Annotated in this window: 96 protein-coding genes, 1 tRNA gene and 2 pseudogenes (1 of these 99 only partly in view); 49 read left to right on the forward strand and 50 right to left on the reverse strand. The window is 64.5% G+C overall.

What is annotated here, in order from left to right; genetic code table 11:
• The 12 genes from F600_RS0123890 to F600_RS0123950 all read left to right on the forward strand — a co-directional run.
• Nucleotides 1–604, forward strand: partial view of an AAA family ATPase gene (locus tag F600_RS0123890; protein WP_018163192.1) — the 3' portion only. 368 nt of this gene lie to the left of the window's left edge; 604 of the gene's 972 nt are visible here — the last part of the coding sequence; its start codon lies beyond the left edge, outside the window; its stop codon occupies nt 602–604.
• Nucleotides 604–1,794: a DUF58 domain-containing protein gene (locus tag F600_RS29630; RefSeq protein WP_018163193.1), complete on the forward strand. Its 1,191-nt coding sequence runs from the start codon at nt 604–606 to the stop codon at nt 1,792–1,794. The genes F600_RS0123890 and F600_RS29630 overlap by 1 nt, the downstream gene beginning before the upstream one ends.
• Nucleotides 1,791–4,088, forward strand: a complete 2,298-nt coding sequence (locus F600_RS0123900; protein ID WP_018163194.1) for a transglutaminase TgpA family protein — start codon at nt 1,791–1,793, stop codon at nt 4,086–4,088. Before F600_RS29630 ends, F600_RS0123900 begins: the two co-directional genes overlap by 4 nt.
• The gene (locus F600_RS30870; protein ID WP_156024801.1) at nt 4,085–5,332 is read left to right on the forward strand and encodes an RDD family protein; all 1,248 of its coding nucleotides are present in this window, start codon (nt 4,085–4,087) and stop codon (nt 5,330–5,332) included. Before F600_RS0123900 ends, F600_RS30870 begins: the two co-directional genes overlap by 4 nt.
• Nucleotides 5,329–6,672 (forward strand): FHA domain-containing protein, encoded by a 1,344-nt coding sequence (locus F600_RS0123910; RefSeq protein WP_156024802.1) that lies wholly within the window; start codon nt 5,329–5,331, stop codon nt 6,670–6,672. The genes F600_RS30870 and F600_RS0123910 overlap by 4 nt, the downstream gene beginning before the upstream one ends.
• Nucleotides 6,669–8,177 carry a serine/threonine-protein kinase gene (locus F600_RS0123915; protein ID WP_018163197.1) on the forward strand — a complete coding sequence of 503 codons (1,509 nt, stop codon included), beginning with the start codon at nt 6,669–6,671 and terminating at the stop codon, nt 8,175–8,177. Before F600_RS0123910 ends, F600_RS0123915 begins: the two co-directional genes overlap by 4 nt.
• Nucleotides 8,165–8,884 carry an FHA domain-containing protein gene (locus F600_RS0123920; RefSeq protein WP_018163198.1) on the forward strand — a complete coding sequence of 240 codons (720 nt, stop codon included), beginning with the start codon at nt 8,165–8,167 and terminating at the stop codon, nt 8,882–8,884. Before F600_RS0123915 ends, F600_RS0123920 begins: the two co-directional genes overlap by 13 nt.
• Nucleotides 8,885–8,887: 3 nt before the next feature.
• Entirely contained in the window at nt 8,888–13,381 is a 4,494-nt protein-coding gene (locus F600_RS0123925; protein ID WP_018163199.1) for a type VII secretion EssC family protein, read from the forward strand.
• A gap of 107 nt (nt 13,382–13,488) precedes the next feature.
• Nucleotides 13,489–13,761 (forward strand): WXG100 family type VII secretion target, encoded by a 273-nt coding sequence (locus F600_RS0123930; protein ID WP_018163200.1) that lies wholly within the window; start codon nt 13,489–13,491, stop codon nt 13,759–13,761.
• Nucleotides 13,762–13,817: 56 nt separating this feature from the next.
• Nucleotides 13,818–14,648 (forward strand): CHAP domain-containing protein, encoded by an 831-nt coding sequence (locus F600_RS31955; protein WP_156447937.1) that lies wholly within the window; start codon nt 13,818–13,820, stop codon nt 14,646–14,648.
• Nucleotides 14,649–14,659: 11 nt separating this feature from the next.
• Nucleotides 14,660–15,478 carry a hypothetical protein gene (locus tag F600_RS32215; protein WP_174523575.1) on the forward strand — a complete coding sequence of 273 codons (819 nt, stop codon included), beginning with the start codon at nt 14,660–14,662 and terminating at the stop codon, nt 15,476–15,478.
• Nucleotides 15,469–16,110 carry a hypothetical protein gene (locus F600_RS0123950; protein ID WP_018163203.1) on the forward strand — a complete coding sequence of 214 codons (642 nt, stop codon included), beginning with the start codon at nt 15,469–15,471 and terminating at the stop codon, nt 16,108–16,110. The genes F600_RS32215 and F600_RS0123950 overlap by 10 nt, the downstream gene beginning before the upstream one ends.
• 8 nt (nt 16,111–16,118) lie before the next feature.
• Here F600_RS0123950 and F600_RS31395 read toward each other — a convergent pair whose 3' ends face one another.
• From F600_RS31395 to F600_RS0123980, 6 genes are all read right to left on the reverse strand, one after another.
• Entirely contained in the window at nt 16,119–19,883 is a 3,765-nt protein-coding gene (locus F600_RS31395; RefSeq protein WP_081629009.1) for an outer membrane protein assembly factor BamB family protein, read from the reverse strand.
• Between the two features lie 11 nt (nt 19,884–19,894).
• Entirely contained in the window at nt 19,895–21,571 is a 1,677-nt protein-coding gene (locus tag F600_RS30875) for a vWA domain-containing protein (protein WP_156024804.1), read from the reverse strand.
• Nucleotides 21,572–21,695: 124 nt separating this feature from the next.
• Entirely contained in the window at nt 21,696–22,535 is an 840-nt protein-coding gene (gene ygiD, locus F600_RS0123965; RefSeq protein ID WP_040632574.1) for a 4,5-DOPA-extradiol-dioxygenase, read from the reverse strand.
• Nucleotides 22,536–22,570: 35 nt separating this feature from the next.
• Complete coding sequence (locus F600_RS0123970; RefSeq protein ID WP_018163206.1) at nt 22,571–22,993, reverse strand: hypothetical protein; 423 nt, start codon at nt 22,991–22,993, stop codon at nt 22,571–22,573.
• A 65-nt stretch (nt 22,994–23,058) separates the two neighbouring features.
• Nucleotides 23,059–24,252 (reverse strand): T3SS (YopN, CesT) and YbjN peptide-binding chaperone 1, encoded by a 1,194-nt coding sequence (locus tag F600_RS0123975; protein ID WP_060934631.1) that lies wholly within the window; start codon nt 24,250–24,252, stop codon nt 23,059–23,061.
• A 117-nt stretch (nt 24,253–24,369) separates the two neighbouring features.
• Nucleotides 24,370–24,443 (reverse strand) — tRNA-Met (locus F600_RS0123980).
• Nucleotides 24,444–24,758: 315 nt separating this feature from the next.
• Between F600_RS0123980 and F600_RS29665 the strand changes: the two genes are divergently transcribed.
• A complete protein-coding gene (locus F600_RS29665) occupies nt 24,759–25,403 on the forward strand; it encodes a transglycosylase family protein (protein WP_018163208.1) in 645 nt (214 codons plus the stop codon).
• Between the two features lie 57 nt (nt 25,404–25,460).
• Here the strand turns inward: F600_RS29665 and F600_RS0123990 are convergent, their stop codons facing one another.
• Nucleotides 25,461–28,412: a UPF0182 family protein gene (locus F600_RS0123990; RefSeq protein WP_051090901.1), complete on the reverse strand. Its 2,952-nt coding sequence runs from the start codon at nt 28,410–28,412 to the stop codon at nt 25,461–25,463.
• A gap of 99 nt (nt 28,413–28,511) precedes the next feature.
• Between F600_RS0123990 and F600_RS0123995 the strand changes: the two genes are divergently transcribed.
• Nucleotides 28,512–29,054: a PPA1309 family protein gene (locus F600_RS0123995; protein ID WP_018163210.1), complete on the forward strand. Its 543-nt coding sequence runs from the start codon at nt 28,512–28,514 to the stop codon at nt 29,052–29,054.
• Here F600_RS0123995 and F600_RS0124000 read toward each other — a convergent pair.
• The gene (locus F600_RS0124000) at nt 29,051–30,094 is read right to left on the reverse strand and encodes a YlbL family protein (RefSeq protein ID WP_018163211.1); all 1,044 of its coding nucleotides are present in this window, start codon (nt 30,092–30,094) and stop codon (nt 29,051–29,053) included. The two genes, F600_RS0123995 and F600_RS0124000, sit on opposite strands and share 4 nt — an antisense overlap.
• Nucleotides 30,095–30,191: 97 nt before the next feature.
• Here F600_RS0124000 and F600_RS29670 point away from each other — a divergent pair, with 97 nt between their 5' ends.
• Complete coding sequence (locus F600_RS29670; protein ID WP_018163212.1) at nt 30,192–31,541, forward strand: zinc-dependent metalloprotease; 1,350 nt, start codon at nt 30,192–30,194, stop codon at nt 31,539–31,541.
• A 16-nt stretch (nt 31,542–31,557) separates the two neighbouring features.
• Here F600_RS29670 and F600_RS30880 read toward each other — a convergent pair whose 3' ends face one another.
• Entirely contained in the window at nt 31,558–32,457 is a 900-nt protein-coding gene (locus F600_RS30880) for a hypothetical protein (RefSeq protein ID WP_156024805.1), read from the reverse strand.
• A gap of 137 nt (nt 32,458–32,594) precedes the next feature.
• Between F600_RS30880 and F600_RS0124015 the strand changes: the two genes are divergently transcribed.
• From F600_RS0124015 to F600_RS30885, 4 genes are read left to right on the forward strand one after another with little or no spacing between them, the layout of a single operon-like run.
• Nucleotides 32,595–33,131, forward strand: coding sequence for a DUF1499 domain-containing protein (locus F600_RS0124015; RefSeq protein WP_018163214.1), 537 nt, complete (start codon nt 32,595–32,597; stop codon nt 33,129–33,131).
• 59 nt (nt 33,132–33,190) lie between these two features.
• A complete protein-coding gene (locus F600_RS29680; RefSeq protein ID WP_018163215.1) occupies nt 33,191–34,063 on the forward strand; it encodes a hypothetical protein in 873 nt (290 codons plus the stop codon).
• Nucleotides 34,064–34,070: 7 nt separating this feature from the next.
• Nucleotides 34,071–35,387 (forward strand): ABC1 kinase family protein, encoded by a 1,317-nt coding sequence (locus F600_RS0124025; RefSeq protein ID WP_026306896.1) that lies wholly within the window; start codon nt 34,071–34,073, stop codon nt 35,385–35,387.
• On the forward strand, nt 35,384–36,136 hold the full coding sequence (locus F600_RS30885; protein WP_018163217.1) for an HD domain-containing protein: 753 nt from the start codon (nt 35,384–35,386) through the stop codon (nt 36,134–36,136). Before F600_RS0124025 ends, F600_RS30885 begins: the two co-directional genes overlap by 4 nt.
• 87 nt (nt 36,137–36,223) lie before the next feature.
• Here F600_RS30885 and F600_RS31400 read toward each other — a convergent pair whose 3' ends face one another.
• The 3 genes from F600_RS31400 to F600_RS0124040 all read right to left on the reverse strand — a co-directional run bounded on the left by F600_RS31400 (nt 36,224) and on the right by F600_RS0124040 (nt 39,491).
• A complete protein-coding gene (locus F600_RS31400) occupies nt 36,224–36,481 on the reverse strand; it encodes a WhiB family transcriptional regulator (protein ID WP_081629010.1) in 258 nt (85 codons plus the stop codon).
• Between the two features lie 337 nt (nt 36,482–36,818).
• Complete coding sequence (locus tag F600_RS0124035) at nt 36,819–37,343, reverse strand: hypothetical protein (protein ID WP_018163218.1); 525 nt, start codon at nt 37,341–37,343, stop codon at nt 36,819–36,821.
• Between the two features lie 33 nt (nt 37,344–37,376).
• Nucleotides 37,377–39,491: an ATP-dependent DNA helicase UvrD2 gene (locus tag F600_RS0124040; protein ID WP_018163219.1), complete on the reverse strand. Its 2,115-nt coding sequence runs from the start codon at nt 39,489–39,491 to the stop codon at nt 37,377–37,379.
• Nucleotides 39,492–39,629: 138 nt separating this feature from the next.
• Here F600_RS0124040 and F600_RS0124045 point away from each other — a divergent pair, with 138 nt between their 5' ends.
• Entirely contained in the window at nt 39,630–39,857 is a 228-nt protein-coding gene (locus F600_RS0124045) for a mycoredoxin (protein WP_040632584.1), read from the forward strand.
• A 9-nt stretch (nt 39,858–39,866) separates the two neighbouring features.
• On the opposite strand, the gene nudC is transcribed toward F600_RS0124045, so the two are convergent.
• Genes nudC through F600_RS32500 form a run of 4 tightly spaced genes read right to left on the reverse strand, consistent with a single transcriptional unit; the run spans nt 39,867 to nt 48,311 of the window.
• On the reverse strand, nt 39,867–40,733 hold the full coding sequence (gene nudC, locus F600_RS0124050) for an NAD(+) diphosphatase (RefSeq protein ID WP_051090902.1): 867 nt from the start codon (nt 40,731–40,733) through the stop codon (nt 39,867–39,869).
• Between the two features lie 2 nt (nt 40,734–40,735).
• Nucleotides 40,736–41,800 carry a potassium channel family protein gene (locus F600_RS0124055; protein ID WP_018163222.1) on the reverse strand — a complete coding sequence of 355 codons (1,065 nt, stop codon included), beginning with the start codon at nt 41,798–41,800 and terminating at the stop codon, nt 40,736–40,738.
• 11 nt (nt 41,801–41,811) lie between these two features.
• Nucleotides 41,812–45,072: an ATP-dependent helicase gene (locus tag F600_RS0124060; protein WP_018163223.1), complete on the reverse strand. Its 3,261-nt coding sequence runs from the start codon at nt 45,070–45,072 to the stop codon at nt 41,812–41,814.
• A complete protein-coding gene (locus F600_RS32500) occupies nt 45,069–48,311 on the reverse strand; it encodes an ATP-dependent helicase (protein ID WP_040632312.1) in 3,243 nt (1,080 codons plus the stop codon). The genes F600_RS0124060 and F600_RS32500 overlap by 4 nt, the downstream gene beginning before the upstream one ends.
• A 21-nt stretch (nt 48,312–48,332) precedes the next feature.
• Between F600_RS32500 and F600_RS0124070 the strand changes: the two genes are divergently transcribed.
• Entirely contained in the window at nt 48,333–48,755 is a 423-nt protein-coding gene (locus F600_RS0124070; protein WP_018163225.1) for a hypothetical protein, read from the forward strand.
• Here F600_RS0124070 and F600_RS0124075 read toward each other — a convergent pair.
• Nucleotides 48,752–49,054 (reverse strand): hypothetical protein, encoded by a 303-nt coding sequence (locus tag F600_RS0124075; protein WP_018163226.1) that lies wholly within the window; start codon nt 49,052–49,054, stop codon nt 48,752–48,754. The genes F600_RS0124070 and F600_RS0124075 overlap by 4 nt on opposite strands.
• Nucleotides 49,055–49,157: 103 nt before the next feature.
• Here F600_RS0124075 and F600_RS0124080 point away from each other — a divergent pair, with 103 nt between their 5' ends.
• The 7 genes from F600_RS0124080 to narI all read left to right on the forward strand — a co-directional run bounded on the left by F600_RS0124080 (nt 49,158) and on the right by narI (nt 58,941).
• Nucleotides 49,158–49,919, forward strand: coding sequence for an alpha/beta fold hydrolase (locus tag F600_RS0124080; RefSeq protein ID WP_018163227.1), 762 nt, complete (start codon nt 49,158–49,160; stop codon nt 49,917–49,919).
• Nucleotides 49,909–50,205, forward strand: coding sequence for an MGMT family protein (locus tag F600_RS0124085; RefSeq protein ID WP_018163228.1), 297 nt, complete (start codon nt 49,909–49,911; stop codon nt 50,203–50,205). Before F600_RS0124080 ends, F600_RS0124085 begins: the two co-directional genes overlap by 11 nt.
• Nucleotides 50,202–51,941 (forward strand): NTP transferase domain-containing protein, encoded by a 1,740-nt coding sequence (locus F600_RS0124090; protein WP_018163229.1) that lies wholly within the window; start codon nt 50,202–50,204, stop codon nt 51,939–51,941. Before F600_RS0124085 ends, F600_RS0124090 begins: the two co-directional genes overlap by 4 nt.
• 306 nt (nt 51,942–52,247) lie before the next feature.
• A complete protein-coding gene (locus F600_RS0124095; RefSeq protein ID WP_018163230.1) occupies nt 52,248–55,928 on the forward strand; it encodes a nitrate reductase subunit alpha in 3,681 nt (1,226 codons plus the stop codon).
• Between the two features lie 12 nt (nt 55,929–55,940).
• A complete protein-coding gene (gene narH, locus F600_RS0124100; RefSeq protein WP_018163231.1) occupies nt 55,941–57,527 on the forward strand; it encodes a nitrate reductase subunit beta in 1,587 nt (528 codons plus the stop codon).
• Entirely contained in the window at nt 57,524–58,201 is a 678-nt protein-coding gene (gene narJ, locus F600_RS0124105) for a nitrate reductase molybdenum cofactor assembly chaperone (RefSeq protein ID WP_018163232.1), read from the forward strand. Before narH ends, narJ begins: the two co-directional genes overlap by 4 nt.
• On the forward strand, nt 58,198–58,941 hold the full coding sequence (gene narI, locus F600_RS0124110) for a respiratory nitrate reductase subunit gamma (protein ID WP_018163233.1): 744 nt from the start codon (nt 58,198–58,200) through the stop codon (nt 58,939–58,941). The genes narJ and narI overlap by 4 nt, the downstream gene beginning before the upstream one ends.
• A 29-nt stretch (nt 58,942–58,970) precedes the next feature.
• Here narI and F600_RS29690 read toward each other — a convergent pair whose 3' ends face one another.
• On the reverse strand, nt 58,971–60,629 hold the full coding sequence (locus F600_RS29690) for a succinic semialdehyde dehydrogenase (RefSeq protein WP_245541616.1): 1,659 nt from the start codon (nt 60,627–60,629) through the stop codon (nt 58,971–58,973).
• A 328-nt stretch (nt 60,630–60,957) separates the two neighbouring features.
• Here F600_RS29690 and F600_RS29695 point away from each other — a divergent pair, with 328 nt between their 5' ends.
• Genes F600_RS29695 through F600_RS0124135 form a run of 4 tightly spaced genes read left to right on the forward strand, consistent with a single transcriptional unit; the run spans nt 60,958 to nt 64,074 of the window.
• Nucleotides 60,958–61,848, forward strand: a complete 891-nt coding sequence (locus F600_RS29695; RefSeq protein WP_018163235.1) for a methane monooxygenase/ammonia monooxygenase subunit C — start codon at nt 60,958–60,960, stop codon at nt 61,846–61,848.
• Entirely contained in the window at nt 61,845–62,615 is a 771-nt protein-coding gene (locus F600_RS29700; RefSeq protein WP_018163236.1) for a methane monooxygenase/ammonia monooxygenase subunit A, read from the forward strand. Before F600_RS29695 ends, F600_RS29700 begins: the two co-directional genes overlap by 4 nt.
• 11 nt (nt 62,616–62,626) lie before the next feature.
• Nucleotides 62,627–63,844, forward strand: coding sequence for a methane monooxygenase/ammonia monooxygenase subunit B (locus tag F600_RS29705; protein WP_081629013.1), 1,218 nt, complete (start codon nt 62,627–62,629; stop codon nt 63,842–63,844).
• A 17-nt stretch (nt 63,845–63,861) separates the two neighbouring features.
• Nucleotides 63,862–64,074, forward strand: a complete 213-nt coding sequence (locus tag F600_RS0124135) for a hypothetical protein (RefSeq protein WP_156024808.1) — start codon at nt 63,862–63,864, stop codon at nt 64,072–64,074.
• Here the strand turns inward: F600_RS0124135 and F600_RS0124140 are convergent.
• The 8 genes from F600_RS0124140 to F600_RS0124175 all read right to left on the reverse strand — a co-directional run bounded on the left by F600_RS0124140 (nt 64,071) and on the right by F600_RS0124175 (nt 76,263).
• On the reverse strand, nt 64,071–64,805 hold the full coding sequence (locus tag F600_RS0124140) for a pirin family protein (RefSeq protein WP_018163239.1): 735 nt from the start codon (nt 64,803–64,805) through the stop codon (nt 64,071–64,073). The two genes, F600_RS0124135 and F600_RS0124140, sit on opposite strands and share 4 nt — an antisense overlap.
• 66 nt (nt 64,806–64,871) lie before the next feature.
• Nucleotides 64,872–68,156: a bifunctional lysylphosphatidylglycerol synthetase/lysine--tRNA ligase LysX gene (lysX, locus tag F600_RS0124145; protein WP_081629014.1), complete on the reverse strand. Its 3,285-nt coding sequence runs from the start codon at nt 68,154–68,156 to the stop codon at nt 64,872–64,874.
• Nucleotides 68,157–68,239: 83 nt separating this feature from the next.
• Nucleotides 68,240–68,962, reverse strand: a complete 723-nt coding sequence (locus F600_RS0124150) for a sirohydrochlorin chelatase (protein ID WP_018163241.1) — start codon at nt 68,960–68,962, stop codon at nt 68,240–68,242.
• 2 nt (nt 68,963–68,964) lie between these two features.
• Nucleotides 68,965–70,116 (reverse strand): uroporphyrinogen-III synthase, encoded by a 1,152-nt coding sequence (locus F600_RS0124155; RefSeq protein WP_018163242.1) that lies wholly within the window; start codon nt 70,114–70,116, stop codon nt 68,965–68,967.
• Nucleotides 70,113–70,505 (reverse strand): nitrite reductase small subunit NirD, encoded by a 393-nt coding sequence (gene nirD / locus F600_RS0124160; RefSeq protein ID WP_040632597.1) that lies wholly within the window; start codon nt 70,503–70,505, stop codon nt 70,113–70,115. Before nirD ends, F600_RS0124155 begins: the two co-directional genes overlap by 4 nt.
• A gap of 17 nt (nt 70,506–70,522) precedes the next feature.
• Nucleotides 70,523–73,036 (reverse strand): nitrite reductase large subunit NirB, encoded by a 2,514-nt coding sequence (gene nirB, locus F600_RS0124165; protein ID WP_018163244.1) that lies wholly within the window; start codon nt 73,034–73,036, stop codon nt 70,523–70,525.
• Nucleotides 73,037–73,211: 175 nt separating this feature from the next.
• Nucleotides 73,212–74,630 (reverse strand): MFS transporter, encoded by a 1,419-nt coding sequence (locus F600_RS0124170; protein WP_040632598.1) that lies wholly within the window; start codon nt 74,628–74,630, stop codon nt 73,212–73,214.
• 166 nt (nt 74,631–74,796) lie between these two features.
• Entirely contained in the window at nt 74,797–76,263 is a 1,467-nt protein-coding gene (locus F600_RS0124175; RefSeq protein ID WP_018163246.1) for a nitrate/nitrite transporter, read from the reverse strand.
• Between the two features lie 419 nt (nt 76,264–76,682).
• On the opposite strand from F600_RS0124175, the gene F600_RS0124180 reads away from it, so the two are divergent.
• The gene (locus F600_RS0124180) at nt 76,683–76,967 is read left to right on the forward strand and encodes a hypothetical protein (protein WP_018163247.1); all 285 of its coding nucleotides are present in this window, start codon (nt 76,683–76,685) and stop codon (nt 76,965–76,967) included.
• A gap of 2 nt (nt 76,968–76,969) precedes the next feature.
• Here the strand turns inward: F600_RS0124180 and F600_RS0124185 are convergent, their stop codons facing one another.
• The 4 genes from F600_RS0124185 to F600_RS0124200 all read right to left on the reverse strand — a co-directional run bounded on the left by F600_RS0124185 (nt 76,970) and on the right by F600_RS0124200 (nt 81,413).
• Nucleotides 76,970–78,139: an FAD-dependent monooxygenase gene (locus tag F600_RS0124185; protein ID WP_018163248.1), complete on the reverse strand. Its 1,170-nt coding sequence runs from the start codon at nt 78,137–78,139 to the stop codon at nt 76,970–76,972.
• A gap of 82 nt (nt 78,140–78,221) precedes the next feature.
• Entirely contained in the window at nt 78,222–79,097 is an 876-nt protein-coding gene (locus F600_RS0124190) for a TIGR02569 family protein (protein WP_245541617.1), read from the reverse strand.
• 125 nt (nt 79,098–79,222) lie between these two features.
• Nucleotides 79,223–80,395, reverse strand: a complete 1,173-nt coding sequence (moeZ, locus tag F600_RS0124195) for an adenylyltransferase/sulfurtransferase MoeZ (RefSeq protein ID WP_040632313.1) — start codon at nt 80,393–80,395, stop codon at nt 79,223–79,225.
• A 130-nt stretch (nt 80,396–80,525) separates the two neighbouring features.
• Nucleotides 80,526–81,413 carry a DUF3152 domain-containing protein gene (locus tag F600_RS0124200; protein WP_245541618.1) on the reverse strand — a complete coding sequence of 296 codons (888 nt, stop codon included), beginning with the start codon at nt 81,411–81,413 and terminating at the stop codon, nt 80,526–80,528.
• Between the two features lie 111 nt (nt 81,414–81,524).
• On the opposite strand from F600_RS0124200, the gene F600_RS0124205 reads away from it, so the two are divergent.
• A complete protein-coding gene (locus F600_RS0124205) occupies nt 81,525–82,187 on the forward strand; it encodes a TetR/AcrR family transcriptional regulator (RefSeq protein ID WP_026306901.1) in 663 nt (220 codons plus the stop codon).
• Here F600_RS0124205 and F600_RS0124210 read toward each other — a convergent pair whose 3' ends face one another.
• Complete coding sequence (locus F600_RS0124210) at nt 82,188–82,421, reverse strand: DUF3107 domain-containing protein (RefSeq protein WP_018163253.1); 234 nt, start codon at nt 82,419–82,421, stop codon at nt 82,188–82,190.
• A gap of 58 nt (nt 82,422–82,479) precedes the next feature.
• Nucleotides 82,480–83,154, reverse strand: a complete 675-nt coding sequence (locus tag F600_RS0124215; protein ID WP_018163254.1) for a ferritin-like fold-containing protein — start codon at nt 83,152–83,154, stop codon at nt 82,480–82,482.
• Between the two features lie 218 nt (nt 83,155–83,372).
• Here F600_RS0124215 and F600_RS0124220 point away from each other — a divergent pair, with 218 nt between their 5' ends.
• Both F600_RS0124220 and F600_RS0124225 read left to right on the forward strand, forming a co-directional pair.
• Entirely contained in the window at nt 83,373–84,998 is a 1,626-nt protein-coding gene (locus F600_RS0124220; protein ID WP_018163255.1) for a DEAD/DEAH box helicase, read from the forward strand.
• A 9-nt stretch (nt 84,999–85,007) separates the two neighbouring features.
• Nucleotides 85,008–86,216, forward strand: a complete 1,209-nt coding sequence (locus tag F600_RS0124225; protein WP_018163256.1) for an Rv3212 family protein — start codon at nt 85,008–85,010, stop codon at nt 86,214–86,216.
• 15 nt (nt 86,217–86,231) lie between these two features.
• Here the strand turns inward: F600_RS0124225 and F600_RS0124230 are convergent, their stop codons facing one another.
• Nucleotides 86,232–87,620 (reverse strand): GntP family permease, encoded by a 1,389-nt coding sequence (locus tag F600_RS0124230; RefSeq protein ID WP_018163257.1) that lies wholly within the window; start codon nt 87,618–87,620, stop codon nt 86,232–86,234.
• Nucleotides 87,617–88,117: a gluconokinase gene (locus tag F600_RS0124235; RefSeq protein WP_018163258.1), complete on the reverse strand. Its 501-nt coding sequence runs from the start codon at nt 88,115–88,117 to the stop codon at nt 87,617–87,619. Before F600_RS0124235 ends, F600_RS0124230 begins: the two co-directional genes overlap by 4 nt.
• Nucleotides 88,118–88,222: 105 nt before the next feature.
• Between F600_RS0124235 and F600_RS0124240 the strand changes: the two genes are divergently transcribed.
• The 3 genes and pseudogenes from F600_RS0124240 to F600_RS32760 all read left to right on the forward strand — a co-directional run.
• Nucleotides 88,223–88,906: a response regulator transcription factor gene (locus F600_RS0124240; protein WP_018163259.1), complete on the forward strand. Its 684-nt coding sequence runs from the start codon at nt 88,223–88,225 to the stop codon at nt 88,904–88,906.
• A pseudogene (locus tag F600_RS32755) lies at nt 88,903–89,892 on the forward strand (HAMP domain-containing sensor histidine kinase); the annotation flags it as partial. The gene F600_RS0124240 and the pseudogene F600_RS32755, both read left to right, overlap by 4 nt.
• Before the next feature lie 336 nt (nt 89,893–90,228).
• Nucleotides 90,229–91,443, forward strand: a pseudogene (locus F600_RS32760) (DUF4153 domain-containing protein); the annotation flags it as partial.
• Here F600_RS32760 and F600_RS0124250 read toward each other — a convergent pair.
• On the reverse strand, nt 91,424–92,200 hold the full coding sequence (locus F600_RS0124250) for a ParA family protein (protein WP_026306903.1): 777 nt from the start codon (nt 92,198–92,200) through the stop codon (nt 91,424–91,426). The pseudogene F600_RS32760 and the gene F600_RS0124250 overlap by 20 nt on opposite strands.
• Before the next feature lie 151 nt (nt 92,201–92,351).
• Between F600_RS0124250 and F600_RS0124255 the strand changes: the two genes are divergently transcribed.
• A complete protein-coding gene (locus F600_RS0124255) occupies nt 92,352–92,948 on the forward strand; it encodes an acid phosphatase (RefSeq protein ID WP_018163262.1) in 597 nt (198 codons plus the stop codon).
• On the opposite strand, the gene F600_RS0124260 is transcribed toward F600_RS0124255, so the two are convergent.
• Nucleotides 92,942–93,355, reverse strand: coding sequence for a hypothetical protein (locus tag F600_RS0124260; protein WP_018163263.1), 414 nt, complete (start codon nt 93,353–93,355; stop codon nt 92,942–92,944). The two genes, F600_RS0124255 and F600_RS0124260, sit on opposite strands and share 7 nt — an antisense overlap.
• A gap of 80 nt (nt 93,356–93,435) precedes the next feature.
• Here F600_RS0124260 and F600_RS0124265 point away from each other — a divergent pair, with 80 nt between their 5' ends.
• From F600_RS0124265 to F600_RS29710, 3 genes are all read left to right on the forward strand, one after another.
• Nucleotides 93,436–94,389, forward strand: coding sequence for a diacylglycerol/lipid kinase family protein (locus F600_RS0124265; protein WP_018163264.1), 954 nt, complete (start codon nt 93,436–93,438; stop codon nt 94,387–94,389).
• Between the two features lie 229 nt (nt 94,390–94,618).
• Entirely contained in the window at nt 94,619–94,873 is a 255-nt protein-coding gene (locus F600_RS0124270; protein ID WP_018163265.1) for a WhiB family transcriptional regulator, read from the forward strand.
• A 192-nt stretch (nt 94,874–95,065) separates the two neighbouring features.
• On the forward strand, nt 95,066–95,998 hold the full coding sequence (locus F600_RS29710) for a hypothetical protein (protein WP_051090904.1): 933 nt from the start codon (nt 95,066–95,068) through the stop codon (nt 95,996–95,998).
• A 74-nt stretch (nt 95,999–96,072) separates the two neighbouring features.
• On the opposite strand, the gene F600_RS0124280 is transcribed toward F600_RS29710, so the two are convergent.
• On the reverse strand, nt 96,073–97,566 hold the full coding sequence (locus F600_RS0124280; RefSeq protein ID WP_018163266.1) for a sensor histidine kinase: 1,494 nt from the start codon (nt 97,564–97,566) through the stop codon (nt 96,073–96,075).
• Nucleotides 97,567–97,727: 161 nt separating this feature from the next.
• Between F600_RS0124280 and F600_RS32765 the strand changes: the two genes are divergently transcribed.
• Nucleotides 97,728–97,802, forward strand: a complete 75-nt coding sequence (locus tag F600_RS32765; RefSeq protein ID WP_370670700.1) for a 50S ribosomal protein bL37 — start codon at nt 97,728–97,730, stop codon at nt 97,800–97,802.
• 54 nt (nt 97,803–97,856) lie between these two features.
• On the opposite strand, the gene rsrA is transcribed toward F600_RS32765, so the two are convergent.
• From rsrA to F600_RS0124295, 3 genes are all read right to left on the reverse strand, one after another.
• The gene (gene rsrA, locus F600_RS0124285) at nt 97,857–98,126 is read right to left on the reverse strand and encodes a mycothiol system anti-sigma-R factor (RefSeq protein ID WP_018163267.1); all 270 of its coding nucleotides are present in this window, start codon (nt 98,124–98,126) and stop codon (nt 97,857–97,859) included.
• Nucleotides 98,123–98,881 (reverse strand): sigma-70 family RNA polymerase sigma factor, encoded by a 759-nt coding sequence (locus F600_RS0124290; protein WP_370670699.1) that lies wholly within the window; start codon nt 98,879–98,881, stop codon nt 98,123–98,125. The genes rsrA and F600_RS0124290 overlap by 4 nt, the downstream gene beginning before the upstream one ends.
• A gap of 79 nt (nt 98,882–98,960) precedes the next feature.
• A complete protein-coding gene (locus F600_RS0124295) occupies nt 98,961–99,722 on the reverse strand; it encodes an SOS response-associated peptidase (RefSeq protein ID WP_018163269.1) in 762 nt (253 codons plus the stop codon).
• A gap of 138 nt (nt 99,723–99,860) precedes the next feature.
• Here F600_RS0124295 and F600_RS29715 point away from each other — a divergent pair, with 138 nt between their 5' ends.
• From F600_RS29715 to rsgA, 3 genes are read left to right on the forward strand one after another with little or no spacing between them, the layout of a single operon-like run.
• Entirely contained in the window at nt 99,861–100,445 is a 585-nt protein-coding gene (locus tag F600_RS29715; RefSeq protein ID WP_162141475.1) for a CAP domain-containing protein, read from the forward strand.
• 54 nt (nt 100,446–100,499) lie between these two features.
• Nucleotides 100,500–101,762 carry a 3-phosphoshikimate 1-carboxyvinyltransferase gene (gene aroA / locus F600_RS0124305; protein WP_026306904.1) on the forward strand — a complete coding sequence of 421 codons (1,263 nt, stop codon included), beginning with the start codon at nt 100,500–100,502 and terminating at the stop codon, nt 101,760–101,762.
• Nucleotides 101,763–101,772: 10 nt separating this feature from the next.
• Nucleotides 101,773–102,765 (forward strand): ribosome small subunit-dependent GTPase A, encoded by a 993-nt coding sequence (gene rsgA / locus F600_RS0124310; protein ID WP_018163271.1) that lies wholly within the window; start codon nt 101,773–101,775, stop codon nt 102,763–102,765.
• On the opposite strand, the gene F600_RS0124315 is transcribed toward rsgA, so the two are convergent.
• The 5 genes from F600_RS0124315 to F600_RS0124335 form a co-directional block, all read right to left on the reverse strand.
• On the reverse strand, nt 102,759–103,595 hold the full coding sequence (locus tag F600_RS0124315) for an SDR family oxidoreductase (protein ID WP_018163272.1): 837 nt from the start codon (nt 103,593–103,595) through the stop codon (nt 102,759–102,761). The genes rsgA and F600_RS0124315 overlap by 7 nt on opposite strands.
• Before the next feature lie 25 nt (nt 103,596–103,620).
• Nucleotides 103,621–104,844, reverse strand: a complete 1,224-nt coding sequence (locus F600_RS0124320) for a fatty acid desaturase family protein (RefSeq protein WP_018163273.1) — start codon at nt 104,842–104,844, stop codon at nt 103,621–103,623.
• A gap of 81 nt (nt 104,845–104,925) precedes the next feature.
• On the reverse strand, nt 104,926–106,230 hold the full coding sequence (locus F600_RS0124325; RefSeq protein WP_018163274.1) for a fatty acid desaturase family protein: 1,305 nt from the start codon (nt 106,228–106,230) through the stop codon (nt 104,926–104,928).
• 27 nt (nt 106,231–106,257) lie between these two features.
• Nucleotides 106,258–107,373, reverse strand: coding sequence for a ferredoxin reductase (locus tag F600_RS0124330; protein WP_018163275.1), 1,116 nt, complete (start codon nt 107,371–107,373; stop codon nt 106,258–106,260).
• Between the two features lie 77 nt (nt 107,374–107,450).
• On the reverse strand, nt 107,451–108,029 hold the full coding sequence (locus tag F600_RS0124335; RefSeq protein WP_018163276.1) for a TetR/AcrR family transcriptional regulator: 579 nt from the start codon (nt 108,027–108,029) through the stop codon (nt 107,451–107,453).
• A 95-nt stretch (nt 108,030–108,124) separates the two neighbouring features.
• Here F600_RS0124335 and F600_RS0124340 point away from each other — a divergent pair, with 95 nt between their 5' ends.
• Nucleotides 108,125–108,574: a DUF4383 domain-containing protein gene (locus F600_RS0124340; RefSeq protein ID WP_018163277.1), complete on the forward strand. Its 450-nt coding sequence runs from the start codon at nt 108,125–108,127 to the stop codon at nt 108,572–108,574.
• Here the strand turns inward: F600_RS0124340 and F600_RS0124345 are convergent.
• Complete coding sequence (locus tag F600_RS0124345; protein WP_018163278.1) at nt 108,567–109,070, reverse strand: DUF6912 family protein; 504 nt, start codon at nt 109,068–109,070, stop codon at nt 108,567–108,569. The two genes, F600_RS0124340 and F600_RS0124345, sit on opposite strands and share 8 nt — an antisense overlap.
• Nucleotides 109,067–110,461 carry a WS/DGAT/MGAT family O-acyltransferase gene (locus F600_RS0124350; protein WP_018163279.1) on the reverse strand — a complete coding sequence of 465 codons (1,395 nt, stop codon included), beginning with the start codon at nt 110,459–110,461 and terminating at the stop codon, nt 109,067–109,069. The genes F600_RS0124345 and F600_RS0124350 overlap by 4 nt, the downstream gene beginning before the upstream one ends.
• Nucleotides 110,462–110,585: 124 nt before the next feature.
• On the opposite strand from F600_RS0124350, the gene F600_RS31795 reads away from it, so the two are divergent.
• On the forward strand, nt 110,586–111,065 hold the full coding sequence (locus F600_RS31795) for an Rv3235 family protein (protein WP_156024810.1): 480 nt from the start codon (nt 110,586–110,588) through the stop codon (nt 111,063–111,065).
• Here the strand turns inward: F600_RS31795 and F600_RS29725 are convergent.
• The 3 genes from F600_RS29725 to hpf all read right to left on the reverse strand — a co-directional run bounded on the left by F600_RS29725 (nt 111,043) and on the right by hpf (nt 115,229).
• Nucleotides 111,043–111,480 (reverse strand): DUF5994 family protein, encoded by a 438-nt coding sequence (locus tag F600_RS29725; RefSeq protein WP_018163281.1) that lies wholly within the window; start codon nt 111,478–111,480, stop codon nt 111,043–111,045. The two genes, F600_RS31795 and F600_RS29725, sit on opposite strands and share 23 nt — an antisense overlap.
• Before the next feature lie 132 nt (nt 111,481–111,612).
• Nucleotides 111,613–114,405 (reverse strand): preprotein translocase subunit SecA, encoded by a 2,793-nt coding sequence (gene secA, locus F600_RS0124365; protein WP_018163282.1) that lies wholly within the window; start codon nt 114,403–114,405, stop codon nt 111,613–111,615.
• 137 nt (nt 114,406–114,542) lie between these two features.
• The gene (gene hpf, locus F600_RS0124370) at nt 114,543–115,229 is read right to left on the reverse strand and encodes a ribosome hibernation-promoting factor, HPF/YfiA family (RefSeq protein WP_018163283.1); all 687 of its coding nucleotides are present in this window, start codon (nt 115,227–115,229) and stop codon (nt 114,543–114,545) included.
• Nucleotides 115,230–115,343: the final 114 nt, after the last annotated feature.

Raw genomic sequence — 115,343 nt, forward strand, 5'->3', positions numbered from 1 at the left:
GTCCGCACTGCTCGAGGTCATGGAAGAGTCGCACGTCACCGTCGACGGCACGGCACACGGCGTCGGTCGACCGTTCATGGTCATCGCGACGCAGAACCCGATCGAGCAGGCCGGAACCTATCCCCTTCCCGAAGCCCAGCTCGACCGCTTCCTGATCAAGACCTCGCTTGGCTACCCCGACATCGCGACGACCGTCGACATCCTGTCAGGCGCCGCAATCCGGGACCGGTCCTCGACGATCCGGCCGGTCATCACCGGTGCCGAGATTGCCAAGATGGCCGACCTCGCCGCGACAGTGCACCTCGAAACCGCAGTGCTGGAGTACACGGCCCGCTTGGCGGAGGCCACCCGAAGCAGCGCCGAGACGCGCGTCGGCGTCAGCGTGCGCGGATGCGTCGCGATCATTCGCGCAGCTCGCGTGTGGGCCGCCGCGCAGGGGCGTCACTACCTCACTCCGGACGACGTCAAGGACCTCGTCGGGCCAGTGTGGGCACACCGCCTGATCCTGCACCCGGAGGCCGAATTCGACGGTGTCACCGAGCAGTCCGTGCTTGGTAAGGCGCTGTCGGAGATTCCAGCGCCGAAAGAGCGTACGTCGCTCTGATGAAACGCCTTCTGCAGCTGGGCAAGGACATCACCGAAGTCATCACCCCGATTTCGGTGGTTGTCACCTGCTTTGCCGCGTTCGGAATCGCGGCCGGCTTCGTCCTCGATTGGGTCGAACTCACCGTTCTGGGAATCGGCGCACTGTTTTGTCTGGTGATTTGCGGGCTGTTCCTACTCGGTCGACACAACGTCGATGTCGAGGTGAAGCTGCCGCGAAATCGCGTTGTCGTCGGTGACACGGCCTCCGCCGCGCTCATCGTCACCAACCGCCGATCGCGAATGGTGATGCCAAGCCGCATCGAATTGCCAGTGGGCACCAACACCACCGAGTTCGTCGTTCCGCGACTGTCGCCAGGTGCACACTTCGAGGAGTCGCTGACTATCCCGACGGACCGACGCGGCGTCTACCCCGTCGGCCCGGCACGCTCAGTGCAGGGCGACCCCATCGGGGTCTTCGCACACGAGCAGCCGTGGGGTTCAGCGACAGATCTGTTCGTTCATCCCCGCACAATCCGCCTCGACAACGTGACCGCCGGACTTCTCCGCGACCTCGACGGGCAGCCGGTGCCGCAGCTTTCGGATTCCGACGTCGCTTTCCACGCACTTCGCGACTACATCCCCGGAGACGACCGGCGCGCAGTCCACTGGAAGTCGACTGCCCGCCTCGGCCGGATGATGGTGCGGCAACACGAGGAAACCCGGCGGTGGCATCTCGCCGTCGCGCTGTCTACCAGCACAAACGAATACGCGAACGAGGACGAGTTCGAACTCGCGGTGTCCGTCGCGGGCACGCTGGGACTCCACGCTCTGGCGCACGGACGCGACCTGACGGTGCTCACTCACGACCGCGGCCTCCGCACCACGTCGCGCAACACTCTGCTCGACCAATTGGCCGCGGTGAACATCGCGGAATCCAAGCAGTCGATCGTCGATCTCGCCGCCGACGTCGCCTCGCAGGCTCCGAGCGCCACGATCATCGCGCTCCTGTGCGGTTCGACCGTCGAGGCCGCAACGCTGAAGGCTGCACAATCTCGACTTCCGCTCGGCGTCTTCACCATTGCGGTTTCGGCGCGTCCGGGCGTCCGGCCCGAGAGTCGGCGGATGGGAACACTCCCACTCCTCTCGGTCGGGACGCTGGCTGAATTCCCGCGCGCTATGCGCGGCGTCCGATCGGTGGCCGCACAATGAGCACCCCATCGATTCGTCGTGACCTGGCCGACCTGGCTCCCGTCGCGGTGCTTCTGTTCATCGGTGGACTCGGCTTCGCGACGGTCTTCACCGGTTCGGGCTACCTCATTGCCGTCACTGCCGGAACGCTTGCCGGACTCGGTGTGGTGATGTTGAGCCGGGTCGCACGAATCAGCGCACTGCCGAGTGTCGCCATATTCGCGCTGGTTCTCCTGCTGGTTGGTGCCGTGGCAACCCGTCAGGGCCTCACCGAATTCTGCGTCGCCGTGGTCAAGTCATGGAAGCAGTTGCTCACGGTCAACCCTCCGGTTCATGCGGAAGCCGGGCTACTCACCGTTCCGTACATCACGGCGATCATCTCGGCCTTCATCGCCGGATCATTGGCGCTCCGTCTGCGCTGGCCGTCACCTCAAGGTGCCCGGGCGATCGCACTGATCCCGGCCATCGCCCCACTGCTCACCGCCATCGCGTTCGGTACCCGGAACACCTGGTATCCGGTGGTTTTGGGCGGCGGATTCTTGGTGGTGTCGGTTGGGTGGCTGTCCGCGCACCGGGCCAGCCAGGTGGCCAGGACCGGCGCAAACGGCATGCGACTCGCCCTTGCCGGCGTCATCCTCGTCGGCTCGGCCGCGTGCGGTGCCGCCGTCGCGCCGCAGCTCACTGGCGACGACCGCGCACTGCTGCGCGACCACATCGTGCCTCCGGTCCACACCAATGAATACGTCACTCCGCTCGCGTCGTTCCGGCACTATCTCAAGGACTTCCGCTCCACGACACTGATGAAGGTCACCGGCATGGCACCGGGGACTCGGCTGCGCATCGCCGCGATGGACCGCTTCGATGGTCAGGTCTACAACGTCGCAGCGGCGTCGAGTCGCGACTCAGACTCCGGTGTCTTCGGCAGGCTCGCACAGGCAGACTCCAGTGCCAGCCATGATGCCCTCGGATTCGCCGTCGGCAACCCGGTCCTGATTCGTATCGAAGACGTCGAATACGAAGGTGTGTGGATTCCCTCGCCGGGACCCGTTGTCTCCGTGCAGTTCGAAAGTCCGCGCGCGACCGACATCGAGAACGGTCTGTTCTACAACCCCGCATCGTGGACCGCGATGTCGACAGCCGGGCTCGGACGCGGGGACGTCGTGATCCTGACCGCCGACAGCCCGAAGGTCGTCTCCGATAGCGATCTCGCGTCGACGGGCTTCGCCGCACTCACCGTCCCCACGCCGGAAAGCGTGCCGCCAGAGGTCGCAACCGTCGCGAACAAGGCTGTCGGTACAGCGACCACGCCGATTCAACGCGCTCGCGCCTTAGAGGCGTACCTCCACCGCGAGGGCTTCTACAGCGACGGCCTGCAAGGCCAGGTTCGCTCGCGCGCCGGCCACAACTCCGACCGTATTTCGGTGCTGCTGTCAGGCGATCAGATGATCGGCAACGATGAGCAGTACGCGGTGGCGATGGCGCTCATGGCCCAGTCGATGGGAATGCCCGCACGAGTCGTCACTGGTTTCCAGATGCCCGCCGGCCGCGACAACATCACCGGCGACGACGTGCGGGCCTGGGTGGAAATCGCATTCAAGGGAGTCGGCTGGGTGCCCTTCGACCCGACTCCGCCGCGCGACAAACTACCGCAGCAACAAGCTCCCAAGCCCAAAACGAGCAGCGATCCGCTCGTCGCGGAACCGCCGCAGCCCCCGCAGGATCGGGTTCAGCTGGGCGTCACCACCAATCCCGACGACGGTACGAACGACAACAGTTGGCTGTGGCTTCTCGTGGGCTTGCTGAATGTCGTCATCGTGCTCGCACAGGCAATCGGATTGCTACTGCTGCTCGCACTTCCATTTGTCGTGATCGTCGCACTGAAATGGCGACGGCGACGCGATCGCCGCGCGCTGACCGATGCGTCCGCGCGGGTCGCCGCCGGTTGGCAGGAATTCGCGGACACTGCGATCGACCTCGGCGTTGCGTTGCCGGCGTCGTTAACCCGGTTGGAAATGGCCACCGCGACCAGCACCCGGTACTCGAGTACGGATTTGACTGCACTGGCGACCGGCGCCGACGCCACCGTGTTCAGTCCTGGCCCCGCGACCGACGAAGACGCCGACCGCTACTGGGGCCACATCGATGAACGACTCGCGGAGATCCGCGCCGGAGTGAAGCCATCGGTGTGGTGGCGGGGCGTACTGAACTTCCGCTCGCTGTTGTCGGGGCTGAACCCAGTCCGCGAGATCCGGAGCAAGCTGTCGCTGCCCACGATCGGAACTGTCCGCGCCTCGTCGAGGAAGTGGGTCCGGTGACGCCGCCGATCGTCGCGTGCCCGCACTGCGGAACGCAAAGCGTCGGCTCGTCGCCGTATTGCCACGCGTGCGGCGGCTCGATGGATGTAGCCGCGCGTTCCATTCCGGCTCCGCCTGTACCGCCCGTCGCAACCGACAAAAAGCCGCGCGAACCACGCGTTCTGCCGTACCGGTTGTTGGCATCGGTCATCGATCACCTGGTCGTGTTCGTCCTGGTGATCTGGCCGTTGTGGGATGCGTTCGGCGGTGACACCGGTTGGATACCGACGGTATGGACTGCGGTCGGACTGGTCTACCTCGCCATCGCGACCTTGTGGACGCATTTCACGGGCTTGACCGTCGGGAAGCGGCTCCTCGGCTTCCGAACAGTCTTCGACCGCGAAGAATCCGCCGCGCGCGTCGTTCGCCGTGTGGCGTTGCTCGAGGTCATGAACCTGGTTCTCTTCTTGGGCGCGTGGTCCGTACTGTTCAACAAACAGCGGCGTGGATGGTACGAGCGTGCCAGTTTCGTGCGTCACGAGCCCGATGAGTCGCTCGCCCTGGAGGTCCTCGAACGGATCAAGAACGCACGGTCGGCACCGGCCCAATCGGTTCCGGGCCCGAGCGTCGAACTCCTTCCGGAGATGCGTTCGAGTGGTGTCGACATCGAAGATCAAACCCAGGTTCGAGCAACCCAGGAAGTAGTCCCTCCCCCGGCGCCGATCCAGGTCAGCCCGCCGACCATCGTCGCGCCGACTCCGCCGCCGCCCCCGCACGCGCCCATCGTGCCGCCGCCGGTCGTCGAGGTCCCAACTGTCGTCGTACCACCCGCTCCCGCACCAGCCGCGCCGACTGTCGTCGTACCGCCGACTCCCGCCCCAGCCGAGTCCACCAGAGTTGTAGAACCCCGCACCCCAGCGAAGCCCGTCACCGAGTGGACCCTGGAATTCGACGAGGGCTTGCACCTACCGATTGACGGCTCTGGACTCATCGGCCGGGACCCTGAGCCCCGCCCGGGAGAGACCATCGGCCAACTTGTTCGCCTGGCCGACGACTCGTGGTCACTGTCGAAGACTCATCTCGAATTCTCGGTCCGCGACGGAGTGTGGGTCCGCGACCGGGGGTCGACGAACGGATCGACGGTGGAGATCCACGGCGTGTTCACCACGATCGAACCCTGGAAGGGCGTGCTCATACCTGAGGGCGGAACCGTCCACATGGGGGCCCGACAATTCCGCGTTGTCCGCACCCGAGGGGACGCATGACGACCCATGCGTATCAACCTGGCCCCTGGCCGACTGCGGTGGCGACCTCGGCGGCGGTCATGCTGTGCGGTCGCGCCGAACCTTCGCTCGCCCCAAGCCTGTTCCACGCGCTCGAATCCGGGATGCCCGCCAGCGAAGTCGCTGAGCTGACCAGCGCTCCCCTCGCAATCGTGACCGTGACGAACGACGTCGCCGAAGTCATCGTTCGCGGCACCGCCACGGTCATGGTGATGTCGGAGGAGTCGACGACGACCGTTTCCGAGACGTCCTCGCCCACGCGGATCGACCGACCCGTCGGCATCGAGATGAGAAACAACCCGCACGGCGCCGGACGTCCATCGCTGCCCATCACGTCTGGCGTGGTTCTGGCGAATTCGCTGACTCTCGTCGTCACGCGGTCGGCACTCACCGACCCAGTGGCCGAGCGCGCCATGACTGCTCCCGAAGTCCCGGTACCCGAGCCGCAACCAGCACCCCTGCCCGAGCCCGAGTTCGATCCGTTCGGCATGCCACCACCGGAACCCGAGCAGCAGCAGTCTGATCCCTTCGACATGCCACCGCCAGTGCAGGAACCCGAGGCCGTACCGGCTGCTGAGGAACGCGAGGTTCGTGAGGTATCGGTGGCACAGACTGCCGAGTGGCGCACCGGCATGAACGTGCCCGCGCCAGAGGTCGGACGCGGCTATGACTTCGTCTGGGAGGACACGACTGCGCCGCCCGTCGCCGCCCCCGTGACCGCACAGATTTCCCAGCCATCGCGGCCCGAGCCGCAGGTCGAACCTGTTCCGTTCGTCGACACGCCTCAGTCCGACCACTTCGGCAACACCCGGATGTGGACACCCGCACCGACTGCTCCAGCACCGCCAGCGCCCGCGCCCGATGGGAGGTCAGTACTTGCCCTGGTGTGCGCTCTGAACCATTCGAACCCGCCGCATTTCGCGACCTGCCGTACGTGCCAGGCGCCGCTCGACTCGCCGGCCCGGCACATCAGCCGCCCGGTCGTCGGCACCCTCCGGACGTCGACGGGCTTGCAGATCCCCTTGGACCAGACCGTGATCGTCGGCTCGCGGCCGGACGCCAAGGAAGTCACCGAACCGCAGTTCACGCGCTTTGTAACGGTGCCCAGTCCGGAGCGCGAGATCTCTCGAGCCCACCTGGCGATTCGCGTTGATGGCTGGCATGTGTTGGCCGTGGATCTCCAGTCGACCAATGGCACCTACCTGCTGCGGGGTGGCCGCGCACCGGAACGGATTCCGGCCAGCACCCCGGTTCTCCTCACCGCCGGTGATTCCCTTGATCTCGGAGAAGGCGTCTTGCTGCATGTGGAGGATGTGCCGTGACCAACGCTGTTTCGACGCCACCGGCCATCCCGGGCTACGAGCACCTCGGCCTGCTCGGCAGGGGCGGGTACGCGGACGTTTTCCGGTACACCGAGAACGCCACACAGCGATCGGTCGCGGTCAAAGTCCTGCACGAATCCGCACTCACCCGCGACGTTCGCGATCGCTTCGAGTCGGAGCTTCGGCTCATGGGCCGACTGTCCAACCACCCGTCGATCGTCACGCTCTACAACCAGGGAATCGCCGGCGACGGGCGCCCCTATTTGGTCATGGAGCTATGCCCCGGGGCGAATCTGGGCAAGCGCTTCCGCAGTGAGCGACTTCGTGTTGCGGAGGTTCTCCGGATCGGCGTCGAGATCGCGGGCGCGCTCGAAACGGCACATATGTCGGGCATCCTGCACCTCGACATCAAGCCGGCGAACATCCTCTTCACCGAGTACGGACATCCCGTGCTTGCCGACTTCGGTATCGCGCGCCTTCGAGACGCCGGATTCCAGCAGGTCACGGGCGTATCCGTGCCGTGGGCGCCGCCCGAGATCTTTGCCGACGAAGAGGCGACGAGCCAAGCCTCGGACGTGTGGGGACTTGCCGCGATGCTCTACTCGCTCCTTGCGGGTCGATCGCCGTTCGAGATCCCCGGTGGTGACAACTCCGAAGCTGCCCTGATCGATCGCATCTGCAATGCGACGTTGCAGCCAACAGGACGCCCTGACCTTCCCGCCTCGGTCGAGCGCGTTCTCGCCGCCGGTATGGCCAAGTCGACGAAGGCGCGAATTCAATCAGCCGCGATGTTCGCGCGGATGCTGCAGAGCGAGCAGGTATCCCTTGGATACGCCGAGACTCCCCTTTTGGTGCGTTCTCCAGAGGAGCCCGCGGCACCCGAGCCGGCGCACGACGACGACGGCGACGGCACCCGAATGTCCGTCCGCAGTGTTCGACCACACGCGGTGTCACCGCCGCGCCGGTCGTTCGAGGCACCCAGGGTCACCGAGGGCGTTCGACAGTTCGAATCACCGAAACCCGTCCGCACTCCGGACCCGGTCGAGCTGACCGCGACCCGGAATCGCGACCAGATCAACATGCCCACGGTGTCCGACGAACCTCAGCGCCGCAACTGGATCGCCGTTGTCGCAGCCGTGGTCGTTCTCGCGGTTGGCGGAGTCATCGGCTTCGCCGTCTGGCACTCGCCAGCGACCGAGGAAGCACCGAGTTCATTGCGTTCCGCGCTGCCGACCCAAGAGCCCACCCGGGTCGTACCTCCCGTGAGCGCACTGACCGGTCACGAGGGCGACGGCGGAATCGTCTTCGTCTGGGAGAACCGCAACCCGGAACCGGGCGACTCGTACCGCTGGATTCAAACCCAGACCGGACGGGACGAACAGCCCTCGGAGACGTCGGCGACGACGGTCACCGTGCCCGCCGCTCCGGGTCGTACGTGTATCGCGGTGTCTTTGGTGCGCGACACCGGGCGCGCGTCGGCCCAAACCGAAGCGTGCTTCCCGTGACCCGGCTGCGCATCGAATTCTGCGGCGAATACACCACTCTGGAGCCGGGCGGCCAGTTCGTCATCGGCCGTGAGGGCGACCTGGAGATCGATGACAACCCATACCTGCACCGACGATTTCTGGTCGTCGCACACGAACACGACTTCTGGTGGCTCATCAACGAGGGCACACGGCTGTCTGCGACGGTGTCCGCCGCCAGCGGAACGCAGGCGTGGCTCGCTGCGGGATCGCGGATACCACTGGTCTTCGGCGACACGACTGTCGTCTTCTCGGCCGGACCCGTCACGTACGAATTCAGCGTCCTGATCGATGCACCCGCGTTCTCGTCGGGAGCCTCCGTCAGCGACGGACCACCAACGATCACCAACGACGCAACGCTTGGCGACATGCCCCTGACCGCGTCGCAACGGGCCTTGATCGTGGCCCTCGCCGAGCCTCTTCTGGCACGCGAAGGTACTGGTCAGAGCCGGATTCCGTCCTCGGCGCAGGCAGCCGCGCGACTGGGATGGAGCATCACGAAGTTCAATCGCAAGCTCGACAACGTCTGCGACAAATACGACCGCATCGGCGTCACCGGTTTGCGCGGTGGCGACGGTCAGGTCGCTCTGAACCGCAAGGCCCGGCTCGTCGAGTACGCGATGGCGACCCGCACCATCACCAAAGCTGATCTCCCACTGCTCGACGCCCCGCCGGACGCCGAAGGATAGGCGATGCACCTCAAATTGACTCTCAAGCGTCCGCAGGGGCGTTCGAGCGACATCGGCGTGACCGTCGATGCGACTGCGCTCGTTTCGGACCTCGCAGCCGCGTTGTACTCAGCTGATCCCGCACGCGCTGGGGCTGCCGCGCCGGAAAACCTGACACTTCGCGTCGAAGATCGCAGCGGTCGGCAAGCCGGTGCTCTGCTCGATCCGACTCGGAACCTCATCGAGGCTGGAGTCCGTTCGGGGTCCGTGGTGTCGCTCGAACGCTTCACCGGCAGCCAGGCGCTGGACGCGGGACCCGGCGGGCCGACCGCCGCACTCGTGCGGGTGGTCGGTGGTCCGGATGAAGGAAGGCAGTTTTCGTTACCGGTCGGGGTGAGCACGATCGGTCGCACCGCCCAAAACCAGGTCCGCCTCACCGACCCACTGGTCAGCAAGCGACATGCTCGAATCGTCGTTGGAGAGAGCATCGAGATCATCGATGAGAACTCGGTCAACGGCGTGCTCATCGGCGGTCGCCGCGTGGCACGGGCAACAGTCGGATCTGCTGACCTCGTGCTGGTCGGCGACACGTATCTGACCCTGACATCGACACGCATGGCTGGAACAGCGGTTCCAACAAGCCCGGTGATCGAATTCAACCGATCTCCACGGGTGGTCGCACGATTCCCCGAGCGCACGTTCCAGACGCCGGACCTGCCGAAACATCCTCATATTCAACGCTTTCCGTGGCTGTCGATGCTCATGCCACTGGTGATGGGAGCGGCGTTTTTCGCCATCAGTCGGAGCCTCGTGAGCGTGCTGTTCATCGCGCTCATGCCGCTGATGGCGATCGCGACGTATTTCGAGCAGCGATACGAGGCCAAACGCAATCTCAAGCAGCAGAAGGCGAACTTCGAAACCGGCATGCAAGCGCTGGTCGAGGAGGTCAATGCCGCTCAACAGCTCGAGCGCGCGGTCCGGGCTTCTCAGAGCCCATCCGTCGACGATGCGATGAGTGCCGTGGACCGACTCGGCACGATGTTGTGGACTCATCGCCCGGAGCACAACGGGTTCCTCACCGTCCGGCTCGGGATGGGCGCAGCGCCTTCACTGTGCCGTTTCGAAACCCAATTCGACAAGGACGGCCTCCCTGAATATCGTTCTCGGGCAGTTGAATTCGTCAAACAGAAGAGCATTATCGAGCCGGTTCCGCAGATCGGCGACTTCCGGACGGCCGGCGTCATCGGCGTCGCAGGTCCGCGCGGACGGGTCGAAGGCGTCGCTCGCGGACTGGTGATGCAGCTCGTCGCATTGCACTCTCCCGCCGAGTTGACTCTCACCGTGCTCGCATCGCCTATGTCGAAGCAGACGTGGGAATGGGTCCAGTGGCTGCCGCATGTGGGGTCGGTTCATTCGCCGCTCCGAGGCGCCTATCTCGCGGACAACCAGGGCACCGGACTGGCACTGCTCGCCGAACTCGAAGACCTCGTCGCGAAGCGGTCGGAGGAGCATCGTCAGACCGAACCGCGCGGCGAGGTTCCGGACCTTGCCGGGGCCACGGTTCTCGCACAGCACAAGCCGCCGACGTTGCCGGCAGTGGTGGTCTTGATCGAGGACGACACTCCCGTCGATCGCGCGCGCCTCAATCGACTCGCTGAAACCGGCCCTGAGGTCGGCGTCCACCTCCTGTGGGTCGCCGCGCATGAGCAGGCTCTTCCAGCCGCGTGCCGGACGTTCGTTTTGGTATCCGACACGGCCGGCGCCACCGTCGGACAGGTTCGGCACGGCCTTCACGCCTATCCAACCCAATGTGTGTCGGTTCAACCCGAAGAGGCACTTCGCGCGGCATTGCAACTCTCACCCGTCGTCGATACCGGCCTGGTCATCGAGGACTCGTCCGACCTCCCGCTAGGCATCTCCTGGCTGGACCTGGTCGGCATCGAGATGTCCGAAGCCTCGTCGGTCGTCGCCGATCGATGGCGGCAAGGTGGGTCGATCATCGATCGCAGCGGACCGCCGATACCTCGTCGAAAGGACAGCGATCTGCGGGCCGTCATCGGGTCGGCCGGAGCGACACCACTCGCGCTTGATCTGCGCGAGCAGGGCCCTCACGCACTCGTCGGCGGCACCACGGGTTCGGGTAAATCGGAGTTCCTGCAGACGTGGGTGCTTGCGATGGCCGGGGCCCACAGTCCGGACCGTGTGACGTTTCTGTTCGTCGACTACAAGGGCGGAGCGGCGTTCGCGGACTGCATCGACCTACCGCACACCGTCGGTCTGGTGACCGACCTTTCGACATACCTCGTCCGGCGGGCTCTGACATCGTTGCGGGCCGAGATCCACTTCCGTGAACGGTTACTCCAACGTAAGCGCAAGAAGGACCTCATCTCGCTCGAGCGAACCGGCGATCCGGAATGTCCGCCGAGCCTGGTGATCGTCGTCGATGAATTCGCAGCCCTGGTCAAGGAGATCCCGGAGTTCGTCGATGGTGTCGTCGACGTCGCGCAACGCGGTCGGTCGCTCGGTTTGCACCTGGTACTGGCGACCCAGCGTCCCGCCGGCGTCATCAAGGACAACCTGCGCGCGAATACGAACCTGCGCATCGCCCTCCGCATGGCCGACACGGACGACTCGACGGACGTCATCGGAGTACCGGACGCAGCGAACTTTCCGCCGAACATTCCGGGCCGCGCGGTGGCCAAAACGGGTCCCGGCAGACTGACCACGTTCCAGACGGGATATGTAGGCGGCCGGACCAGTCGCACGCCGGAGGCGCCCCCGATTCAGATCGACGAGATGCGCTTCGGCGCGGCGCTGGCCTGGGAAGTTCCCGCCGCACTCGAAGATGTCCACGCTCGAAAGGGGCCCAACGATATCGCGCGGGTCGTCTCGACGATCAAGGCCGCTGCGACCGAATCGAACATCCCCGAGCCTCGGAAGCCGTGGCTACCCGAGCTGAAGAACACCTATGACTACCGCGATCTCATCACGATGTCGCGCACCGACGACGCATTGCTTCTGGGCATCGGTGACGAACCCGAGCATCAGCACCAGCCGATCCGGTTCTGGGAACCAAACACGCACGGCAACATGGTGATCTTCGGGGCGAGCGGATCCGGAAAATCAGCGGCGCTGCGTCAAGTTACGATCGCAGCGGCCGCGTCATTCCGCGGTGGGCCGGTGCATTGCTACGGGCTCGACTTCTCGTCCGCAGGCCTGAGCCTCATCGCCGACCTGCCGAACGTGGGAGCGATCATCGACGGAGACGACGAGGAACGCCTCAGTCGGCTCATGCGGCAGCTCGTTGCCACAGTCGATGAGCGCGCAACCCGCTACGCCGCAGCTCAGTCGTCCACAATCACCGAGTACCGCGCTCGCGCCAATGCGCCGACCGAGCCTCGAATCGTCGTGCTTGTCGACGGCATCGGAGCCTTCCGCGAGGCCTACGAGCACTCGCTCGCTTCACCCTGGTTCACGATGTTCTGCCAGATCGCTGCCGACGGGCGCGCGGTTGGCGTACATGTCGTGGTCACCGCCGACCGGCCTGCCGCTCTGCCGACGTCGCTGGGGTCGAGCGTGCAGCGCCGAATCGTGCTGAGGATGGCAAGCGCCGACGACTACATGTCTCTGGGAGTCGCATCCGACATCCTCAATCCGAATTCGCCTCCCGGCCGCGGGGTCCTCGATGGCTGCGAGGTGCAGCTCTCGGTATTGGGTGGCGACGCCAACGTTGCGGTACAGGGCCGCGAAATCGCAGCGTTCGCGGCGGCCATGCGCCGCAAGGGCGCAATGCCGGCGCCCGAGGTTGCATCGCTCCCGGAGTTCGTCGCGCTGCCCGACCTTCCGGTCCTGTCGCAAACCGGCGACACCCTGCTGCCCTCCCTCGGGCTGCGGCACGACACCCTTAGCGCTGTCGGCTTCCATGCCAACGGTGCGTTTCTCGTGGCCGGTGCGCCCGGGTCAGGTCGCTCGACGGCGCTGCATTCGCTGGCTCACTCGATTCGACGCGCAACTCCGCATCGAAGGCTCGTCCTGCTGGCTGCCAAGCCAACTCGCCTCGCGTCGCGCTTCGCTTGGACACACGTCGCGGAGGGACCCGACGCCGTCGACAGCCTGGCACGGGAATTGACGGAGTCGATTGAGGCCGGTTCGGCCGAGCCTGGGTCATTCGCATTCATCATCGAGAATCTGCCCGGTCTCGATGGCACCCTCGCCGAATCCGCGGTATCGAATCTCGTCACCCGTTCGATTGACAACGACCATTTCGTGGTTGGAGAAGGCGAGTATTCGACGTGGACGCAGGCATGGAATTTGGCACCAGCTTTCAAGTCTTCACGTCGAGGACTCCTGCTCATGCCGCGCGACATCGAGGGTGACACCCTGCTGCAAACCTCGCTCGGACGGTTGAACAATCGAGACCAGGTGCCCGGGCGCGGGTTCGTCATCAACCGCGGAAAGGCGACGAAACTGCAGGTCGCCGTCGCCGCAGACGAGGTCGGTGTCGTTCACTCGAATTAATCGAGGGCAGTGGGTAGATCTGCCCATTCCCGAAATTCAACAACTCCCCTAACTTTGGGGTCAACCAAAAGAACTGCGAAATTCGCAGCCAACGAAAGGAATTCACAATGGCACGCTGGGGAATGGATGTCGACCAGGTTGAAGGCGCCGCCAAGCAGCTCCGGGACCAGGCGACCCAGATTCAGACCGCCATCTCGAACCTCGATCGCGTGGTCAACGGACTCCCCCACATCTGGGAGGGCCCCGACGCCACCCGCTTCGTCAACGAGTTCTGGCCGCAGCACAAGAAGTCGCTCATGGCTGCCAAGGAGGCCATCACCGGATTGGCCCAGAGCGCAACGAACAACGCCAGTGCTCAGCGGACCGCGTCGCAAGCCTAAGTCATCTGATGGGCCTGCCTTGCAGGCCCATTCTTAGCACCGGAAGGAGTGAAGCCATGGCCCGCATGGGAATGGACGTCGAAAAGGTTCACGAGGCAGGCCGGCAGCTCAAGGCCGGTGCCGAGGAAATCTCGCGCACGATCGCACAGATCGAGGCAACGGTAGGCCGACTTGCGGGAATCTGGGAAGGACCCGACGCGCAGCGGTTCATCCACCAGTGGTGGCCGCAGCACAAGAAGTCTCTCACTGCTGCGCAGCACCACATCGACGGTCTCGGGCAGTCTGCCCTGAACAACGAGTCGGAGCAGCGACAGGCGAGTGGGGCCGACGGCGGCAGTGCGACGGCTCCGAGTCCCGCACCCACCGCACCACCTGCGGGGATCGCGCCGCTCATCACACCGGCAATCGTCGGTGGCGGCGCAGCCCTTTCTGCGGCTGCACATTCTGAAGCAGCCAACAAATTCGTCGCCGATTGGCAAGGCAAGCAGATCGACTACGACCACGCGTATGGGGCCCAGTGCTTCGACGTGTTCCGCCAGTACAGCCACGATGTCGTCGGGAACGGCGACATCGCGACCAACAGCAACGCGGCGTCGGACATCTACAACAAGTACGGCTCGAACGGCGTTGAGAAGTACTACGACCGGATTCCCTATGGCCAGGGGGCGCCGCAGCCCGGGGACGTCATTGTGTATGGCGGAGGCACATACGGGCACGTCGCGGTCATCACCGAAGTCGGCCAGAACGGCGAGTACAAAGTTCTCGAACAGAACTACTCGTGGCAGGACGGCATCGACGCCAATGACCCGGCTACGGTCCGTGAGCACCACTTCGGCGAAAAGGGCACCGGCGTCCAGCCGCTCGGCTACCTGCGTCCGAAGTCGTAGAGGAGTTCTCCATGGCCCGAATGGGAATGGATGTCGAGAAGGTCCACGAGGCGGGCCGGCAACTCAAGGCCGGGGCGACCGACATCGCGAAGGCGATTGCGGCGATCGAGTCTTCGGTCAACCACCTCTCGTCTGTCTGGGACGGACCAGACGCCAAGCGCTTTGTGCACGAGTGGTGGCCCCAGCACAAGAAGGAGCTTCTCGCCGCTCAGCAGCACATCGATGGCCTCGGTCAGTCTGCTCTGAACAACGAGTCCGAACAACGCCACGCGAGCGCCGCGGACTCTGCCGGTGGGGCGAGCGCGACACACAGTCGATCTCTGCACGAGATCTATCAGGACTTCAAACATTGGGGCGAGGACACCGCGGTCGGGAATGTCGTTCGCTCGATTGTTGAGAAGATTCCGGGAGTCTCCTCCGGACTCGATATCGCCGACGACTTTGCGAGCCCTGATCTGTCTGGCGAAGACAAATTCGCAGCAATCTCCGCGGACTCGTTTAAGGCAATCGGTCAAGTCGGAGTTGCCGTCGGCGCGGCGCTAGCCGTCGGCGCGCTGATCGCTGGCGCGCCCGTCGCCGCTCCGGCACTCATCATCGCAGGGGGTATCGGTGCGGTCTATGCCGGCAACGCGATGGCCGTCAACAACACATACCACGGTGGCGGTGGTTTGAACGCTCTCGGGGACACGTTCACAGGGACCGCTCACGATGTCCTGATGTCCGGGTTCGCTGGTGCCACGGAAGGCATTGGTCCACTCGCTGAAATCGGTCTGAATACCGGTTGGTCGATGATGCAGGCACCGTTCAAGAAAGACTTCAGATGGATCTGAGCTATTCGCAGCATCGACTTCTGACCGACGACGAGGTACTGGGAATCGCCCATTGTCAGGGGGCGACCTGGCCGGGAATGCTGCCTTCGGTGTCGTGGGACCCCGATGCGCGATTCATTGCCGCGCTCCGCGGAACTCGCTCGCTCGCGGTGCGCGGCCTTGCCGACGTTTCCGGCGAATCGCTCACCATCGATTCCGAACTCGTTTACGCGATCACGGCAATCACCGAATCACCGGCAGGCATCGGCATGCACTACTCGTCGCTGCATGACATCAACTGGTTCCGTGGAAACGGCACGTATTTTGCGCTGTCAGCCTTGGGAGAGACGCACGCTAGCGTCATCAACCCGGCCGGCGTCCATACCGTCCTTCGAAGCGAGGGTTCAACGGCTGACCGCATCCTCGGCGCGATGAACGAAATCTATTCGGGCGAAGTGCTTCCGGATGAAATCGGGCTGTTCGTCTACTCGTCACCGCATCCGGGAGCGGGCGGCGTCTGGTGCACAGGCGGACGCATCGTCCACGGCGTGATCAATGTGGAGACAGGCAGCGGTGGACGACTATGCCTCGATTCTGTGTCCGAGATCGATCTCCAAGCCGCGAATGACTGGGTGCTTGGCATCGTCGGCTAGTCACGCGCTCACCCCGAGCAGACTTCGAACCCCGGAATCCCGTGGACAAGTGGCGCCCCAACCACACCATTTTCGAGTGTGAAACCCATTTCGGCGGTTGCGCCTGCGCTCCCGTCGAGGCGTGGACGCCGGTGTCCGATAACAAGTGCAGTGCCAGCCTGGGTGTTCATGACAGTGACCGTCTTGTCCGAATATGCGCTTCGAACCTGATCCTCGGTGAATCCCGCGTAGACACCGCGATCCGTTCGGGCATAGTCAGCGGCCTGAATTTGTACGACGGTGCTCTCACGGTCGTGAATCACCGCAGTGGCCGTGCCTCCGTTGGGCGCCTTGTAGGTGATGTAGGTGCAGTGTGACATCACCTGACTCGACGGCGAGTCGGCGACCGCCCTCACCTGGTCCTCGGTCATGCCGATCTTGACGGGCCCGTATCCCTCAGCACTGGCGTCCCAACTGACGGTGGGTGGTGCAGCAGTGGAGGATTCATGTGCCACTGACTGTCCCGCACCGAAGAGATCGAGCGTCGAATCCGACATGATGGCGAATCCGTTGCCCGCGCGCATGGCATTCCCGCTGGCCGAGACAGTCCAGTCGGTGGCCCCGGTTTCCAGGTTGACGGCCCGCACCTGACCATCCATGCCGAAGATCAGTCGGTGACCGTCAGTGAGCCAGTCGCTCGGCACCTGATAGAACTGCTCGGGCTGGAAAGTTTTCTGCCACAGAGTACTTCCTGACTTGAAGTCTTTCGCGACCAATTGATCGCCGCTGAGAACGACGGCGGTGTCACCCACCACGTCGGCCACGCCTCCGCTCGGAACTGACCACAACTGATTACCGGTTGCGAAGTCATACGCGGCTCCGTCGAATATGTAACCGTCGACGCCACTGGGCGCTACAACCGCTCCGTAGCCACCTTCGCGCGCGTAACTCCGAACCTGCTGACCGGTCCGGTCAACGACAATCGTTTCCGATGACGCCCGCGGGTGACAGACGAGCGAGACAAACCCCTTACCTGGGTACAGCGCAACCTCATTGGCATCACCGACGATCTGGGACCCGTCAGCGGCCTTCAGCACAGATTGACCGGAGTCGGTTCCGATCACGACGAAGTCCTTGTTCAGCGCGAACTCCAAATGCGTGCCTTGGCCGCCACATGCGGCGGAGAAAGAGCGCTGGACCTTCCATACGCTGTCCAGGCGATCTACAGTTCCACGCGAAATCGTCGCCTGAGTGACTGAGACGACGTCATCGCCGATCACTCCCAGCGCAAGTACACCCTCAGCAGGGAGCGTGTGGTCGACCGTCCCGCTGTGCGGATCGATGAACGCGACTTCGCTGATGAAGGGCGTGCCAGAAGCCACTCCTCCCTTGGAGTGGAAGCACGGAAGAAGCCCGGCCGCAGTTTCATCAGCACATGCAATTCGGAAACCGAATTGATCGATCTTCCACGTCAAACTTCCGGTCTTGGCGTCGATGCCGGCGAGGTCGGCGGGGCGGTCACCCGGATAGGAGGCGGTCGTCACCAGCGTGTCACCGACGTCGATAAATCCCGCCGCGCGACTGCCGCCGTCAAGGTTCTTTGGTGCGACAAAAGTTCCGCGCGAAAGCACATCAGTCGCGGAAATGGTTCCCAGGCTCACCGGTTCGTCTGGCATTGCCGCACGGAGCTGATTCGAGGTGATCGTCTCGTTGTCGGTGACCAACCGATGGCTGAAGTACCACCAACCACCGCCGCCCGCGGCGCTCAAGACAAGCAGAACGACGACAGCCAAACCAATCCGGCGCCCGCGCCGCAACTGTTCCCGTGTCGCGGCCGGAGCTGTCCAGGACCGCTGGTCAGATCCGACCGCCCCGGGCGGGGATGTGATCGGCGGCATTGAGCCCCACGGATCCGTCTGGACCGGGTCGCGTGCGGGCGCCGGCGGTACGTTCTCAGTTGCCGCAAAGACGCGAGGCTTGTTTCGGGGTTTGGTGTCTTCGTCCGGAAGCGTGTGGTCGACCACCGCAGCCTCCGGGGCAGAGTCGAGGACGCTCGGCTCGAGCTCGCGCTCAGATGCAGTAGCCGGCTCCCAGGGCGAAACAGGTTGAGCAACTTCCTCCGGCGCAGTCGCGGCACTGGTGTCAAACCGCGCAAAACCCAAGTCCGACAGCAGAAGTGCGGTGTTTCCGGACCACTGTCGATCGGTCGCACGAAGGAGGAAGTCCGCCCCAACGAGGACACCGAGAAGCACGATCCACGGGAGTCGATCCGGGCCGAATATCACCGGGATGGCGGTACAGACGGCAAGAACCCGGACGACATGATGAGGTCTGAGATCGAACCGCGCGGAACGCGCCTCAGCTGGGATCGAAGCAGTCGGCGGCGCTCCCCCTTCTCGGACGCTCAGGTCAGAGAACAACGCCGCTTGCATCGCGCGGAAAAGCGGAAAGACCACTGCGAAGTACGCCATGACCACCGGGAAGAGCAACAACGAGAAGCTAGGGAGCGACGCGGCGACGATGACGATGGGTACCGACGTGAGCCACAGCCCGCCGAATACCAGTGCAACCCAGAGGAGGTGGAGCGCCACCACCCGCCAGAATGCTCGTCTCGTCAGCTCAACCGAACGCTTCAGAGAGTCGACGACTCCACGGCCCTCGATCACCAGGGCGAGCGGCGAAAGCCCGAGAAGCACGCCCAGCGCGAACATGAGCGGGGTCATGATAATCGCGGATACGTACATTCCGTCGGGGCCGAATCCCCGCAGCAGGACCCATGCGATCACTGCATCCGGAACGAAGGCGACGACGTAGAACACCAGGTGCATGCGCAGCAATGGAAAGAACCGACTGCGGGCAGTGCGGAAGACCTCGCCCAGCCGGGCACGACGATTGTGGAGTGCGTCCTCGACTCCGGCGATCGTCGCGCCGTTGATCAGAACATCGGCGGGGAGCACCAGCACGGCCATCACCAGCGGAAATATCGCGAGCATTGCAAAGAGCTGAACGAAGAGGTTGTCGAACATCGCACTGGCGATCGCCTTAGTCAGGAACAGCGTCGGAACCGCAACCACGAAAATGGCAACAAAGACGAGCCCGGTGAATCCGATCAGGACCGGATTGCGGGCAACGATCCGGGCCGCCGTCAACACAATTCCGCGCTTCGTCGCAGGTTCATTGGACACGAGCGGCGCGGCTGTGGGCGGGACATGGATTTTCGGCTCGGGCGCCAGCGCGGAGGGATCTGTAAGACGCAGTGCTGCCAAGAAGTCACGAACATAGATTGGCCAGCGAGAGGCACGTGCACGAGTCCTCAAGGCCGCAAAGATGCAGGCCAGGAAGAGCAAGAACCAGGCCATGCTCGGATAGACAAACATGAGTCCGAGAAAGACAACAGCACCGATGACCGCTGCCGCGAACGGAGTCACGTTGACAACCGGACTCGGCGGAACGCCTTCGACAGGCTTGGACGGTCTCATCTCATCGGACAGGAGACCACGGCTCGCGAGCTTCTCGTGAATCGAGGTCGGCCATTGAACCTGTCGCTTCGTGAGGTACCAGTCGACGACACCGAAGATGCTGAGCAGCACGAACCAGATCGCGGCCTTCGCAATCTGCGCTCCCAACGTCGAACTGGTCGAGGTGGTGCCGGTTGAAAGGTCGTATTCGGTTGTCCGCGTCCAGCCTTCGACGCTGAAAATGTAGACGATCGGGACGAAGCAGAGGAACCCGAGAGCCCGAGCAATCGTGTTCGGCTGCAGCTCGAACCGACGCTCTTTGGATGGTTTCGTCACTGTTTGGCTCCTTAAGCCGCTGCGACGTAGTAGACGACGGTGACCGTGTGGGTGGTCAAAGGCCCAGATTCGGATCCGACCTCGACAGTCCAGGCAGTGCTCGATCTGGTGATGCCGCTTGTCGTGCCGCGGTCTGCCCACACGGCGTTGAAGCCACCTCCCGAGCAGATGTAGAAGCCGACGTAGTCCGGATTCGTCTTTGGGTAGCCCCAGCTGCCACCAATTCGCGCGGTGCAGAACGTGCCATCGTCGAGAACGAGGGCGACCGGGTCCGCGACCGCGGGCGGAGCACCGGTGGCGACAACCGGAGTTGAGGTGAACTTCTCCAACTGCCAGTCGTTGGGCTCCTTGGCCCGCATGAGGCAGTAAGCCGAAGCGCCGCTGTCCGTCGGCCAACAGGCCAGCGCATCCATTGCGGTTGGTGCACAGTCAGAAACGACGCCTGAGGTCAACGCGAATCTGGACGAATGGTTGTAAGAACAGTCGAGGTTGTTCGGTCCGAGGGTCCTGGCAACCGACCATCCTGGCTGGACGGATCCGCTCGCGTCCACCGCTGTCAGCGTCACGGTCTTCGGGCCAACGACCTTCTTCGGCAGGCACTTGCACAGGATGATCTTGTTGATCGTGCCTGCGAAACCGTCAGCGGAATAGCCGGTCGTCGACATTCGATAGCCGACTTCTTCCTCTTCGTTCGCAATGAAGATCGCAGTAGTCGAGCCATCGGCCTCGATTGTGGTGCTCCTCGGTTCGCCGTAGAGGTCGACCGCTTCTCGCACGAGGCTGCCGACATGAATTCCGTCGATCGTGCGACCGCCGTTTCGCGGCGCGATTGAAACCAGGGTGTCTCCGTCGAAGGTGAACTCACAGTCGCGCCAGATGACGACACTGTTTGCCGTACCGACGAAGTCCGAGTGCTTGGCCTGAATCTCGGCGAGCGTCATTCCGAGATGAATATCGGCGAGCCCGGTACTGGTCAGGCTCGCCTGGGCCTTGGTCGAGTCGCGCGTTGCGAGGAGTCGGGCTGCCAACTGCTTCGCATTGTCGGCGGTGATCTGGATACCGCCAGTCGCTTCCGCGATACAGATCAATGCGCGATTGGCGGTTTGACCGGTCCGGAAACCGATTGTGTTGATGGTCAGTCCCGGGTGAGTCTGTTTCAGTTCAGCCGCCACATCGCAAGGCGGTTCGCCGCAGGTGTCTTCGCCATCTGATACCAAGACGACTGATTGAGCCGATCCATCTGTGGGCAGTTCAGCGGCGGCAGTCCGCAGCGCACGCGCAATCGGCGTATATCCCGACGCCCGAATCCGGTCGATATCGCCGGCGATCCGTGCACGATCAAGCGGGCGCAACCCGCTGACGACCGACACGTCCCGGCAACCGGCTTCCTTTTCGGCGTCGGAATTTCCGGTGCTGGTCCCGTAGGCAATCAGTCCGACGGGACTTCCTTGTGGCAACTCCGCCACCAGTGCCTTCGCTGCAGACTTTGCCGCGTCGATTCTCGGCCCAGGTGCGTCATCGGTCGTCATCGAACCCGAAGCGTCGAGGACCAGCATGAGCGGTGGCTGAGTCGCATTTTGGGCCGGCCGAGCGGACCCTCCACCGTTGTTGCAAGCTGCCAGAACGAAAACCAAGCCGATGAGGGAAAGTCGACGTGCGGTCGTCAGCCGCAGTTTCCGGATATCCAAGGTTTTCCGTTCGTGCGGTGCCCCACAAGCAAGATCAGCGGTATTGGTGGAGCGTATTTGCAGACACGGGCGGTCAATAGTCGGCTATTCGGATGATTTACCCACTCTCATCGAGGGGATCCGTTCAGACGTTGCTCTCATCCCACGGCACATCTTCCGGCAGCCTGGCGGCAGCGCCATCGCCGCGGCCTTCTGAAGCGCAAGTCAGCCCCAGCGTGTACGCCGCCATCGAGATCGAGCCGGCGGCGTGGCCTTGGACGAGTGGCTGTAGAGGTTCGTCGCCAGCCAGTCCGGCGATGTAGAGCAACGGCCAGAAGTGATCCGGAGTGGGCACCGCAAGGTCGTAGTCGCGGTGCCCGTCGAGCGTCGCGATGTCAGAAGGTCGACTTGTCAGGATCTCGCGGGCGTCATCGTCGAACCGCTGCGCCCACGGAAACGGCGAATCCGGCATCTTGTAGTTGACCGCGCGCAGGTTGTGCACGATGTTTCCGCTACCGACGATGAGCACACCGTCCTCGCGCAGCGGTCGCAGCTTCTCCCCCAACTCGAGATGCTGGTCCGTCGGCTTGAACGCGTTGAGGGACATCTGGACGACCGGGATGTCGGCGTCCGGGAAGGCGTGGAGCAACACTGACCAGGTGCCGTGGTCGATCCCCCAGCTGTCGATGTCGCGCCCCACCCAACGCGGCTGGCACACGTCGGCGACCTGGTACGCGAGTTCTGGCAATCCCGGCGCCGGATATTCGACGTCGAACAACTCCTGCGGGAAGCCGTAGAAGTCGTGGATGGTGCGCGGTCGCGGCATCGCGGTGACCGCCGTCGCGTTCGTGTACCAGTGCGCGGAGATCACGAGAATCGCGCGCGGACGAGGCACCGATTCGCCGAATACGCGCCAGGCCTCGGTGTACCGGTTGCGTTCGAGCGCGTTCATCGGGTTGCCATGACCAAGGAACGCCGCAGGCATCGTCACGAGATCACGGTAATCCGGTGCCTACCGACTCAGCGCCACGAACGTACGAACACACCTGCCCCGACGGCCGCGATTGCCAGCGCCAGTGGAATGTGGATTGCCGCAAGCACGCCGGTTTCGCCGACGAGGCCGCCCAAGTAAACCTCGACGGCCACCAGTGCGGTGTAGACAAGGGCGAGAGCTACCAGCGATCGTCGTCTGCGCAACTGCAGCAAACCGATCGCGCACGCGAGAATCGCCAACCCGAGTGCGATCAGCCCGCCGTCGCCATGGACGTCGATCCACTCTTCGTTGTAGCCCTCACCTTCCCGAAGAAAGAGGCCGGCCCACACGCCTTGCAGGACAACGACAAGAGTCGATGCACCGATGAGGAGATTGAAGGCACGGCTCGACGGCCCGGCTGCCGCCGGATGCGTGTGTTCGTGAAGTTCAGATGATTGCGCATGCCCCATGGCACACCTCCGCCGAAAGCGCGGCCCCACTGCCAGGGTCTGGCATCAATGCTACCGACGAACGGTTAGCGCGGCTGCCGCCGCCGAAGCGCCTTGCGAAGGGTCCGCACCGTGCGCGCGGCATGTACCCGCTGGGCCTCACATACCTGCGCGAAATCATGTTCGTTCACACCGTGCGCATGATCGCGCGACTTCCGCCAGCGCTCCTCCTGGTCCTCGTTCCAGCGGATCAAATTGTTGAGCAATCCTGCGTCGTACCCACAGATCGCGGCGGCCACCGAGGCCCGCAACGAGCCTGGGGCCGCGGACTCGATGTCGAACAGGTCCACCATCACCGGATGGATCTCGGGAGGCGGGTCGTCTGTCGCACTCGAATCAGCGTCCCCCTTCGCGAACACCCGCCCTCCGAGCCGCTCGGCCAGTTCGGCGTCGCGCGTCGCAACGGTGTCGACCAAGTGAGTCAGGAGAATCTGAAGATGTTCGGCTACGAACGGAGATCCCTGAAGTTCAGCGCTCGCGACGACCTTGTCGCCATCGAGCGTGAAGGTGACTCCAAGAATTTGGCGATTGAGGTCATTGACCGCACGCAACGCTTCCTCCGGGTCTCGCACACCGAGGACCATCTCCGCGAACAACCGGATCAGTGGCGAACCGCCACGTGTCTGAATGAAGATGACTGCCGAACCCTCGGGATACCGGAAGTCGCCGTCGAAATCCCGGACCGGGGTGTGCCCGAGCATCGGCCGAAGCGCCTCCTCGATCAACTCATCGAGATGTACCTTTCCGCGGGGAAGGACCGCGTCGACGCTCAGCCGCGCTTCTGGAAGGTCCGTTGCAGCCCGCCAATCAACGCTGGTGATGAGGAACGAGGGATGCACGACTCCGTACGCACGCCGCAGTGCACTGATGACCAGACTCGCGACATGGTCGACGTGGGTCGCCGGGAGGTCGACGGCGTAGTGGTGGGCAACCTTCGATGGCTTGGCGAAGCCGAGTTCGTGAAGCTGGCGCCGAGCCGTTTTGCTCAGCTTCTGACTCGACGCGAGAATCTTGTTGCTGGCGGCTTCCACGACGATTCGATCACCGTCGCGGCGCATGTGCACGGCTGCGGCAACACCGTCGAATTCGTCCAGGCCTTCGCGGCGAACGTCAAGCGTGGCCCGCGGTTCGAGCTCATCCAGGGCGTCCGCAAGGGATGCCAGAAAGCGGCGCCAGGCACTTTCCAGAGCGTCGTCCAGACCCGATCTGCTGTGGCTCATGAGGTCTCCAACTGCCGGCCACGTCATTGTGGCGGCAAAAATCGTATCGCGGAGACACCCACAAAAAGGCCCAGAATGGATAAGACCCCCTCCGGCAATGCCGGAGGGGGTCTGTAGTAGCGGGGACAGGATTCGAACCTGCGACCTCTGGGTTATGAGCCCAGCGAGCTACCGAGCTGCTCCACCCCGCGTCGGTGTGAACACAACATTACCCAGAGCTAGATCACACTCCAAATCGTATGGTCAGAGGCTTTTCGCACACAAAACCCGCAGGTCAGCGAGACGCCGAAGTGACCCAGATCGCAAAGATTCCGTGATCTACGCCTCGAAAGTTTTCGGACCCCTTTGCGCGAGTCCGGCCCAAGTCCTCGGACGGAGCAGGGCCAAGCCTGTCAAGCATGGGTCAATTTCTCGAATTCTCATGCGCTGCAATGTCTTTAATACGTCGGTACGTTCGGTCTCGCTGCGGAGCACTGCCTCCGACAGCGTCGAAAGGATCGAAAATCATGTCTTCCCTCGTCAAGAACTCGCGCGCCCTCGGTCTCGCCTCCGTCGCCGGTGCACTCGTCACCGTCCCGGTCGCGTTTGCGGCCGCACCGGCCAGCGCAGCCGCCGCGACGCACGACTGGAGCGGCGTCGCGCAATGCGAGAGCGGCGGAAACTGGAGCACCGACACCGGCAACGGGTATTACGGCGGCCTGCAATTCGCGCAGGGCACCTGGGAGGCAAACGGCGGCACGGCGTATGCCCCCACCGCGGCACAAGCCACCCAGGACCAACAGATCGCGGTCGCCGAGAACGTGCTCGCAACTCAGGGCCAGGGCGCGTGGCCGACGTGCGGTCAGTACCTCAGCGGCGGGTCGACCCCGGCACCCCAGGCCGCACCGGCGCCGGCACCTGCCGCAACCCTGGTGAGTGACGAAGCTCCGGCACCGCACTTCCGCACCGTCGCGTTCACGGCACCGCAGGCCGACGTCTACGAAGCTCCGGCACCCGCGGCGATCGTCGAGACCAGCTTCGCTCCGGCCCAGGGTCAGGCCGCGGTCGCGGTCGACGTTCGGGCCGATCAGGTTCGTTCGCGCATCGAGTCGGTGAAGGACCGCATCGCCGGCCTCCTGCCGCTCGGCAAGCGTGGCCACGACTGCCCCTGACGAGACGAAGTGGGGCCGTTCCGCAGTCTGCGGAACGGCCCCCCTCGTTTTTACGGACTAGCCCCCGAGAGCCTCGTACGCCTTGATCGCCTTATCCAGACGATCGAACGCCGCACCAAGCTGCCCGAGATCACCGCTGGTTTGCGCCGTGCGGACGGCCTCGAGCGAAGCGTCGATCTCCTTCACCGCGGCATCACGTGCCGGGTTGGACGCTCCACCCTGCTGGTTCGGCGGGTTCGGCTGGTTGGGCTGCGCCGGAGGCGTTCCCCCACCCTGGTCGGCCGTCGCGGCCTCGCTCGCGATCCGATCGCCGAACACCTGAGTGAGCGCTTCCTCCAAGGTCGGCGCGTATCCGACCCGGACGACTCCGCCCGCACTCGATGGCAAGCGATAACTCACCAGGACTCGAGACAGCTGCGGGAACGACGTCGTCGTGTTCTTGCGCTCGGTGTACAGCGGCTCGACGTACAGCACGCCACCGTCGGCGAACGGATACGTCAGCAGGTTGCCGTACTTGATGGCGTTCGAACCCTGCAACAGCGTGAGCCCGTTGGCGACCCGGTCGGTCGTGGTCATCGAACTCTGCATCTGTTGCGGACCCTGTGTTTGCGAGTCCGTCGGCAGTTGCAAGACCGTCAGCTTGCCGTACGTGGCCGGATCGCTGCTGGCCATGATGTACGCCGACAGGTACGGACGGTTGAAGCCGACCATTGCGCTGGTGAGGTTGAAGACCGGCTTGCCGCTCTTCTGATCACCCATCAGGACGTAATACGGCGGCTGCGGGCCGGCGTCACCGCCATCGACCGTCGGGTCGTCCGGAACCGACCAGAAGGCGTTGTTGGTGAAGAACTCACGCGGGTCGTCCACGTGGTAGCGCGTGAGCATCTCGCGCTGGACCTTGAACAGATCCTCCGGGTAGCGGAAGTGGTCCCGCAGTTCCTTCGAGATCGCGCTCTGCGGCTTGACCGTTCCCGGGAAGACGCCCATCCAAGCCTTGAGTACCGGGTCCTTGTCGTCGACCTGGTACAGCGTGATGGTGCCGTCGTACGCATCGACGGTCGCCTTCACCGAGTTTCGGATGTACGAGACTTCCTTCTGCGGGAGCGCTCGACCGGTCGTCTGGTCGATGCTGTCGTTCACCGAATCCTGCAGCGCGGTCTTCTGCGCATACGGGTAGTTCGCCAGCGTCGTGTATGCATCGACGATCCAGACGATCCGTCCGCCGACGACCGCCGGGTAGGCGTCGCCATCGGTGGTCAGCCAGGGCGCAACCTCGGTGACGCGGTCCCGCGGGTCGCGGTTGAAGATGAGCTTCGAGTTGTCGTTGAGCCCACCGAGGATGATCTTGCCCTCCATGTACTTCGCAGCGAAGGCCAAGCGGTTGAACCAGTTTCCGACTGGAACGCCGCCCTTGCCGTCGTAGGTGTACTGGGTGGTGTCGGTGTCGTACTCGCGCGGTGCCTCGCCCTTTGCGGCGCCGACGATCGCGTAGTCCGGGTCCTCCTGGGAGATGAGCTCGCCGTAGTAGATACGCGGCTGCGTCACCTTGATGAGCTGATTCGCCTTCTGCGACGCGAGGTCGCTCACCTGGTACCGCGGATATCCACTGTTGCTGGTGTCAGCCGAGTCGCCCGGGGCCGCATTGACCTTGTTGGCCTGCGCAACCACGAAGCCGTCGCCGTGGGTGTACACGGTGTGCCGGTTGATCCAGTCGCGCTGGTTGCCCTGGAAGTTGCCGGGAGCCAACTCACGCGCGGCGACGATGTAGTCCTGCATCTTGCCACTGATCGTGTACCGGTCGATGTCGAGCGACGGTTTGAAGCCGTAGATGTTCTTGAGGTTGATTTGCTGGTTGAACGTCGGTCCGAGCACGTTCGGGTCGAGCAGACGCGCGTATTCGATCGTCGTGCGGTCGGCGGGCACGTCGGCCGGGTCCTTGGTCCCCTCGCCGCTGTACGGCTCGTACACGACGTTGGTGATGCCGTACGCCTGTCGCGTCGCCGCGATGTTGCGCTGGATGTATTCGGCTTCCTTCTGGGCAGCCTGCGGGCGCACCGAGAACTGTTCGATCGCCAGCGGCCACACCGCACCGATGAGGATCGACGAGAAGACCAGCAACGCGGTCGCCAGCGCGGGAATCCGTAGGTCGCGCAGGAAGATTCCACCGAAGAACGCGATCGCGCACACGAGCGCGATCGACAGCAGGATCAGCTTCGCCGGCAGAACCGCGTTGATGTCGGTGAAGCCAGCACCGGTGAACGTGGGTTCCTTGCGCGAGCTCGACAGCAACGAGTACCGGTCGAACCAGTACGCAACCGCCTTGAGCAGCACGAACGTTCCTGCCAGCACCGCGAGTTGGACGCGCGCCGACCGCGTGAGGGCGCCGTCGCGACCAGACAGGCGCAGGCCACCGAAGATGTAGTGCGTCACCAGATTGGCGATGAACGCCAGCACGATCGCGGTGAACAGCCAGCCCAGCAGCATGTGGTAGAAGGGCAGGTCAAAGGCATAGAAGCCGACGTCGAGGCCGAATTGCGGGTCGTCGATGTTGAAGTCGCCGCCGTGCAGGAACAGCTGCACCGTCGTCCAGTTGGTCTGCGCGATGAGACCACACAGCAGACCCACCACGATCGGCAGCGTCACGCCGAAGCTTCGAAGGCGGCTGACGACCGTCGCGCGGTACCGCGCCAGCGGGTCGTTCGGGCCTGCAACCGGCACGAACACCGGGCGGGTGCGGTACGCCATCACCAGCGCGGCGAAGAGCGTGCCACCCACGAGCAGCGCGACGACGACACCCACGAGGATGCGCGTAAGCAGCATCTTGACGTAGACGCTGCGGTAGCCCGTTTCCCCGAACCACAACCAGTTCGTGTAGGCGTCGACGAGCCGGGGCCCGAACATCAACAGCAATGCCACGACGGCCAGCGAAATGGCGATTATTCGACTCCGCCGGGAAATCGTTGGCAGCCCGGACGACGCCCGATTGGCCACGTGACACTCTCCAAACATGTTAGGGGGTGTGATCTGCCGCCCACTCTACGTAAACGAACGCCCGGTTTGGCCAGTAAGAATCTCGAAGAACGATCTTGGGATGGGAGTATGTCCCGCATGGCAGGTACACCCACCCAGTCCGACCTCGGGCGCGCCATCCGCGACATCGCCGACCACCTCGGCGACATCGCGGAGGCGAACGCCCGGCCAGGACTGTTTGCGCTGGTCGAAACGAACGCGCTCATCCAACAAGACCCCTCGCTGGCCGACCAGCTCAGCGACGGTTCAGTCCTCACTGCGATCGAGCAGGAATTCCGCGCCGACGACGTCGAGGAGATGCTCGCGACCACCTCGTGGCCGCCGACGGTGGCCGGGTGTGTCCTCGTTCAGCCGATCGTCGTGCTGCCACCGCAAGCCGAACAGGATCTCGACTCCGCGTTCGAACCGCTGCTCGCCGACCCGACCGCCGCGGACGAAGCGGCCCGGACTTTGGCGACGTCCCATCCCGAACATCAGCGTGCACGTCTGCACGTCGGCGTCCTGCGCGGCGGAGTTTCAGTCGCGCTGCTGGAAATCACGATCGACGGGGTGCGGGAATTCCGCATTCACCCAAGTCTTGCGACGAATCTCATAGAGGCACTTTTCCGCACCCTCGATTAGCAGGCGGGGAGGTTCTTTCCGCCCGAGCTGAGGGACTTGAGAGAGTCCACGGCATCGGCAAGTCGCGTCACCTTGACGAGCTTGAGTCCGTCCGGCGCAGTCGCGTTGGCTTCCTTGCAGTTCTCGGCCGGGACGAGGAAGTACTGCGCGCCCGCATCCTTCGCAGCTTCCATCTTGTAGCGGATTCCACCGATCGGTCCGACGGTGCCGACCGAGTCGATCGTGCCGGTTCCGGCGATGAACTTGCCGTCGTTGAGTGGTCCCGGCGTCAGCTTGTCGATGACCGCGAGGGTGAACATCAGACCTGCCGAGGGACCGCCGATATCGGCAAGATTGAACGTGATCGTGAACGGAACGTCGGCGTCCTCTGAGAGACCGATGCCGAGGTATCCGCGTGTCTTGTCGTCCGGTCGCTTTCCGACAACGACCTCGACCTTGGTGTCCACGCCGTTGCGCTTAACCGTCAGCGGGAGTGTCGAGCCGGGCTTGTGGGAGCCGATGATCTCGGTGGCCGCATGCGACGAATCAATCGTTTGACCAGCGATTTCGACAATCTTGTCGCCCTGCTCGAGCTTGCCGGCAGACGGGCCGTCGGTCGCCACCTCGCCGACCGACACCTGGATCGAATAGCCGAGGTAGCGCGCCGCGGCGAGCTCGGCCGAGTTCTCCGACTTCTTGAACTCCGCCTGATTGCTCTTGTCGATCTGGTCCTTGGACTGCCCGGGCGGATAGACCTCAGAGCGCGGGACGACGCCCGAACTGCCGTCGAGCCAGTACGCAAGCGCCTCGAAGATCGAGAGTTTCGAACGCACCGAAACGGTCGTCATGTTGAGGTTGCCGGGCGGATTCGGATCGACGACGGCACCCTCGATGTCGACGACGGGCTTCTCGACGTCCTTTTTTATTTCGACCTTGCCGAGGGTGTTGTACGTGGGCCCAGGTTGGAGGGCCACATACGGGACGGAAACCTCAGATCCCAGGAAACCCAGGGCAGCAATCGGCACCACTGCTGCAAGCATCGTCGCGATCCGTACGTTCATCACCGCCAGCGTAAAGCAGGTTCGCTCGGACCGGACTTTCGCCTACGGCGTAGTCTGGCCGGTCCCAACTCCGGAGCCTCCCGGTACGGTTGAATCTATGAGCGATTTCGGTTTCGGCTTCGGTAACTCGCCGGAAGACTCCGACCCCGACCGCAAGCGCGGTCCGGAGGGTCAGGGCAACCCCTTCGGTTTCGGCGGCCCCGGCCAGGGCGGTGGCTTCGACGCCAACGCGCTCGGTCAGATGCTTCAACAGTTCGGCCAGATGCTCACGAACATGGGCCAGGCGACGACAGGGTCGGGGTCCAACTCCCCCATCAACTACGACCTTGCCAAGCAGCTGGCTCACCAGTTCGTCGGATCGACCCCGTCGATCTCCGCTGGTGCGTCGTCCGCCGCCTCTGATTCGGTTCACCTGGCGGAACTGTGGCTCGACGAGGCCACGACTTTCCCGGCCGGCGCCACCCGCACCGTCGCGTGGAGCCCGAGTGAGTGGATCGACGGCACGATCGACACCTGGAAGCGTCTCTGCGACCCGGTGGCCGCACAGATCAACGGCATGTGGACGCAGAACCTCCCGGCAGAGGCACAGCAGTTCGCCGGTCCCGTCATTGGGATCATCGGCCAGATGGGCGGCATGGCCTTCGGCTCGCAGCTCGGCCAAGCGCTGGCGCAGCTGTCGAAAGAGATCCTGACCTCGACTGACATCGGACTCCCCCTCGGACCGACGGGCGTCGCCGCTGTCCTGCCGGGTGCGATCTCGCAGTTCGCCAAGGACATCGAGCAGCCCGAGCGCGAAGTGTTCGTCTTCATCGCCGCTCGCGAAGCAGCGCACCAGCGACTGTTCCACCACGTTCCGTGGTTGCGCCAGCGCGTGCTCGCGACCGTCGAGGAATTCGCCCGCGGCATCAAGGTCGACACCTCGGCCATCGAGGAACTCGCGTCGGGAATCGACCCGATGACGATGTTCAGCGACCCGTCGAAGCTCGAAGAGATCCTGTCGAAGGGCGCTTTCGAACCGCAGACGACGCCCGAGCAGAAGGCGACACTCGAGCGCCTCGAAACCCTCCTCGCGCTCATCGAGGGCTGGGTCGACACCGTGGTGAAGCAGGGTCTTGGCGAGCGACTTCCCGGCGTGGGCGCGATGTCGGAGACGCTGCGTCGCCGCCGCGCCGCCGGTGGTCCGGCCGAGCAGACGTTCGCGACGCTCGTCGGCCTCGAACTTCGCCCGCGCAAGCTGCGTGAGGCAGCCGCGCTGTGGCAGCAACTCACCGACCAGCGCGGGATCGAAGTTCGGGATGCCGTGTGGGCGCACCCGGACCTCATGCCCGACGCGCGCGATCTCGACGACCCGACCGCGTTCGTCGCACACACCGGCGTCGCGAGCTCGGATTTCGACGAGGCTCTCCGGAAGCTGAACGAAGAGGAGCCCGGCGAGGAGCCGCAGTAGCGGCAGTGTCAGGACACTAAAGCTGGAGCTGCGTCGTTTCGTCGAACTCGATGGTGTCCTGCGTGCCCTTCACGTTGAGCGTGTAGGTGCCGCTAGGCACATTGTCGAGCACGAAGACCGCGTAACTGGACCCTGTCTTACCGCCCGGACCGGGCTGTTCATACACGGCTGGACTTCGATCGTCCATGTGCACTTGCTGCCCGTTGGGATCGGTCAGGGTCCACGCACTCCCCTGATAGAAGATGTCACCGCACGATTCCGCGCACGAGAACGTGAACTCGATCCAGAGTTCGTGCTTGCCCTTCTCGCCCGGCGCGTAGCTGGGCCAGAGGTAGGCGCTCGCCAGCTGCAGCGTTGGGCCTGACCCGATCGTCTGTCCGACGGAAATTCCGCGCGGTTCCTCGGTCACCACAGTGCCGTTGGGCCCAAACGGAATCCGGGTCTGGTTGGTCGCGGTGTCGCCGTAGACGAGCACCATCGTGTCAAGCAGTTGATCGAGGTTGGCGAACTGTTCCTGCACCGTGATCTCACGCTTCGCGGTGCCCTGTCCGATGGCCAACCCCGGGATCTTGGGACTCGTGAACTCGAGGTCCGAGGAGTCGTCCTTCCACTCGAGATGACCGACGCGCCCCGTGTCATTGTCGGTGCCGTCGAAGCCGGGTCGATGCGCCGCGTTGATCAGGTTCCGATAGGTCAGGGCGATGTCGATCTGCACCTGCGAGTCCTGGAGGGACTTCGCAGTCACCTTGTCGACGGTGATCTCAAAGCCGTCGTACCAGGCCTTCTTGCCGACCGCGCGCTCCACGGGCTGGGTGGAGCCCGCGGACGTCTGTCCCACGGCATTTCCGCTGGTGCTGTTGCCGCAGGCGGCGACCAGCAAGGCCACCGCGCTCAACAACACGAAAACGTGTTTCATGGTGAATCCCTTGGAGTACACCCGGATCGGCCGAATCCGGGCAGAAAGGTGAGCAGAGTCCAACCCCACGGTGCCTATTTCCTCCCAAAACGCGGGCCTACGTTCAGATAACCAACACTCGAGGACTTGAGGGAACGATGTCGCTACAACAATTTCGCTGGAAGCTGTTTCTGATCCTGGGCGGCGGCTTCGGCGTCTTCACCGGTGCGCTCACCGCATTCCAGGACGACGTCGCCGCAGGTATCGGGCGCGGGATCATTGGTGGCCTCTTTTTCGGTGTCATCATGACGCTCTTCCTGTCACGGCGCCAGGCGTCCGCGATCAAGAAGGCCGGCTGGACCGACGACAAGGTATTCAATGTCGTTCAGGACGGCGCGGTAGACCTACCAATGCCGCCCGACGAGGCATTTGGCCAAGTCGAGCACGCAGTACTCCAACTTCCATCGCGGATCGTCACCGCGAACCCGGAGGCCGGCGAGATCACTGCACGAGTTCCGATGTCCTGGAACAGCTGGGGCGAAGTCCTGCAGGTACGAATCGAATCAACGCCTGCCGGATCAATCGCACGAATTTCCAGCCGTCCGCGGATGCGCCTCACGGTTGCCGACTTCGGAAAGAACCGCACGAACGTCGAGCGCATTGCTGCCGCGCTGCTGTCCGGTTCACCGGCCTGAACCGGCGGCCTGTGGATAGAGAAATCCACGGTCCGCGTTTTCTGGCAATACTCGAGTCCATGGCCCGCTCGCAGACGCTTCGACTCAACCCCGAAACCATCGTTTTGCACCGCCGCAATGGCGACGTTCAGTTCGGGTGGGACCCCGACTCCGCAGTCGTCGTTGCGATCGAGTCGAGCGCGGATCGACGCGCGGTTCTCGAACTGATCCGTCTGCTCGACGGCACTCTGCCCGTCGCTGTCGCCGTCCGGCGAGCCGCCGAGGCCGGGCTTCCCACCGACCGCTCTGCGCAGATCATCTCGGATCTGCGCAGGTCCGGGCACATCGTCGGAGATCGAAGTGGGAGTCCGCGCACCGTCCGCGTCCACGGTGACGGGCCGTTGGCCGAGTCGATTTCCGCACGCTTGTCCGCGACGTCGGTCTCCGTGGTTCGCTCACGGTCGGTTAGAACGCTGGCAGACGTCCGACGCTGGACGTGCGACCTCGTCGTTCTCGCCGACAGCCTCGTATGGGACCCCTCATTCATTGCCGAATTGCTGGACGCGGGGCTGGTTCACCTCCAGGTTCGGGTCCGTGATGGCAAGGGAATCGTCGGCCCGCTCGTGCATCCCGGGGTCAGCAGCTGCCTACTTTGTGCTGACCTCACCCGGTCCGAATTCGACCCGGAATGGCCGCTGCTGGCGTCCCAACTACTCGGAAAGGTCGGCCTCGGTAGTCCGGAAATAATTATGGCCACAACATCTTTCGCGATTTCCGAGATTCACAATCACTTCGACTCTGAAGTGAGCAGGGAGACCGTCACACCGAACGCGACCGTTGAGATTTGTACCAACCGCCTCGACACGGGACGACGCCACTGGCCGATTCATCCAGATTGCCGTTGCCAGAACCTTCACAACCACCCCAGACGGCTCGCCGATACCGTGTCATGATGGGGCCGTGTCAGATATCCCGCGGCGTCGTTCAGCGAGGAACGCGAAGCTCGCGAGCATCCCGCTGGGGATGGCGGGGCGTGCTGCCGCGGGACTGGGCAAGCGGATGGTCGGCGGTGACCGCGAGGAAATCCGGGCACAACTGAGCCAGAAGGCCGCTGACCAGCTGTTCACGGTGCTCGGCGAGCTCAAGGGCGGCGCCATGAAGCTCGGTCAAGCACTGAGCATCATGGAAGCTGCCGTCCCCGACAAGTGGGCCGAGCCCTACCGCGACGCGTTGACCAAACTGCAGGCGCAGGCCCCGCCGATGCCCGCCAAGCACGTCCATCGGATGCTCGACCAGCAGCTTGGGACGATGTGGCGGCAACGCTTCACGTACTTCGATGACACTCCCGCCGCATCCGCGAGCATCGGTCAGGTCCACCGCGCGGTGTGGTCGGACGGACGTGAAGTCGCCGTGAAAGTTCAGTACCCGGGCGCAGACGAGGCGCTTCGCGCAGATTTGAAGACACTCGGGCGTCTCGTGGGGCTCATCGCAAACGTCATCCCGGGGATCGACGTCAAGCCGATCATCAGCGAGCTCAACGAACGCACCGAGGAAGAGCTCGACTACCGGATGGAAGCAGACAACCAGCGTCGATTCGCGAAGATCTTCAACGGCGATCCGAACTTCCTGGTGCCGCGCGTCGTGGCGAGTTCGCCGAAGGTTGTCGTGACCGAATGGGTTGACGCAAAGCCGCTTTCGCAGATCATCAAGAGCGGCAGCCAACACGAGAGAAACCTCGCCGGCGAGCTCATCGCGACGTTCCACTTCTCGTCGCCGGCCTTGGTGGGGCTGCTACACAGCGACCCGCATCCGGGCAATTTCATGCTGCGCAACTCCGAGCAGCTGGTCGTCGTCGATTTCGGTGCGTGCGCGCCGCTGCCCGGCGGACTGCCGGAGGGACTGGGCGTCATGCTGCGGCTCGCCGCCGCGGAGAAATTCGACGAGCTGATCGACATCCTGCACGAACACAAGTTCGTCATCCCCGGGAAGCAGATCACCGCCGAGGAGATCGACGACTACCTGCGTCCCTTCACCGACCCGATCAAGAGCGAGCGCTTCCACTTCACGAGGGCGTGGTTGCAGAAGGCCGCCGGAACCGCGGCGTCGGACTTCGACGCGCAGTTCCGCACGATTCGCACTCTGCAGATGCCGCCCGAATACCTCATGATCTTCCGCGTCCTCACCGGCTCCGTGGGCGTGTGCTCTCAGCTCAGCGCGGAAGCTCCGTACATGCAGATCGCGCAGCAGTGGCTGCCCGGTCTGGCGGACCAACATTGACCGACCGACCGGGGCTTCCACACACGTATGCATGGGCATGCGAGACGGGCGGGCGCCTCACCGCCGCGCAGAAAACGATTGTTCGATCGGGTATTCGTGCAGGTTATGTCGACATCGTTCGCGGGCTTGCCGGTCGAGTATTCCGACGTCCGCCTTCGTTCGACGTCACGACACCGCCCGATTCTCGCCTGACTCGGACAGCCGTCGAAGCTGCGGCCGAGCAGGGCCCGGCCATCGCGGGCCACGGATATCGCACGTGGATGCTGGGAAGTGCGCTGGGCTCGGCTGATCGTCAGAATCTGGACGCTGAACTGCTTTACGTGACATCCCTGCTTCACGATTCGGGCATGATGCGTGAGGTCGTCGGCCAGGACTTCACGGTTCGATCAGCCGAACTACTGCTCGACGTGTTCGCCCGAGCGGGCGAACCCGAGACTCGCGGTCTGCTCGCGGCCGATGCGGCGGTGGCGCACGCGAGCCCCGGTTTGTCGGTCGACGATGATCCGATCGGCTTCTATGTGCAGGCCGGAGCGATGGCGGATCTCGCCGGACTCCGAATGTGGGACCTACCCGGCGGTCTCCTGGCGCGGGCATATCGGGAACACCCTGCGGCCGGTGTGCACCAGTCGATTCCGGTACTCATCCGTCGCGAGGCGCGGGACGTGCCGGATGGCCGGTTCGCATTGCTACGTAGGGCGGGGATGGATCGAATGGTGCAGGTGTCGCCGACGCGCTTGTACGCACGCTGAAACGAGAAATGGCTGCCTGGATTCGGCAAATCCAGGCAGCCAAATCCAGGCAGCCATTGTCAGGCGGAGTGACACGGGCCGTCACAGTCACGCGCAGTCCTTACGTGGACGACCACGCGGACGCTTCCGAGCGACGATCACACCGCGCTCGAAAATTTCTCCACCCCAAACGCCCCAGGGCTCCTCACGGCTGAGCGCTTCAGCGAGACAACGCTGCCGAACCGGGCAAGCGGAACAGCGCTGCTTGGCCTCTTCGAGCAGGTGAGGAGTGTCGGCGAACCAGAGGTCAGGCTCTTCCCGACAGGGCAATTTCAACGGAGGCCGGCCGGTCAACACGGCGGTCATGAGGGTTCTCCTTCAGATTTGGAAAGTCTTGGTAACTCGGTGCGAACCGGGCGACTTCCCTCATCGAGAGAGAAAGCCTGGCCACGATTCGCGATGATCAGTGGCCAGGTGCTGAATTCAGATCAGCTATGCCACTGCCGATTTACGGCAAAGTGCCACGGGCCACGATCACGCATGGGCTGCGCAGAGGCAGCGGTGATTGTCTGCTTGTAAGCGGCGAGCAGAATCATGATCGGGGCACCGTCCTTTCCATATCCAAAAGGTGACTTCATCCAAGGTACGCAACGATGGACATTCCGCACAACATATTTTCTACCTGCGGAAACAGGTTCTGGAGCTACTGTCCTTCGCGCGCTGGGATGCAGACGCCCATGCTCGACGACATCACTTCGCCGTCCGGGCAGGGATTGTCGCCTTCGTTCTGGGGCATACAGACACCCATCGCGGACGAGTAGACCTCGCCGTCCGGACACGGGTTGGTTCCCTCGGCGCTCGAAACGCACCCACCCATGCTCGACGAGTACACCTCGCCTTCCGCGCACTGGTTTCGACCTTCGTCGGCACTGATGCACTGCGCCATCGAGGAGGAGTACACCTGGCCGGAGGGACAGGCCGCCGCAGAGGCCGGGGCCGGCGCGGGCGGTTGAGTCGTGGTGGTTGTCGTCGGCGTGGTCGCCGTGGTGGTCGTCGCCCGTGCGGACGACGTCTGGGTCACCGAACCTCCACCGCCCCCGCACGCTGCCAAGCTGAACGCACACAGCGCGCAAATGGCCGAAATGATGAGACCGACGTGGCGCATGTCGCCTCCCAGGGCGAAGGGCTTCTCGTCCGCTCGGACGCACTCGGAAAGTATCAAGGTCATGTCCGGATTGCGCCGCTTACAACGGTTTTGGCCCTATCGAGCGCTCTTTTCCTTCACGATCGTCAGCACGTCTTCGCCGAACCGCTCGAGCTTCTTCGCACCGATCCCTGGAATGCCCACCAGCGCCCGCTCGTCTGCAGGCGCGAGTTCGGCGATCGCGACGAGCGTCGCATCGGTGAACACCACGAACGCCGGAACCGACAGCTCGCGTGACTTCTCGAGCCGCCAGGCCTTCAGCGACTCGAGCAATTCGAGATCGAGATCCGACGGGCACTCCTCGCAACGTCCCAACAGCACGGACGCCGCGCCATTGAGCGGCTTTCCGCATACCCGGCACGTCGGACGCTTGCGCTGCTGTTTGTCCGACACGACGCGCGCCGATGGGAGGTTGTCCGGAACAAGCCCGGTGAGGAAGCGCGAGCGGCGTCTCCCCTGGCGGCCACCCGGATTCCGGGCCAGCGCCCACGACAGCTCAAGGTAGGTGCGCGCTCGGGTCACACCGACGTACAGCAGGCGACGCTCTTCCTCGAGACCTTCATAGTCCGGTCCCGATTCGCTGTCGCCGGACACGTGCGAAATCGGAAGCGTGCCGTCGCAGAGACCGATGAGGAAAACCGCGTCCCACTCGAGCCCCTTTGCCGCGTGCATCGACGCCAACGTGACGCCCTCGACGACGGGAGGGTGGCGAGCCTCGGACCGGGCCGAGATGTCTTGCATCAGCGCATCGATGCTCAGGTCGGGGGTGTGCGACAGCAGTTCCTCGGTGAGGGTCACGAGCGCGTTGAGCGAGGCCCATCGCTCACGTGCCTGGGTTCCCTCAGGTTCGGCATTGGTCAACCCGAGGGGCACGAGCGTCGCTCGGACGAGCTTCACGAGGCCTTCGGCTGACCGCGCCTCTTCCGGCAGGTCGGACCGTGCGGCGGTGTTCCGCAGGGCCGTAATCGCCTGGCGCACCTCGGCGCGGTGGAAGAACGCCTCACCACCGCGCACCTGATACGGAATCCCGAGTTCGGTGAGCGCCTGCTCGTACAGCTCCGACTGTGCGTTGATGCGGTACAGGACGGCAATCTCCGACAGAGAGGTCCCTTGATCGACGAGGTCCTTGATCTTCGCGGCAACCGCGGCCGCCTCGGCATGCTCGTCCGCATGCTCGGTGAATACCGGCTCGGGCCCTGGCGGCCGCTGACCGATGAGCTGCAGGCGCGTGCCCGCGATGCGGCCGCGCGCTCCACCGATCACTCGGTTGGCCAGTGAGACGACCTGCGGTGTCGACCGATAGTCGCGCTCGAGTCGAACGAGGGTCGCGTCCGGGTACTTGCGTGTGAAGTTGAGCAGGAACTTCGGCGTCGCTCCCGTGAAGGAGAAGATCGTCTGGTTGGCATCACCGACGACCGTCACATCGTCGCGATCACCCAGCCAGGCATCGAGGACTCGCTGTTGAAGCGGTGTGACGTCCTGGAACTCGTCCACGACAAACGACCGGTACCGATCGCGAAACTCGATGGCGATCTCCTCGTTGTCCTCGAGGGCGCCGGCCGTATGCAGAAGCATGTCATCGAAGTCGAGGAGCATGACATCACCGCGGCGCTTGAACTCTTCGTACTGGTCGTAGACCGCAGCGACCTTGCCGGCTTCCGCCGGGACGTTTCGCTTCTCGCGCGTGACGGCCTTGTAGTAGTCCTCGGGGGCGATGAGTGACGCTTTCGCCCACTCGATCTCGGCGGCGAGGTCTCGAATGTCGTCGGTGGACGACGGCAACCCCACGCGGCGTGCCGACTGTCCGACCAGCGCGAACTTACTGTCGAGCAACTGCCACTCGATATCGCCGACGACCTTGGGCCAGAAGTACCGCAGCTGACGCATCGCGGCAGCGTGGAAGGTACGCGCCTGCACCTGATTCGCCACACCACCGAGCCCGAGCGTACGCAGGCGAGAGCGCAGCTCACCTGCCGCACGGGCGGTGAACGTCACCGCAAGGACCTGGCTCGGCACGACATGACCGCGCTGTACGAGATGCGCGATGCGATGCGTGATCGTTCGGGTCTTGCCCGTTCCGGCGCCGGCCAGCACGCAGACCGGACCGCGCGGTGCGGTGACCGCGGCGAGCTGTTCTGGATCGAGGCCGTCTAGACGCATGCCGCCCATCATTGCAGCGACCTACGACAAGTCGCGATCTAGGCTGTGAGTCTGCGCACACGCGGGAAATGTTGTTGGTCACCGAGCGTTAATCAAGCTGTGAGTAGTGCCGTGCAAACCGTGAACAAAGCTGTTCGTGAACCCATCACCATGTACTCGACCGCATGGTGTGGTTACTGCCGTCGCCTGAAGATCCAGCTCAAGGCCGCGCGAATCCCGTTCGTCGAAGTCGACATCGAGGAAGACAGCGCATCCGCCGATTTCGTCCGCGGTATCAACGGCGGAAACCACACCGTCCCGACGGTGAAATTCCCGGATGGCCGCACCGCGACCAACCCGACGCTCGCCGTGGTGGAACGGATGCTCGCCGGGCGCTGAACGCCCTGGTCAGAGCCAGTGATCGATGATCTTCCGGGCGATCGATAGCCCGCCCGGAAGCAGCAGCGGAACGTCTGTCTGCGCCGACGTCCAGTCCCCCAGTTCGCGCGCGCGACGGACGTCATCGCGCGTGAACCAGCGCGCCTCAGCGATCTCACCATCTCGATATTCGAGTTCCTGCTGCGGGTCGCCGACCGCGGTGAATCCGAGCATCAGCGACCGTGGGAACGGCCACGGCTGACTGCCGAAGTATTGGATGTCGGAAACGTCGATCCCGACCTCTTCGCGGATCTCGCGTGCGACACATTCCTCGGCCGATTCGCCGGCCTCCACAAAGCCTGCCAACAGCGCATACCGCGGGCCCGAAATTCCGGTCCGGCGGGCGAGCAACGCACGGTCGGCGCCATCGTGGACGAGACAGATGACGGCCGGATCGGTGCGCGGGAACTCCTCACGGCCGTTGGCGTGCACGCGCGTCCAGCCACCCCGGGAACGCTGCATCGGAGTGCCGTCGAACGAACTGAATGCGGACGCATCGTGCCAGTTGAGCAGGGCCAATGCCGTGAAGAGCAGCGCCCGGGCATCGGATTCGAGCTCCGCACCGAGAAGCCGAAGCATGCGCAACGCCTCGTCGCCCATCCGCGCCTTTGCCGCGCGGTAAGCCCAGGTGTGCTCGCCGTTCCAGAGCCCAAGAAAGACCGCTTCCTCGGGCGGCTGGGCGCCGACGACGACAGCGTCCTCGAGCTGCAGCGATCCCTGGTTGACGATCGCGGCGTCCGGAACGCCGAAGCGAAGCACCTTGGCTGAGGTCCAGCCCGCCCGCAGCGCAGCCGGATCCGAGCGCAGATGCTCGGCACGTTCAAATCGGTTCGTCATGGTCACCCGTGTACTCGTCGGATGTAGAGCAGTTTGTCGCCGGCCTCGAGCGCATCCACTTCGGCTTCACCGACACGCACCAACTGTCCAGCGCGAACGACGCCCAAGACGATGTCGCGAAGGTGTCGCGGCGATCCTCCGACCTCTTCACGCTCGACCTCGCGCTCGGCAACAGCGAAACCGGCCTCCGGGGTCAGCAGGTCCTCGATCATCTCGACGACGCGCGGTGTGGTCGTCGCAATGCCGAGCAGCCGTCCAGCGGTTTCCGATGAAACGACCACGGAGTCTGCACCGGATTGCCGGACGAGGTGGGTGTTCTCCGCCTCTCGGATCGCGGCGACGATCTTCGCGTGGGGCGAGAGTTCCCGGGCCGTAAGGGTGACGAGCACGGCGGTGTCGTCGCGGTTGGCGGCGACGATGATCGATGACGCGTTGGGCACACCGGCCAGCCGCAGGACTTCCGAACGCGTGGCGGACCCGTGGACCGTCACCAGCCCCAGTCCCGCCGCGGCCTCGAGAGCAGCTGCATCGGTGTCGACGACGACGATCTCGTCCGCGGGAACGTCGTCGCTCATCATCGCGTTCACCGCGGTTCGGCCCTTGGTGCCGAATCCGATGACCACGGTGTGATTGCGCACCTTGCGCCTCCATTGCTGAATCTTGAAAGCCTGCCGCGAGCGCTCCGTGAGCAGGGCGAGCGTGGTTCCGACGAGGACGATGAGGAAGAGGATGCGCAGCGGCGTGATGACGAGGATATTGATGAGTCGCGCGGAGGCGCTCACGGGCGTGATGTCGCCATATCCGGTCGTCGATAGCGACACCGTCGCGTAGTACAGCGCATCGAGGTACGACAGTTCGTCGCCGTTGTTGTCTTTGTAGCCAGCGCGCCCGAGGTAGACGATCGTCGCGGCCGCAATCAGCGCGAGCATGCCGATGCTGATTCGTCGAACGATCGCCCGCAGTGGGCTGGACTGGAGTTCTGGGATGCGCAGAATGCCGACCAGCGCGAACCCGGGCCGGTGACTGAGACGGTCGGCGTCGGCCGCCGTCGGACGCGGTAGAGCCATCGCGGCTGAGCCTATCCGATCATCGTGGCGAGTTCTTCGACACTCGGCAGGCTCGCGGGCGCCACGGTCCGACCGCTCCGCACGTAGTGGAACGCCGCGCCGACGCGCGCTTCGACCGTATCCACGGCCTCCCCGGTCCGCGACGCGATGAGCCGGGCCCAGGCCGTTCGATAGACCGCGAGCTGGACCGCCACGTGCGCGAGGTCGGCCGGTCCCGGCTCGGCACCGGTCTTCCAGTCGACGACTGTCCAACCGCCATCCCGGTTCGCGAAGATGGCATCGATCCGCCCACGGACGGTCGTGTGGCCGATGGTGGTCTCGAAGGGAAGCTCGACTTCGACGGGTGTGCGATCGGCCCACGCCGAATCCAGGAACGCCGCCTGCAGCGCCTCGAAATCGTCGTCCGGCGCCGCGTCGGAGTCGGCGGCGCCCGGCAGTTCGTCGACATCGAGCAAGCGCGTTGCCCCGAAGCGCCGCTCGATCCACGCGTGGAACGCGGTGCCGCGACGGGCCAGCGGGTTCGGGCGAAGTGGCACCGGGCGGACCAGACGCGCTGCCATCGCCACCGGATCGCTGTGCAGCGAAACCAGCTGACTGACCGAAAGTTGGCGCGGCAGTGGCGCTTCGAGGACGTTCGCATCCCGCCGCAGGTCCGCGAGGACGGCGTCGACGTCGGCGGACCACTCGTCCGGTTCCGGGTCATCAGTGCGCCTCATTGCGGCGCGGACGGCCACCGCGCCGGCCTCGACATCGGCGCGGCGAAGTCCCAGCGGATCGACCGGGAACATCGCCTCGATTGGGGTCGCGATCATCGGGTTTTCCTCGCCCAGCGCCGGCGGATCGGCCCAACAGCTGACGCGCGCGATGCTCGGCTCGTCGGTGACAACCGCGTGAAGCTTTTCCAGGAACTCGGACGGACCCTTCGGCTTGGCCCCCTTCTCGGCCCAGTGGTGCCCGGATACGAACAGCGCGCGTTCGGTCCGGGTGAGAGCCACGTAGAAAAGTCGTCGATCCTCATCCGCACGGCGGGACGCCAGCGCCTTCTTGTGCTGGTCGATCGACGCCTTGAGCTGCTTCTGGTCGTTGACCTTGTCGGTGTCGAGAACCGGGACGCCCTCGGCCGTCTCGCCGGGGATCGCGCGGTCGCCACGCAGCGCCGGCGGCAGTTCGCCGGGAATCGTCATCCAGGTGCCCGTCGACCGCGTCGACGGAAAAACCTCGGAGACCACGTGCGGAACGGCAACGACCTCCCATTCGAGGCCCTTTGCCGCGTGAACCGTGAGGATCTGGACCCGGTTGGGCGAGACGTCGACCTCGCCGGGCGGCAGCCCGTCCTCAATCGCATCTGCGGCGTCGAGGAAGTCGAGCAGTCCGCCCAGGGTCGCGCCGGAATCCCGCCAATAGCTCGCGACGACATCGGCAAAGGCGTCGAGGTTCGCACGGGACTGCAGCCCTGGCTGGGCAAAGGCCATCTCGACGGCGATTCCGGTGAGGCGCTCAGCCTCGGCAACGAGTTCGGGCAGCGGCAGGCCAACCTTGTCCCGGAGATTGCCGAGGAGCCGATTGAACGATTTCAGCCGGTTCCAACCCGCGGCCGAATATCGACTCGCATCACCAGGGTCGGCGACGGCATCCAGCAGGCACGCCGTTTCCGCCTCGTCCTGGGGAAGATCAGCGCGCACCGACTCTTCGAGCGTCAATCCGGCCTTGTCGCGCTTCGGCGGTGGCGCCAGTTCCTTTGCGCGCTTCCACAGTTCGGCGACGTCCCGGAGACCGAGGCGCCATCGTGCACCCGTGAGCAGGCGCAAGGACGCCGGACCAAACGTCGGGTCGGCGATGAGGCGCAGCCAGGCGATGAGGTCGGCGACCTCAGGCGTGTGAATCAGACCGCCGAGGCCAACGATCTCGACGGGCAGTCCCTTCGCGCGAAGAGCTTCGGCGAGTGGAGCCGAATCCGCGTTCCGGCGGACGAGCACCGCCGCAGTTGGGAGCTCGCGGTCTGCTACCCGCGCGGCTTCGTACTCCCCCGCGATCTGTTCCGCGATCCACTCTCGTTCGCCGGCAACGGTTTCCGTCAGAGCGATGCGAACGTCGCCGACCTGCGGGTCGGGTCGAGCGTTCAGCTTCGGGACCGGAACCCCGCGATCACGTAGCGGATCTGTGACCTCGTTTGCCAAAGCGAGAGCTTCGATCGGATTACGCCAACTGGTTGTCAGTGGCAATATCGACGCCGGACGTCCGCGGGAATCTGGGAAGTCGTCGGCGAATCGGGGAAGGTTCGCCGCCGACGCCCCGCGCCAGCCATAGATGGATTGCATCGGGTCGCCGACTGCGGTTACGGCCATTCCGCCACCCGGTCGTCCACCGAACAGCGACGCCAAGAGAATCCGCTGTGAGTGCCCGGTGTCTTGATACTCGTCGAGCAGAATCAGGCGGAACCGTTCCCGCTGCGCCTTGCCCACCTCGGCATGATCGGCCGCGAGCCGCGCCGCGAGCGACATGACACTGCCGAAGTCCATCTCGCCGCGCGCTTTGAGGCTCTGCGCAAGTCGATCGACGAGCGGGAGCAGTGCGACGCGTTCCTCCTGGGTGGCCACGAGGTTGCGGATCTCGGCAACGGGGGCCCCGCCACGTCCGCCCGGAAGGACCGCGACCAGGTATGACAGGTCGTTGCATGCTTTGCGCAGGTCATCGGCGGTCACGAGATGTTCGGACAGCTGACCGTAAAGCGCCAGGACAGCCGCGGTGATCGACGACGGGACCTTCGGAGTGTCGAGTTCGCCGTCCCAGGTTTGCACGACGTGGTGGGCTCGCTGCCAGAGTTGAGTCTCCGAGAGCAGCTTCGACGACGGCTCCACTGGCAGCAGAAGTCCGTATTCGGAAACCAGCCGTCCGGCGTACGAGTGGTACGTACTCACTTCGGGCTCAGCGGAATTCAACCGCTCGACGAGGTCTGGGTTGGTCCGCAGGAGGTCCGATCCGGCGAGCCGATGCAGCCGCTTGCGGATGCGCTGGGTCAGCTGCTGAGCAGCCTTCCGGGTGAAGGTGAGGCCCAGGATCTCGTCCGGGTTGGTGTAGCCGTTGGCCACCATCCAGACCACGCGGGCCGCCATCGTCTCCGTCTTTCCAGCACCGGCGCCAGCAATGACGAGCGTCGGCGACGGCGGAGCTTCGATGACCGCAGCCTGTTCGGGCGTCGGTCCGGGCAGGTTGAGCGCCTGCGCGATGACCGACGGGGAGAACTGTGCGCTCTGTGTTCTTCCCACGCTCACTGGCCCACCTGCCGTCCGCAGTCTTGAGCCGGGCACGAATTCTGTACCGGGCAGTGTCGACACTTGTCGCTGATAACCGCACGGAACGTCGGTCCCAGGGTCGACTTCGCCGCTTCGCGCACGGTGATGCGCCATTCCGCAGCTGCGGATTCATCGAGCGCCGGCTGCTCACGCTGGGTGGCGCCGTCCTTATTGTGCGAATTGCTGACATAGACGAGCCGCGCCCCGCCGGGCTCCTGCGGGCCACCCTCGATCCCGCCTGCGGCGATCGCCAGCTGATACGTCGCCAGCTGTGCATGCGACTTGGCCTCGTCGTTGGACACCGGGTTCTTCCCGGTCTTGATGTCGACGACGACGAGGCGGCCCAGCGGGTCTTTCTCGAGACGGTCGACGCGACCCGTGATGAGAACGTCGGGATCATCGTGCTCCTCCCGTCCGATCTCGCATTTCACCGGCTCTTCAACGGCCACCAGTGTCAGGTCAGTGCGCGTCACCTGATGCCAGGCTGCGAAGTTCTCGAGCATCTTCGCGGTGCGCGTCAGTTCCGCGCGCGAATACCAACCTGCCCCCATGTCGAGCTCTGACCAGGCACTTTCCAAGCATCGCCGGGCTTCATCGGGCGACTGATGCTCGGCGAGCGCCTGTACCAGCGTGTGCACCATGGTTCCGGTAGTCGCCGCAGTCGCGCCCTGCTTGTCTCCACCGACGCGCTGCAGCACCCACCGCAGCGGGCACTCGATGAGCTGCTCGACCGCAGAGGGCGACAGCGCGATCGGCTTGCTGCTGTCGCCGAGCGGATCGTGCGTGCTGACGTTCGCGAGCCCGAACCACTCGTCGGGATGGGCGCCGGGGGCACCAGCAGCCGCGAGGCGGGCGAGGTGTCGGGCCGCCTGCTCCCGCCGCTCGGGATCGGTCGCCGGATCGCACACCACTCGGCGTAATTGCCCAACGAGCGCGGGTCCCTGCAACGACCGCTCCGCGCGACTTCCGAACCGCATCGGATCGACGTCATCAGGAAGCAGTTCTGCGAGAAAGCGGGAGCGCATCGTCTCCTGGTCCGCGGACTCCGACGCGGTCACCACCAGGGTTCGGCGGGCCCGTGAGCACGCCGAATAGAACAGTCGTCGTTCCTCCGCGAGCACCGGAGCCATGCGCGAGAGGGTTCCGGAACCGTCGCCCGTCCCGTCGAGAAGATCGAGCATCTCGGGGGTGTGCAGCAGACTGCCTCGAACTTGAAGGTTCGGCCACACCCCTTCCTCGACACCCGCAACCGCGACCACGTCCCATTCCCGGCCGCCGGCCGCATGCGCGCTGATCAACGTCACAGCGTCGGGAACGACGGCTGGGTCTTTGGGACTCGCCGGAACCTCTTGCGCCGTAATGAATCCGACGAACCCGGACAGCGTCGGCCGCAGGAGTCGGTCGGTGTAGGCGGCGGCCTCGTCGAAGAGCGCGACCATCGCATCGAGGTCGCGGTTCGCCTGATCGGCGACGACACCCTGGCGAATACTCGCCCGGACCCACCCTGATTCCAGCCCGCAGGCGCGCCACACCGCCCACAACACCGGTTCGATGCCACCCTCTGCGGCCAGCGCGGCGTGACCGGCGGCGAGCACCTTCTGCACACGACGCAACGGAACCGCTTCATTGTCAGTCAGCTCGGCGATCAGCTCATCGGCGTGACCGAGCACGGCGACACGAAGGAGTTCGCCCGAATCGTGCTGCTTCCGATCGGCTCGACGCAGACCTCGGCGCAGGCGGCGAAGCGCGACTGCGTCGGCAGCGCCGATCGGTCCGCTGACCAGCTCGATCGCATCATCGGCCGTGATCCGATTGGGCTCGCCGATGGCCCGAAGAACCCCGAGAATGGCCGACACCGCGCGCTGCCGCGGAAGCGGGAGATCGGCCGCGTGTGTCCGGACGGGAATTCCAGCCGCAGACAAAGCCCGGCGCAAGGTGATCGCCGAACGCGGGACTGAACGAACGATGACCGCCATGTCCCGCCAGTCGGTCTGTCGCGTGGTCCGCTCACGACGCAGCACATCGGCCACGTACGCGGCTTCCTGCGCGGGGCTGGGCAGAACGCCGAACCGCACGACACCGGCGTCCGTCGAAAGCGGTTCGAGCGACACGCGCGCCGGCCCCGGAAAGCGGGATGCGATCGAGGTGAGGGTCTCGGTGATTGCTTCATTGGCCCGGAATGACTGAGTCAGCACGATGCGTCGAGCGCGGTCCTCGCCACCGAGCGAGCTGAGAAAGCGTGCGTCAGCACCGCGGAACCCGTAGACCGCCTGGTCGGGATCTCCGGCAACGACTGTCATACGAGTGCCCGCGCCGACCGTCTCGATCAGCTCCGCCGCCTGCGGGTCGAGATGCTGTGCGTCGTCGATGTAGAGGTAGCGCACGCGCGATTGCTCGCGACGAAGCAATTCATCGTCGTTGAGCAGGGCAGATAACGCGGCCCCGACCAACTCCGCCGCGTCAAGTGCCGGTGCCGATGCCTCCGGAACGGCCATGCCCACCGACCACCGCAGCAGCATGGCCTGTTCATAGCGCAGCGAGAACTTGCCCGCAGCCGTCCATTCCGGACGGTTGAACTTTTTGCCGAGCTTGACCAGCAGTTCGGGCCCGACACCGCGCTCCTTGGCACGTGCGAGAAGATCTCGCAGCGTCGCCGCGAACGCATACGTGTTCAGCGCACCCCTGAGGTGTTGGGGCCACTGGGCCCCGTCGTCGTCCTCGAGTTCGCCGAGAAGCATCTCGCGGATGACCGCGTCATGTTCGGCACCGGTGAGGAGCCGAGGGGGTGGGTTCCCGTGCACGCTCGCCTGTAGTCGGAGAATCGCGAACGCGTAGGAGTGAATCGTCCGGACCAGGGGTTCTCGCGTCGCGCCGAATCCATCCCGACGACCGGCGAGGAATCGCTCGGCAATGTCGTCGCGCAGAGTCCGCGCCGCACGCTTGTTCGCCGTCAGGACCAGGACTGACTCCGAGTCCGCTCCGGTCGCGAGTCGGTGCACCGCGAGATCGGCGATCAGAGCAGTCTTCCCCGTTCCCGGACCGCCGAGAACCTGCCATGGCCGCCAGCCCGGCCGCACCTCGTGATCGGCAAACAGCGCCCGCACAGCCGGACCCCACTCGCGAGGCGGGGCCTCCACAAGTTGAGGTCGAACGAGACTGACCGACGGTGCGTTACCCACAGTGGCTATCCCAACACGGGGGTGCGACAAGTCGCTCATCCGGGACGGTTAGATGGACGCATGAACGACTGGACGACGGCGGCTGGCCTGAAGGCGATTCGGCTCGCGCGCAGCGCGGCGATTCCGGGTTGGCGAGACCCGCTCACCTATGCCGTCGGCTACCGTGACCAGGGCGAATGGGTCTTTCCGTATATCAATGAGTTGCGCGGTATCCACGTCCTGCCGGCCGTCGTCCTCGCGGAAATCGTGGGACATTCGTCGGGTGATCGCGAGTACCCGCTGAGCCCTGAGCAGCTTGCGGCGGCGATCGCGAACCTCGCACCCGCAGAAGCCGCTACCGACATCGAGCACCCGAACCTCGCCGCGTGGCGCGCGACGGCCGCGGCTAACCCGTTGGTCATCGCCGCCGTATTCATCGACTCCCTGGACGCGCCGATCGGTGGCGAGGCCGACCGGGCACTACGGACGCAACTGACGCCTTAAGGCTCGCGGCTCTTTCGACCCACCCAGTCGGCGCCCTTGCCGACCGCATCAGCGAGCAACCCGCCAACGTCCAGGCCGAAACGCGCGATCTTCGCCGCGGTGTCATCCGCCTTGGACTCGACCTCGGAAGACTTCGCCTGTGCGCGTGACTTGAGGTCGGCGGCGACGGAAGCGGCGAAATCCGATCCCTCGGCCACCCTTGGCTTCATCTGTTCCCACACCGGCTTGGCTGCACGCCGGACTTCGTCGACGGTCCGCTTCAAGTCGTCGCTGATCTCTCGCCATTGTTCGTTTGCCATGGTCAGACCCTCCTCGTGCCGCAGCCAACGCCGCCGAATCCCAGTTTAGGCAGTTCACGTCGGACGATCGCAGCGACGGGAAAGTTACTGCCACACTGAATCTGTGTTGAACGTTCACCGATTCGGGAACCCCGACAACCCCACGATCCTCGCGCTCCACGGACTGACCGGCCACGGTCGCCGGTGGGAAGATCTCGCGACGAACCACCTCGCGGAGTTTCATGTCATCGCCCCGGACCTCCGCGGCCACGGGCGCTCGCCGTGGACACCGCCGTGGCGCCTCGAGGATGTGGCGGGTGACCTCGTCGAGCTGATCGATGAGCCCGTGATCGTCGTGGGCCACTCGTTCGGCGGCGCGGTTTCGTTGCACCTCGCGCACGCACACCCGGAGTTGGTGAAGGCCCTGGTACTTCTTGATCCGGCGATCGGGCTCCGCCCGGAAATGATCCTCGAGCACGTCACGGGGACGCTCAAGAGCCCGGACTACGCGGACGAGACGGAAGCCCGCCTCGACAAGACGAACGGCAGCTGGGGCGAGGTGCCGAGCCAACTGCTCGACGCGGAGGTCGCCGAACACCTCATCCCGACCGATAACGGACGCGTGGGCTGGCGCATGTGCATTCCGGCGGTGGCTGCGTTCTACGGCGAGCTGGCGCGTCCGTTGGTGCTGCCCAGCTGCCCCACGGCGGTTGTGCGCGCACTGAAGGTCAAGCCGCCGTATGTCACATCGGCGCTGATCGACGGATTGCACGAAAGGCTCGGAAACGACTTCGACCTGCGGGAATGGGACTGCGATCACATGGTCGCCCAGGCCCGCCCAGCCGAAGTCGCAGAGCTCATCCGGAAGGTTGCGAGTGCCCACTGACGAGCAGATCGAGCGCGTCCGCGAACTCGTCCGATCGGTTCCCGAAGGCGCAGTGACCACGTACGGCGACCTCGCCGAGGCGGCGCATCTGCCGAGTCCGCGGATCAGCGCCTGGATCATGAAGCACGACAGCTCCGACCTGCCGTGGCACCGGGTCGTCCGGGCGGACGGGACTCCCGCGCCGCATATCGCCGCGAAGCAACTCGAACTCTTGCGCCACGAGGGCGTTCCCGTCCGCGACGGCCGCGTGGACATGAAATCGGCCCGCGCTACGCTCACCCCATGACGCCACCGTTGCGCCGCGCCGACGCGATCATCCTCGCGGGCGGCCGCGCGACTCGAATGGGCGGCGTCGACAAGCCCGGCCTCATCGTCGGTGGTCGCTCGATGCTGGCGACCGCGATCGACGTGGTGTCCGAGTGCGCGACGGTCGTCGTGGTCGGGCCGCAACGCGACCTGCCGGCCGGCATCGTTCAAGTGCAGGAATCGCCTGCCGGATCGGGACCGGTTTCGGGCATCGCCGCTGGTCTCGCCGCCCTGCCCGCGGGCTCGGAGTTCGTGGTGGTGCTCGCTGCCGACCTGCCGTTCATCTCCCGCACGTCAGTACAGGAATTGGTCGATGCCTGTCAGAACGCGGACGCCGCATTCGCGTCCGACCCCGACGGCAACCCGCAGTACCTTGCAGCCGCGTGGCGCACGGCCGCGCTCCGCGAGCAGCTCCACCGCATCGGCTCGCTCGAAAACCAGCCGATGAAGCGACTCGTTCCCGCCCACCTGACCACCGTGCCGCTCGCCGACGTCAACGACTGTGACACCCCCGCCGACGTCACCGCCGCCCGCCGCGCGAGCACTCGTTCGCTGTCGATCGAGGAAGCCCGCGAGACAATCGAGACAGCACTTCGCCCGCTCACACCCCGCCAGGTTCCCGCACATCAAGCACTGGGCTCGACCTTGGCGGAACCACTGGTCGCGGCTTCACCGCTTCCGCGCTTCGATCTCTCGGCGATGGACGGGTACGCGGTCTCCGGTGACGGTCCGTGGCGACTACGGTCCGACGTCGGGTACGCGGGCGGTGTCCGTCCCGACCGTCTCGACGACGGCGAGGCCGTCCGCATCGCCACTGGCGCGCACTTGCCGCCCGGAGCCACGAGCGTCCTGCGTGACGAGTTCGCGACCGTCCGGGACGACGTCGTCACTCGAACCGAGGGCACTCCGGTGCGCGACGATCGCCGGCAGGCGGGCGAATCGTGGCAGCCCGGCGATGTGCTCGTCCCGGCCGGAACCGTGGTGTCTCCCGCCGTCATCTCGGTGGCCGCGAGCGCCGAGGTCGCCGAACTCGTTGTCCGAGGTCCGGTTCGCGCTCATGTCGTCGTGACGGGCGACGAGATCCGGCGCGAGGGCCCATTGCGCGAAGGCCAGACGCGCGACTCGATCGGACCGATCCTGCCGAACTTCCTGCGTTGGTTCGGCGTGCAGACAAAATCCGAAGCGCACTTGCGGGACACGGCGAGCGGATTCGACGCGGTACTTGCCGAAACCGACGCGGAACTCATCGTCGTCATCGGCGCGACCGGCCATGGCGCCGCCGACCAGTTGCGGACCGCGCTCGAACGAGCCGGTGCAGATCTTCTCGTCCAGCGGGTACAGACACGTCCGGGTGGTTCGCAGATCGTGGCGTGCCTTCGGGACGGCCGCGTCGTTGTCGGCCTGCCCGGAAATCCGTTCGCGGCGATCGCGACCGCAGGGATGCAGATCCCCGGAATCGCGGCGGCACTGACCGCCCTCACGACGACGCCGAGAGAGTACGTTCGTCTGGCCAACGCCGAGGAGGTCGCGGCCGACAGCACGCGCGTGATCCCCGGCAATCCGGACGGATCGGGACGATGGCTCGCACACCATCCGAGGTTCCAAACCGCACACCTCGCGGCGCTCACCGGACAGTCCGGTCTACTGGTGATTCCACCCGGAACGAGCGCCGACGATCTCGTCGAAGTGGTCCGCATACCGTCCGGAGAAATGTAAACGGCGCAATAAATCCTCACTACGCCGCTGTATGCAAACACGCGGTGAAACACGCTCGAAGCAGCACCGACGGGGCCCGCAAGGTGCATCCCCACAGGTCACCGCGGCAAGCCCGGCAACGACGTTTGTGTCGTCCGTGTTTCACCCCCCGCACAGCCTATTTCCGCAGCATGTGCGCCGTTTCAAGCAGTTTTGAGGCCTGATCACGGCAACTTACAGTCGAATCAAACGACTCCCTACAGCCCGTCGCCAACTCCTGGAATGCGGCGCGACGTAAACCTAGGATTCGCAGGAAGGGACCTGTTCGTGTCTATCGATGACATCGGCATTCCGACGACGCTGGCTCGCGCTGACCTCGCCGACTCGCTCCTCGGTCTAGGCAAGTATTTCCACAAAGGTGAGGTGTCGACCGACGAGCGCACCCTCCACAAGGTAGGTGGCCGACAGGCCGACGACTTCTACCGTGATCGCTGGGCACACGACAAGGTCGTCCGGTCAACGCACGGCGTCAACTGCACCGGATCGTGCTCCTGGAAGATCTACGTCAAAGACGGCGTCATCACCTGGGAAGCGCAGCAGACCGACTACCCGTCCGTCGGCACCGACAAGCCCGAGTACGAGCCGCGCGGATGCCCGCGTGGAGCCTCGTTCTCCTGGTACACCTACTCGCCGGCCCGCGTGCGTTACCCGTATGTCCGTGGCACGCTGCTCGAGTTCTACCGCGCGGCGAAGGCGCAGAAGAAGGACCCGGTCGACGCCTGGGAGTCCATCGTCGAAGACCCAGAGAAGGCCAAGGCCTACAAGTCTGCCCGCGGCAAGGGCGGTTTCGTCCGCTCCGAGTGGTGGGAAGCGGCCGAAATGGCAGCCGCCGCACACGTTTACACGATCAAGAAGTACGGCCCGGACCGCGTCGCCGGCTTCTCGCCGATCCCCGCGATGTCGATGGTCAGCCACTCGATCGGTGCGCGCTTCATCTCGCTCATCGGTGGCTCGATGCTGTCGTTCTACGACTGGTACGCCGACCTCCCGGTCGCGTCGCCGCAGATGTTCGGCGACCAGACAGACGTTCCGGAGTCCGCGGACTGGTTCGACGCGGGCTACCTCATCATGTGGGGCTCGAACGTGCCGGTGACCCGTACCCCGGACGCGCACTACATGACGGAGGCTCGCTACCGCGGCCAGAAGGTCATCGTCGTCTCGCCGGACTACGCCGACAACACCAAGTTCGCGGACGAGTGGCTGCCCGCTCGCCCGGGAACCGACGCCGCTCTCGCGATGTCGATGGGCCACGTCATCCTCAAGGAATTCTTCGTCAACCGCACGACGGCCCGGTTCGACTCGTACGTCAAGAAGTACACCGACCTGCCCTACCTCATCGAGGTCGAGGAAAAGCACGGCGCGTACGTTCCCGGCAAGTTCCTCACCGCCGACCTCCTCGGCGACAAGAGCGAGGGCGCGAAGTCGAAGACGGTCCTGCTCGACCAGAGCGGCAACCCGGTCGTGCCGAACGGCAGCCTCGGCGACCGCTTCGCCGCGGACGGCGAAGGCAAGTGGAACCTCGACCTCGAGGGTGTCGACCCACTTCTGACGCTCGGCACCTCCGACCCGGTGGAACTTCTCGTCCCCCGCTTCGACACCCCGAAGGCGGAGATTCTGCGCCGCGGAGTCCCGACCAAGATCGTCGCCGGCAAGCGCGTCACGACGGTCTTCGACCTGATGCTTGCCCAGTACGGCGTTGGCCGCGAAGGGCTTCCCGGCCAGTGGCCGACCGGCTACGACGATGCCGAAGAGCCCTACACTCCGGCCTGGCAGGAGGCGATCACCGGCGTCTCCGCCGCGGCAGCCGAGCGCATCGGCCGCGAATTCGCCGACAACGCCGAGCGTTCGGGCGGCCGTTCGATGATCCTCATGGGCGCCGGAACCAACCACTGGTTCCACTCCGACCAGATCTACCGCTCGTTCCTCGCACTCACGACCCTCACGGGATGTCAGGGCGTCAACGGTGGCGGTTGGGCGCACTACGTCGGCCAGGAGAAGTGCCGTCCGGTCACCGGTTGGGCGACTCTTGCCTACGCCCTCGACTGGCAGCGTCCGGCCCGTCAGATGCAGGGCACGATCTTCTGGTACATGGCCAATGACCAGTGGCGCTACGACCCGTTCACCACGGACGTGTTCCAGTCGCCGCTCGCCGACGGCAAGTTCGCGGGCAAGACGGCCGCCGACACCATCGCGCAGTCGGCCCGGATGGGCTGGATGCCGAGCTACCCGACGTTCAACAAGAACCCGCTCGATTTGGCTGACGCAGCTGAGGAAGCCGGCGTTGACGCTGGTCAGTACATCGTCGAGGGGCTGCAGTCGGGCGACCTCGAATTCGCCGTCGAAGACCCGGACGCTCCGGAGAACTTCCCTCGGTGCCTCACCGTCTGGCGAGCGAACCTGCTTGGTTCGTCGGGCAAGGGCAACGAGTACTTCATGAAGCACCTGCTCGGCACCGACAACAACGTCGAAGCCAAGGATGAGCAGGGCGCCCGCCCGAAGACGGTGAAGTGGCGCGACGAAGCACCGGTCGGCAAGCTCGACCTACTCGTCGCCCTCGACTTCCGCATGACCAGCACGACGCTGTTCAGCGACATCATCCTTCCGGCCGCGACGTGGTACGAGAAGCACGACCTGAGCTCGACCGACATGCACCCGTTCGTGCACGCGTTCAGCCCGGCGATCTCGCCGCCGTGGGAGACCAAGACGGACTTCGAGGCATTCCACCGCATCGCGCGTGGATTCTCGTGGCTCGCCGAGAAGCACCTCGGTGTCCGCAAGGACATCGTCGCGGTGCCGCTGTTCCACGACACCGCAGACGCTCTCGCCCAGACCGGCGGCAAGGTCCTCGACTGGAAGGCCGGCGACTGCGAACCGATCCCCGGCAAAACGATGCCGGGCATCAAGGTCGTCGAGCGCGACTACCCGAACGTTGCCGCGAAGATGGGCGCGCTCGGACCACTCGTCGAGAAGCTCGGTCTCACCACCAAGGCCGTCACGACCTTCCCGGACGAGGAAGTCGAGTACTTGGCCAAGTTCAACGGCACGGTGAAGGACGGTATCGCCGCAGGCCGTCCGTTGCTCGTCAAGGACACCCACAACGCCGAGACGATTCTTGCGCTGTCGGGAACCACCAACGGCCGCATGGCGGTCGAAGGGTTCAAAGCTCTCGAGCGCCGCACCGGAACCCACCTCGCCGATCTCGCGGAGGAGATGGAAGGCAAGCGGATCACGTTCGCGGACACGCAGGCCCGCCCGGTTCCCGTCATCACCTCGCCGGAGTGGTCCGGTTCGGAGACTGGCGGACGCCGCTACTCGCCGTTCACGATCAACGTCGAGCGAGACAAGCCGTGGCACACCCTGACAGGTCGCCAGCACTTCTATCTCGACCACGACTGGATGTGCGAACTCGGTGAGCAGATGCCGATGTACAAGCCGCCGCTGGACATGACCGCGCTGTTTGCCGAGCCTGGCGTCGGTGACCTGGGCGAAGCCGGAATCACGGTGCGCTACCTGACGCCGCACTCGAAGTGGTCGATCCACTCGGCCTACCAGGACAACCTGTACATGCTGACGCTGTCGCGCGGTGGCCAGAACATCTGGATGTCCGACGTCGACGCCGCCAAGATCGGCGTGAAGGACAACGACTGGATCGAGTGCACGAACCGCAACGGTGTCGTCAACGCACGTGCGGTCGTCAGCCACCGTATGCCCGAGGGTCTGGTGTTCATGTACCACGCACAGGACCGTGCAGTGGACGTGCCGAGGACCGAGAAGACCGGCAAGCGCGGTGGTATTCACAACGCGCTGACCCGAATCATGATCAAGCCGACGCACCTCATCGGTGGTTACGCGCAGCAATCCTTCGCGCTCAACTACCACGGTCCGACCGGCAACCAGCGTGACGAAGTGACCACAATCCGTCGCCGTAGCCAGAATGTGGAGTACTAGACAATGCGCGTAATGGCACAGCTGTGCATGGTTATGAACCTCGACAAGTGCATCGGTTGCCACACCTGTTCGGTCACGTGCAAGCAGGCGTGGACCAACCGCGGTGGCGTCGAGTACGTCTGGTTCAACAACGTCGAGACCCGGCCGGGCCAGGGTTACCCGCGGCAGTACCAGGACCAGGAGAAGTGGAAGGGCGGCTGGACCCTCAACAAGAAGGGCAAGCTGACTCTCAAGTCGGGTTCGCGCGCCAAGCGCCTGCTCAATATCTTCGCGAACCCGGTTCTGCCGACGGTGTCGGACTACTACGACCCGTGGACGTACGACTACGAGAACATCCTCGGCTCCGGCCCGTCGGACACGACGCCCGTCGCGCGTCCGAAGTCGCTCATCACCGGTGAGGACACCAAGGTCACCTGGGGCGCGAACTGGGACGACGATCTGGGCTCTGGCCCGGAGCAGGTCGCCAAGGACCCGATCCTGGGCAAGCTCGAAGAGAAGGTCAAGCTCGAGTTCGAAGAGACCTTCATGTTCTACCTGCCGCGCATCTGCGAGCACTGCCTCAACCCGGCATGTGCCGCATCGTGCCCGTCGGGTGCGATCTACAAGCGCTCCGAAGACGGCATCGTGCTTGTCGACCAGGACAAATGCCGCGGTTGGCGCCAGTGCGTCACCGGTTGCCCGTACAAGAAGATCTACTTCAACCACAAGACCGGCAAGGCCGAGAAGTGCACGTTCTGCTACCCGCGTGTTGAGGTCGGCATCCCGACCGTGTGCTCGGAGACGTGCGTGGGCCGCCTGCGCTACATCGGCGTCATGCTGTACGACGCGGACGCCGTGCTCGAGGCCGCGTCGGTCACGGACGACAAAGACCTTTATCCAGCCCAGCTGAATGTCTTCCTGAACCCGCACGACGAGCGCGTCATCCAGGCGGCCCAGGATGCGGGCATCACGAGCGAGTGGATCAAGGCCGCGCAGGATTCGCCGTGCTACAAGCTCATCGTCGACTACCAGGTCGCGCTGCCGCTGCACCCGGAATACCGCACGATGCCGATGGTTTGGTACATCCCGCCGCTGTCGCCGATGGTCGACGCCCTCAAGGACACCGGCCACGACGCCGAAAACGTGGGCAACCTGTTCGGCGCGATCGATGCGCTGCGCATCCCGGTCGAGTACCTCGCGGAACTCTTCACCGCGGGTGACGTCGGTCCGGTCCGGGCATCACTCGACCGTTTGGCCGGCATGCGCTCGTTCATGCGGTCGATCAACCTCGGCGAGGAACCCGACCTCGACATCTGCGAGGCGATCCGACTGCAACCCGAAGAGATCGAGGCGATGTACCGCCTCCTCGCTATCGCCAAGTACAACGACCGGTACGTCATTCCGAACAACGCCTCGTCGGACGCGCACCGTCTCGATGCACTCGCCACCGGGTGCAGTGTCGACGGCCCGGGCACGACCGCTTTCGAGGTCGTGGCGGACAAGTTCCACCTGCTCGACGACGCCAATGGCGCTGGACCGGAATACAAGCAGGGACGGGTGAACCTGCTGAACTGGGACGGTCGTAGCGGATCCGCCGGTGTGGTTCCGGTGAAGCAGTGAAGCTGCTTCAGCGGCGCGGCACCATCGCGGTTGAACCCGACCGGGACCAGCGGTTGACGTGGCGTATCGCGGCGTTCCTGCTCGATTACCCGAACGAGCAGACCCTCGCGATGCTGCCCGATCTTCGTGCGACGGCCGAATCGATGGCTCCTCTCCTCGGTGGGCCGTTGCTGAAGTTCATCGACTACGCACTGACGCAGAACCAGATCAGTCTTGGCCAGGAGTACGTCGCCACGTTCGACCTCAAGCGCCGCAGCTGCCTGCACCTGACGTACTACGCGTGCGGCGACACCCGCAAACGTGGCATGGCGCTACTGCGGTTCAAGCACGCCTACAAGGCGGCCGGAACACCCTTCGGTGAGGACTCGGGCGAACTCCCCGACCACATTTCCGTGGTTCTCGAGTTCGCCGCCACGGTCGCACCGGTGGTCGGGGCCCGCCTGCTGGGCGAGCACCTGCCCCCGCTCGAACTGCTTCGGATCTCGCTCGAGGAAAACGAGTCGCCGTACCAGCACGTGATCGCGGCGATCCTCGCGACGCTTCCGCCGATCACCAACGCCGACCGGCGCCGGATCGAGCAGCTCGCCGCCGAGGGCCCGCCGGAAGAAGAGGTCGGCCTCGAGCCGTTCGCGATGGACCCGACTCTGTACAACGAAGAAGGAGGTCGTCGATGACCAACCTGTTGTGGACGACAATCCCCTACATCGCCTTGACGGTGTTCGCGGTCGGGCACGTGTGGCGCTACAAGAACGACCAGTTCGGCTGGACGACGCGCTCGTCGCAGATCTACGAGTCGAAGTTGCTGCGCCTCGGTAGCCCGCTGTTCCACTTCGGCTTCCTCGGCGTCATCGGCGGCCACATCATGGGTGTCGGCATCCCGAAGAGCTGGACTGACTTCATCGGGATCAGCGAGCACCAGTACCACCTCGTATCGCTCGGCGGCGGCATCGTGACCGGTGGAATGGTCGTCGTGGGACTGCTCATTCTGCTCTATCGCCGGGTGACCGTTTCGGCGGTCCGCAAGGCCACGACGACGAACGACAAGGTCATGTATGTCGTCCTGATCTCAGCGATCGCGACCGGAATGATGAACACGGTCGGGGTCAACCTCTTCGGCCTAGGCTACGACTACCGCGAAACCGTGTCGCCATGGTTCCGCAGTCTGTTCACGCTGGACCCGAAGCCGGAGCTCATGGTCGGCGTACCGATCAGCTTCCAGGCGCACGCCCTGATCGTCCTGCTGTTGTTCGCGATGTGGCCCTTCACCCGCCTGGTCCACGTCTTCAGCGCGCCGGTCGGCTACATCTTCCGTCCGTACGTCGTATACCGCAGCAAGGAACCGATCGGCTCCGGCGGCAAGTACGGCAAGGCCTGGGAGGTTCCGGCCCGCCCGCAACCACGGAAGTGGCTGTAGGGAGCCGTCAATAGAGAGGGTGGACGGGACTAGCGCCAGCGGACCTTCTTGAGCAGGTCGAGAGACATCATGATTCCGGTCTCGAACTGTTCGTGAGTCATCGGGCCGGGCGGCTGCAAGGTGAGAACCCGCTGGCGGGCGATGGTCTGCGATGACGTGTATTTGAGCAAGCCATACGTGCCGTGCCTACTCCCCATGCCCGAGTCGCCGAGCCCACCCATGGGTGCGTCGACACTGCCCCACGCGGCGATGTAGTCCTCGTTGATCGTGACGATTCCGGCGTGGATGCGAGCCGCAATGTCGTCCACGTCGGTGCCGCCCCAGACGCTGGCAGCCAGCCCGTACTCGGTGTCGTTGGCCAAAGCCACGCCCTCGTCGACCGTCTTGAAGCGATATACCGAAACGACTGGCCCGAACGTCTCGTTGCGACAAAGCGTCATGTCGTCGGTAACGCCTTCGAGCAGCGTGGGCTCATAGAAGAGCGGGCCGAGGTCCGGTCGAGCCTTCGCGCCGGCGAGAACCGTTGCTCCCTTGGAGACCGCGTCTTCGACGTGGCTGGAAATGACCTCGAGCTGCTCCTGGCTCGTGAGCGAGCCCATCTCCATACCGAACTCGTAGGTCGCACCAAGAGCAAGGTTTCGCACGCGCTCAGTCAGCGCACCGACGAACTCGTCGTAGATCTTGTCCTGGACGTACAAGCGCTCGATCGACACGCAAACCTGGCCGGCGCCGCCGTAACACGAGCGCAGCGAGCCTTCCACCGTGCGTTCGATATCGGCGTCGTCGAGAACCAGCATCGGATTCTTGCCACCGAGTTCCATGGAGGAAGCGATCAAGCGCTTACCAGCTTCGGCTGCCAGGTACCGCCCGGTCTTGGTCGAACCGGTGAACATGAGGTAATCCGCGTTGTCGAGAAGCGGCGTGCCGATCTGGCTGGATTTACCCAGCGCGATCTGCCATAGCCCCTCCGGCAGACCGGCCTGCAGTGCGAGGTCGAGGCCGTACAGCGCACAGAGGGCGGCTTGGTTGTCCGGCTTCTGAACGACCGCGTTGCCGGCGATGAGCGCGGGGATGGTGTCGCAGACGCTCAGGATGAACGGGAAGTTCCACGGCGAGATGACGGACACCACACCTTTGGGTATGTGGATCTCCTTCACCGCGGTGAGCACGGGCGTGACGCCGGTGCGACCCTGCGGCCCGAGCAGGTCGGGCGCGACCCGCGCGTAGTAGCGCGCGGTATTCATGATGTCCATGACTTCACGGAAGGCGTCGCGTCGCGTCTTGCCGTTCTCGATCTGGACTAGATCCATGATCGTGTCTCGATTGTCCTTGACCAGGTCGTGGTACTTCAGGAAGACCTTGGCGCGATCCTTGACCGACATAGCCGCCCAGGCGGCTTGGGCTGCGCGGGCCCGAGCAAAGACCGTGTCTATTTCCTCCGCGGAGACCTGCGGGATGTCCGCAAGAGGCAGGCCGTTGTAGGGGGCGTAGGTGGTCACTGTCCCGCTGGCAGGGACTGCGCGCGAGAGCAGCCGGGCCACGAGTTCCGGAGTCAGACTCTTGGGCATAGGCGCAAAGCCCGGGCCTTCGGCAGCCGCCTTAGCTGCTGCAGCGGCCGCCTTAGCAGCCGCCGTCGACTTCGGAGCCTTGGCGCCCTTCGCGACCGTGCCGGGTTTTGTGTTCGCCATCGCGCTCACCGCTCTCTGAACATCGCTCAACAGGATCTGCGCAATCGAGCGTTGCTGAGCCTCTCCGATTCTCACGGTATCGCGCGCGGTTCGCCTCCACTCCGCTTAGGGCGGAACCGGTAGCGACTGGTCACCTATGGTGACCAGACTCCACGGTCCAGAAATTCACAGCGAAATCTTCGTTGCCAGTGCAGCGCCACCGTGTTAATGCTTGACTTCCCCAAGGTTTACAATGAAAGCTATCTGTCAAGCAACGGCACAAATCAGTGCCCACTGTCCACCAGCAGGTGACAGGTCAACAGTGACAGAACACAAGGGAGTGGGTCACATGGTTGCAGTACTCGACCGGGCTCAGAAGATCTGGGAATCCTCGGTTTCAGGTCCGCCGGTACCCGCCCCCAAGGGCGAGAAGTCCGTGATGTCCGTTGGCAGCATGTGGAGCATCCCGCTCGCGATCGCGCCGGTCATTGCCATGGCTCTCTTCTGGCGCACCTGGCAGCAGCTCTTTGCGTTCGACAAGGGCCTGGACTCGACGATGCCCGGCTTCAACGAGTATTGGCTCTCGATCTTCGGCTTCAACATGTTCGGCCTGCCGCTGATCGCTGCGAGCATCTTCGCCGCCATCATCATCACCGGCATCAAGGCCTCCGCCACTCCCCTTACCCCGCATGAAGAGATGAAGCGGCACTGGCGCCTGATGCTCGGCATGGCAGCCTTTGCAATCGCTTCGTTCTTCGGCGCGCACTTCGGCGAGGAGGACGGCGCCTGGCACCAGGTCACGCTGCGTGACACCGCGTTCACCCCGAGCCACGTCGCACTCTTCTATGGCTCGTTCCCGATGATGTTCTACGTCATCTTCGGCGTGTACCTCTACGGCCGCACGCGCCTGCCGCACATGTGGGGCGGAAAGGCCGTGCCGCTCGGATTCGCGATCGTCATCGGCGGAACCACCCTCCTCGTGTTCCAGGTTGCGTTCAACGAGTTCGGCCACACCTACTGGCAGACCGAGGAAGTCTTCTCGGCGCCGCTGCATTGGCCGTTCGTGTTCTTCGCGTGGATGCTGATCGGCGTTGCCGCCATCTGGCTCCCGACCCTCCTCCGCGTGACTCAGTTGGTGAAGAACGAAGTCCTCGCCAATGAGGCCGCAAACGAAGACGAGCAGTGGCACGGCATCACCGCCCAGCTGTCCAAGCCGGCCGGTGGAGAACAGAGCGCATGACCAACGGAGTCACCGAAGTACGCAACACCGACGCGGTCGTCAAGGCCTGGGAAGCGATCCCGCGTCACTGGAAGTGGGTGTTGCTCGTCGGCGTGCTGGGAATCGTCACCGCCGCTGTGCATCTCGAGAGCATGCTCATGGCGGGCGACTGGTCCTTCTGGGCGGACTGGAAGGATCGTCAATGGTGGCCGCTTTTGACGCCGCCGGTGAACCTCGTCTTCACGGCCGTCGTTCAGTACATCCTGTGGACCAAGCTGCGTCTCCCGATCGGTGCGACCGTCGGTGCCACGCTGCTGGTGGTCGGCCAGTGGATTTCTCGCGTGTCGAGCTTCCACTTCTGGGCTGACCTGCCGCTGAACTTCACGTGGCCCGAGACGCTGATCTTCGGAGCCATCATCATGGACTGCATTCTGCTGCTGAGCCGCAGCCTCATCATGACGTCGATCTTCGGCAGCCTGGCCTGGGGCGGTCTCTTCTGGTGGGAGAACTACCCGATGCTGTCGGCGTACCTCCAGCCGCTGATCTACCACGATCACCTCATGACGATGGCGGACTACCTCAAGTTCTCGCTCCCGATGTCGCAGGGACCGGAGTACTTGCGGATGGTCGAGGAAGGGCATCTCCGTGCGCTGGTGAGTGACACGGTTGCGATCGTCGGATTCTTCTCCGCGATGGTGTGCGTCGGGGCCTACTGGTTCGGCGTATTCCTCGGCAAGATGCTCGGTCTCGTCCCAGCCGGCAAGTTCCTGAAGCTGCAGTCGGACTAGGAGACCTCAGCATGATTTTCCCAAGCCGCGCAGGCGGCCGAATTTGCCGTGTCCTCATGGTCCTCGTCGTCGCTTTGCTCGCCGGCCTCGTGTCGTCGCCGGTGGCGAGCGCGCACGGTGAGCAGACGCAGGAAGCGTTCCTTCGTGCCTCGACGGTCTTGATCTACGACGTCAAGTTCGACAAGACGAAGGTCAAGGTCGGCGAGGACCTCACCATCACCGGTGTCGTCCGGATCATGGACTCGTGGCCGGACCACACCATCAAGGAGCCGAAGACCGGTTACCTGTCGATCGTCGCCCCCGGCCCGAAGTTCCTCGTCCGCGAACGCTGGCTCAACGGCCAGTTCACGCCGCAATCGGTCAACATCCACAAGGGCGAGACGTTCCCGTTCAAGCTCGTGGTCACCGCACGCACCGAAGGGCACTGGCATGTGCACCCCTCGTTCGCAATCGAGGGCACAGGAACGCTCGTCGGCCGCGGCGAGTGGATCGACGTCGAGCCCGGCACGCTGAACAACGACGTGAAACTTGCCGGCGGTGAGGTCGTCAATGCTTCGACCTACGGCCTCGCTCGAGTGGCGACCTGGCACCTGATCGGCATTGGCCTCGCGGTGTTCTGGCTGATCTTCTGGCTGCGTCGACCGATCATCGCCCGTCTCGCACGCGTCGAAAGCGGCGACACCAAGCTGATCACGTCGCTCGATCGCAAGGTCGCCGGTGGACTGATCATTGCGGTTCTCGTTGCACTGGTCGCTGGCAACATCTATGCGAACGAGACCGGCAACCTCGACCCGATGCCGCTGCAGATCGACCGCATCACGCCGGTTCCGGCCGCTGAGTCTGCGCCGCTCGTCGAATCGAAGATCACCAAGGCCGAGTACAACAAGAGCACCGACACCCTGGACTTCACGCTCCACGTGAAGAACACGACGTCGTCGCCGGTCAAGCTGTCGCAGCTCCAGATCGCCGAAGTCACGTTCGTCCCGGTCGGCAAGCCCGAGAACGGATCGGTCGAGGGCCTCACGATCACCGGCAACGAGGTCGCCCCGGGGCAGGAGGTGGACCTCAAGGTGTCCATCGACGGCGCCAAGATGCGAGAGCACAACCTGCTTCCGCTCAAGGAGCCGCAGGTTCGCCTGACCGGTCTGATGTTCTTCACGGACGCGGCCGGCCACCGTCAGGTGTCGGAGATCGACGAAGTCACCTCGCCGATCTTCCCCGGCAAGTGACCAATACGATTGTCGCTATGACGACTGGAATCCCCCTCGCACACATCGGCGGGGTTCCAGTCGTCGAGGGCGCGGCGCTGGTTCTGATCGTCGCCGTGCCGGTCATCGCGATCGTTCTCGCCGTCGTTCTCGGCGGTCGCATGCTCGCGAAGGTCGAGGCGGAGAAGGCGGCACAGGACGCCGAGAACTTGGCCGCAGAGGGCGAGACAACGTCAGAGCAGGAGACCTAGCGCAATCCTGCGTGCATCTCCCACACCATCACCTCGGCGGACTCCGTCGAGGTGATGTTTTGTCCACCGCTCGAGGTCAAGCGGACCGCGTCACCGGCGTGAAGTCCCCCGACGGATTCGAAGTCGACCGCTCCGCGGCTGACGAACACGTGCCCGAACAACGCATCCGGAACATCGACCGACTGGCCGGGCTCGAGGCGCGCGACGTGCAGCGCAGCGAACCGGTTGCCGATCCGGATTGCCGAGTCATGCTTCGGCATCCCCGACGCGAGCGTCACCAAACGGTTGGACGCCAACTCAGAGCTGATGTCGAGCTGCTCGTAACTCGGTGTCCGGCCGAGTTCATCTGGCGGGATCCACATCTGCACAACCCGCAGAGATTCACCTTGCGCGCGCAGCGACCCGTTCTTCTCGGAATGCCGGATGCCGGTGCCGGCGCTCATCCGCTGCGCCAGACCGGGATGGATCAGCCCCGAGTGCCCCATCGAATCCTGATGGACGACAGTGCCTTCCAGCACCCAGGTGATGATCTCCATGTTCTGGTGCTGGTGCGAGTCGAAGCCCTCACCCGGGTCGACTCGATCCTCGTTGTGGATCAGCAGGAGACCATGCGCATTGGCTTCGAGATCGAAGTTGCCGGTCGCCGGAAAGGACTGCCGGGAATCAAGCCACTCGTTCCACCAGTGGATTCGGTCGTTTCCACGAACGACCTTGATCGCTTCAGCCAACATGCTTGCCTCCTGAAGGATTCAAGGAGTGAGCACCAGATTTTGTTCCCTTGACAACCTTTCCTGCTGCTACCCGCGCGTACTGGGCTTGACCAGCGGGAACGCCAAGGTGTCGCGGATGCTCTTGCCCGTCACGAGCATGACGATGCGGTCCACACCGAGTCCGAGACCGCCGGTCGGCGGCATCGCGTGTTCGAGTCCGCGCAGGAAGTCCTCGTCGAGTTCCATCGCGTCGGCGTCACCACCGGCGGCGAGCAACGACTGCTCCGTCAGCGTGCGGCGTTGTTCGATCGGATCGGTGAGTTCGCTGTAGGCCGTCCCGAGTTCGACACCCCACGCCACCAGATCCCAGCGCTCGGCCAGGCCCGCGATCGAGCGATGTGGACGCGTGAGAGGCGAGATCTCGGCCGGGAAGTCGATATAGAACGTCGGGGCCTCGGTCCGGGCTTCGACGAGGCGTTCGTAGATCTCCAGTGCGATCTGCGCAGCGGTCCAGTTCGCGAGGTACGGAACACCGGATCGGTCCGCCGCCGAACGCAGCTCGTTCAGCGTCGACCCAACGTCGAGGGCTTCGCCGACCGCGGTCGAGATCGCGTCGTAGAACGAGACCACGGGCCAGTCTCCCGAGATGTCGACGGCAGCCAACTCACCGTCCTCGTTCGGGCGAAGCACCACCGGCGTTCCGTGCACGGCGACCGCCGCCCGCACGATGAGGTCCTGGCACCGGGCCAGCATGCCGCGATAGTCGGTGTACGCCTCGTACGCTTCGAGCAGCGTGAACTCCGGGTTGTGCGACGAGTCCGCGCCCTCGTTGCGGAACGTCCGGCCGATCTCGAAGACCTTCTCGACACCGCCGACCATGAGCCGCTTGAGGTACAACTCGGGCGCGATCCGCAGGTACAGATCGACGTCGTAAGCATTGATGTGGGTGACGAACGGCCGGGCCGCCGCGCCACCGTGGATCGGCTGCAGAATCGGCGTCTCGACCTCGAGGTACTTCCACTCGCGGAAGCCGTCGCGCAGCGCCGACACGACCGCACTACGCGCGATCAGGGTCGACCGCACCTCGGGATTGATCGCGAGGTCAAGGTAGCGCGCACGCACTCGAGCCTCGGGGTCGACGAATCCGCGCCACTTGTCCGGCATCGGATGGAGCGACTTGCCATTCATTCGCCAGTCCCGAGCGTCGACCGACTTCTCCCCCGATCGACTCGTCGTCGTGACCCCGCCGACCTCGAGGAGATCGCCGAGGTCGACCGACGCCATGAACTTGGCCAGATCGTTTGCCTCGAGTCGGTCGCGTTCGAAGATGACCTGAACGTCGCCGGACCAGTCGCGCAGCAATGCGAAACACACGCCACCGTGATCGCGCAGGCGCAGCACGCGTCCCGCGATGCGAACATCGGTACCGATCGGTGCCGCGAGGGTGTGCGCGATCGAGTCCATGCGGACCGTCGTGTCCGCGACCGGATAGGCCTCGACGTTCTCCGCCGCCATGCGGGCGACCTTGTCGATGCGAACCTGGACCTGCTCGGGCCGGCGGCTGACCTTCGTCGTCGCCTGCTGGGACAGGATCTCGGCGACGAGCTCGGGGACGGACGCAGCGACGCCGGTGTGGGCCTTCGCGTCGACCGGGCCGATCCGCGGAATGAAGCCTTCCGCGATGGCACCGGCGATACCGACCTTCAGCAGCTGACGCCGGTCGTCGAACGCGATGTACCGCGGCACCCATTCGGGCTGGTACTTCGTGTTCGACCGATACATCGCCTCGAGCTGCCACCAGCGCGAGAAGAAGATCAAAACCGTGCGCCACGTGCGCAGAATCGGACCGGCACCGATGCGTCCGCCTTCCTCGAACACCGTCCGCATGACCGCGAAGTTCAGCGAGATCCGGCTGATGCCGTGCCGCCCGGCGTCGAGCACGAGGTGCGACACCATGAGTTCCATGACGCCGTTGGGACCGGCCTTGTCACGACGCATGAGGTCGAGTGAGGCACCGTTGTTGCCCCACGGCACGAGCGACAGCATGCCGAGCGGCGTGCCTTTCGCGTCGAGCGCTTCGACGAGCAGGCAGTCGCCGTCGAGTGGGTCGCCGAGACGGCCCAGCGCCATCGAGAATCCGCGTTCGACTTCGGTGTCGCGCCAACGATCCGCCCGCTCCATGACCTCGGCCATCTCGTCCTCGGCGAGTTCGCGATGGCGTCGGATACGCACGCTGAAGCCCTGCCGAAGCAGTCGGTTGGCGGCCTGCCGCACCGGCTTCATCTCGGGGCCTTTCAGCGTGAAGCGATCCGGGTGCAGGATCGCTTCGTCACCGAGTTGCAGGATCGACAGTCCGGCCCGCTGGTAGGCCCGGGCACCGATTTCGCTCGCGCCCATGACGCCCGGGGCCCAGCCGTACTTCGCGGCGACCTCGAGCCACGCCTCGATGGCGTGCGGCCACGCCTCCCGAATTCCGATCGGGTCACCGCTGGCAATGATGACGCCCATTTCCACGCGATACGTGACGCACGCTTTTCCACTCGGCGCGAAAACGACGGCCTTGTCGCGACGGGTGGCGAAATAGGCCAGCGAGTCCGCGACATCGGAACGTTCGATGAGCGCCCGAATTGCTTGTTCGTCCGCGGTCGTCAATGCATTTCGAGAACGCTGCGAACGGAACAGGATCAGGGCTGCACCCAGAAGTGCCATCGCGCCGAACAAACCGAGGAGGAAATTGATGATCGGACGCGGGTGACCACTGAACTCGGCATTTCCGGCGAAAAACACGGCCGTCACCCGGTTCAGCGAATACACCAGTCGTTCATCCCGGGGCAGCGTGCCCGGGAACAATTCGACAAGTCCCCAACCGAGCAACGACCCGGCGGTCAATCCGGCGACCAGTGCGCCCAGTGCTTTCCAGGGCGCACCGGGGCGCACCCGGGTGTAAAACGCATTCCGCGAGGCGACGAGCAGTGCGAGGAAGACAACCTGAACAGCTAGCGCGACACCGGCACTGACATCGCCCTTGGTGAAGGCCCAGTAGGCGTTGTGCACGGCATAGCTGACGACGTAGGCCCCCAGAAACCACCATGCGAGCCGCTTGCGACTCGCGACCGCACCCGCCACGAGGGCGAGAACGACGGCCCAGGCGAGCGACGTGTCCGGTGCGTCGAAATAGTACGTATCGAGGTAGGCGCGAATTCCCCGAGTCACGTGCCGGAGTGCGGGCGAAATACTCCAGAATCCGCACAGGATGGCCAGCACGCCGATAATTGAACCGGCGATATGTGGAAATTCAGACAATCTGCCACGCACGTGCTGCCACGGCCGGATCGATTTCTTCCGGGCGGCATTCGAAGAATTGGAAAGCACCTCAGAAGCTTCGGACGTCGAACTGTGAGAATGCTGAGCGACGCGCCCGTCAGTGATGAGTATTACCGCAAAGGCCCGACAATTCAGGCGCTTCGGACGCGCCTGGCGAGTTCTCGGCAACCGGACAGGTAGCGCGCCACGATCAGCGCGGCCACATCTTCGTGCGGGCCGATCGGATCAGCAACGCCGTCGGCGCCGGCATCGTGGAGACGCTGTTGGAAGAGTCCGTGCGCAAGCAGATACGACGCGATGAACACTCGGCGGTGCCCTTGCGTGCGTAGCGCCGCGACGACATCGGCGACTTTCGGGGTCCCGGTGGCGACATTGGCGAGATGAACGCGCTGGCCGATGACCTCGGAGAGCATCGCGGATGCCTTGCGAGCGTCCTGACGGGCCCGGCGGTCGCTCGATCCGGCCACCGCCATGACCACGGTGTCCCCCGGGAGCCAGCCGGCAGACCGGAGCCGACGAGCGACGACACCGGCCAGAACGGGATCCGGACCGAGTGCGCGGGTGACCGCGACGGTCTCATGGCCGCTCTCTTCGACGTCGCGCGGCACGTCCGTGTACACGTGGTACCCCGACGCGAGGAACGCCGGAACGAGCACGGCATCGTCCCCGCAATCCCGCAGCACATCGACGGGACTGGGGCCGATGACGTCGACGAACGCGACGCGCACGTCATGGACGTGTCTGCGCACCTCGGCCGCCAGCGCCGAGATCATGTCGATCCCGTGCCGGCTCCGAGTTCCGTGCGCAACGAGGACGAGGGTCGTGCCGTTGCTGTCGGCATTTCGGCCGAGCATCGTCAATCCTCTCCGTCCGCGCATTCGGCGTGGTCAACCGCCAGTCGGTAACCGCGCTTGACCACTGTCTGAATAATCTTCGGCGCACCGAGACACGAGCGCAAACGAGCGATCGCCGTCTCCACGGCGTGGGTGTCGTCTCCGCCACCCGGAAGGGTCGCCAGAAGTTCCTCGCGAGCCACCACTCGACCGGGGTGACGCGCCAGCGCACGCATGAGCGACATCGCGGCCGGCGGGAGGTTCTTGACCTCCGAATCGACGACGACGCAGCCTCCGCGGACGCTGAGCGTATGGCCGGCGGCCCGAATCCGGTTCGCCCGGCGCGGCAGCTCCTCGGCGACGTGCCGAGCGAGTGCACCCAGCCGCGAACGCTGCGGCGCTGTGGTGGGAACGCTCAGCTCGTCGAGCGGAGCCGATGTGATCGGCCCGACGACGGCAGCGAGAACCCGCGTCCGCAGGGCGTACAGCAGCGGCTCGATAAGACCGAGTTCCTTGGCGCGCGTCAGAATCGATGCGACGGCCGGCGCGCTCGTGAACGTGACGCAGTCGAGGCCGCCGGTCACGATCATCTCGATCATGCGGTCGATCTGGGTCAGGTCCTGCGGCGGTACCCAGCGGTACACCGGAACCGGAATGACGACGGCGCCGGCCTCCCGGAGAACCTCGCAGACGTCGGCCTGTGGTTCCCATTCGGTCGTCGCACCATGCAGCTGCACTGCGATCCGCACACCCTCGACGCCCTCTTCGAGGAGCCGGTCGAGAACCTCGGCCGACGACTCCGACGCCGGGGACCATTCTTCGCGCAGGTCAGCCGCACGCATCGCGCCCATGACCTTGGGTCCGCGAGCGAGCAGCCGCGCCGACCCCATGACTTCCTTGAGTTCCTCGGCCAGGCCCCAGCCCTCGGCCGCTTCCATCCAGCCGCGGAAACCGATACCGGTGGTACCGACGACGATCTTGGGCGGGTTGACGATGATCTCGCGGGTGACGCGCTCGAGTTCGGTGTCGTCGGAAAGTGGAATGATCCGGATCGCCGGCGCACTCACCACCGTGGCGCCACGGCGAGTCAGCAGCGTGCCGAATTCCTCGGCACGCCGCGCCGCCGTCACACCGATGGTGAATCCTGCCAGCGGTGTGGTGTCTTCCTCGGTCACGCCGTGCTGCTTTCGCGCGTTCGCATCATTGAAGCCACTTCCACCATGCCATCGATCACCCGAACGTCATACACCGGCAGCGACTTGGTGTCGTCGTCGAGGCAGCGGCCGTCGATGAGCGAGAAGACCTGCTTCAGCAGCGGCGAGGCGACGGTCGGCTCGCCCTTGCGGTCGCCGACGAGGCCGCGCGACATGACTGCCGCCCGCCCGAACGGGTCGATGTTGCCGACTGCGAAGAGGCGGTCGCCCGGCAGGCGGAACAGTGCCGCCTGCTTGCCGCCGGGCAGCAGCACCGCGACGCCGCGGTTCGGGATGAGGAAATCGAGCGCGCACGCCTTGGTCCAGGCGCTATCCATCGGAGCACTCCCGGTCGTTTCGACAGTGGTCATCTGAACTGAGGTGGTCATTACTGCCCCCATCCTGCTGGCTGAATTTCTGGCATTCCGAGAAGAACTGGCACCTTGCGCGGCCCGGTCGCGTCGAATCCGACGGTCGGGTCGTGCTCGGTCGGTGCGTTGACGAACGAGACGAAGCGAGCGAGCTTGTCCGGGTCGTTGACGACGTCGGCCCACTCGTCGGTGTAGCTGTCGACGTGAACGGCCATGGCCTTGTCGAGGTCGCCGGCGATCCCCAGGCTGTCGTCGATGACGACCTCCTTGATGTGGTCGAGGCCGACGGTCTCCTGCCACGGCGCGGTGCGCTGCAGGCGATCCGCAGTCCGGATGTAGAACATCAGGTAGCGGTCGATGTACTTGATGAGCGTCTCGTCATCGAGATCGGTGGCGAGCAGTTCGGCGTGCTTCGGCGACTGTCCACCGTTTCCACCGACGTAGAGGCCCCAACCGCGCTCGGTGGCGATGACACCGACATCCTTGCCGCGAGCCTCGGCGCACTCACGTGCACAACCCGAGACCGCGAGCTTGAGCTTGTGCGGCGAACGCAGGCCCTTGTAGCGGTTCTCCAGAAGAACGGCCATGCCGACCGAGTCCTGGACGCCGTAGCGGCACCACGTCTGACCGACGCAGCTCTTGACCGTACGAAGCGACTTTCCGTAGGCGTGGCCCGACTCCATGCCGGCGTCGATGAGGCGCTTCCAGATGAGCGGAAGCTCCTCGACGCGGGCACCGAAGAGGTCGATGCGCTGACCACCGGTGACCTTGACGTACAGGTCGAAATCCTTGGCGATCTGACCGATGACGATCAGCTGCTCGGCGGTGACTTCACCACCGGGCATACGAGGAACAACCGAGTAGGTGCCGTTCTTCTGCAGATTCGCGAGGAAGTGGTCGTTGGTGTCCTGCAGCGAGGCCTGCTCGCCATCGAGAACGCTCTGCTTGGAGTCCTTGAGCGACGCGAAGATCGATGCGGCGGTCGGCTTGCAGAGGTCGCAACCGGTGCCGGTGCCGTGCTGCGCGATGAGCTCGGAGAAGGTGCGGATGCCCGTGACCTGGATGATCTCGAACAGCTCGGCACGCGACTGCGTGAAGTGCTCACACAGCGACTTGGAGATCTCGACACCCGACTGGGCGAGGATCTTCTTCACGAGCGGCAAGCAGCCACCGCACGAGGTACCGGCCTTGCTGCACTTTTTGACCTCGGCGAGGTCGGTGACACCGTCGTGGATGACCTCGCAGATCGCACCCTTGGTGACGTTGTTGCAGGTACACACGACCGCGCCGTCCGGCATCGCATCGGCGCCCAGTTCGGCGCCTGCCGGGCTGATGAGTGCGGCCGGGTCTGCCGGCAGCGGACCACCGACGAGCGGGCGCAGCGTCGCGTAGAGGCTCGCGTCGCCGACGAAGATACCGCCGAGCAGCGTCTTCGCATCGTCCGAGACGACGAGCTTGGCGTACGTGCCCTTGGCGGCGTCCATGAGGACGACCTCGAGGGCCTTCTCGGTTTGTGCGTGCGCGTCACCGAAGCTGGCGACGTCGACGCCGAGCAGCTTGAGCTTGGTGGACAGGTCGGCACCCGGGAACTCGGCTTGACCGCCGAGCATGCGATCCGCGATGACCTCAGCCTGCGCGTATCCGGGAGCGACGAGTCCGTAGCAGACTCCCTCGACCGCGGCGACTTCACCGACGGCGTAGATCGCCGGGTCGGAGGTGATCATCGACAGGTCGGTGATCACACCGCCACGCGGACCGACCTCAAGGCCTGCGGCGCGGGCGAGCTTGTCCTGCGGGCGGATACCGGCCGACCAGACGAGCAGCGCAGCGTCGATCGTGGAACCATCCGACAGCTCGACGATCAGGCCGTCCGGGCCTTCCTTGATCGCCGCGGTCGAAACACCGGTGTGCACGTTGACGCCGAGGTCGCTGATGAGCTTCTTGAGGACAGCGCCACCGCCCTCGTCGACCTGAATCGGCATGAGGCGCGGAGCAAGCTCGATGACGTGCGGCTCCATGCCCATGAGCTTGAGCGCGTTCGCGGCTTCGAGGCCGAGAAGACCGCCACCGACAACGACACCGGTCGCGCCGGGGCCGGCGGCTTCCGCGGTGGCGCGAATGCCGTCCAGGTCAGCGAGTGTGCGATAGACGAAGCACTTGTCGAGATCGTGGCCCGGGGCGGGCGGGACGAACGGGTACGAGCCCGTTGCGAGCACGATCGTGTCGTAGGCCAGGACCTCACCGGTGTTGGTGGTGACGGTCTTGGCTTCACGGTCGATCTCGTCAGCGCGGACGCCGAGACGGAGCTCGACTGCCTCATCACCGTCGTACGTGTTGCCCGCAAGCGCGAGCTCCTTGTGGTCCCACGTGCCGACGTAAGACGACAGACCGACACGGTCGTATGCGGGCAGTGGCTCTTCGCAGAGGACCGTGATGCGCCACTGGCCGGCCTCATCGCGGGCCCGCATGGCCTCGACGAATCGGTGTCCGACCATGCCATGTCCGATGACGATGGCAGTTTTCGGGCTCATGGTGCTCCTTACTCCTGATCCTGCGGAGGGTGCCCCTTGTTGGGACGTTCTCCGTTTTCGGATGCCGGTGACTTGATTTCCGTGGGCTGCACGTGGTCAAGCCGGTCTCCGGCTGTTGTTCTCAAGACTGCTTGGGGGATGTTGCGCCTGTGTTTCCGAGCGTTGTCCGTGGCGTTTAAAAACCGCCTGCGACGGCCAATTTCGCGCCAAATGGCGTGCGATGGACCACACCGACCGGCTGCGGGTCCGAACGGCGGACGAAGAACCACCACGTCACGACAGCGCAAATCACGTAGAACGTGAGGAACACATAGAAGGCATGTGTCCCCGAGTGCGCCGGCCCGGTATACGACTGCCGCAGCGTCATGTTGATGAGGACGCCACCGAGCGAACCGATCGCGCCGGCGAAGCCCAGCAGAGCTCCTGCCGTCGAGCGTGACCACGCGGCCCGCTCCGCGACGGACAGACCTTCGAGATCGTGTGACTTCGCCTCGAAGACGACCGGAATCATCTTGTACGTCGAGCCGTTTCCGATTCCCGCGAGCATGAAGAGGATGAGGAATCCGACGATGTAGGTCGTCATCTGCCCATGAGTGGCAGCGCCGGGCTGGAGGTCGTCGGCGTGAGACGTGTAGGCAAGCAGACCGCCGGCACCCATCATCGCGATGAACACCGAGAACGTGACCCGACCACCGCCCATCCGGTCGGCGAACTTGCCGCCGATCGGACGGAACAGGGCGCCGAGCAGTGGTCCGAGCCAGGCGATCTGTGCCGCATGCAACGCCGCCTGGGCGGCGGTCTCGCCGGCGGCCTTGTAGTTGATCTGCATGATCTGGCCGAACGCGAAGCTGAATCCGATGAAGGACCCGAACGTGCCGATGTACAGGAGGCTCAGGATCCACGAGTGCCGGAATCGAAGCGCCTCGAGCATGCGCTTGAGGCTCGCGTGCTGACCGGAGATGTTGTCCATCATCACTGCGGCGCACACGGCCGCGGCCGCGATGAGCACGAGGTAGATGGCGCACACGATCTCGGGGCGGCGATTACCCACGGTCGCGATGACGAGGAGGCTCAGCAGCTGGATGACCGTGACACCGAGGTTTCCGCCACCGGCGTTGAGGCCGAGCGCAAGGCCCTTGAGCCGCTGCGGATAGAAGAGATTGATGTTCGCCATCGACGAGGCGAAGTTCCCACCGCCGACACCGGCGACCGCCGCGACCACGAGATAGGTCGGGTACGAGGCCGGGTGCAGCATGAAATACGTCGTCAGCACCGCGGGGATGAACAGCAGCAGAGCCGAGAAGATCGTGAAGTTACGGCCACCGAACTTCGCCGGGGCGATGCTGTAGGGAATGCGCAACATGGCGCCGCACGCGATCGGCACCGCCATCAGGATGAACTTGCCACCCGGATCGATGCCGTACACCTCTTCGGGCATGAAGAGAACCATGACCGACCAGATCGACCACACCGAGAAGCCGATGTGTTCGGCGAAGATCGAGGCGATGAGATTCCGGCGTGCGACGTTCTTGCCGCCCGCTTCCCACGCCTCGACATCTTCGGCATTCCAGTGGTCGATCCATCGCGAACGCATCAGTGCGTGCACTCTGCCTCCCCGTCGAAGTAGTGAGACTTCACGGTAGGAAGTGTGTGTTGCCGCAGTAGTGACAGTTTTATGACCCAAGTGTCACTACCTCCTCACTCTCGGAAATGACCGGGAGTGAGGAGGTAGTGACTTTCATTCAGTTGTTCGCCATTGATCAGGCGGTGATCGCCACCGAGTCGTCCTCGACCGCGGCACGCTTGGCGCCCGGCACCGCGTGGATCGCTCGAGTCGACGGGCGGCGGAGGAACACTGCCCAGGTGACGATCGCGCAGACCACGTAGAAGGCCATGAACACCCAGAAGGCGTTGGTCGCCGACTTGGCCTGACCGACGTACGAAGCGCGGAGCACGACGTTGATCAGCACACCACCGAGGGCACCGATCGCACCGGCGAAGCCGATGAGCGCGCCGGACATGCTGCGCGACCACAGGGTCTTCTCGGTGTAGCTCAGCTCATCCTTGCTCTGAGCCTTCGCCTCGAAGATCGACGGGATCATCTTGTAGGTCGAACCGTTGCCGATACCCGAGAGGACGAACAGCAGGATGAATCCGATGACGTAGGCGGTCATCTGACCAGTCGTGGCTGCACCCTTGAGTCCGTCGTCCATGACGCCCGTGGTGACGAGGATGCCACCCGCGAAGACCATCGCGATGAAGGTGTACAGCGTGACCTTACCGCCGCCGATCTTGTCCGCGAGCTTGCCACCGAACGGACGCGAGATCGAGCCGAGCAGCGGTCCGATGAACGCGATCTGAGCTGCGTGCAGAGCGGCTGCACCCTGCATCTGCGGCGTAGCCTTGAGCGCCCCGGAATGCGTCAGATCTGCCATGAAGCTGATCTGGAGCACCTGGCCGAATGCGAAGCTGAACCCGATGAACGAACCGAAGGTACCGATGTACAGGAACGCCATCACCCAGGACTGACGGAAGCGAAGCGACTCGCCCATTGCCGACAGGTTCGACTTCTGGTTGCCGAGGTTGTCCATGAACAACGCAGCACCAACGGCAGCGAGCGCACACAGCACCAGGTAGACGGCACACAGCAGCGTCGGGTCGGTCTTGCTGACAAAGGCGATGACACCGAGTCCGAGGAGCTGGATGACCGGCACACCGATGTTTCCACCACCGGCGTTGAGGCCGAGCGCCCAACCCTTGAGTCGCTGCGGGTAGAACGCGTTGATATTGGTCATCGAGGAGGCGAAGTTACCGCCGCCGAGACCCGCGAACGCCGCCACGATCAAATACGTCGTGTACGAGGCCGGGTTCAGCATGAAGTACAGCGTCAGAACCGTCGGGACCAACAGTGCGAGGGCACTGAAGATCGTGAAGTTCCGTCCGCCGAACTTAGCCGGAGCCACGGTGTAAAGGATTCGCAGGATCGCACCGACCAGCGTCGGGACGGCCAGCAGGTAGAACTTGCCAGCCGGATCGATGTGGTACTTGGCCATCGGCATGAACAGAACCATGACGGACCAGATCGACCAGACCGAGAATCCAACGTGCTCGGCGAAGATGGACCAGATCAGGTTCCGCTTGGCAATCTTCTCGTTACCGGATTCCCAAGCGTCGACGTCTTCCGCGTCCCAATGGTCAATGTAGTGCTTTCGGGTGGTGGTCTTCACCAGGCCGCCTCCTTTATCAAGTGGATGCGGATAACCGTAAGGACCGCTCGTTGCGCCTATGCGTCGCAATATTTGCTGCCAAATCAACCCTCGCTCACTTTTCGACCGTAGAGCCGGTGAGAAGTGACGGTCCGGATCCCTGGATGTTTCCACCGCGTTTCACCGTGGCGTTTTTGTGCCTGAAGTCCCTGCTCAACGCCGACCACTCCGCTTTCGACCGGTGCGAAACAATTGGCGGGCGGTGCCGTAGAGGGGATAGCAAATCCACGGTTTCCTTTCTTCCAAGCTACCTCGCTGGACCGGAATACCGCATCCGCTGGGCCGTGGCGAGGTAATTCCAGCCGGGATTCCGCCGTAACCACGTCCGGTGAAGGGCTTAAATACGAGGTAAGCAGTTTCGCCGACGATGGGCCGCGCACGTGAATGAACGACCGTTTCTCGCGAGTGGGCTCGTCCTCCAAGCCGTCGGCATCGTCGGCGTCTGGCAAGCGTGGCCGGGTTACGCCAGCTGGGCCGCGGCGACCACGATGATGGTCGTCTTCATCATCGCCGTCGGTTTGGTGTGGATAGGCGCGCTGTTGTGCTTGGTTTGGGCGGTCGCCGGCGGAGTTCGCCGGGGCCTGCAAGGCACGGTCGCGACGATCAAGGTGCCTGGGCTGTCGCCGAAGCGGCCTCGGCAGGTTTTTCTCAACCGGGAGGCGTGAGGCTAGCCGCGGCGCGCGGGCTTCTTCCCCTTCAAACCCAGCCGACGACTCGCCTGGTCGAAGCGGTAGTACAGCTTCGGCGGCACGAAGGTCAGTACCGCGGAACGCCGCAAACCGAGCAGCGCGATCATGATCTCCGGCGGGAGTTCGACATAGCGCGGCAAATGCTCGTACCACCGTGCGCTGCGGTAAGCCGCTCGGCCAGTGCTCTGGAGCGCTGACTTGCGTTCCCGTTCGTAGAGGTCGAGAGCCTCGTCGAGCGGGAGGTCCTCGTGCAGTAGGCGGGCCAGAACGGCGGCGTCCCCGAACGCCAATCGGGTGCCCGCTCCGATGGAGTAATGCGTGGTGTGGGCAGCGTCCCCGGCCAACACGAGGTTGCCGCGGTGCCACGTGCGGTTGGTCAGCGTGCGGAAGTTCAGCCAGTTCGCGGTCGTACCCGGGGTTACGCGACCCATCAGCGGGTGACCATCGAGAATGCTGGCGAACAACTTCTCCAGCATGCGGAGACAGTCCGTCTCGCTCATCCGATCGAACCCGAGTCCGTGCCAGGTTTTGGGAGCGCATTCGATGATGCAGGTGCTGCGGTCATCGCCGTACTTGTAGCCGTAAGCCCAGACCCAGCCATGCTCGGTCTCGACGAAGAGATACGTGAACGGCTCGAAGACTTTGCTCGTGCCAAGCCACACGTAATAGTTCTGCCCCACTGCGAACTTTTCGCCGAAGTGGTCGGCGTGACGCTGGCGAAGCGCACTGTTGACGCCGTCACCGGCAAAGATGAGGTCGGCGTCGGCCAGTTCCTCCTCAGAGGTGATCTCGTGCTCGTATTCGATACGCACGCCAAGTTCGCGGGCACGTTCGGCCAGGATGTCGAGCAGTTGGCGACGGCCGATCCCCGATCCTGGATCCCATCCCTCCTTGACCGTCGTGCAATCGCGCACGCCGATGGAATAGGAACTCCAGCGGGCGGCGCTTGCCTCGAGGCTGGCGGCTGACTCGGGATCGGCACGGCGAAGCTTCTTGAACAGACCTTTGGACATCGTCACGCCCCAGCCGTACGTGGAACCGGCCGCATTCCGTTCATAGACGGTGATGTCGTGGGAGGGGTCGCGCTTCTTCATCAAAATCGAGAAGTACAGGCCGGCGGGTCCACCGCCGACGCAGGCGACCTTCATAGGAGCCTCCCCGGGTGACGCAGGCTGATCTACTTGCAACCCAGACTATTCGAGCAGACTCGAGCGCGTTGGCGGACGCTTTCTAAAGCATCAAGCGCACAAGATCTGCGGTGCGCTGCAGCCCCGGGAACGCCTCCGGCGTCGAGCGCGGGTGCATGGCGTGCACCGCCAGCCGGAACATGACCGCGCGCAGCAGCATCTGCGGCCATTCCGGCAGCTCTTCCCAACGCTCGAGCAGTCCGTCGTCGGCGCCGCCCCACGACAGCGCGTCAACCACGGAAACGGCGGCAGCCCACGGCGCAGGTCGCCAATACGGTGTGATGTCCGTGATTCCGGGCGTGCTCGTGCCGGTGAACAGCACAGTGCCGAACAGGTCGCCGTGCACGAGCTGCGGTGGCGTCTTGATCGGTTTGCGAAGCGACGCCAGGCGGACGATCGCGTCGACGCTGCGGGCGGTGTCCGGCGAACGCGTCTCCGGCGGCGCGATTCCGCGCATCACCCGCATCGGCTGGCTGTCCCAGGCAGCTCGATCTGCGGCGACGAACGTGTCGACCTGAATCCAGGGCGCGAGCGGACCCTGCGCGAGAAAGCGGGGACGTTCGAGGCCCGCCGTCGCGGCGTGCAGGCGGTTCGCGACGGAGACGACCTCGTCGTAGCGCGGCTCCGGAGTGCCCTCGATGAACGTGTCGCAGCGCCAACCCGACGCCACGTATCGACCATCAGTCGAACGAACCGGTCGAGCCAGGCGAACCCCCTCGAGCTGCAGGCCCTCGCGCACCTTCGCCGACCAGGCAGCGCGAGCGTGGTCCGCGACCGGCGTCAGCACGACATCCCCACAGCGCCAGCCGCCGTCCCAGTCCAGCCCCAGCGGCTCTGGCTCGACGCCGCGCAGCCCGAAGGTCGACCGCACGTGTTCCGGCGGTGCAACTGTCGTGGAAAGGCTTGCTGCTGTGGTCACGAAATCCCAACCCCTCATGCTCGGATGCGATGCAGCAGGTGCCGGGATCACCGGACCTGCTGTCGGCATGCATGAAAACGTAAGAGTCCGCGAGACCGCACGCGCCCGGAGACGCGCGAAGGTGACTAATAAACAGGCAGAGTGTTATCGACCTGTTTTGCCCACGCAATCACGCCACCTTGCAGGTGCGATGCGTTCGAGAAGCCCGCCTTCTTCACCGCGGCGAGCACCTCGGCCGACCGGATTCCCGTCTTGCAGTGCAGCACAATGGGTTTGTCGAGAGGGAGCTCCGCAAGGGCCTCACCCGAGAGGATGCGGTCCTTGGGAATGAGCGTCGCGCCCGGGATCCGGACGATGTCCCACTCGACGGGTTCGCGCACATCGATGATCGCGATGTCCTTGCCGGAGCGAACCATCTCGTCGAGTTCGCGGGCCGTGATCGTGGATTCAGCTGCGGCGGCCTGCCCCTCCTCCGAGACGACACCGCAGAACTCCTCGTAGTCGATGAGTTCGGTGATCGGCTGGCGGTCGGGATCGCGGCGCAGCCGGATCGTGCGGTAGCTCATCTCGAGCGCGTCGTAGACCATGAGACGGCCGAGCAGCGGCTCGCCGGTACCGGTGATGAGCTTGATCGCCTCAGTGACCATGATCGAGCCGATCGATGCGCACAGCACACCGAGCACGCCACCCTCGGCGCACGACGGGACCATGCCGGGCGGCGGCGGCTCCGGGTAGAGGTCGCGGTAGTTCAGTCCCTGCTCGTCCGGCGCGGCTTCCCAGAAGACCGATGCCTGACCCTCAAACCGGTAGATCGAGCCCCACACGTAGGGCTTGCCGGCCAGGACAGCAGCGTCGTTGACGAGGTAGCGCGTGGCGAAGTTGTCCGTGCCGTCGAGGATGAGGTCGTACTGCGCGAACAGCTCGACCGCGTTCTCGGGCTCGAGCCGGTCGGTGTGCAGCACGACGTTGACCAGCGAGTTGATATTCCGGATCGAGTCGCGAGCCGACTCCGCCTTGGGCCGGCCGACGTCGGGTTCGCCGTGGATGACCTGACGCTGGAGGTTCGACTCATCGACGACGTCGAACTCGACGATGCCGATGGTGCCGACCCCAGCCGCGGCCAGGTACAGCAGAGCGGGTGAACCGAGCCCGCCCGCACCGATGACCAGCACCTTGGCGTTCTTGAGCCGCTTCTGCCCCACCACACCGATGTCCGGAATGATGAGGTGACGGCTGTAGCGGGCGATTTCATCCCGCGTCAGCTCGGCAGCTGGCTCCACCAACGGTGGCAATGACATTGAGGGCTCCTCACAGCGATGTCGCAACGCCCATACGGGTAACCGCGCGTTTCATTTGAGATCAACGCATAAGTGCGGCGCAAACTTCCCGGTCATTGTCACGCAGACGCCGGGGCGAGCCAAACCGCGGTTACTTCGCCGGGACCGGATACGGCCAGGCGTTCGGCTTACATTCCTTGCCATCCTTGGGCACGACGCCGGCCGGGTCGAGGTTGTAGACCTCGTTGTTCGCGGTGCCGAACGTCTGCTGCATCATGACCGGCGCGAGGCCACCGTCGGTATCGCACGGCGCATGCTGGTGGAACCCGATCGCGTGTCCGACCTCGTGGTTGATGACATACCGACGGTATGCGCCGATGTCACCGTCGAAGGCGACCGCACCACGAACCCATCGCGGCGCCGTGATGACGACTCGGTTGTTGTCCTGGTCGTAGCACGAGGTGTCGACCGGAACGTCGAAGCCGCAGATCTTGCGCGCAGTGGTCTGCGCGGCGAACGAGATGCGGAAGTCGGGTGTACCGCTGTCGATACGCTGGAATCCGAACTTCTTGTCCTTGGTCCAACTCTTGGGGTCCGCGAGAGTGTCGTCGACGATTTTCGCGAACTTCTCATCGCCACCCAACGCAGTGGTGTCGTTGCCGTCTTCGACCTCGACCATGTACGTGAAGACGTGTCCACCGCCGACCTGCTTTGTCGTGCCCGGAACGGTGTGCCAGGTGCCATCACCGAACACCTCGAACGAGGCACCGTCTGGCAAGGCATACGACGGCGTTGCCGGGTTGAAGGGCCCGTCCGCCTTCGGGCCGATGATGCCGGTTTCCTTGGCCGCGACAACGGTCGGCGGCGGCGTCCCATTCTTCTTTGCGTCCGAGCTGCCCCACAGCGTGTCGGCGAGGACCAAGAGCGTCACCACGGCGAGAACCGGGATCGCGTAAATGCGCCAGCCGTACAAATCGATGTTCCGGCGCAGCCATCCCTTTCGCGGCGTCTCAGTCGGCGACGGGTCGAGGTCGGTCACCCACACAGAATGTCATGTCGCCGCCCGAACCGGACCACCAGCCACGCGGTTATCATGGACAAACCCCGCTCGAAGAGTCTCGAGCGGCCTGAGTCGACGGGACGATTGCGCGTGACAGAGGTAGGCAACCGAATGTTTTCGGAGCCGGGGAACACGCAACGCAAGGGTGGTCGCCTTCCTCGCGAGGAGCGTCGTAACCAATTGCTGGCCGCCGCCACTGAGATATTCGTGACGCGGGGCTACCACGCCGCCCAGATGGATGAGATCTCCGAACGCGCCGGAGTCAGCAAGCCTGTTCTCTACCAACACTTCCCGGGCAAACTCGACCTCTACATCGCGGTCCAGGAGCGCTACCTCGACAGCTTGTTGAGCGGCGTGCGCAATGCCCTCGCCTCGACGACCGACAACCGAGAGCGCATTCGCGCCGCGATCGCGGCCTACTACGAGTTCGTCGACCACGAGTCGGAGGGATTCCGTCTGGTCTTCGAATCCGATATCCGCAGCGAACCGACGGTGTCCAAGCGCGTCGATGAAACGCTCACCGCCTGCGGAGACGAGATCTTCCGCCTGATCTCGGAAGACTCGGGCCTCGACGCCGCCCGCTCTCGCATCATCGCCGAGGCGCTCGTCGGTATGAGCCAGCAGACCGCTCGCTGGTGGCTAGACGCGGACCGCCCCATCACCAAGAACGAAGCGGTCGACATGACAGTCCTGCTGGCCTGGGGTGGCATGGCCCGGGTGCCGTTGCAGCACCCCGGCCACGCGCTGCAGTAACTAGGAGACCGGCGCGAATCCGACGCGGCCACCGTGGGCAGGTCCGATCTCGACGTACGAGATCTTTCCGGCCTGAATGAGGTACTTGCGACCCTTCTCATCGGTCAGCGACAGCACGCCCTCGCCCGTGCCGGACAGTGCCGCGGAGACGATCTTCTCGACCTCTTCGGGAGTCTGGATGCTCGAGATGACGAGCTCGCGCGGGCTCTCCGAAATACCGACCTTGACCTCCACGAGAAGCCCCTCCTGACGACGTTGGTGTGTACGCCAGTCAGGCTATCCCAGGACTAGGTCAGCCCAACCCAAGCGTGACCATACGTTCGCTATGGGCCGATTCCATGCGGTCGAACAGCCGGACGATGTTGTTGAGGTCGCCCGTCGCGCTGATGAGGAGTTCGGTCAACTCCATCCGCTGCGCCATGATCATCTGCGCCTGAGTGACGGCCTCACCGAGCAGACGGCGGCCCCACAGAACCAGACGATCGCGCTCGGCGGTGTCGTTCTCGACGAGGGCACGAACTTCTTCGATGACGAACTCCGAGCTCGCCGTGCTTTCGAGGACCTCACGCACGATGGCGGCGACCTTCTTCGGCAGCGCCGATGCGATCTCCGCGTAGAAGTCGGCCGCAAGTCCGTCGGCGACGTAGAACTTGACGAGCGATTCGCCCCACGTCGAAGGGTTCGTCGCGGCGTGGTAGTCGTCGATCGCGGCGACGAACGGTTCCATCGCCGAAAGGGCGTCGCCACCGCGTTCGGCGATGGCCTTCTCGAGCATGGTGAAGTGCGACAACTCCGAGGCCGCCATCTTCGCGACCGCTACTCGGCCACGCAGCGACGGGGCCTGCTGCGCCTCTTCAGCCAGGCGATAGAAGGCCGAAACCTCGCCGTAGGCAAGGACAGCAAAGAGGTCCGCGATGCCCGGATGTTCGGTCGAAATCTGCGGGCCGGTCGCCTGTTCAGCTGTCATGGTCAGTGAGCCTATCGGGTCTCTTCGAAGTTCCAGACAATGGCACGATAGGATGCAGGCGGGGTTACGCTGCGGTTTTCCTGTATTTCACCTGGTCTGTTTTCTTACTACCGGCCAGTCGAGATTCGCAGATCACTCAGCGCCCCCACGTCATTGCGCGCGCACGCCTTTTTTGGATGTAGCGAATCGGTGAGCTCCCTTAAGTCGGAGCCCCGCTTTTGCCCAGCGAGCGCGCACCCATAGGAAGGCCAGGAACGCTGAGCAAGATCGCCATTTCGACCGAGGTTCTGGACACCACGCCAGACGCTGAGGGAACCCCGGTTCTCGAAGCCGAGTTCGATGAAACACACACCACCCCCACCTTCGCTGAGCTGGGCGTTCGCGAGGAAATCGTCCGCGCGCTGTCCGACATGCGCATCGAGCGCACCTTCGCGATCCAAGAACTGACACTCCCCCTCGCACTCGCCGGCGAGGACCTCATCGGCCAGGCCCGCACGGGCATGGGCAAGACGTTCGGTTTCGCCGTTCCGTTGCTGCACCGGATCAGCACCGCGAGCGGCGCACTTGCCCCGCTGGACGGCACGCCGCGCGCGATCATCATCGTGCCGACGCGTGAACTGTGCCTCCAGGTCAGCGAAGACATCGTCAATGCGACCAAGCACCTGCCCGAGGTCCGCAGCCTCGCCATCTACGGCGGCCGGCCGTACGAGCAGCAGATCGCGGCACTCAGGTCTGGCGTCGATGTCGTCATCGGAACCCCGGGCCGCCTTCTCGACCTCGCCAACCAGGGTCACCTGATCCTCGGCAAGATCGGCGTTCTCGTGCTCGACGAAGCCGACGAGATGCTCGACCTCGGATTCCTTCCGGATATCGAGCGCATCCTCAACATGGTTCCGGACAAGCGTCAGACGATGCTGTTCTCGGCGACCATGCCGGGCCCGATCATCACGCTCGCGCGCACGTTCCTCACCAAGCCGACCCACATCCGGGCCGAAGAGGCGCACGAGTCATCGGTTCACGACCGCACCGAGCAGTTCATCTACCGCGCGCACTCGCTCGACAAGGCCGAGCTGGTCGCACGTGTCCTGCAGGCCGAGAGCCGCGGCGCGACGATGATCTTCACGCGGACGAAGCGCACCGCGCAGAGCGTTGCCGACGATCTCGCCGATCGCGGTTTCTCGGTCGGCGCCGTGCACGGTGACCTCAACCAGGTCGCCCGCGAGAAGGCGCTGAACCGCTTCCGGGACGGCAAGATCGACGTGCTGGTCTGCACCGATGTCGCCGCTCGCGGTATCGACATCGACGACGTCACCCACGTCATCAACTACCAGTGCCCCGAAGACGACAAGACTTTCGTCCACCGCATCGGGCGTACCGGCCGCGCCGGCCGGACCGGCGTCGCGATCACGCTCGTGGACTGGGATGACATCCCCCGCTGGCAGTCGATCGATCACGCGCTCAAGCTCGATATCCCGGATCCGGTCGAGACCTACTCGAGTTCGCCGCATCTGTTCAGCGACCTCGGTATCCCGGCCGACGCCAAGGGACGGCTCCGCAAGGCCGCCTCGGAGGCTCCGAAGCCCGAAGGCGAAAAGGCCGAGCCAGCCGAGCGTCCGGCGCGTAACCGCAACCGCACCCGGCAGCGCACCCGTGCCGGAAAGCCGGCTGGGGACGCCGCACCGGCCACTGCCGAAACTCCCGAAGTGGAAGAAGCAGTCGCGGACGCTCCGTCCGAGGAAGGCGACGCGACCGGAGCACCGAAGCGCCGTCGTCGACGTCGTGGTCGCGGCCGGGGACCCGGCGCCGAGGCCTCGACGGAATCGGTTGCCGCGTCGGCAGAGTAGCCTGCATTCGTGCTGGCACCGGAACGACGGACTCGGACCGATCTCGCAGTAGCGCTTGCGATCGGAGTTGTGGTCGCGCTCTTCGTCGGGTTGATGTGGTGGACGAGCGATTCGCGGAACACCACCTCGACTCCGATGGAAACCACGCTCCCCCCGCTGCCCTCGGCATCGGCGGTACCCGACGCGGTGTCCGAGCTGTGGCATGCGAAGAGCACCCGCACACCGGCAGCCATCGCCGTGCGGGGCTCGGTCGTCACCGCAGACGGCAGCACGATCGTCGGCCACGATGCGGCCACCGGACGTGAGCTGTGGCGGTATGCCGGGCCGGAACCTCTGTGCGACGTCATTGGGACGTGGTCATCGACGCTCGCCGTCTACCGGAACTCACTCGGTTGCGGCGACGTCATCGTGCTCAAGGGTGAAAACGGCGCGCGCGATGTCACGCGAAACAGCGACGCCGACGATCCGGTGGAACTGACGTCCGACGGCACCTACGTCGTGTCCCGCGGCAGTACGCGGATGGAAGTGTGGCGCAGCGACCTCGTCCGCACGCTCGAATACGGCCGCGTCGACGATCAGAACGTGTCGAACGCACAGCCACGCACTGGTTGTGCCTTGGTGTCGGCGGTGTCGTCGAGCGCGAAGTTGGCGCTGGTCGAGGACTGCGCGAGCGACGCCGGACTGCGGCTGAGCATCCTCGACCCCGCGCCGAAGGATGCGGCGAAACCAGAGGAGTTGGCGTCGACGATCATCCCGGACGTCGATCCCGATGACGCGACGGTTCGGCTCCTGGCGGCTGGCTCGGATCGGTTCGCGGCCTACATCGCCGAGCCTGGCAAGCCTGCGCGGATCGTCTATTTCGATGCGAAGGGCGAGCCGGACGGCGAGAAGGTGCTGCCGTCGGCGTTCACCGCCGATCCCGTCACCGCGAAGGTAGGTTCGGTCGTCATGGTCTGGGGCGGTTCGGACGTCTACGCCCTCGACACGACAACGCTCGACGTGCGGTGGTCTCGCGCGGGCGCCTTGGGGCCCGGTGCACTGATGGCCCACGACCTGCTGCTCCCCGTCAAGGACGGAATCGCGGTCATCGATCCCGAGACGGGCAAGGAGAAGCGGATCATGCGCGTACAGCGGGATTCGAACGCGCTCGTCACGACCGCCGTGGCGGGGAACGTGATCGTCGAGCAGCGGGGAACGGACGTCGTCGCGCTGCGTTGATTTCGGAATCGCGGCCTAGATGAACACGTCCAGCAACATGACCATCCCGAGCCCGAACACCGACAGCACGGTCTCCATGAGCGACCACGTCTTGATCGTCTGCCCGACGCCGAGGCGGAAGTACTCCTTGACCAGCCAGAATCCGGCGTCGTTGACGTGCGAGAAGAACAGCGAGCCCGCCCCGATCGCGAGAACGACAAGCGACACCTGACCGCTGTCCATCCCGCCGACCAAGCCGAGGATGAGCGAGGACGCGGTGATCGTGGCGACGGTCGCCGAACCGGTCGCGAGGCGAATGAGCACGGCGAGCACCCACGCCAGCAGGATCACCGAGATCGAGACGCCTTCGGCCCATCGAGCCAGCATCGTGCCGATTCCGCTGTCGACGAGGACCTGCTTGAATCCCCCGCCGGCCGCAACGATGAGAATGATCCCGGCGACGGCAGGCAGTCCGGATTCGACCGACTTCATGATGGCATGGCGACTGAGCCCCGCACCCCGGCCCAACGTGAACATCCCGACCACCACTGCGATGAGCAGCGCGATCAGTGGCGTGCCGAGAGCATCGAAAACCTGCCGGACCGTGTTCTTCTGGTCGTCGATGAAGATGTCGACCAGGGCCTTGCCGAGCATCAACGCGACTGGCAGCAGGACCGAGAACATCGTCAGTGCGAACGACGGCCGCTTACGTTCTTCCTCGTCTCCGTCGGATGCCTCGAACGTGTCCGGCGCCGAGACGACGACCCACTTGCCGGCCAGACGTCCGAACAGCGGACCGGCCACGATGATCGTCGGAATCGCGACGACGACACCCAGCGCCAGCGTGACGCCGAGGTCGGCGCCCAGGAGTCCGACGGCGGTCAGCGGTCCCGGGTGCGGCGGGACGAACCCGTGCATCGCGGACAGGCCGGCGAGTGCCGGGATACCGATCGTGATGAGCGACTGCTGCGAACGCCGAGACACGAGGTAAATGACCGGCATCAACAGCACGAGTCCGATTTCGAAGAACATCGGCAACCCGATGATGGCTCCGACCAGCGCCATTGCCCAGGGCAGTGCCCGCGGAGAGGCCGCCCCGACGATGGTGTCGACGATTTCGTCCGCGCCGCCGGAGTCGGCGAGCAATTTGGCGAACATCGCACCGAGCGCGATGAGGATGCCGACGCCGGCCGCGGTCGAGCCGAAGCCGTCGGTGAACGACTTGAGCACCGTCGTGAGGTTCTCGCCGGCCACGATTCCAACCGTCAGACCACCGAAGATCAGTGCCAGGAACGGGTGCAACTTCGCGACCGTGATGAGAATGACGATGACCGCGATACCAGCGAGGAAAGCCGCGATGAGCTGCCACGATGAGGCTACCGGCTCGACGATCTTCGGGGCGTCGGCGGCAAGAATGGTGATCATCGGTTCTCCCGTCCGATCTTCGACAGGTATTCCTCGACGATCGTGTCGATGGATTGGTCGACGTCGATGACAACGCCGTGCTCATCGGCATCGAGCGGTTCGAGGGTGGCGAACTGCGAAGCGAGGAGTGACGCCGGCATGAAGTGGCCGGGCCGACTGGCCTGACGTGCGGCGATGACTTCCGGCGTGCCACTCAGGTGCAATACCTCGAGGTCTGGGCAGTGCCGCCGTAGCTGATCCCGGTACTTCCGTTTGAGCGCCGAACAGCTCATGACCCCGCCGTCCGGGTGGTCGGCCAGCCACTGCCCGACCTTCTCGAGCCAGGGATGGCGATCGTCATCGTCGAGTGGATGCCCGGCCGACATCTTCGCGATGTTGGCCGCCGGATGCAGGTCGTCGGCGTCTTCGAACGGCACCCGCAAACGTTGCGCCAACGCCGCTCCGACGGTCGACTTTCCGGAGCCGGAGACCCCCATGACCACTATCTGCGACGCCATACGTCAATCATTTCCCTTGGTAGCCAACCTAAACAGCGAAACTCTTCACGAGTTCTCCACAAGTTCTCCCCGAAGCCTTCGTGCCCCGCCTCATAGGCTTCTCGTATGCCTCCAGCAACCGTGCTCGTCGTCGAGGACGACCCCACGATCAACCAGGCACTCACTGATCGCCTGACCGCCGAGGGGTTCGTCGTCCATCAGGCGTTCGACGGGCCGTCAGCGGTCACCGCCGCTGCCACCCACAATCCGGACGCCGTGATCCTCGACGTCATGCTGCCGGGATTCGACGGGCTCGAAGTGTGCCGCCGCATCCAGGCCACGCGCGCCGTGCCGGTCCTCATGCTGACCGCTCGCGACGACGAGACGGACCTGATCATCGGGCTCGGCGTCGGGGCCGACGACTACGTGACCAAACCCTTCCGCATGCGCGAGGTCGTTGCCCGAGTGCATGCACTGCTTCGACGCGTCGACCGTGCGCGAACCATGTCGTCCGCTGGCGAGACCGTGACGATTCACGGCCTCACCGTCGATCGCAGCAGCCGCCGAGTGCAGGTCGACGGTTCCCCGGTGCACCTCACTCCCCTCGAATTCGATCTTCTCGTCGCGCTCATCGAGGAACCCGGCGTCGTCCGGACCCACGACGACCTCATGCGCGAGGTGTGGGGCTGGCCGGACACCTCCGGCACTCGCACGCTGGCGAGCCACATCAAGGCTCTGCGCGCGAAGATCGGGCCGCAGCGAGTCCGCACGGTGCATGGCGTGGGTTACGCGTTCGAGGTTCAGTCATGAATACCGACCGCCCGCTCGACGGCTTCCGCTCGATCAAGGTCAAACTCGGAATTCTCGTGGGCGCGAGCATCGTCGCCGCGGCACTGATCGCCGAAGCCGCCGATCGTTCCGGTGTTTCCGCGTTGCTGACGATCCCCGTGACGGTGGCCATCGCCCTCTTCGTCACGCAGTGGCTGGCTCGCGGAATGACCTCGCCGTTGCGTGAGATGACGGCGGCCACTTCCGTGATGGCGACGGGTGACTACTCGCGGCGCGTCGCTGCGACGTCTCTTGATGAGGTTGGTGAGCTGGGCCGGGCGTTCAATGCGATGGCCGCCGAACTCGCCGCGTCCGACCAGCAACGCCGGCAACTTGTCGCGACGGTGTCGCACGAACTTCGCACACCGTTGACCGCCCAGCAGGCGCTTCTCGAGAACCTCGTCGACGGTGTCATATCGCCGGATTCGGCGGCACTCCACACTGCCCTCACACAGGCCGAACGTCTCAGTTCGCTCGTCTCCGACCTTCTCGACCTCAGTCGGGTCGACGGTGGATTGACCCGACTGCATCTCGTCCCGGTGTCCGTCGAAGCGATCATCGAGCAAGCGGTCGCCGAGGCACGCACGGGTGGCGCGGAGAGTCGTAGTGTGGAATTCGCGGTCGACGTGGAGCCCTCACTCGAGGTCACCGCAGATGCCGGCCGTCTCGCCCAGGTCGTCACGAACCTGCTCGACAATGCGGTTCGCCATTCGCCACCCAGCGGTGTCGTGACCGTGCGCGCGGGCCGTAAGAACCCGGACCGCTGGGTTCTCGAGGTTCAGGACGAGGGCCCCGGAATCCCGCCCGATCGCACCGAACACGTTTTCACCCGATTCGGATCGTGGACGGAATCCGGTGGCAGCACCGGACTCGGCCTCGCAATCGCCAGTTGGGTGTGTGAACTACACGGCGGCTCCATTGCCGTAGCTCCGAGCGAAACCGGCGCACTGCTACGTGCCGTGCTGCCGATCAACCCCGCGCCTAGGGCGCACATCCCGAAGGAGGAACCGGCGATGCATTCCGCCGTCACCACACCACCCACACCGCCGCCGGCCGAGCCGGAACACGACGCTGCGATGGATTCGTTGTTCGGCGACTTGTGGCCCGAGACCGATCGCCGGGTGCGCCCCGGGGTGTTGCTGGCCGCGGCGTCCGTCGGCTTGCTCGCCGCGATCCTCTACCCGCTCCGAAACAGCCTCGGACTGACCGACATCATCGTGTTCCTCGCGGCCGGGGCGACCGTGCTGACGGTCGCCAAGCGGCGCCGTGAGAAATGGACGCTCGTCCTTACCGCGATCTGCCTGGCGCTCGGCTCGTTGGTGGCCCTGCGCGCGGCCGAGTGGGTCGCGGTCCTGTCCATGTTCATCGTGCTCATCCTGACGACCTCCGGACTCACCGCCGCGCGCTCGGTGCCGGGCATGGTCGCCGCCTTCGTCTCCTGGGGCCTCGGGGGTATCCGCGGACTGCCGCTTCTCGGGCGCACGCTGGGCTCGCTGTCCAAGCACTCGTCGCTGTGGCCCGTGGTCCGGACCGTCGCGATCTCGTTGTTGCTGCTCGTCGTGTTCGGTGGTCTGTTCGCCTCGGGCGACGCGGTCTTCGGATCGTGGACGGACGCGATCATCCCGGACATCAACGTCGACGGCTTCGTCCAGCGCGCCTTCATCTGGTTCTTCATCGGTGGCATCGTGCTGGCCGCCACCTACGTCGCAATCAACCCACCGAACGTCGACAAGTTGTCGCTCGGCCAGGGCAAACCACTGAGCCGGACGTTCGAATGGGCGGTACCGCTGGGATTTGTCATCGCGGTGTTCGCCGCGTTCGTCGCCGCCCAGGCCACGGCGATGTGGGGCGGGCACGACTACGTGCAGCGCACCACGGGCCTCACGTACGCCGACTATGTGCACCAAGGATTCGGACAGCTCACTGCGGCGACCTTCCTGACGCTCGTCACGGTCGCACTTATCAGCCGTAAGGCACCGCGAGACCTCGCGCTGCTGCGCGGTGGCATCGGACTGCTGTGCACGCTCGCGCTGGCGGTCGTCGCTTCTGCACTGTTCCGGATGCACGTCTACCAGCAGGCCTACGGCTGGACGGTCATGCGCATGCTCGTCGACGCCTTCGAACTCTGGATGGGACTCATCCTGGTCTTCGTCATCGTGACGCGCGTGATTCAGCGAGAGAGTGCGGCCTGGCTGCCGCGGGCAGCGCTGTTGTCCGGTGCGATGTTCGTCCTGGTCATGGGCGCAGCGAACCCGGAGGCGTGGGTCGCGCAGCAGAACATCGACCGGTATCGCGACACCGGCAAGCTCGACCTCGACTACCTGCGGTCACTCGGCGACGACGCGATACCGACCATCATCGATGGTCTCCCGCTCAACATCGCCCAGTGCATCGTGAACAAGCCGGAACCAGCCAAGTCCATCCTGGACTGGAACCTCGGCCGCGAGCGAGCCGTCGACGCGACGAGGGACTTCCCCGCAGAGCCGACGACCTGCCCGGTTATTTCGCAGTCGAAGTAAGCCCGAACTCGCCCAGCAGCGATCCCGCCACCTCGAAGTACGCCTGCGCGCCCTTGTTCTTCCGTCCCGCGAGGACGGTCGCACCAGACGCGCTGGCCTCTGCGAATCGAACGGTGCGCGGGATCGGCGGCGTCAGGACAGGCAGTCCGTAGCGGTCGGTCACGTCCGCAAGAACGTCACGCGTGTGCAGCGAGCGGGCGTCGTAGAGGGTCGGGAGCGCACCGAGGATCTTGAGATCCGGGTTGGTGATCTCCTTGACCTCGTTGACCGTCCGCATCAGCTGGCCGACGCCGCGGTGCGCGAGGGTCTCGCACTGCATCGGCACGAGCACGGCGTCCGCGGCGGTCAGGCCGTTGAGCGTCATGATTCCGAGCGACGGCGGGCAGTCGATGATGATGACGTCGAACTGGTCCTTCACCTTCGCCAGCGCCCGCTTGAGGCTGTATTCGCGGCCCGGGCGCATGAGGAGCACCGCGTCCGCACCGGCCAGGTCGATGGTCGCCGGAAGCAACGTGACGCCGTCGGTGGTGTCAAGCAGAACCTCCTTGACCTCGACACCAGCGGTTAGCACGTCGTGCACGGACTTCGTGATTCGATCGGGGTTATGTCCGAGGGAGAAGGTCAGGCATCCCTGCGGATCGAGGTCGACGACCAGGACACGCTGGCCGTGCGCGACAAACGCCGCACCGAGAGACGCCACCGTAGTGGTCTTGGCGACTCCGCCTTTTTGATTTGCGACAGCAAGTACCGTGGTCACGGCCTCGATCTTCGCGCAGATGAGCGACACATGCGATCACCGTCACACTGCGTGTCCGCCCCGTTAGACACTTCAGAAACAAATCTTCCACAGAAATGGCGTTCCGAGCAAAGGCCCACTACACGCCGTCGTCGACCGGCATCATTGGCGCATGGCGCGTTCGAAACCCAGGCTTATCCTCCTACGCCACGGCGAGACCGAGTGGTCGAAGTCCGGACAACACACTGGACGCACCGATCTGCCGCTCACTGCGGAGGGTATCGAGCAGGCACGAGCCACGGGACTCGCCGTGAGCAAGCTGAACCTGCACAATCCGATTGTCTTCACCAGTCCTCGGCAGCGCGCGATCGTGACTGCCGAACTCGCCGGCCTGGTCCCGGACCACACGACGGAACTGCTCGCCGAATGGGATTACGGCGAGTACGAAGGCATCACCACCAAGGAGATTCGAAAGACCGTTCCCGGCTGGACGGTGTGGACCCACCCGTGCCCGGGCGGCGAAACCCACGAGGAGGTGGCGGCTCGGGCGGATGATGCGCTCACCCTGTTCGAGCCGATGATGGAGGACCGGGACGTCGTCCTCGTCGGCCACGGGCACTTCTCGCGCGTCCTCGTCGCGCGCTGGACCGGAATGCCGCCCTCGTGCGGCGTCGCCTTTGCGATGTCACCCGCGGGCTGCACGATCTTGGGCTACGAGCGGAAGACGCGCCAGATCCATACCCTCAACGCAACGTTTTACAGTCAGTAGATTTCGGCAGCCCAACGCGTCGACGACGGCAGGAACACCAGCACGAGCGTCGCGACTGCGGCGAGTGCCAACGGGATGCCGTACAGCAGCTGCTGTGACGAGATGACCATCCACGCCACCGGCAGCATCACGATCTGGCTGACCACCGCGATCGAGCGGCCCCACCGATGACCGAGGAACAGCGCTACACCAGCCGCCGCGACGCCTCCGCCAAGGATGATGAACCACACCGCCTCGGCCACCCCGTTCGCGATCGTCTGATCGGCGCCAAATGCGGCGCGAATGACGAGCACCAACGCGAGGACGACTCCCACGACGCCCTCGAGCGCAACGAGTCCGCCGGCCACCTTGATGGTGTTCGGCGTCGACGTCGCGACGGAATCGGTGAGTTCACGATCATCTGGCACGCCTCAAGGGTAATGGTGTCGGGCCGGAGCGAAGTCTCCGAAGCGACCAAACGGCTCGGCGGACGCTAGGCTGATGCCCCGTGCGCGCTCTGCTGATCGTCAACCCCTTCGCGACCACGACTGTGGCGAAGTGCGGTGAAATTCTGGCGCACGCTCTCGGCGACAAAGTGCACTTCGAGGTCCGCACGACCTCCCACCGGGGCCACGCCTCCGAGATCGCAGCGCAGGCCGCGAAAGACGGCATCGACCTCGTGGTCGTGCACGGCGGCGACGGCACGATCAACGAAGTGGTGAACGGCATGGTGCCCGCCCCGGTTGACGGCAAAGTCCCGACCGCTTCGATCCCCATGCTGGCGATCCTCCCCGGCGGTTCGGCCAACGTGTTCGCCCGCTCACTCGGAATCCCGAGTTCGCCCGGGAAAGCCGCACAACAGTTGGCGCACCTGCTCGTCGCCGGCGAAGACCGCCGCGTAGGCCTCGGCTGGGCCGAAACACAGTGGTTCACCTTCGCGGCTGGTCTCGGTTTCGATGCCGCGGTGTGCGAGCTCATCGACCAACAGCGCGCCCACGGAAAGTCCGCGAATCCGCTTCGCTACGTCCGCACCGCGTTCCGGGCGTTCTTCGCCTCCGACCGCGAGAAGCCGTCGCTGACCATCTACCGGCCAGGCCATCCACCCGCACCGGATCTGTTCTTCGCGTTCATCTCCAACACCTCGCCGTGGACCTACTTCGGGCTGCTGCCGGTCCACACCAACGCCACGACGCGCATCGAGAGCGGCCTGGGCGTCTTTGCGCTGCGGACGATGGATCTGTTCCCGATCCTGGCCACGGCGGGTCAGATGCTCGCTCTTCCGGGCGGGCCGGCGACGAAACAGATCCTGCGTGACGACAACGTAAACAGCGTGCGCCTGTCATCCACGCGGCCGTTGCCCTTCCAGCTCGATGGGGACTTCATCGACAACCGCGCCGAAATCGAGTTTTTTGCGGTCCCCGACACACTGACGGTCGTAGCTCCGTCTAAAACCGCAGGTTAGAGCGCTGTCGTTACCATTTTGTAGGCAAACCTAACTTAGTGAGCTTCTTCACCTCGCGCCGTTTTCCTCTTGACTTATCCCTGGTTCGTGAAAGCATTCACAAGCAACCGCGTGGAAACGTGGGCTAACCGGGATGTAAACAAACACCCCATAGCCCCATCCACACGATGAACGACAAACCCTCGTCGCATAAGGCTGGCGCCCGCGCGCGCAAATAAGGAGCATTTGGATGGACTGGCGTCACAAAGCAATCTGTCGCGACGAAGACCCGGAGCTGTTCTTTCCTGTGGGCACCTCGGGTCCGGCGATCGCGCAGATCGCCGAGGCGAAGCTGGTATGCAACCGCTGCCCTGTGACCGCTGAGTGCCTCTCCTGGGCCCTCAAGTCGGGTCAGGACGCAGGCGTGTGGGGCGGCATGAGCGAGGACGAGCGTCGCGCTCTCAAGCGTCGCACCTCCCGCACCCGGGCACGCAGCACCGTCTAACTGACGATCGAGTAGAACCCGGCACGAATTTCGTGCCGGGTTCTTCGTTGTCATAACTATCTGCGCCGAGTCCTCGCCTCAGCTTCATGGCCTGCCGTCCACAGCACCTGATCAGGCGCTCTCAACGGCACGTCATGCACTCGTGGGATCCGGACCTTGGTCCCGTCGCGCTCACACCCGCAGGATCATCGCGTGGAACCGATCTTTCGCGCCCGAGCGCTCCGCGACGGAATCTCCGACGAACGGCTACAAGCCGCCACCGCACGAAACGAGCTGATCCGTATTCGGAGCGGCGTCTACGTCCCGGCATCTGACTTCCGGGCAATGCACCTTGAGGACAGACATCGGACAGTCGTCATTGGTGGCGTTCCGCGGCTCCATGAGGATTCCGTTCTCAGTCATATCTCGGCCGCGGTACTTCACGGACTTCCGCTGTGGCGGACCGACGTCAGCCGCGTGCATGTCACCAGGCTCGGAGCAACGACCCGCACGACTAAGCGCACCCGGTTCTCCGGCGCCCCGCTCACCCTCGACGAAGTCACGTGGATCGACGGCTATCGCGTCACCTCACTCGATCGCACGGTTCTGGACATCGCCCGGTCGCTTCCCTTCGAGCAGGCGGTCGTGGTTGGCGATGCCGGAATCCACAAGGGTGCCCAGGTGAAAGCGGTTCCGGACGTGCGCAGCGAACAGGCACGACGGATTCTGGCGTTCCTCGATGGTCGAGCGGAGAGCCCGGGCGAATCGCGCAGCCGGGTCCTGATGGACCGGCTCCGCATCGCCAAGCCCCAATCGCAGATCACCATTCTCGACATGGCCGGCCGGTTCATCGCTCGAGTCGACTTCTGCTGGCCTGAGTTCGGGCTGGTCGGCGAGTTCGACGGGTTGCTCAAGTACAAGGCCGTGCATGGCGAGGATTCGTCGGCCGTAGTCGCCGACGAGAAGCGCCGCGAGGACCGCCTGCGCGCGGCGGTGGCACGTCGTGCGCTGGGTGTGGGACGACCTCGACCAACCGACACAGATGCTGGCGGACCTACGAAGCCACCTGCGCGAGCGGGTCGCTGCGCCGTCACCGTGGCAGGTCTAGGAATTCATGGGTTGCGGGATCGAGCATCGACTACCTAGCCCAGCTGCATGGCCTGCCGTTGACAGCACCTGATCAGGCGCTGTCAACGGCAAGCCACGCACCCAAGAAAGAACTACCGCCCCGAGCGTCGGCCCAACGGCACCCGCACGACGGCATCGGTTCCACCGTCTTCGGCGGGGTGCAGGCCGATCGAACCGCCGAGTTCGGCGGTCACCAGCGTGCGAACGATTTGAAGTCCCAGGCGGTCCGAGCGCTCGAGACTGAATCCCACCGGCAAGCCACGCCCGTCATCGTGCACCACCACGTCGAGCCAGCGCGCCGAACGTTCGGCCCGCATCGTCACGGTGCCGGTCACACCGGGTTCGAAGGCGTGCTCGATCGCGTTCTGCACGAGTTCGGTCAGGACCATGACCAGCGGAGTCGCGCGCTCGGCACTGAACACTCCAAGACTGCCGAGGCGACGGATCTTGACCGGGGTACTGACGGTCGCGACGTCGGACATCATCGGGACGAGTCGATCGACGACCTCGTCGAGGTTGACGTCTTCGTCCACGGACATCGACAAGACGTCGTGCACCGCGGCGATCGACTGAACGCGTGCGACGGACTCGGCGAGTGCCACGCGCGCTTCCTCGTTCTCAGTTCGCCGGGCCTGCAGCCGAAGCAAGGCCGCCACCGTCTGGAGATTGTTCTTCACGCGGTGGTGGATCTCGCGGATCGTCGCGTCCTTCGACAACAGCGCGCGGTCACGTCGCTTGACCTCGGTGACGTCACGGACGAGTACGGCGGCACCGGCCGGTTGCTCGGCGAGCCGAAGAACGAGCGTTCGCAGCAGGACCGTCGCACCGTGGGCGTCCACCTCCATCCGGCGTCCCGTGCGGCCCGCGAGGGCAGCACGAATGTCGTTGGCGACTTCCTGGGCGTCGAAGGGGTCGGTCACCAGGGCACGGGTCAGCGCGGCGAGATCCTGACCGGTGAGATCGCTCGTGAATCCCATGCGGTGATAAGCAGACTGAGCGTTCGGGCTCGCGTAACTGACGAGTCCATCGTCGTCGAGACGGATGAAACCGTCGCCCGGACGGGGGCTGGAGTGCGTGGCGGCGCGGTCTTCCGGCGTCGGAAACGTGCCCTCGCCGATCATCTGGCACAGGTCGTCAGCGCACCGCAGATAGGCAGACTCGAGCGGGCTGTTCATGCGGCCGCGCACGATCGCCGAGTCGCGACTGATCACGGCGATGACGTCACCGTCGCATCGGACCGGGATCGCAATGCAGGTCGTGCAGTCTTCGCATCGCTTGCACTCGGCGCCGAGATACTCGACTTCGTGACTCACCAATGCGCGAATGACGTGTGGATGCTCGCTCGAGTGCGCGATCGAACCGACCGCGTCTTCCGGGATCACGGTCGGTGCGGTGGTGGGCCGGCATTGTGCGACACATACGACGTCACTACCGGACGTGACTGGACCGACGCCGACCCACAGGAGCAAATCGGCGAACGCCAGATCAGCGAGGAGTTGCCAGTCGCCGACGACGCGTTGCAGGTGGTCAACGGCCTTACCTGGTAGGTCAGTGTGTTCGGCGAGGAGCTCACTCAGTGTCGCCATCCGCGCTCCCTCTTCTCAGGAAAAACTGCTCGCGACGCTCGAGCCGCTGGCGCCTAGAACACTAATCGAACGGGGCGACAAGATGGCCGATGCCGGTCCAGCCAACCACACATGAAAAGATGGTGTGCAACGCAGGTAGACCGAGACGCGAGGAGGACCTCATGGGTAAGCGTGGCCGCAAGAAGAAGGCACGTAAGGGAAACGCAGCCAACCACGGTAAGCGACCAAACAGCTAAGACGTCAGAACGCCGGCCTCCACTTGGGAGACCGGCGTTTTTCTTTGCCAGAATTCAGCTTTCGCCGCGAATGGTCAGCGACCGGATGTTGATCTGAAGTCGGGAACGCAGACCCTCCGGCGCGCGCTCACCACCGCATTTGCGTCCGATCAGGCGCTTGACCTGCTCTTCGATTCCGTACGCCTCGAGACACGGCCCACAGTGATCCATGTGATGGCGAAGCGTGTCGCGAATGGACTCGCTGCACTCGTTGTCGAGGAGTTGGGAAATGTCCGCGAGAACCGCCGCACAGTCGATGTCGTCGTGGTCGTGGTCGACACTCATCGGGTTACTCCTTGCTCCGAGCGTCCGGTGTTGAAGCCGCGCTCGCGTGCCACATCCGCGAGCAGTTCGCGCAATTGCTTGCGGCCGCGGTGCAACCGCGACATGACGGTTCCGATCGGGGTTCCCATGATTTCGGCGATCTCCTTGTACGGGAATCCTTCGACGTCGGCGTAATACACCGCCATCCGGAATTCCTCCGGCAATGCCTGCAACGCGGCTTTGATCTCCTCGTCGGGCAGGGCGTCGAGCGCCTCCACCTCAGCCGAACGCAGGCCTTGCGACGTGTGTTCCGCAGCAGCTGCGAGCTGCCAGTCGGTGATCTCGTCGGTCGGGTACTGCGCAGGCTGACGCTGCTTCTTCCGGTATGTGTTGATGTAGGTGTTGGTGAGGATGCGGTACAGCCAGGCACGCAGATTCGTACCCTCGGTGAACGACGCGAACGCCGAGTAGGCCTTGGCGTACGTCTCCTGGACGAGATCTTCCGCATCGGCGGGGTTGCGCGTCATGCGCAGAGCCGCGCCATAGAGCTGATCGAGCAGAGGCAGAGCCTCGGTCTCGAACCGCGTGGCAAGATCTGCCGACGCGCTCTTGGAAGGGCGACCGGAATCGTCGACAGCGTCTTCTGGTTGCTTCGCAGGCTGCGCTCCGCTAGTCAAACTATTTCCTCCGGTTGGCGTGGTCTTCAAATCTACTCGGACAACCACACGCGGAATCACTGAAGGACGGCTTGCCGCCATCGTCGTCGCCGCTGCCATTACGCCATGCACCTCGCTCCGCCTCCCTTCCGTGGACAGGTAGTGCAACGCCGCAATGTACGACCCTGTTCCCCGCGGGTCAGAAAAGTGTGTCGTGACCTGCGTCATCCGCCGGGAGCAGCAGGTCAGGCGAATTGTTCTTAACGCTGTTGACCGCCGGCGAGACGTCCCGGATCTCGATTTGGGCGACCAATTCCGGGTCGATTCCGGCGACCAAACGCTTCTCCGGACGATGGTCCGGGTCGAGCCATGCCGCCCACTCCGATTCTGCGAGCAGCAGTGGCATCCGGTTGTGCACGGCCGTCAGCCGGTCGACGGCGTCAGTCGTAAGGATCGTGCAACTCAGTACTGGTTTCGTGCCGGCGCCGCCCCGCCAGACCGACCACAGTCCCGCCGCATACAACCGGCCACCGTCCGCCCGGTGCATGTAATGCGGAGTTTTCGTGCCCGAATTCGAAACGGTCCATTCGAACCAACCGTCCATCGGAACGAGGCATCGACGCGAGGTAAACGAATCCCGAAATGCCGCAGTTGTCGCGGCCGCTTCGGCGCGGGCATTGAACAACGGTTTACCGCGCTCCGGAACACCCGGCGACGACTCCTTGGTCCAGTGCGGAATCAGCCCCCAACGCATTCGGCGAATCCGGCGCGACGCCGGATCGTCCGGATGGTCACGATCGTGCCGATCGACGACCGCCAGGACCTTCGTCGTCGGCGCAACGTTGTAGTTGGGCCCGGCTTCGACATCGAGGAGCGTTTCGGTGGGGTCCGTCTCGTCGAGCGCATCGAGTTCAGCAGCCAAATCCGCAGGTCCGACCGTGGTTGCATACCGTCCACACACGCCTCAATCGTGCCATGTCAACTACCGCAGGGCTGTGACGTATCCCACTCAACTCGTGTAACCAGTGATAAAGCTGTTATCAACTTGTGAGAATTGTGATCATTCCGCGACATATCTCGACGCGGTTGCGAGATGATCATGAAACGATCAAACGACTTCGAGTTCAACGGGCTCGATGAAGGGCGGTTCACAATGTTTGCCTCAGTTCTTCGCGTCAATTCCCGTCGGGCGCTCGCCGCTGTCGGTGCATGCGCCGCGGTCGCAACTGGAGCTCTTCTGGCCCCTGGCCAGGCCTTGGGTGACACGCCATTCGACATGAATTCCTTCATGGCTTCGGCCGGCGGAAATCAGTTGAAGGTAGTCACCCTCACCAATAACGAACGCGCCAAAGCCGGCTGCGGGTCACTGACGACGTCAAGCAACCTCAACGTCGTCGCACAGGGACACGCTAGCGACATGGCAATCAACAACTACTTCAGCCACAACTCGCAGAACGGCGACACGCCGTTCGACCGAATGCGCGCCGCCGGAGCCGCCGGCTCGGGCTACATGGGCGAGAACATCGCGTGGGGTCAGACGTCGCCGGAGCAGGTCGTCGCGGCCTGGATGGCCAGCGCCGGCCACCGTAAGAACATCCTCAACTGCAACTTCAAGGGAATCGGCATCGGTTACGCCGTCGGAGCGGACGGCAAGACGTACTGGGTTCAGGACTTCAACGGCTAGCGCATGGGCCCATTGTCGGTTGATTAGTTTTGCCAGCCACGCAAGGATCGGTGCGTGAGTCTCTGGAGCGCGCCCGTGGCCGCCGAATCCATCGTTGCCACGGTCGAACTCCCGGGTTCGAAATCGATCACCAACCGGGCGCTCGTCCTCGCCGCACTTGCGGACGGCGAGTCGACGGTTCGAGGCACCCTTCGTAGTCGCGATACCGATCTCATGCTCGGGGCTTTGGCCGCGATGGGGATCGGTATCGATTACGTCGGTGCGCCGGAGAGTGCGACAACTGTCGTTGTTCGGCCCAATCCTCTGACGGGCGGACACGTCCACTGCGGGCTCGCAGGCACCGTGATGCGCTTCGTCCCGCCCGTCGCCGCACTTGCCGACGGTATCGTCACCTTCGATGCCGACGAGCAGGCCTACCAGCGTCCGATGGGCACCGTCATCGGCGCCCTCCGCGAACTCGGCGCTCTCATCGACAGCGACCACCTGCCGTTCTCGGTGCACGGCCACGGCCGCTTGCTCGGTGGCAGTGTCACCATCGACGCGTCGAGTTCGTCGCAGTTCGTCTCGGCTCTGCTCCTGGCCGGCGCGCGCTACGACCTGGGCGTCAACGTCAAGCATGTCGGCCCGCAGGTGCCCTCCCAACCGCACATCGACATGACGGTCGAGATGTTGCGCGACGCAGGTGTCTCGGTCGACGTCAACGGTTCGAATTGGCACGTATCCCCCGGCCCCATCAAGGCGCGCGAGTGGGTGATCGAGCCCGACCTTTCCAACGCCACCTCGTTCCTCGCCGCCGCGGCAGTGACCGGCGGCCGCATGACCGTCCCGCACTGGCCCTCGGCGACGACCCAGGCCGGCGACGCGATCCGCGGCATCCTCGCGGACATGGGGGCCGACGTTTCCCTTGACTCGGACGGCCTCACTGTGGTCGGCACGTCGCTCCACGGAATTGATGCCGATCTACATGACGTCGGTGAACTGACTCCCACCATCGCGGCCCTCGCCGCGCTCGCCGACGGTCCGACGACGCTGCGCGGTATCGCCCACCTGCGCGGCCACGAGACCGACCGACTCGCCGCGCTGTGCACCGAGATCAACGCGCTCGGCGGTGATTGCACCCAAACCGCGGACGGCCTGCACATCACACCGCAGCCACTCCATGGCGGCGTTTGGCACAGCTACGCTGATCACCGGATGGCGACCGCGGGCGCGATCATCGGCCTCCGGGTACCCGGCGTCGACGTCGAGAACATCGAGACGACCAGCAAGACTCTGCCGACCTTCGTCGACCTGTGGAATGGAATGTTCCAAGGATGATCGAACGCCGATGAGAAGCCGCGACTACGACGAGTCCGACGTCCGGGTACGCCCGGGCAAGAGCTCGCGTCCGCGCACCAAGGTTCGACCCACCCACGACAGCGCCGAGTCGGCGATGGTGATCTCCGTCGACCGCGGGCGTTGGGGTTGCGTTCTCGGGGGTGATCCTGAGCGCCTCGTCGTCGCGATGCGTGCCCGCGAACTCGGCCGAACGCCGATCGTCGTCGGCGACAGCGTGGACATCGTGGGCGACCTCAGCGGCCGGTCCGACACCCTCGCTCGCATCATTCGCGTCGCCGATCGGACCAGTGTCTTGCGCCGCACCGCCGACGACACCGATCCGTTCGAGCGCATCGTCGTCGCCAACGCCCAACAGTTGCTGATCGTGGTGGCTCTCGCCGATCCGCCGCCTCGGTCCGGATTCGTCGAGCGCACGCTGATCGCTGCGTACACCGGTGGGCTGACACCGGTTCTCGCACTTACGAAGGGCGACCTGGCGAACGCCGCGGAATTCGCCCAGCTATTCGAAGATCTCGGACTGACAGTCGTCAACGCTGGTATCGAGGACCCGATCGAGCCGATCAACGACCTCCTCGACGGCAAGGTGACGGCACTGATCGGCCACTCCGGGGTCGGTAAGTCGACCATGGTCAACCGGATCATCCCGGACGCCTTCCGGCCCGTCGGAGACGTCACCGGCGTGGGCAAAGGCCGTCACACGTCGACGCAGTCCGTCGCCTTTCCGCTGCCGAGCGGCCGCGGGTGGGTCATCGACACGCCTGGCGTTCGGTCGTTCGGCCTCGCTCACATCTCCTCGAACGACGTGATCACGCCGTTCGCGGACCTGGCCGACGCCATCGAGAACTGCCCGCGTGGTTGCACCCATCTGGGTCCGCCCGCTGACCCGGAATGCGAACTCGACAAACTCGAAGGTCAGTCGGCTCGCCGCGTCGCCGCCGTTCGAATCATGCTCACCAGCCTCATCGCAAACGAAACCTACTGATTCGCCAGGAAATCACGGAAGCTGCGCGGCGGTTTCCCGACCAACATCTCGACGTCCGTCGTGACCAGCGCGGTTTCCCCGTTCGCGATCGACGCATACGAGCTGACCCAACCTTCGACCTCCCACGCCTCGGCGCCGTACTGGGCACGTGAGTCGTACGCTTCGTCGAAGGTCTCCGCCTTGTAGGTTGTCGGCTTGCCGGTCACCTCGGTGATGAGTGCGGCGACCTCGGCCATCGTGAGAGCCTCGGGCCCGGTGAGCGTGTAGGTCTGCCCCGTTCGGGAGTCGTCCAGGGCAGCGGCAGCGATCGCCGCAGCGCTATCGTCCCGGGCCACGGCGGCGACTCGGCCTTGTGCGGCAGGGCCCGCGATCACGCCGTCCGGGCCGCCGAAGTGCACGAGAACGTCTTGGTAGAAGTTGTTGCGCAGAATGACGAACTCCATGCCGCTGCCGACGATCGCCTGCTCGGTGTGCCAGTGGTCGCGTCCGAAGGTGAACGTGCAGTCCGGGGCCGCGCCTACGAAGCTGACGTAGACGACGCGCTGGACGCCGGCCGCCGCTGCCGCCTCGATCACCGAGACCTGCTGCCGCGCTCGATACTTCGACTCCGGCAGCGAGACGAACACGAAGGTGTCGACGCCCGCGAGCTGCCGCCGGGTCCCCGACGCATCCGTCAGGTCGACCGGCTCCGCTTCCGAATGGGGCAGCCGCGGAACTCGGGACGGGTCGCGAACGAGAAGTCGTTGATGGGCGCCGCTCGCCGAAATCAGGCGCGCAATCCGCCCACCCAGCTGACCCGTGGAACCGTTGACCGCGATGAGCCCGCCCATGCAGCGGAGTCTAGAGCGTTCTCCGCTAACGAGTTACGAGATGACCGCGGTGCTCTCTCAATGCCGTCCGGAGTCCGCGTCGACGTCCGGTCCCCGAGTTGACCGCTCCCCGCTCGATCTGCCCGAACATCCGCTCCGAATGTGTCTCCGGCGCATTGTCGGCAGAGTCTTTGAGGTACTTGTTCGGCACCGACAGCTTGAAGATCGTGCGCCAGGCCTTCCCGTACTGCACGAGCAGCGGTCCGGTCGTGTACGGCAGGTCGTACTTCTCGGTCAGCGCGCGAACGCGCACCGCGACCTCGCGGTAGCGGTTGCTCGGAATATCCGGGAAGAGATGGTGCTCGATCTGGTGGTCGAGATTGCCGGTCATGAACGTCATCAACCGTCCGCCACTGATGTTGGCGCTGCCGAGCATCTGGCGGAGGTACCACTGCCCCTTGGTCTCATTCCGCAGGTCGTGGCGGGTGAACTTCTCGGCGCCGTCCGGGAAGTGACCACAGAAGATCACCATGTTCGACCACACGTTGCGGATGGCGTTCGCGAGGAGATTCGCGGTCAGCGTCGTGCGCCACGCGGGACCGGTGAGCGCTGGGTAGATCACGTAGTCCTTGGTGATCTGCTTACTCGCCTTCGACAGGACGGCCGCCCGACGGCGCTCGAACTCGACCTGGTCCCGACGTCGCGCGTTGACGTTGTGCAACTGCAGGTACTGAATCGCGACGCCGTACTCGAAGAGCAGTTGGAGGACGAGGTTGTACACCGGATTGCCCAAGTGGAAGCGGCGCCACGGCTGGTCCCGGGTGACGCGCAGAACGCCGTATCCGACGTCGTCGTCCATGCCCAGAACGTTCGTGAACTTGTGATGGATGTGGTTGTGGACCTGCTTCCAGTGGGCCGACGGATCCGGGTTGTCCCACTCCCAGGTCGACGAATGGATCTCGGGGTCGTTCATCCAGTCCCATTGACCGTGCATGACGTTATGCCCGATCTCCATGTTCTCGACGATCTTCGCGACGCCGAGCGTACCGGCGCCGAGCCACCACGCACCGCGACGGCGACTGGCGAACAGCAGGAGTCGAGCAGAAACCTCGAGCCCGCGCTGGAACCGAATGACGGATCGGATGTAGCGCGCGTCCCGATCACCACGATCTGCTTCGACGTCCCTGCGGATTTGGTCGAGCTCGACCGCCAACGCCTCGACGTCGGCATCGGACAGGTGCGCAAAAGCGCGAATGTTGGTGATTGCCATGTAAACCCCTCGAGGAACGTGCCGTCGCTCCAATGGTTACGGCTCCGTTACCGGCTTCGTTGAAGGGTAAACAGATCAAGGTCAATGCCGCAGGGATTCCGCCCGACTCTTGAACTCGGCCTTCTTGTCCTTGGCCTGCGCCTTCAGAGAAGCCTTCTTCTCGCGGGCCTGCTGCTTGACCTTCTCCATCGCCGAACGCAGTCCCTCGCGTCGATCGTTGTCCGGGTCGAGGCGGTTTGCCATGTTCGTCAGCACGTCGGCGAACTTGCGCTCCGACGACGTCTCCGGAGCGTCGTCCGCGGTGCGGCGCAGCCACTGGTCCGGCAGCGCGAGCTTGTGGATCGTGCGGAAAGCCAGCAGGTACTGCTTCATCATTGAGCCGGTCGTGTACGGAAGGTCGTACTTGTCGCACAACTCCTGGACCCGGACCGAGATCTCGGCGTAGCGATTGCTCGGCAGGTCCGGGAACATGTGGTGCTCGATCTGGTAGCTCAGATTGCCGCTGAGGAACGCCATCGCGGGACCGGCCTTGAAATTCGCACTGCCGAGCATCTGGCGCAGGTACCACTCGGCGTGTGTCTCGTTCTCGTACTGCTCCTTGGTGAACTTCTCGGCACCATCGGGGAAGTGACCGCAGAAGATGACGGCATACGTCCACAGGTTCCGTGCGAGGTTGGCCGTGGCATTGGCGACCATCGTGCGCTTCCACACCGGACCCGAGAGCGCCGGATAGATCACGTAGTCCTTGCTGAGCTGGCGCGCAGCCTTCATCCAGAACTGCTTATCGGCCTCGGACCAACGCTGAGTGGGCGGGACACCGTCCTTCAGCTTCTGCGCATGCAGGTCGTGCAGGGCGATGCCCCACTCGAAGGTCGCCGCGAGCAGGATATTCGCCAGCGGCTGAGCGAGATGCTTGGGCTCCCACTTGACGTCGCGGGTCATGCGCAGGATGCCGAAGCCCAGATCCTCGTCCATGTCGAGGACGTTCGTGTACAGGTGGTGCGAGTAGTTGTGGGCGCGCTTCCACTGCTCGGACGAGCCCGCCATATCCCACTCCCACGAGGTCGAGTGGATCTCCGGATCGTTCATCCAGTCCCACTGCCCGTGGCTCACGTTGTGGCCGAGCTCCATGTTCTCGATGATCTTCGAGAGCGCGAGCGCGACGGTGCCCGCAACCCAGGCGGTACGGCTCTTGCCAGCGAAGATCGTCGCACGCCCCGCCAGTTCCAGCAGGCGCTGCGTACGAATCGCCCGGCGGATATAACGTGCATCCCGCTCACCACGGCTGCTTTCGATGTCGCGACGGATCGCGTCGAGTTCGGCGCCCAGCGCTTCGACATCGGCGTCAGTCAGGTGCGCATACGTTTTGATATCGGTGATGGCCACGCGGCCAGTCCTCCATGGATTGTTTTGCTAGACGTCAAGAGCACAGTCGCCCGCGGCGACCGATATGCATGTCTGAATTCTCTCACCCTCGTGGTGGGTCGCACCAGAACGCAAGTCGCGAACTGCACCCGCGGTCAACGTCACCACACAGGTCTGACAGATGCCCATCCGGCACCCGAACGGCATTTGAACTCCCGCCGACTCCCCTGCGTGCAGCAACGGAGTTGCCCCGTCGGCGTGGATTTCGCGACCCGATCGCGCGAACGCCACCGTTCCGCCCTGGCCACCTGCACCCACGCGCGAGATTTCGAATCGCTCGGTGTGCAGCTTGTCCGCGATCCCTTCGCGCAGCCAGCGCTGCTCGATCTCCTCCAGCATGGCAATCGGCCCACAAGCCCACGTCTGCCGCTCTCGCCAGTCGGGGTAGAGCTGGTCCAGCGAATCGAGCGAGAAGCGCCCCTGGGAGCGCGTCAGCTGAAGATGGCTGACGATGTTGGGATGCGACGCGGCGAGAGCCTTGAGCTCATCGCCGAACAGAACGTCGTCGGCAGTCGGCGCGGAGTGCACATGGACGACGTCGGGTAGCTGCCCACGGCGGTCCATGGTCCGCAGCATCGCGATGACCGGAGTGAGGCCACTGCCCGCGGTGAGGAACAGGATCTTCTCCGGCGGTGGTGCCGGCAGAGCGAAGTTTCCCTTCGGTGCGGCGAGCCGAACGATGGTTCCCTCCGGAACGCCGTTGACCAGGTGCGATGACAGCTGACCCTCGGGCATCGCCTTGACCGTGATCGAGATGAGCTTGCCCTCGGGATGCGGCGGCGACGTCAGCGAATAGGAGCGCCAATTCCACCGCCCGTCGAGGAGCACCCCGATGCCGATGTACTGCCCCGGCTGGTACCGGAAGTTGAAGCCCCACCCCGGCTTGATGAACAGGGTCGCGGAATCGTGCGTCTCGCGGCGTACGTCCATGACCCGGCCGCGCAACTCCCGGGCGGACCACAACGGGTTCACCAAGTGGAGGTAGTCGTCCGGAAGCAGTGGAGTCGTCACCCGTGAGGCGATTCCACGCAAAACGTTCAGCCGCGGTCGACCGGGTGCCGCAACGGCAGCCGCCGGTGCCTCCAGCCAGTCGCGCAAACCCATCGTTGTCTCTCCTCTACGCGAAACTCGCCATCAGGCTACGGCATCGTAGGTGACCTGTCGCCACGTCGTCTCGACGATCAGAGAACCTTGGCCATTTCCAGTGCACCCAGGAGTGCGCCGAGCGAAGCGTCGCGCAGCTGCGCACGAGAAAACGCGTCGTCAGTCAGCCATTCGACCGTGAGAACCCGAACGAACACCAGCCAGCTCATGACGACGGACGACAGCATCTGGCGGTGTTCGGCGTCGACGCCACTGACATCGATCAAGCGGCGTCGAAGTTCGTCGAGCTCCCCCTCGATGATCGACTGGATGATCGGGTCCCCGGCGAGCGTGCGGTTGGCCGCGAGCACGGTGTTTCGGTTGGCGGCGAAGTAGTCGATGTGTGCCTCGAGGCCGGCGGCGATCTGCTCGGCGAGCGGCGTCGAGGTATCTAACTCCGTTTTCGCGAGGAGCCCGTCCGCGGCCTGTCGATAAATCGCGGCAAAGAGGTCCCGCTTCGTCGGAAAGTGCCGGTAGAGCAGGGCGCGAGAGATCTGCCCACGTTCGGCGATGTCCTCCATCGAGACGTCGTCGTACGGCTTCACGGCGAAGAGGCTTGCGCCGACATCGACGAGTTGTCGCCGCCGTTCCTCGGCGGTCAGCCGGGTTCTCGTCATCCGTCCAGCGTAGTTGACATGTGTCTACTTGCCGTCGTAGCGTCGTTGTAGACACATGTCAACTTAGGTTGGTGTTCGCCATGCAGAGGCCTTTTGTGAGCTGGACCCTCGCCCAATGGGGTCTTCTCGTCATCGCACTCATCCACGTTCCGTGGGCCATCGCCGGATTCATCGCGGAGCCGAGCTTCGCCATCGGGCCGGACGCGCGCACGGCCAGCGTTCTCGGGATGGACTACAACGGCTGGCATGCGGTCGCGGGTCTGGTGCTTTTCGTCCCAGGTCTGTTCTTCGCGGTACGCAACTCGTGGTCCGTGCTGTATCTGCTGTTCGCGGGCGTGAGCGGCGGCCTATCCGGAGTGTGGGCGCTGGCGTCGTCACGCGTGCTCTACGTACTCCACATGCCGAACCACATTCCCGACGCGATACTCCACCTCGTCACGGCGACGATCATGGTGGCCATCGCCGTCCTTCAGGTACGGCGGGACGGCGGCTGGCGAAACACGTTACGGGACCTGCCATGGCGGCCGATCCGGTCCGCTACATGAGCTCCAGCAGGAACGGCAGCTCCTGCTGCGCGTACCACGCGAGCGCATGGTCGGCGGCGGTGCTCACCACAAACTCGGCATCCGGATCACCGAGGTCCGCCTCGTCAACGGCCATGACCGCGGCCTCGACGTCCTCGGTCGCGTCCGCGGTGTCGAGATGGGCCGACGCCACCTGATCGAGCCGAACCGGGTCGGATACGCGGACGACGGCGTCGTCGAGGTCGGGTCGCAGCACGGCATTCGGTACGTCCGCCGCAATCACCGCCCGCCGGAAGACGACGGGGTTGCCCGAAGCATGTTCACCCGAGATCAGCCGCAGGGACGCCCGCGCCGCCTCCTCGAGTGCGATTTCCGAGAGTTCTTCGTCGTCGCCCTCCGCATACGACTCCCGGAGAGCGGGCGTCACCGCGAACGCGGTACCGGACAGCGGAAAGAACTGCCCGTCAGCGACGAGCTGCTCGAGCACCGACACCGTGGCCGGGACGTAGATCCTCATCGCTCGTCACACACCCGCAGCAACTCCTCCAACGATTCACGCAGCAGACTGCGCAACACCTCGATGTCGGGCATGGCGTCCCGATCCGCGTTGAGTCCGTAGTACACCGAGCCGTCATAGGACGTCATGCCGATGCTCAGCGCCTGATCGCGCAGCAACGGCGACACCGGGAACATGTCGACCATCTGCGCCCCACCGATGTACATCGGGACCTGCGGCCCGGGTGCGTTCGTGATCATGACGTTGAAGGCTCCGGGCTCGAAGCCGACGGCGGCCCGAACACTCATGGCATGCAGGCTCGCGGGCGCAAAACCCGCGAGCCGGACGAGCGTGCGAGCGCGAACAGGCTTGCGACGGTTTCCATTACGCGTCGCATGCGCGACGTGCGACAAGCGGATCACGGGATTCGGTTCCCCGACCGGCAGGTCGATGAGGAACGACGACACCTCGCTGGGACCCGAGTCCGCCGAATCTCCGACGTACACCGACATCGGCACGAGGCCGCGCAGGGTCGTCGAAGCGGTCAGAAGTTCGCCGCGCGAATACATCCAGTTCCGGAGAGCGCCGGCGACGACCGCGAGAATGACGTCGTTGATCGTGCATTCGAAGCGCTCGCGAATGCGCCGGTAATCCGACAGCGGCGTCTTCACGACCGCGAACCGCCGATGCAGCGAGTTCGGGACATTGAGCGGGCTGGTGGGAACCGACCGCGTGACCGTCGAGAAGTTTGCGATGGGCTTCGCGAGGTCTTTCAGCGTCGACTTCACGGACTTGCCGACTTCCTCGGCCGCCCGCTTGACCAGTACATTTCCCAGTCCCGGACGGAGTGCTATCTCAGCGAGTGCACCGACGGCAAGACCGACACCGGACGGCTCGCGATCCGGATGCCACTGGTCATCGGCGATCGCGCGCGGCGACCGGCTCGCGTCGAGAATGACGTGTCCGATGTCGAGACTGACCTCACCGTCGACCAAACCCGAATGCGACTTCGTGTAGATGGCGAGACGATCGTTCGACAATCCCTCGATGAGGTACATCTCCCAGAGCGGACGGGACCGGTCGAGACGCTGCGACGACAGCCGAGAAACGAGGTCGTACAGCTGATCGTCCGTGCCCGGACTCGGCAGCGCGGACCGCCGGATGTGATAGGTCAGGTCGAAGTCACGATCGTCGACCCACACCGGACGGCTGAGGCTGAGTGGAACGGTACGAACCTTCTGGCGGTAACGAGGAACCAACGCCAGGCGTCGCTCGACAATTTCGATGAGCCGGTCGTACGTCAGCTCGCCGGACGAATTGTCCACGATCGCAAGGGAACCGATGTGCATGGGCACCGTGGCGGTCTCGTGCAGGAGGAAAGAAGCGTCCTGCAGCGTCAGCCTCGATACCATCGGACCCCTTCCCCGCGACGCTGATTCTGCGGTAGCCGCAGAGTGTGCCTTGTCCCGTGCGCCCCCACCCTATCGCGGGATCCGGAACTCGGTGAGGGGGGTCTGGGCATGGCACCCTCGCCGCGTGACCCCCGAGATCAGCCGGCGTCCCGCGGTGACCCCCGCACCTGCGCTCGAGCCCGAGATGGGCAACCCGACGCCCTGCATGCCACGTCGATTCGCACCTCGTGCGTCACCGCATGACGGACGATCCGGGCACCCACTCCCCGATCGGGTGATCAATGAGTTCGAGGTAGCGGCGCGCGTTTTCGCCGAAGGCGTCTTTCGCACACTCCTGGAGGTCATGGACCGGCGCCGCGCGTTCGCCCAGCTCCACCCACATCTCGATCCCGCGATTCGCGAATCCATCCAGAATCGCCTCACCGCGCGGCGGCCGAGTACCAGCGTCGCCGCCCTGCGGCGGGTGCGAGTGCAAGCGGTCAGCCGCGGCGTCGCGGAGGCATTCGGCACGTTCTCGCGCGGAAACCGCGTGCACGCCATCGCCGCCCGCATCACACAGGACTCGGACGGGCGATGGTTGCTCAGCGCGTTGGCGCTGCCGTGAGTCCTCCATGCGCGGAAGGCGAACCCAGTCGAACCAGACGGTCGGTCTTGGCCGATAAGGTGCCTGCGGGCACCACGACGAGCGCCAACCGGGCAGCCCGGCCGAATACGTACATGACTCCATCCGGCTGGTCGAACGATGGCGGACACAACCGCACCCCGTCCGCCGGCTCGATTGTCGGCTGCCGACGGTTCACGTCATTCCAGCGGAAACTCACCTGAGTGACGGTGCCTGTTCGGAATGTCACGGCGTTGATGAGATCGTGCAGCTCAACGACCAGACTCGTCGTCCACGGCCACCACACTCCATCGACTCGTCCGACCGCGGGTTCCGACGCCTTCCGCAGCAGCAGGCGCGGTGTTCGGTTGGTTTCGGCATAGGGGTGCCGTCGGGCCGATTCTCCGCTGTGCGTCACTACGACGGCTCCCTACGGCTAGGCGAGACTAGCCAGGCACTCGAATCAGCGACGGCGCGACCTTGATTGGCCGACGCACGAAGTGCCACCGATGCCCCGACTCTACGCCGAGCCCTCTCGGCGCTGCCGTGATCAGCGCTTGCGACGCGCCTTGTCGGGCTTGCCGCCCGGCTTGGACGCCTGGCGTGCGGCTTCCCGACGTTCGCGACGCGTGCCCGACTGCGAGTCGTCCGACATGTCTCGACGAACCGACGTGCCGCCCTGTTCGGTCGGACCCGAGTAGCTCAGTCCCGTGGGATCCGACTCGTCGATGCCCTTGCCGTGCACTTCCGGCCTGGCCGGAGCAGACGCACCGACGGGCGAGGTCAGGCCGGCTTCCATCGGCAGCCCGGGGTCGACCGGCGGCGGCGTGACCTCGACCTGGAGGTTGAACAGGAATCCGACGGACTCCTCCTTCAGGCCATCGAGCATCGCGACGAACATGTCGAAGCCTTCGCGCTGGTACTCGACGACCGGGTCGCGCTGCGCCACCGCACGGAGGCCGATGCCGTCCTTGAGGTAGTCCATCTCGTACAGGTGCTCGCGCCACTTTCGGTCGAGAACCGCCATGAGGACCTGGCGCTCGAGGTTACGCATCGCGCCGATGCCGGCCTTCTCATCGATCTCGGCCTCGCGCCGCTCGTACGCCTTGTGCGCATCCTCGAGGACCGCCTCCAGAAGTTCCGCGCGTGTGAGTTCGCCAGCCTCGCCGACCGCGGTCTCGCCGACCAGTTTCTTGTGGTCGATTCCCACCGGGTACAGCGTCTTGAGCGCGGTCCACAGCTTCTCGAGATCCCAGTCCTCGACGTAACCCTCGGAGGTGGCGCCGTTGACGTACTCCGTCACGACGTCGTTGATCATGCCGTTGACCTGGCCCTCCATGTCTTCACCACGAAGAATGCGGGCACGCTCGGCGTAGATCACCTTGCGCTGGGAGTTCATGACCTCGTCGTACTTGAGGAGGTTCTTGCGGATCTCGAAGTTGTGCTGCTCGACCTGGGTCTGCGCACTCTGGATGGCCTTGCTGACCATCTTCGCCTCGATCGGCACATCGTCCGGCAGGCGCAGACGGTTCATGATCGATTCCAGTGCCGCACCGTTGAAGCGGCGCATGAGGTCGTCGCCGAGCGACAGGTAGAAACGGGATTCACCCGGGTCACCCTGGCGGCCCGACCGACCGCGGAGCTGGTTGTCGATACGCCGGGACTCGTGGCGCTCGGTACCGAGCACGTAGAGACCACCGGCCTCCTTCACCTTCTCGGCGTCGGCTTCGACTTCGGCCTTGACCTGCGCGAGCGTCGACTTCCACTCGGCCTGGTACTCGTCCGGGGTGTTGACCGGGTCGAGTCCCTCTTTACGCAGACGAACGTCGGCGATGATGTCCGGGTTACCGCCGAGCACGATGTCGGTACCACGACCGGCCATGTTCGTCGCCACCGTGACGGCACCGCTGGTACCGGCCTCGGCGATGATCTGCGCTTCCTGCTCGTGGTACTTGGCGTTGAGGACCGAGTGTGGAACGCTGCGCTTGGTGAGCGCCTTCGACAGGTACTCCGACCGCTCGACGCTCGTCGTACCGATGAGGACCGGCTGGCCCTTCGCGTGCCGCTCGGCGATGTCGTCGACCACGGCTTCGAACTTCGCGACCTCGGTCTTGTAGATCAGATCGGACTGGTCGAGGCGGATCATCGGGCGGTTCGGCGGGATGGGGACCACGCCGAGGCCGTAGATCTCGTGCAGTTCGGCGGCCTCGGTCTGGGCGGTACCGGTCATGCCGGACAGCTTGTTGTACAGGCGGAAGTAGTTCTGCAGCGTGATCGTGGCCAGAGTCTGGTTCTCGGCCTTGATCTCTACGCGCTCCTTCGCCTCGATCGCCTGGTGCATACCTTCGCTGTACCGACGACCAGCGAGGATACGACCGGTGAACTCGTCGACGATGAGCACTTCACCCTGGCGGACGATGTACTCCTTGTCGCGCGTGTAGAGCTCTTTCGCCTTCAGCGCGTTGTTGAGGTAGCCGACCAGGGGTGAATTGGCGGCTTCATACAGGTTCTCGATACCGAGCTGGTCCTCGATGAACTCGACGCCCTCTTCGTGCACACCGACGGTGCGCTTCTTGATGTCGACCTCGTAGTGGACGTCCTTCTTCATCAGCGGCGCCAGACGCGCGAACTCGGTGTACCACTTCGAGTTCGAATCCGTCGGGCCGGAGATGATGAGCGGGGTACGCGCTTCGTCGATGAGGATCGAGTCGACCTCGTCGACGATCGCGAAGTTGTGGCCACGCTGCACCAGGTCCGTGAGGTTGTGCATCATGTTGTCACGCAAGTAGTCGAAGCCGAACTCGTTGTTCGTGCCGTAGGTGATGTCGGCTGCGTACGCCTGCTTCTTCTGTGGCTGCGACATCTCCGGCATGTTCACCGAGACCTCGAGGCCGAGGAAGCGGTGGACGCGACCCATCCACTCGGAGTCACGCTTGGCCAGGTAGTCGTTGACGGTGACGACGTGAACGCCCTCGCCGCCGATCGCGTTGAGGTAGGCCGGCAGAACACAGGTGAGCGTCTTTCCCTCACCGGTCTTCATCTCGGCGATGTTGCCGATGTGTAGCGCCGCGCCGCCCATGACCTGGACGTCGTAGTGCTTCTGGCTCAAGACGCGCCAGGACGCCTCGCGGGCGGTCGCGAAAGCTTCGAGAAGAAGCTCGTCGAGCGACTCACCGTTCTCGTGCCGCTGCCGGAATTCGTTGGTCTTGGCGGCCAGTTCGGCGTCGGAAAGCTTCTCGAACTCGGGCCCCAGGGCGGAGACCTCGTTGGCGAGGAACTTCAGGCGCTTGACGGTGCGCCCTTCACCGATCCGGAGCAGGCTTGACAGCGAAAGCGTTGGCACGATTCCCCATGTTAGGCGTTCGCCCGGAGAGGCACAGGATGTGCCTGGCGCCCGGTGTGCCCAAGCTTCGCAAAATGACGTGAAACACGAGGGCCGGGCACCTCATCGAGATGCCCGGCCGCTACCAAACGTGACAACTACGCGAGCCGAATAAGCCCGTAGTCGAATGCGTGCCGCCGATAGACGACACTCGGACGGTCTGTCTCCTTGTCATGGAAGAGGAAGAAGTCGTGACCGACGAGCTCCATTGCGGAGAGTGCCTCGTCGACTGTCATGGGATTGTCGGGGTGCTCCTTGACTCGCACCACGCGACCCGGCCCGTCCGGAAGGGGCTCACGCTTCTTCTTTTTGTTGATGGGTGCGGACATCTCGGACGCTTCTTGCCCATCCATCGCGAGAGTCGCGGTGGCCTCGGCAACCGAGATGAGTTTCTTTCCGCCGTAGTGAACCTGCCGCCGGTCCTTGGCTCGGCGCAGTCTGGACTCGAGCTTGGCGCACACCGCTTCGAGTGCGGCATAGAAGCTGTCGGCCGCTGCTTCGGCGCGGACTACCGGGCCTTTGCGACGGACGGTGATCTCGACATGCTGACAGCTCTTGCGCTGACGACGATTGCGCTCGTGAAAAAGCTCGACGTCGTAGAGATGGATGGATGGGTCAAACCGCTGAAGCCGGGATAGTTTCTCCGAGACGTAAATTCGAAAGTGATCTGGTACCTCGACGTTGCGACCTTTAACGACGATCTCGACGTCTGGCGATTCAGGAGTCTGTTCCAGCGTTTCGTCCGCTGGAGCCTCGAAAACCGGTGATTCAGAAACGGTTGTCACTCGTACCTCCCCGAATGCGATTACGTCTAAACAGCTTTCGCCGATTTCGTGGCGAATGTCTGCACATTTCAGACGTATCTAGGAACTGGATGACGTGCCAACTGGGCATGCGCG

Origin of the sequence: Smaragdicoccus niigatensis DSM 44881 = NBRC 103563, from assembly GCF_000380645.1 — a bacterium.
GTDB classification, from domain to species: domain Bacteria; phylum Actinomycetota; class Actinomycetes; order Mycobacteriales; family Mycobacteriaceae; genus Smaragdicoccus; species Smaragdicoccus niigatensis.

Bases quoted from the DNA above. Each gene is read 5' to 3' on its own strand.
- F600_RS29700 (WP_018163236.1), top strand. From the start codon at position 61,845: ATGACCAACGGAGTCACCGAAGTACGCAACACCGACGCGGTCGTCAAG.
- rsrA (WP_018163267.1), bottom strand. From the start codon at position 98,126: ATGAGTGTCGACCACGACCACGACGACATCGACTGTGCGGCGGTTCTC.
- F600_RS30880 (WP_156024805.1), bottom strand. From the start codon at position 32,457: ATGAAACACGTTTTCGTGTTGTTGAGCGCGGTGGCCTTGCTGGTCGCC.
- F600_RS0124315 (WP_018163272.1), bottom strand. From the start codon at position 103,595: ATGGGCGGGCTCATCGCGGTCAACGGTTCCACGGGTCAGCTGGGTGGG.
- F600_RS0123970 (WP_018163206.1), bottom strand. From the start codon at position 22,993: ATGGGGCATGCGCAATCATCTGAACTTCACGAACACACGCATCCGGCG.
- F600_RS0124215 (WP_018163254.1), bottom strand. From the start codon at position 83,154: ATGACAGCTGAACAGGCGACCGGCCCGCAGATTTCGACCGAACATCCG.
- F600_RS32500 (WP_040632312.1), bottom strand. From the start codon at position 48,311: ATGAGCGACTTGTCGCACCCCCGTGTTGGGATAGCCACTGTGGGTAAC.
- F600_RS0123900 (WP_018163194.1), top strand. From the start codon at position 1,791: ATGAGCACCCCATCGATTCGTCGTGACCTGGCCGACCTGGCTCCCGTC.
- ygiD (WP_040632574.1), bottom strand. From the start codon at position 22,535: ATGCCTGCGGCGTTCCTTGGTCATGGCAACCCGATGAACGCGCTCGAA.
- F600_RS0124140 (WP_018163239.1), bottom strand. From the start codon at position 64,805: ATGTTGGCTGAAGCGATCAAGGTCGTTCGTGGAAACGACCGAATCCAC.
- F600_RS0124280 (WP_018163266.1), bottom strand. From the start codon at position 97,566: ATGGCGACACTGAGTGAGCTCCTCGCCGAACACACTGACCTACCAGGT.
- nirB (WP_018163244.1), bottom strand. From the start codon at position 73,036: ATGAGCCCGAAAACTGCCATCGTCATCGGACATGGCATGGTCGGACAC.
- F600_RS0124320 (WP_018163273.1), bottom strand. From the start codon at position 104,844: ATGGCAATCACCAACATTCGCGCTTTTGCGCACCTGTCCGATGCCGAC.
- F600_RS0124230 (WP_018163257.1), bottom strand. From the start codon at position 87,620: ATGATCACCATTCTTGCCGCCGACGCCCCGAAGATCGTCGAGCCGGTA.
- F600_RS0123990 (WP_051090901.1), bottom strand. From the start codon at position 28,412: ATGTTTGGAGAGTGTCACGTGGCCAATCGGGCGTCGTCCGGGCTGCCA.
- F600_RS29665 (WP_018163208.1), top strand. From the start codon at position 24,759: ATGTCTTCCCTCGTCAAGAACTCGCGCGCCCTCGGTCTCGCCTCCGTC.
- nirD (WP_040632597.1), bottom strand. From the start codon at position 70,505: ATGACCACTGTCGAAACGACCGGGAGTGCTCCGATGGATAGCGCCTGG.
- F600_RS0124055 (WP_018163222.1), bottom strand. From the start codon at position 41,800: ATGGCTCTACCGCGTCCGACGGCGGCCGACGCCGACCGTCTCAGTCAC.
- F600_RS0124040 (WP_018163219.1), bottom strand. From the start codon at position 39,491: ATGATGGGCGGCATGCGTCTAGACGGCCTCGATCCAGAACAGCTCGCC.
- F600_RS0124335 (WP_018163276.1), bottom strand. From the start codon at position 108,029: ATGACGAGAACCCGGCTGACCGCCGAGGAACGGCGGCGACAACTCGTC.
- F600_RS0124135 (WP_156024808.1), top strand. From the start codon at position 63,862: ATGACGACTGGAATCCCCCTCGCACACATCGGCGGGGTTCCAGTCGTC.
- F600_RS29715 (WP_162141475.1), top strand. From the start codon at position 99,861: ATGAAACGATCAAACGACTTCGAGTTCAACGGGCTCGATGAAGGGCGG.
- F600_RS0124240 (WP_018163259.1), top strand. From the start codon at position 88,223: ATGCCTCCAGCAACCGTGCTCGTCGTCGAGGACGACCCCACGATCAAC.
- F600_RS0124045 (WP_040632584.1), top strand. From the start codon at position 39,630: ATGTACTCGACCGCATGGTGTGGTTACTGCCGTCGCCTGAAGATCCAG.
- F600_RS0124075 (WP_018163226.1), bottom strand. From the start codon at position 49,054: ATGGCAAACGAACAATGGCGAGAGATCAGCGACGACTTGAAGCGGACC.
- F600_RS31400 (WP_081629010.1), bottom strand. From the start codon at position 36,481: ATGACCGCCGTGTTGACCGGCCGGCCTCCGTTGAAATTGCCCTGTCGG.
- narH (WP_018163231.1), top strand. From the start codon at position 55,941: ATGGCACAGCTGTGCATGGTTATGAACCTCGACAAGTGCATCGGTTGC.
- F600_RS0124235 (WP_018163258.1), bottom strand. From the start codon at position 88,117: ATGGCGTCGCAGATAGTGGTCATGGGGGTCTCCGGCTCCGGAAAGTCG.
- F600_RS0124350 (WP_018163279.1), bottom strand. From the start codon at position 110,461: ATGGTATCGAGGCTGACGCTGCAGGACGCTTCTTTCCTCCTGCACGAG.
- F600_RS0123975 (WP_060934631.1), bottom strand. From the start codon at position 24,252: ATGAGCCACAGCAGATCGGGTCTGGACGACGCTCTGGAAAGTGCCTGG.
- F600_RS0124170 (WP_040632598.1), bottom strand. From the start codon at position 74,630: ATGCGTTCGCGATGGATCGACCACTGGAATGCCGAAGATGTCGAGGCG.
- F600_RS0123995 (WP_018163210.1), top strand. From the start codon at position 28,512: ATGGCAGGTACACCCACCCAGTCCGACCTCGGGCGCGCCATCCGCGAC.
- F600_RS0123950 (WP_018163203.1), top strand. From the start codon at position 15,469: ATGGATCTGAGCTATTCGCAGCATCGACTTCTGACCGACGACGAGGTA.
- F600_RS29670 (WP_018163212.1), top strand. From the start codon at position 30,192: ATGAGCGATTTCGGTTTCGGCTTCGGTAACTCGCCGGAAGACTCCGAC.
- F600_RS0124150 (WP_018163241.1), bottom strand. From the start codon at position 68,962: ATGCTCGGCCGAAATGCCGACAGCAACGGCACGACCCTCGTCCTCGTT.
- F600_RS0123930 (WP_018163200.1), top strand. From the start codon at position 13,489: ATGGCACGCTGGGGAATGGATGTCGACCAGGTTGAAGGCGCCGCCAAG.
- F600_RS0124345 (WP_018163278.1), bottom strand. From the start codon at position 109,070: ATGAGGATCTACGTCCCGGCCACGGTGTCGGTGCTCGAGCAGCTCGTC.
- F600_RS29705 (WP_081629013.1), top strand. From the start codon at position 62,627: ATGATTTTCCCAAGCCGCGCAGGCGGCCGAATTTGCCGTGTCCTCATG.
- F600_RS29690 (WP_245541616.1), bottom strand. From the start codon at position 60,629: ATGGCGAACACAAAACCCGGCACGGTCGCGAAGGGCGCCAAGGCTCCG.
- F600_RS29695 (WP_018163235.1), top strand. From the start codon at position 60,958: ATGGTTGCAGTACTCGACCGGGCTCAGAAGATCTGGGAATCCTCGGTT.
- moeZ (WP_040632313.1), bottom strand. From the start codon at position 80,395: ATGTCATTGCCACCGTTGGTGGAGCCAGCTGCCGAGCTGACGCGGGAT.
- narI (WP_018163233.1), top strand. From the start codon at position 58,198: ATGACCAACCTGTTGTGGACGACAATCCCCTACATCGCCTTGACGGTG.
- F600_RS29680 (WP_018163215.1), top strand. From the start codon at position 33,191: ATGGCCCGCTCGCAGACGCTTCGACTCAACCCCGAAACCATCGTTTTG.
- F600_RS32215 (WP_174523575.1), top strand. From the start codon at position 14,660: ATGGCCCGAATGGGAATGGATGTCGAGAAGGTCCACGAGGCGGGCCGG.
- F600_RS0124255 (WP_018163262.1), top strand. From the start codon at position 92,352: ATGGCGCGTTCGAAACCCAGGCTTATCCTCCTACGCCACGGCGAGACC.
- F600_RS0124070 (WP_018163225.1), top strand. From the start codon at position 48,333: ATGAACGACTGGACGACGGCGGCTGGCCTGAAGGCGATTCGGCTCGCG.
- F600_RS0124035 (WP_018163218.1), bottom strand. From the start codon at position 37,343: ATGACCTTGATACTTTCCGAGTGCGTCCGAGCGGACGAGAAGCCCTTC.
- F600_RS0124270 (WP_018163265.1), top strand. From the start codon at position 94,619: ATGGACTGGCGTCACAAAGCAATCTGTCGCGACGAAGACCCGGAGCTG.
- F600_RS0123925 (WP_018163199.1), top strand. From the start codon at position 8,888: ATGCACCTCAAATTGACTCTCAAGCGTCCGCAGGGGCGTTCGAGCGAC.
- F600_RS0124290 (WP_370670699.1), bottom strand. From the start codon at position 98,881: ATGGCAGCGGCGACGACGATGGCGGCAAGCCGTCCTTCAGTGATTCCG.
- F600_RS0124015 (WP_018163214.1), top strand. From the start codon at position 32,595: ATGTCGCTACAACAATTTCGCTGGAAGCTGTTTCTGATCCTGGGCGGC.
- nudC (WP_051090902.1), bottom strand. From the start codon at position 40,733: ATGACGAACCGATTTGAACGTGCCGAGCATCTGCGCTCGGATCCGGCT.
- rsgA (WP_018163271.1), top strand. From the start codon at position 101,773: ATGAGAAGCCGCGACTACGACGAGTCCGACGTCCGGGTACGCCCGGGC.
- F600_RS0123910 (WP_156024802.1), top strand. From the start codon at position 5,329: ATGACGACCCATGCGTATCAACCTGGCCCCTGGCCGACTGCGGTGGCG.
- F600_RS0124090 (WP_018163229.1), top strand. From the start codon at position 50,202: ATGACGCCACCGTTGCGCCGCGCCGACGCGATCATCCTCGCGGGCGGC.
- F600_RS31955 (WP_156447937.1), top strand. From the start codon at position 13,818: ATGGCCCGCATGGGAATGGACGTCGAAAAGGTTCACGAGGCAGGCCGG.
- F600_RS0124000 (WP_018163211.1), bottom strand. From the start codon at position 30,094: ATGAACGTACGGATCGCGACGATGCTTGCAGCAGTGGTGCCGATTGCT.
- F600_RS0124185 (WP_018163248.1), bottom strand. From the start codon at position 78,139: ATGAAGGTCGCCTGCGTCGGCGGTGGACCCGCCGGCCTGTACTTCTCG.
- F600_RS29630 (WP_018163193.1), top strand. From the start codon at position 604: ATGAAACGCCTTCTGCAGCTGGGCAAGGACATCACCGAAGTCATCACC.
- F600_RS0124330 (WP_018163275.1), bottom strand. From the start codon at position 107,373: ATGGGTTTGCGCGACTGGCTGGAGGCACCGGCGGCTGCCGTTGCGGCA.